Source organism: Nonomuraea sp. NPDC051191, from assembly GCF_044455665.1.
GTDB lineage: Bacteria > Actinomycetota > Actinomycetes > Streptosporangiales > Streptosporangiaceae > Nonomuraea.
Genome location: NZ_JBITEZ010000012.1, coordinates 111,268 through 219,228 on the forward strand (window position 1 = coordinate 111,268; position 107,961 = coordinate 219,228).

Consider the following 107,961-nt stretch of genomic DNA (forward strand, 5'->3'; position numbering starts at 1 on the left):
CGATCGACGACCTGGCCGATCTGGCCCGCAAGGAGGAGTTCGTCGAGGTGGGACGGATGCTGCGCGAGCCCCTGGAGGACGAACGCTTCCGTCGTGGCCATCTCCTGATGCGCGCCGCGACCCCCGCCGCCGCAGACTAGACGCACGGGCCCGCGGGCACCCCCGCCGACGACTGTTCGAGCTGAACCGGCCCACCCACGGTGGACGCCCGTCAGGGGGCCGACGTGGGGTGGGCGTAGAGGTTTCCGTTGGAGGCGCCGAGGTAGACGAAGCCGTCGGCCACGACAGGGACGGTCTCGACGACGCCGCCGGTGCGGAACCTCGATCGCACGGCGCCGGTGGCGGGGTCGAGCGTGTACACGGTTCCGTCGCCGCCGGAGACGTGGACGGCGCCGCCCGCCGCCACGGGGCCGGTCCCGCAGCCGCCGGGCAGCGGGAGCCGCCGGCGTGGCCGGCCCCTGTCGAGCGCGTACAGCGTGCAATCGCGGCCGACGGTGTGGACGAGGCCGTCCGACACGGCGACGTTCCAGTGGTACATGGGCCGGTCGCCCCTGGCCTCGAAGCTCCACAGGCGCTCGCCGGTGGCGGCGTCCAGCGCGTGCGTGGTGCCCCGGTCGTCGCCCAGGTAGACGGTCCCGCCGGTCACCACCGGAGGGGCGGAGACGGGGCCGGGGATCCGGGACCTCCATCGGACCTCGCCCGAGGCGACGTCCACGGCGTTCACGTCGCCGCTGCCGCTCACCACGTAGACGGTCGCGCCCGACCGTCGCAGCAGGACGCGGTCGTGTCCCCCGCCGAGCCGCCACCGCCGTTCCACGGTTCCGGTGGCGGGGGTCAGGGCGTACATCACGCCGTGGTCGTCGCCGGTGAGGACGACGTCACCGGCCGACACGGGCTTGGGGGCCAGCAGGTCGCCCGCGGGTTCGAAGCTCCACAACCGCCTGCCCGAGGCGGCGTCGAGCGCCACGAGTTCGGCCTTCGAGGACCAGGCGGGATGCCGGGTCCACAGGTAGAGGCGGCCCGCCGCGACCACGAGACCGACGGGATCGCCGATCCTGCGGCTCCAGCGGGGGCGGCCGGTCGCCGCGTCCAGCGCCACCAGGCTGCCCGTGCGGGAGGCCGCGTACACGGTGCCGTGCGCGACCACGTGGTCCTCCCCCACGGGCCCGCCCGTCTGACGGCGCCAGCGCACCGCGCCGGTGGCGGCGTCCAGCGCGGACACCGTGCCGTCGGCGCTGGACGCGTAGACGACGCCGCCCGTCACCACCGGTTCGGTACGGATGGCCGCGTCCGTCGGAAAGCTCCACCCGCGTTCGCCCACCGGGACGGGGGCACGGACGCCCGGCCGGTACCGGGCCAGCAGACGGTCGCGCAGCACCGGCGACAACAACCGCACCGCCTGCCGGGACGACGAGGTCAGCCGGACGACGGCCGGCCCCACGTTGACGAGCGTCGCGCCGTAGAAGCCGTCCGTCGCGTCCACCGTGTAGGACAGGAAGCCCGGGGCCTCGGTGGTGGGGTCGACAGGGTTGGCCGCTCTGACGGTGGCGGACTCGGCGGCGTACAGCCTGCGCGCGCTCTCCTCCGACGGCGCCACCCACTCCACCGACAGCGAGACGACGGCGCCGTCGTCGGCCCGCGGTATCCAGTCGCAGCGCGCCGTGCCGTCCGTCGCCGGGGCCGGGCGGTAGCCGTCCGCGTACGCCGCCAGGTCGCGTCCGGTCAGCAGGCCGCAGGCGTCCGGCCAGGCGGTCTGCGGGCGTACCGTCCCGTGGACCGGCCGGTACGCCGTCAGCCGCCCGTCTCCCGGGACGTCGCTGAACACGAAGGCCAGGCCCTGGCTCGTCCCGGCGAAGGAGACCAGGCCGGCGGGCAGGTCGATCGGCAGGCCGCCGGGCTCTCCGGTGACGGGGTCCACGGAGACCAGGTAGGCGGGCAGCGGCCAGGATCGCGGGGCGGGCCGCATGGTGGCGGGGCCGGCGTACAGGGGCGCGGCCCGGCGGCCGGGCGGGCTGACCCTGACGGCCTGGGAGCGGCTGGACAGCAGGCGGCCGTCGGGGCCGAGGAAGAAGTCGTCGTCGGCCGCCCTGGCCCGCACGTACCCTTCGGCGTTGGCCGTGAGCTCGATCGACGGGCCGCCGCCCTTCGTCGTGGCGGACGACGACGGCAGCGGGCGCGTCCGTCCCTGCCGCAGGGTGCGCGGATCCATCGAGGACAGCCGCAGTTCGCCGTCCCGGCAGTGGCTGAGCAGCCACACCGAGCGGGCCGTCGCGGCGCCGGTCAGCCGGCAGCCCGGCGGGTAGGCGGAACGGGCCGTGGCCGTGCCGGTCCGCGCGTCGAGGGCCAGGATCTGGAGGGGTTCGTCCGGCTGCTCGAACACCACGATGCCGTGTTCGGTCGCCAGGATCCGCGGGCCGCGGTAGTGGCCGGCCTCGTCCAGCCGGGGCTGACGCAGGGCGACGATGATCGGGCGCCGCCACAGGGGCGCGCCCGTGGCCAGGTCGTGGCCGTACAGGGTCTGCTCGGGGGCGTCCGGTTCGCCTCTGGCGACGACGAGCGTGCCGCCCGCGAGCCAGACGCCGGTGACGGACGAGGGCCGAGCCGGACCGACGGGGACGGTGAGCCGGAGCACCCCCGTTCGCGGGTCGTGGATCCGTACGTCGCCCTGCCGCGTCGCCACGGCGACCGCCCGATCTGACACGGCGTGACTGCGGGCCTCCTGGGCCATGACGCCGTGCCCGGCCTCGACGGGCACCGACCACACCGCCCGCCACTCGACGGGGACGCGACCGGCCCCGGTCACGTCGGCCCCGGCCGAGCAGGTGGCCAGGATGACCACCAGCAGCGTCGCCGCCGACCGGTATCCGCCCGCGGTCAGCACTGCCCGGCCTTGGCGAGCTTCCGCTCGATCGCGCACGCCTCGCCCCTGGAGATCGGCCGCCAGCCGCCGAGCGGGGAGGTGGTGTAGTAGGCGCGGTAGGTGTCGGAGGTGCCGGTCACCCGGAACGGCGTACGGTCCGGCCCCTGGATCGTGAGCTGCTCGGTCCGGTCCCCCGCGAGCACGGTGACCAGCAGGTCGAAGGCGTAGTAGGCGGCAGTGCCGGTGACCGTCATGGAGAGCGTGACTCGTTCGTCCTGCTTGAGGTCGATCTGCTTCTTCCTGAAGTAGGAGGTGTCCGGGTCTTCGGGGGTGGTGAAGCGGGGGGCGGGCTGGTCGAGGTCGGCGGCGAGCTCGACAGCAGGGGACTCTCCGGCGGGGGTGTACACGAACAGCGCGCCGTCCGAGATCGGCCTGCGGTCGAGGACGCGCGGCCGGACGTCGACGATGCGCAGGCTGCTGCGGTTGCCGACGAGGACGACGGTGACCTCCGCGCTCTCCAGCGGGGCCCAGTCGTGGCTCGCCATGACGGTGTCGCGCCGCGAGCCGGACGCGCCGCCCAGCAGGACGGCCCGGTCGGCGGGGTCGGTCACCGGCTCCCGCAGGGTGGTGTCCTGGGCGGCGTACTCGACGGCCACGTAGCCGACCTTGACGGGGGGCTCGCCGCTGATGCTGCCGACGGTGTCGGAGCCGCGCGCGTTGAACCAGGCGGTGAACACGACCCCGATCGCCGCGACGATCACGGCGCTGAGGATGCCCGCCAGCCACGTCCGCACGGCCTTCCACTTTCCGGCCTCCTCCGTAGGGACGGGGGTGGCACGCTTTTTCTGGCGCGCTCTGGCCATGGGCGTCCCCTTCATCGGCGGAGTGCGGCAGCTGATGTATAGCTGATGGGACGGCTGCTCAACCGCCTTGTCGGCGAATTCCGCATCGAATTTCCAAGCGCGTGGTATGCGATTAATAGCCGTATATTTCGCGAAAAGTCGATCTTTTTCAGGCTGTGATCGCGTGAGAACAGGTCCTAGGCTGGCCGGGGTGACGGGAGCGGCGGCGGGCGCGCGGACGCAGGAGCAGATGCGGCAGCGGAACCTGAGCGAGGTGCTGCGACGCGTCCACAAGGACGGCGCGGTGTCGCGGGCCGCGCTCGGCCGCGGGATGGGCCTCAACCGCAGCACCATCATGGACCTGACCGCAGAGCTCACCGCCGCCGGGCTCGTCCGCGAAGGGGTTCCCGCCGGGCGTGGCCGCGCGGGGCGGCCGTCCATCGTCGTCATGCCCGAGCGGGGGACGGTGTACGGGCTCGCCTTCGACGTGGCCGTGGACCGGCTGCTCGCCGCCCGTGTCGGGCTCGGCGGCCAGGTCCTCGACCGCCGCGAGGCCGTCCGCGCCCGTGCCGGGGCCGACCTGGAGGACGTCGTCCGAGTCCTCGCCGCCTTCGGCCGCGAACTGGTCGCCGGGGCCGATCCCGGCGCGTCGTGCGTGGGGGTCGGCGCTTCGTACTGCGGGTTGATCAGGCGTGCCGACGGCACCGTCCGGTACGGGCCGCACCTCGGCTGGGTGGACCAGGCGTTCGGCCCGGAACTCGCCGCCGGGCTCGGCCTCGGGCTTCCCGTCGAGGTGGGCAACGAGGCGCACCTGGGCGCGGTCGCCGAGCACGTACGCGGCGCGGGACGCGACGTCGACAACCTCATCTACCTGCACGGGGACGTCGGTGTCGGTGGCGGGATCATCGTCGGCGGCGAACTCCTGGACGGCGACTCGGGCTACGGCTGCGAACTCGGGCACATGCTGGTCAACCCGTTCGACGGGCGGCCCTGTCTGTGCGGGTCGCGCGGCTGCCTGGAGGCCGAGGTGGGGGAAGAGGCGCTGCTGGACTACGCGCGACGCTCCGACGGCCTCATCGGACGCGACGGCATCCGGGCCGTCGTCACCCTGGCCGGGACCGGTGACGCCCGGGCGCGGGACGCCCTGGACCGCGTCGGCGACTGGCTCGGCGTCGGCGTCGTCAACCTCATCAACCTGTTCAACCCGGCGCTCGTGGTCTTCGGCGGCATGCTCCGCGACGTCTACCCGGGCGCCGCGCCACGCGTCCGCGCCCGGATCGACGCGCATGTCCTGCCGGTGTCACGTGAACGCGTCCGCCTGGCCGTGACGGCCCTGGGTGACGACACCACGCTCGCCGGCGCCGCCGAACTCGCCTTCGCCGGCCTCCTGGACGACCCCCTCAACACCCTGGCCACCCGACGTGGGCCGGCGATTTGAGTTCACCCATAGGCGAACCTCTAGCGTCGTCGCCATGACGGAGAACATCACCGACGCCCGCCTCCGGATCGCCGTGGTGATCGGCAGCGTGCGCACGCCCAGAATGGCCGACCCGCTCGCCGCGTGGCTGGAGCGCGAGCTCACCACGATCGACTGGCTCGACGTCGACCTGATCGACCTGGCCGCGGTCTCGCTGCCGATGCACGAGCTGCAGCCCGGCGGAGCGGCCGCGTCCCCGATCGGCGGCACCCTCGCGAACGCCGACGGATTCGTCTTCCTCGTCCCGGAGTACAACCACAGCTTCCCCGCGCCGGTGAAGAACGCGATCGACTGGCACTTCACCGAGTGGGCCTACAAGCCGGTCGCGTTCGTCGGGTACGGCGCCTCCGGCGGCATCAGGGCCGTGGAGCAGCTGCGCGCAGTCTTCCCCGAACTGCGGGCCACCACGGTCCGCGAGTCGGTGCTGCTCCCGATGCCATGGGAGAACCTGGACGCCGACGGCCGTTTCGTCCCTCCGCCGGGCTCGGCGCAGGCGCTGCACCTGATGATGGGCGAGCTGCGTACGTGGGCGCGGGCGCTGCGTCCCATCCGGGTCCCCGACCTGGCCGGCCGACGGTGAACGAGCCGACCGGCGCCGACCACGCCGGCTTGGAGGCGGGCGCGGCCTCGCTCACGGTCGGGCAGGTGGCCAAGGCCGCCGGGGTGACGCCCAACGCCGTCCGCTTCTACGAGCGCTACGGCGTGATCAGCGGCCACCGCACCAGCGGCAACGCCCGCCGGTTCACCGTCGACGCGGTCTGCCGGATCAGGCTCGCCCTCGCCGCCCAGCGCGTCGGCATCACCCTCAAGGAGAGCGCCGACATCCTCGCCGGCATCCCGCCGCTCTCCCGCGATCTCGACCAGTGGGTCGCCGCGGGCGAGGAACTCGTCCGGATCGGCCGCGCCCGCATCGACGCGCTGCAGACGACCGTGAACGACCTGGCCACCCTGGGTTTCCTCCAGAACACCCCTTGATCCACCGGCCCCGGCGGCCGAGTTCACCGCCTCGCACGCTGCCGGCAGGTGACTCGTCCCCGGCCGACAGAAGGACATATCATGCGCAACCTCCATGGCAAGACCGCGCTCGTCACCGGCGCGAGCAGGGGAATCGGCCGCGCCATCGCCCGGCGTCTGGCCGGTGACGGCGCGCGCGTCGCCGTCCACTACGGCGGCAACGAGCAGGCCGCCGCGGAAACCGTCGCCGCGATCGAGGCGGCCGGCGGGCAGGCGTTCGCCCTGCGGGCCGAACTGGGCACGCCCGGCGACGCCGAACGGCTGTGGGGCGCCTTCGACGCCCGCGCCGACCGGCTGGACATCCTGGTCAACAACGCCGGCGTGCTCAACGACGAGCCGGGCATCGAGCACGTCACCAGGCAGCAGTTCGAGCGGATCTTCGCGATCAACGCCACCGCCCCCTTCTTCGTCACCCAGCACGCCCTGCCCCGGCTGCGCGACGGCGGCCGGATCATCAACATCTCCACGATGCTGACCCGCGGCTCGGCGATGCCGCAGTCCATCAGCTACGCCATGTCCAAGGGCGCGCTCGACGTGCTCACCTCGACGCTGGCCAAGCAGCTCGGCCCACGCGCGATCACCGTCAACACCGTGGCTCCCGGCGTCATCGACACCGACATGCATCAGGGCAGGCTCGTCGGGGAGGCGCTGGCCTGGCTGTCGTCGCTGTCCCCCATGGGCCGCGTGGGCACCCCCGCGGACGTGGCCGACGCGGTCGCGTTCCTGGCCGGCGACGACAGCCGCTGGGTGACCGGCCACTGGCTGGACGCCTCGGGCGGCACCCTGCTCTGACGGCACCCTAGCCGAGCAGCCGGAGAACCCTCTCGGCCTGGGTCTCCAGGGCGCCCGCCGGGTTGTGCGGCGTCGCCGGGCCCCCTGGACCGAGCTGGAGGAACCAGCCCAGCGCGATCAGGCGGCGGAAGTCCCTGACCCGCTCGGCCTCCCGCGGGGCGAGGCCGACCCGGGACAGCAGCCGCCGCGCGTCCAAGGCGCCGTCGAGGTGGGAGATGTGCTCGCACAGCTCGCCGAGCTCGAAGGCACGGTCGTTGCGGCCGGAGTCCTCCCAGTCGACGATCCGGACGCGACGCTCGTGCTCGTCCCACAGGTAGTTCGCGAGGTTGCCGTCAGCCGGCCCCAGAACGGGCGCCGGAGACCCGGCCAGGAGCCTATCGGGGGCCGCGGAGGCCAGCCAGGCGACACCCGCACGGTACGCCTCCCGCACCACGGGCTCTTCGCCCAGGTCACGCCGCCTGCCGGCCCAGGCGCGAGCCTTGGTGACGGCCGCGGCGGGCCCCCAGGGGGCGGGCTCGACCGCGTCCACCACCCGGCGCGGGACCCGGTGCAGCCGGTCGAGGGCGGTCGCCATCGCCTGGATCTGCTCGTCGGTGATGTCCTCGCCGCGCAGGACGCGGCCGGGCAGCCGGGTCATCACGATCATCGGCGGATCGGCGTCGAGCGCGGCCTCCACAGGGGTGGGCGCGAGGCCGGGGGCGTGCTCGGCGAGCAGGGTGAGGGCTGTCCACTCCCGGTGCGGTTCTCCTCGTCCCCACGAGGCGTACCGCTTGGTCACGACGTCGTCGTGGAACTCCAGGTCGTGGGTGCATCGGCCCGTCATACGCCCGCGTCGCCCCTTACGGTGCCACCTCGCGCGGCGGCCGGGCGCAGCCGCGACAATGGGAACATTATGGACAATTTCCTCTCCTCATCCATGAGCGGTCGCGCGCGGGCGCGCGAGCTGGGCGTCGTCGTCGGCGACATGCCGACCGGGCCGTTGAACGCGATCACCGATGTCGAAGGCGTCCTGGTGGGTCACACCACCCTCGACGACGGCGCCGAGCTGCACACCGGGGTCACCGCCATCGTTCCCCGGCAGCTGACCGCCGAACGGCGCGGGCTGCCCGCGGCCGTGTACGCCGGCAACGGATACGGCAAGCTGGTCGGCTCGACCCAGATCGACGAACTGGGCGTGCTGGAGTCGCCGGTCGTCCTGACCGCCACGCTGTCGGCGTTCCGGGCGGCGGACGCGCTGGTCACCTATCTGATGGACGGCAACCCGGAGGGGATCTCCTTCAACCCGGTCGTGGGCGAGACCAACGACGGCTTCCTGTCCGACATCCGGCGCCGCCCGATCACCGAACGGCACGTGCTCGACGCGCTGGAAGGGGCGTCCGGCGGGCTGCCGGCGGAGGGCTGCGTGGGGGCGGGCACCGGGACGACGGCGCTGGGCTTCAAGGCGGGCATCGGCACCTCGTCCCGGCGGCCGGTGGTGGACGGCGTTCCGGTCACGGTCGGAGCGCTCGTCCAGTCCAACTTCGGTGGCGTGCTGACCGTGCGGGGCGTCCCGATGCCGGTCGAGGAAGTCGTCCCGGGGGCGGCGAACGAGGAGCCGGTCGGCAACTCCTGCATGATCGTGGTGGCCACCGACGCGCCGCTCGACGCCCGTCAGCTCGCCCGCCTGGCCCGGCGGGCGATCTTCGCGATGGGCCGCGTGGGGGCGTCCTACTCCCACGGGAGCGGCGACTACGCCATCGCCTTCACCACCGCGTCACCGCAGGTCCCGGCCCTGCCCGACGCCAGGCTGAACCCGGTGTTCGCCGCGGTCATGGACTCGGTCGAGGAGGCGCTGCTCAACTCCCTGTTCGCCGCGACGACCACGACCGGCGTGCGCGGCCGCACCAGCCATGCCGTCCCGTACGACCGGCTGCTGGAGCCGGCGCCCGGAGAGCCGGTCGGGTAGCCGTTCGGCGGTCAGGACGGCTGGAGCTCGTCGAAGAGGGCGAGGGCTTCGGCGGGGTCCGGGCTCACCAGGCGTTCCAGACCGGCCGCGGTGATCTTCGCGTATTTGGCGGCCCGTGCCCACATCTGCTGCTCGAAGGCGCGGACGGCCTCGTCCGGGTCGCCGGGGTTTGCGGCGACGGCCTCGGCGAGCTCGGCGCCTTCCAGCATCGCGAGGTTCGCGCCCAGGCCCAGCGGGGGCATCAGGTGGGCGGCGTCGCCCAGCAGCGTCACCCCGGGTACGTGGTCCCAGGTGTGGGCCACGGGCATGACGTAGAGGGGGCGGCGGGTGAACGTGGTGCCGTGGCGGAGGAGATCGAGGACGGGAGCGGCCCACCCGTCGAACAGGGCCAGCAGGCTCGACCGCACGGCCTCGGCATCGGCATCGGCCGGGTCCGCCGCGTCCAGTGGTGCGCGGAACTGGGCGTAGACCTTGACGTGGCCGCCGCTGTTGCGCTGGGCGACGACGGCGCGGTTCACGCCGTACACGGCCAAGGAACCGTCGCCGATCAGGCGGGCGAGGTCGGGGTGGCGGGCGTCGACGTCGTCCAGGGAGGTCTCGACGGAGGTGACACCGGTGTAGCGCGGCGTCGCGGACGAGAGCGCCGCGCGGACCCGGGACCAGGCGCCGTCCGCGCCCACCACGAGGTCGAACGCCTCCTGCCGCCCGTCCGCGGAGCGGACCAGCACGCCGTCCCGGGTGCCGGGCACCACCTCGGTGACACCCCGCCCCCATTGGACGTCCAGAGGGCCGAGCAGCAGGTCACGGAGTTGCCCGCGGTCGATCTCGGGATTGGCCCGCTCATCCGGACGGGGTCGCCAGTCACGCAGGACGGTCCCGTCCGTGTCCAGGATGCGCATGGCCTGTCCCTCCGGACGGGACAGCGTCCGGAATCCCGCCAGCAGCCCCGCCTTGTCCAGCGCGCGCTGGCCCATCCCTTCGTGCAGGTCCAGCGTGCCGCCCGGAGACCGGGCGCCGGGGGACGAATCGCGTTCGAGGACGGTGACGGGATGGCCATGGCGGTGCAGGACGCGGGCGAAGGTGAGGCCGGCGGGGCCGCCTCCCACTACAGCGATACGATGTCTCATGTCGATACACTGTATTTCCTCGATACACCGTATCGCAACACTACGATGTATCCATGACTGTGTGGGACCGTCCGGAGCCGCCGACCCGCCCCGCGCCGCTCGACCGGGAGCGCATCGTCGCCGCCGCCGTCGCGCTGGCCGACGAGGGCGGGCTGGAGGCGGTGTCGTTGCGCAAGGTCGCCGCCCGGCTCGACGTCGGCCCGATGCGCCTGTACGGCTACCTGTCCACCAAGGAGGAGCTGTTCGACCTCATGGTGGACGAGGTCTATGCCGAGATCCTCCCCGAGGAGCCGCCCGGTGACTGGCGGGAGGCGCTGCGCGGCCACGCCGACCGCATCAGACGGGCCGCCCTCCGGCACGAATGGCTGGCCGACCTGCTCGGCGGACGTCCGAGCCTGGGCCCCAACGCCCTCGCCGCGACAGAGGGCATGCTGTCCGCCCTCGACGGCGTCGCCGACCTCGACACCGTCATGCGGGCCGTGGAGACGGTCAGCGCGTACACCACCGGCGCGATCAGGCGCGAGGTCGCGGGCCTGCGGGCCGAGCGCGCCACGGGCCTGTCCAAGCTCGACTGGCAGCGCGCCCGCGGCCCGCACGTGAGCAGGATGCTGGCCACGGGCCGCTTCCCCTCGCTGGCCAGGCTCGTGCACGACGGCACGGAGGTGGACGCCGATGAGTCCTTCGCGACCGGCCTGGACTGGGTCCTCGACGCCGTGGCCGCCAAGTTCGGCCTCTAGGATGGTCGCCGCCGGACGCGCACGGCAGGACGACGATCGCCTGCGGGCGCTGTTCGACGCGGCCCGGGACGTCTTCGGCGCCCCGGAGGCGGCCGAGGCGGCCGCGAGGCTCCGGCAGTGCGCCGCCGTCTGCGAGGACTACGCCGACCGCGTCTTCACCGCCCTCCACGAACCGCCACCCGCGACGGACCACGACGCGGCGGCGCCCGAGACGTCCCGGGCGACCCCGCGTGAGGCACTGGGGGGCGGGCGATGACGCCTTCGGTGTCGGCCGTGTCGGGGCGGCGGATGTGGCCGTTGTACGCCGCCGGGTTCACCACCGCGTTCGGCGCGCACGGCATCGCCGCCAACCTCGGCGGGTTCTCCGGCGACGCGGTCACCTCGCTGCTCGTCCTCGGCGCGCTGCTGGCCCTGTACGACGGCGCCGAGGTGCTGCTCAAGCCGCTGTTCGGCAGCCTCGCCGACCGGATCGGCGCCCGTCCGGTGCTGCTGGGCGGCCTGGTGGCCTTCGCGATCGCCTCCGCCCTGTACGTCGTCGCCGACAGCCCCGGCTGGTTGTGGGCCGCCCGCCTGGGCCAGGGCGCGGCGGCCTCGGCGTTCTCACCGTCGGCCTCGGCGCTGGTGGCCAGGCTCAACCCCGCCGCCAAGCTCGGCCGGGCCTTCGGCGGCTACGGCTTCTGGAAGTCGATCGGCTACACCCTGGGCCCGCTGCTGGGCGGCGTGCTGGTGTGGGCCGGCGGCCTGCGGCTGCTGTTCGCGGTCCTGACGGTGCTGGGCGTGGCGGTCGCCGTGTGGGCCGCGCTGGCCGTGCCCGCCGTGCCGCCGCTGCCCAAGGCCCGCCAGACGGTGCTGGACCTGGCGCGGCGCCTGGCCGACCCGGCGTTCCTCGTCCCGACCGCGGCCCTGGCCGGGGCCACCGCCGCGCTGTCGGTCGGCGTGGGGTTCCTGCCCGTGTCCGGCAGGGTCGCCGGTCTCGGCACGGTCGCGACCGGCGCCGCGGTGTCCGTCCTGGCGGCGTGCGCGGCGGTCGTGCAGCCCAGGGCCGGGCGGGCCCTCGACGCGGGGCGGCTGGGGACCCGTACCGGCATGCTGGCCGGGCTGCTGGTCACCGCGGCCGGGCTGGCCTGCGCGATGCTGCCCGGTCTGACCGGGATCCTGTCGGCGGCCGTACTGATCGGGGCGGGGACCGGGCTCATCACCCCGCTCGGGTTCGCCGCCCTCGCCGCCCGCACCCCCGCCGAACGCATGGGCCAGACGATGGGCGCCGCCGAACTCGGCCGGGAACTGGGCGACGCGGGCGGCCCGCTGCTCGTGGCCGGCGTCGCCACCCTCGCCTCGCTCACCTACGGCTACGCCGCCCTCGCGATCCTGCTCGCCGTCGGCCCGCTCATCGCCCTCACCCTCCGCCGCTCCCCCACCACCTGACCGCCCCCAAGCCCGGCCGGCCACAAGGGCCATGTGACAGCGGCGTGACAGGCGTCGTTCCGGGGGTGTTAGGCGCCGGTCCCTATAACCGTTGGCATGTCGATCACCGACCTCCTCCGGCGGGAATGGGCCGCGTTCCGCCGCCCCGGCCGCCTGACCGCCCTGACCGTCGCCGCCCTGGCCGTCATCGGGCTGGGCCTGATGTCCGCGTTCGCCGGACGTTCCTCCTGCGACGGCCCCTGCCCCGCCGCCCCCGTCGCCGCCGACGGCTCCACCGTCAGCGACACGTTCTGGTTCCTGCACCGCGGCCTGGGGCGCGAGGGCAGCATCACGGTCCGGATGACGTCCATGACCGGGACGATCACCTATCCCCCGCCGAACCACGACCAGCTCGTGGCCGGGCTGGTGCCCTGGGCGAAGGCCGGGATCATCGTCAAGGACGGCCTGCGTCAGGGCTCCCGATACGCGGCCCTCGCCATGACCGGCGCCCACGGCGTGCGCTTCCAGTACGACTACAAGCACGACCTGGCGGGAAGCCCCGACCGGCTCCCGCGCTGGCTGCGCCTGACCCGCTCGGGCGACACCGTCACCGGCGCCGAGTCCGCCGACGGCCGGCAATGGCACACCGTGGGCACGGCGACGCTGGCCGGACTGCCGGAAACCGTGCAGGTCGGCCTCTTCGCCACCTCGCCCGGAGACCTCACGCTCCGCGAGAGCGGCCTCGGCGGCGCGATCGAGGAGTCCCGGTTCACCCAGGCCGTCGGCGTCTTCGACCAGGTCGCCGTCGAGGGCGGTCACGACGGCGCCTGGGCCAGTGATCCCGTGGGCGAGATGAACCACACCGACTGGGAGAAGTACCACAATCCCTCCGGAGCCGTGCAGAAGGGCGGGATCATCACGGTCAGCGGCACCGGCGACATCGGCCCGCTCAACGAGGAGGCGCCGCGCGTCGCCGAGAACCTGCTGGCCGGGCTGGTGATCGCGCTCGTCGTCGTGCTCGTGGTGGCCGCCCGCCACGGCTCCCGTACGGCCGGTGGGGCGGGTGCGCGGCGGACGGTCGCCGCCCGCGCGGCCGTCGTCGGGGCGGCGGCCTTCGTGACCGGACTGGTCGCCGCCGGCGTCGTCCTGCCGGTGGGCGTCGCGATCCTGAGCGGGAACGGCACGCCGGCACAGCCACTGCCCGGACTCACCGGCGCGCGGGTGATCGTCGGCGTCGCGCTGGTGCTCGCGCTCTGCGCCGTCCTCGCGTTCGGGCTCGGCGTGCGGCTGCGGCGGGGCTGGGCGGCGATCGTCGTCGCGCTCGCGCTGGTCGCGCTGCCGTACGGCGTGACGGCGGTTCCGCTGCTGCCCGACGCCGTCTCCGGCTGGCTGCTCCGGCTGACCCCGGCGGCGGGCTTCGCCGTGCTCCAGACGCGGGCGGAGTATCCGCAGGTGACCGCCCACTACGCGCCCTCGGCGGGGTACTTCCCGCTGCCCGGATGGGCCGGGCTCGCCGTCCTGGCCGCGTACGCGGCGTTCGCGGCGTGGCAGGCGCTGCGAGGCACGGCGACCGGTGAGGCAGCGCCGGGACGGACCACCCGGCCCGGCTCTGGCATCATCGCCGGGTGATCCCCATGACGACCGACCGGCTTCTCCTGCGTCTGCCGGACGACGACGACCTCGCCCCCTTCGCCGCCATGAACGCCGACCCCGAGGTCATGCGGTACATCGGCGACGGTTCCGTCCAGCCCCCGGACTCAGCCGCGGCGGGGATCGCGCGCGCCCACCGCGAATGGCACGAACGCGGCTACGGCCTGCTCGCGGTCGTCGTGCGCGAGACCGGACGGACGGCCGGCTGGGTCACGCTGACCGTGCCCGCGTTCCTCCCCGAGGTCCTGCCCGCCGTGGAGATCGGCTGGCGGCTCGGCCGGCAGCACTGGGGGAACGGCTACGCCACCGAGGCGGCCGGGCGGCTGCTGGGGTTCGGGTTCGCCGAATGCGGCCTCGACCGGATCGTCAGCATCCGTCACGTGGACAACCAGCGGTCCCGCCGGGTGATGGACAAGCTGGGCCTGCGGTTCGCGTTCGAGACGGTCGTCCCCGCGCACGGCCGGCCGGTCGCCGTGCACGAGATCACCCACGCCGGCCGTACAGATGGAGGACCAGGGGCGCGCACACCGCGGTGACGACGGCGGTCGCGACGAGCGACCAGGTGACCGCCCCCGCGGCGCCCGCGGTGTGGTTCATCAGCCCCCTGGCCGCGGCCGCGACGTGGCTGAGCGGGTTGACCTCGACGAAGGCCCGCAGCCGGCCGGGCATGGTGGCGGGCTGGACGAAGATGTTGCTGGCGAACGAGAGCGGCATCAGCACGACGTTCGCGATGCTGATGACCACCGCCTGGTCGGGCACGAGCAGGGCGACCGCCGCCCACAGCAGTGACAGGGGCAGCCCGAACGCCACGACCAGCGCCACCGCCACCCCCGTCACGCCGCCTTCGGGCCGGTAGCCCATGACCAGCCCGAGCACCACCACCACGCCGGACGCGATCCTCGAAGCGGCCCGCGCCGCCCTCGACACCGCCCCGCCCGCCGACGCGCTGGCCGGGTTCCTCGACGCGGGCTGGCAGTTCCTGCGCCGCCATCCCCTGCTGCTCGACCTCACCGTGTCCCGCGTCCACCGTCCCGCGAACGACGACCCCCACGACGTCGTGCCGCCGCGCCTCGAACGGCTCATCCGGCGGGGCCAGCACACCGGCGACTTCGACGGGTCGCCCCCCGCCGCCTGGCTGGCCGCCGCCGTCATCGGGCTCCAGCACGCCGCCGCCGCGGAGATCGCCGACGGCCGCCTCACCGCCCCGGAGGCGGCGGCCCTGTGCCTGGCCAGCGCCCTGCGCCTGCGCGGCGGCGGCGACCGGCCGTGATCCGCTAGGGCCCAGGCGGCCAGGCGACGTCGTCCACGGCGAGGAACGGCGAGAGCGCGACCGAGGCCGGCGTCACCCCCGCGAAGGTCATCACGTCCCTGTGCAGGTGCGACTGGTCGGCGTAGCCGCTCTCGGCCGCCACGTCGGCGGCGCGTTCACCGGCGGCGAGCCGGTGGGCCGCCCGGTCGAAGCGGATCAGCCGGGCCACCCGCTTCGGGGTGAGGCCGACCTGGGCGCGGAACCGGGACCAGAGGCGCTTGCGGCTCCAGCCGGCCTCGACGGCGAGCCGTTCGACGGGCACCCGGCCCCCGCTCGCCGCCATCCGCCGCCAGGAGAAGGCGACCTCCGGATCGGCGGCGCGGCCCGCGTCGGCGCGCCTGGCCAGCGCGTCCTCCGCGATCGCGAACCGGTCCTCCCACGACCCGGCGGCCCGCAACCGCTCCTGGAGGCGTACGGACTCCCGCCCCCAGAGGTCGTCCAGCGAGACCACCGTGCCGCCCAGCTCCGCGGACGCGCCCAGGACGGCGTGCGCGACCATCGGCGACAACCGGATCTGGAGGCATTCCATCCGGCTGGTCAGGCCGCATCCCCGTACCTGATGAGGCGCGAGACCGGCGACGACGCGTCCGAGCTGCCGCGAGCCGCGGTCGTCCTCGATGACGAACGGCTCGTCGCCGAGGTCGAGGAGCAGAGTGACCGCGGGGTGCGGGACGAGGGCGAGGTCGCGGAACTCGTTGTCCCGGTCGCTGAACCCCGCCATCATGACCCCGGGCAGGCGGCCGGGCCGCGACGGGACGGTGATCTCCCATCGAGGCACATGGGCGCGAACCCGCTCGGCTGACCGCACACCGACATGCTACGAGCCTCCGACACCGGACGGCGTGCTCGCGAGCGGGATTGACCTCAAGCGTGCCTGAGGTTGCATAGTCGGCCGCATGGAGAGCTTTGAGATCGGTGTGATCCTGCCCGGCGTCGGCGAGCAGCGCAGAAGGGGCCTCGACCTGCGGGAGGCCGCCCGGCATGCGGAGGACGCCGGGTTGGACGGCGTCTGGCACGGCGATCACCTGGCCATCGGCGGGCCGACCCTGGACGCGTCGATCGCGCTGGCCACCGCCGCCGCCGTCACGTCGAGGATCAGGATCGGCGCAAGCGTGTTCGTCCCGGGGATCCGGCCGCTGGCCTGGGCGGCCAAGCAGGTCGCGAGCCTGCAGCACGTGTCCGGCGGCAGGCTGGTGCTGGGCGTCGGCTCGGGCGGCGGGCCGGGGCAGTGGGCTGCCGCCGGGGTGGCGTTCGGGCGGCGCGGGCGCCGTACGGACACCGCGCTGGAACTGCTCCCCGACCTGCTGGCCGGGAAGGAGACCCGGCTGCCGGACGAGCCGGGACAACCGCCGGTCACGCTGACCCCGGCCGTGGCCATGCCGCCCGTGTGGGTCGGCAACGCGTCGGAGGCGGCGATCCGGCGGGCTGCGCGGCTGGGCGACGGCTGGTTCCCCTCGCTGATCTCCCCGCGGGAGGTCGCCGAGGGAAGGGCACGGCTGGCCGGGCTGGCCGGGCAGGCAGGCCGTCCCGTTCCGGTCGTCGTCATCGGTTGCGCCGCCGCGCTGGGAGCCGGGCCCGACGTCCCGTCCCGGGCGCAGGTGGCATCCGGGATCAGCGCCGGCTACGGCCGTCCGCTTGAGGACGTCCTGCCGATCCCCCTCACCGGCCACCCCGAGGAGGCCGCCGGACGACTGAACGACTACCGCGAGGCCGGGGCGAGCCACGCGGTCGTCGGGATCTCGGGCGGCGACTGGCGGAGACAGGTGGACCTCCTGGCGCAGGTGCGAACCCTCCTGCACGGGTGACGTCCGGACGAACCGCGCCGTGGCGTCATGGGCCGGCCCGCGCGCAGGGCCTCGACCAGCTCGGCGGGCACGCGGGCGCGCAGGGCGAGGGTCGAGAGCGCGGCCACGCAGTACTCGCAACCGCTGACCACGCCGGCCGTGATCAGCACCACCTGCCTGGCCGCCTCGGGCGTGTCGCTCTCGTCGTAGGTGCGGAAACCGCTCATCATCCCTCCTCGGCAGTGGAGAAACCGTCAAGTACGGCGCGTACGCCCGCCAGCAGGGTGCCCGCCTGGGCGCCGGCCCGTGAGCGCAGGTTGACCGCGTACGCCTGCAGGGGCAGCGCCTCGGCGGCCGCCTCCCGGTCCAGGCCGGGCCGGAGCTGGCCCTTGGTGCGCGCGGCCTCCAGTGCGGTGCGCATCGCCGCCCACAGCGCGTCGTGGTGGCGGTCGAGAATCTCCCGGATCTCCGGCAGCACGCCGCCCGCCGTGGCGTGGGTGTTGGTGACCAGACAGCCCCAGCGGGCGTGGCTCGCCGCCGCACCGGGCGGCCACCAGCCGCTCGAAGAACGCGTGGACGGCCGGCACGCCGCGGGCGTCGGCGGCCAGGGCGTCGAACACCGGCCGCGACTGCCGTTCCAGGTAGCGGCCCAGCGCGGCGGCCTGCAACTGGGCCTTGCGGCCGAAGGTCGCGTACAGGCTGGAGCGGCTGAGTCCGGTCGCCTGGACGACCTCGGCGATGCCGGTGACCTCGGCCCCGCGCTGCCAGAACAGGGCCATCACAAGGCTCCGGCACAACCTCACCCGATGGCGTACTCGGTGAAGTGGCCGCAGGCGGTGAAGCCGAGGCGGCGGTAGACGGGCTCGCCGTCGGCGGAGGCCTGCAGCACCGCGGTCTCGTAGCCCGCGTCGCGGGCGGTGTGCAGGGCGGCCAGGGTGATGGCGCCGCCGTAGCCTCGGCGACGTGCGGTGGCGAGAGTGGCGATGTTGTAGATCCCGGCGACGCCCGCGTACAGGAAGACCTCGGCCGAGCAGACGGGACGCCCGTCGACGTATCCGACCAGGTACCGGGCGGGACAGTCGGCGGTCAGCGACCATGGCGCGGCGTCGGCGAAGAACCGGCGCACGGTGGCGGCGGGCGGGTCCCAGTTCGCAGCCAGAACCGTGGCGTGGTCGGCGAGCTGGGTGGGGGTGGTCGCCAGGCGGATGTCCAGGCCGTCGGCGTGCGCTTCAGGGAGCGGCGCGCGCAGGTCCTTCCACATGCCCGTCTCGGTCTCCGAGGCTTCGAGCCCGGCTGCCCTGAGGCGCTCGGCGAGGCCGGCCGGTGTGGAGGCCGGGCCCACCCACCAGGAGAACGGGCGGCCGGTGGCGGCCAGGGCGCGGACGGTTTCCGCGATGCGGGCCTGGACGGTGTCCGGGGTGAAGCGGGCCGCCGCGACGATGTTGAAGGTGTCGTCGCCCAGGCCGCTGTCGGCGATCAGCAGGTCGCCGGTCTCGGTGACGGACGCGCCTTCCAGGTTCCGGTGCAGGTGGCAGGCGTGCTCGGCGAGATTCTGCTCCATCGCGAGCATGAGCCCGGATTCATCGATCGACGGATTCGTGTCCACGACGATCATTTCAGCATGCCCGGCCCGCGGCGTGGAACTCGACGGCCTGCCGACAGTAGGTCGTGCGTTACGGCCGGTATTGGGGTGTTTCGTTGCTATGGTCGCGCGCATGCGATCGAGCTACCTCTCCTGGGACGATGCCGTTGACCTGTTCGAGCGGCGCGGCCTGCCGAAGGAGGCGTACCAGAACCTGTACGAGGAGGAGTACATCCTCGTGCCCGGCCCCGCCGCGGTGACCGGCGAACTCCCCCTCGACGAGCACGGGCGCACGCCGTGGCGGGAGGACACCCCCGAGGCGGCGACCGGCTACATCATCGACGGCGACCTGGTCGTCGACGGGAACGTCACCGACGTGGACGACGGCTCCGCCGCGCTGATCGTCCTGGGGAACCTGCGGACGAGGAACATCTACCTGGCCGGCGACGCCAAGCTGATCGTGCAGGGCCACGTGACGTCCGAGACGTTCGTCGGCGACTGGACCGACAAGCTGGTGATGATCCATGGGGACCTGCGCACCACCGTCTCGATCTTCTGGAACGAGTTCTGCCCTGACCTGGTCGCCGGCACCCTTCACGGCAGGATCCTCGCGCCGACCTACCTCGACCTGTCCGACGTCCCTGTCGGCGCTCTGGCCGACCCGTCACCGCCGGCCCCGCTCGGCGAGCTTCTCGTGCCCGAACTGCTGATCACCGGCGCCCCCGGCCCCGACGACCTCACCGAGATCGGCGTCCGCGGCGACGCCCTCCGCGACCGCCTGCTGTCCGGCCTCCCTCTCACGATCGCACCATCCACCCCGGACGTCGATCGCGCATGACGGGCGTTTCCGCCACACCGGCCTTGACCCCCAAACCACCCACGACCACAGGTCCCGGTCAGACATATTGACGACGTGCCTTCGACATGGGCCGCGGTTCACGCCTTGGAAGCGAAATCCGCGATCTACCGAAGGACGGTCATGTCATTCCAGCTCAGGAAATGCCGGAACTTACTGTCGGCGGCGGTCACCCTGACCGCGGTGACGGCGCTGACCGGCGCCGCCACCGCGCACGCCGCCACCGCCCAGGCCCCCACCCCTGCCGCTGCCGCCGACCAGAGCGTCAGCACCGTACGGACCGGTGACGGGTTCGACGTGCTGATCGGCGGCCAGGCACGCGTCCACCTCGCACAACCGGAGAAGTCGGACGGCGTCGTGACCGCCGCCGGCCCCGGGCACGTCGCCATCATCCCCGACCACGACGGCTCCTGCGTCGAGGTGCTGGGCCTGTCGGACGACGCGGGCGCGGCGTTCGTGGCCGCCTACCCCGACACGCGCGACGACCGGCGGTACGCGGCCGGTCTGCTGCGGGTCGCGCTCGCCGACGGCTCGGTGACGCCGCTCATCGCGAGCGACCCGGCGCACGGCCAGGTCTACGCCGACTTCCGCCTGGTGAACGGCGAGCGCCCGCTCGTCAGCTTCATCCGCCGTTCGGGGCCGTACCTGTGCTCGGGACGCTCCGAACTCGGGCTCGCCGACCTCGACGCCCGGACCGTGGCCACGTACGGCGACATCAACCAGGTCTACGACACGCGGGACGAGTTCGACGGCCGCGGCTCGTGCGGCCCGACGACCGCCGTCATGACGATGGCCGGCTACCAGCTCAAGGAGTGGGGGCTGTGGGTGAACTACGGCGGCCGCCACTACTCGCCCTACGGCCGCTACGTGACCGACGAGTACCCCTACAACAACACGATCTTCAACCGGACCGCGCCCGACTTCTCCGGCAACGGCTCGTGGATGGGGGCGCGCGCGGTCTACGACCCGAGGTGGGGCGCGGGCTGGGAAGACATGCGCGACCAGGTGTACGACACCGCCTACCTGCGTCCCGTCCAGCTCTGGGGCAACTGACCCGGCCTGCCCGCCCAAGGTCGGGTTGCTGATATCTCAGCGCCCTCCTACTGTGATCCCAGTTGTTCGCGGACGGGATTCCACATCCCTCCGTCGCGAACGCCGGACACCTTGGACGGAGTATGTCGTGACCACTGCACTCATCATCGGCGACATCCAGCGGGGCATCACGGGCGGTTTCCCGTTCGCCCGGCAGGTCGTGCCACCGCTCACCGAACTGCTCCCCCGCGCCCGAGCCGCCGGTGCTCTCGTGGTGTTCGTGCACTTCGCCTTCCGCGCCAACGGGACCGACGTGCCACCCCACAGCGCGCTGATGAAGTCGTTCTTCGAGGCCGGGGACGCCTTCCACGAAGGGTCGGCCGGGACCGAGCTCGACCTGCCGGTCACCGAGCAGGACGTCGTCGTGCTGAAGCGCCGCGCCAGCGCGTTCGCGGGCACCGACCTCGACCTGGTGCTCCGCGCGCGCGGCGTCACCACGGTGGCCGTGGCCGGGGTCGCGACCAGTGCGATGGTGGCCGCGACGTGCTACGACGCCGCCGACCGCGGCTACCAGGTGTCCGTGCTGCGGGACGGCTGCGGCGACGCCGACCCGGCCATGCACGACTTCTTCATAGACGCCGTCTTCCCGAGCCGGGGCTTCGACGTGGTGTCGTGCGACGGATGGCGCCCGTCGGCCGAAGCCTGAGTGCGGACCTGACGCCGGTCGGGCTCGGGGGCGCGATTGCAAACACTTCTTCGCGAACGACTCTTTGCGAAGAAGTGTTTGCGGTCTAGGCTTCGAGGCATGACCGAACCTCCCGAGAGCGTGGTCGTCCTCGATGCCAAGGGCCTGCGGGCGCTGGCCCACCCCGTACGGGTGCAACTCGTGGACCTGCTGCGCAAACACGGCCCGTCCACCGCCACCCGCCTGGCCGAACGCCTGGGGGTGAACTCGGGCACGGCCAGCTACCACCTGCGCAGGCTCGGGGCCGCCGGGTTCGTGCAGGAGGACACCGAGCGCGGCAACGCCCGCGAGCGCTGGTGGCGTTCGGTCCACCAGGTCACCCGGCTCACCGACGACGAACTGTCGGAGCGGGAGCCCGAGGCGGTGCTGGCCTACATGCAGTCCATCGCCGCCCTGTACAACCTGCGCACCCAACGGACGCTGAACGAGCTGCAGACCATGCCGGCGGAGTGGCGGCGCGTGCTGGACCTCAGCTCCGTCGCGCTGCGCCTCACCCCGGAGGAGGCACAGCGGCTGCGCGGGGAACTGGCGGAGGTCGTCTCCCGCTACCGCCCCGACCTGCCCGGCCAGGACGCGCCCGAGGACGCCGCGCGGGTCTCGCTGATCACCCAGCTTCTGCCCGAGCTGCCCGAGGACGCGTGATGGGGCAGCGCGGGTCGTTACGCCCGATGGCCGGCCTGCTCGCGGCCATGACGGTCTCGCTGACCGGCACGCGGGTGTCGGCCATCGCCCTGCCCTGGTTCGTCCTGACCACGACGGGCAGCGCGGCGCAGACGGGGGTCGTGGCGTTCGCGGAGATGGCCCCGTACGTGCTGGTCAAGGCGCTGGCCGGGCCGCTGGTGGATCGGGTCGGGCCGCGCCGGATCTCGTGGGCCGGGGACGTGGTGAGCGCCACGGCGGCCGGGACGGTCGTCCTGCTGCACGCGCTGGACCTGCTGCCGCTGGGCGCGCTGCTCGCCCTCGTCGCGGCGGTCGGCGCGGCCCGCGGCCCCGGGGACCTGGCCAAGGAGGTCATGGTCCCCGAGGCGGCCGAGCGCGGACGGGTGCCGCTGGAGCGGGCCACCGGGCTGATGGGCGTGACCGAGCGGCTGGCCCAGACGGTGGGCCCCGCGGCCGGGGGCGCGATGGTGGCACTGCTCGGCCCGCTGACCGGCCTGGTCGTGAGCGTCGTCTGCTTCGCGCTCGGTTCGGTGATCGTGGCATGGGCGCTGCCGCGCGGCATGGGCCACAGCGCGCCGGCCCAGGAGGCGCGGGAAGGATACTGGCGGCGGTTCGGCCAGGGGGTCACGTTCCTGCGCGGCGAACCGCTGCTGCTCTCCGTGGTCGTCATGGTCGGCATCACGAATCTGCTCGACGCGGCCTTCAGCCAGGTGCTGGTGTTCGTCTGGGCGAGCGAGTCCGGCCAGGGGGCCGCCGTGGTCGGACTGAACAGCAGCGTGGCGGGGTTCGCGGCCGTCGGCGGCAGCCTGGTCGCGGCCGCCGTGGCGCACCGGATGCCGCGCAGGCCGGTGTTCTTCGTGGCGTTCCTGCTCGCCGGGCCGACGCGGTTCCTCATCCTGGCGGTGGACGCGCCGCTGTGGGTCATGCTGGCGGTGTTCGCGGTGGGCGGGTTCGCCGCCGGATTCCTGAACCCGATCCTCGGGGCGATCTCCTACGAGCGGGTGCCCCGGCACCTGCTGGGCCGGGTCAACGCGTTGCGGGACTCCCTGGCCTGGGCCGGTATCCCGCTCGGCGGGCTGGTGGGCGGGGCGGCGGTGGTGGCCGCGGGGCTGACGCCGGTGCTGCTCGCCGGCGGCGCGGCCTACGCGCTCACCACGAGCCTGACGGGGCTGCGGCCCGAATGGCGGAAGCTGGACGGGCCGCACCGCCAGGGCCCGCCCGCCGTGCCGGCGTCACCCGAAGGCGCCGACCGGGCGGGCGCGGCCGGCGCCGAACGTTCCCCCTGACCTGGAGCCCGTTGTCGCGGCTCAGATCCCCGCCGAGATCTTCAGGAGCACCACGCCACCGATGATCGCGGCGAACGACGCGAGCTTGGCCGGAGTGATCTTCTCCTTGTAGATGAGGGCACCGAGGACGACCGTGCCGATCGAGCCGATGCCGGTCCAGATGGTGTAGCCGACGCCGACGTCGAGGGTCTTCAGCGCCAGGCTCAGGGTGAAGATGCCGCCGGCGGCCGCCAGCAGGGTGAAGACGGAGGGCCACAGCCGGGTGAAGCCATGGGTGGCGTTGGTGCCGAGCGCGAATCCGATCTCGAAGACGATCGCGATGGAGAGGTAGATCCAGGCCATGGTGACGTTCCTTAGGAAGTGGTGGGTGGTCAGACGGTGGCGGGCTTCGACGCGGACAGGCGGTCGGCGAGCTTGAGCCCGAGGACGCCGCCGATGATCAGGACGAAGGCCAGCGCCTTCCAGACGGTGAGCTCCTCCCCGAAGATCACCGAACCGAGCAGCACGGTGCCGACCGAGCCGATGCCGGTCCAGACGGTGTAGCCGACGCCGACGTCCAGGGTCTTCAGCGCCAGGCTCAGGAAGAAGATCCCGCCGGACGCCGCGGCGGCGGTCAGCAGGGACGGCCACAGCTGCGTGAAGCCTTCGGTGGCGTTGGTGGCCAGGGCGAAGACGACCTCGAAGACGGCGGCGACGAGCAGATAGATCCAAGCCATCTCGGACCTCTCCTTATATGTATGTATGTGCAAACTTCTGAGCGACAGAGAGAAGCTTGCATGTGCATGTATGCTTTTGTCAATCCCGTCCGAGCGGCCGGGTCCTCAAAGAAGGAGGAGGCTTCCATGGCTCCGACGGCTTCCACCCCACCCCCGGCTCCGGCGCCCTCGGCGCTCTCCGAGGCTTGGAACGACGTCCTGCTGCTGCACGCCCGCGTGGAGAACGCCCTTGCCGTCGTCCTCCAGCGGCGGCACGGCATCGGCCTGTCGGAGTACCGGGCGCTCGGGCATCTCGCCACCTCGGCGGCCGGCGAGCTGCGCATGCAGGAACTGGCCGACAAGATCGGGCTCAACCAGAGCTCGGTGACCCGGCTGGTGACCCGGCTGAACACGGCGGAGTTCACGTACCGGGATGTGTGCCCGGACGACAAGCGCGGGGTCTACACCGTCATCACCGAGTCGGGCCGGACGCGCTACGCCGAGGCGAACGCCACGTACGAGGCGACGCTCAGGAACGTCCTGGAGGAGGCCGGACAGGCGGACCCGCGGCTCGTCCCGGCGCTGTCGGCCCTGGGCCTGCTGGACGGATGACCTGCCCCATGGCCCCGGCCGAACCGATATCGAGGAGTTGAACATGCGCACTGTTCGGATCACCCGCTTCGGCGGCCCGGACGTTCTGACGATCGCCGAGGCGCCCGCGCCCAGGGCACAGGAGGGCGAGGTGCTGGTACGCGTCGTCGCCTCCGCCCTCAACCCGGTTGACGACAAGACCCGTGAAGGGGCCATCGGCGAGGGCGCCCCTCCGCTGCCGATGACCTTGGGCTGGGAGCTTGCGGGCATCGTCGTGGACAGCCGGGAGGAGTCGTTGCCCGTGGGTGAGCGGGTCTTCGGCATGTCCCACCAGCTTGACACCGCCCGGGGGACCTGGGCCGACCTCGTCGCCGTGCCGGTCGGCTCGCTGGCCGCCGCGCCGTCGGCGGTCAGCCTGGTGGAGGCGGCGACGCTGCCGTTGCCGGGGCTCACCGCCCTGCAGACGCTCGACTGGCTGGACCTGCGGGCGGGCGAACGGCTGCTGGTGGCGGGCGCGGCCGGCGCGGTGGGCGGGCTGGCCGTGCAGCTGGCGCGGGCGCGCGGCGTACGGGTGGACGCCCTGGTCTCCAGACCGGCCCAGGTCGAGGCGGCCCAGGAGCTGGGGGCGGAGTGGGCCACGACCGACCCCGCGGATCTTCCGTCCGCCGCCTACGACGCCGTCTTCGACACCTTCGGCGCCTTCGTCACCGGGGCCGTGGCCGACGGGGGCCGCTACGCCTCCGTCGCCACCCAGGCCGGGCCGGTGCCGGACCTGTCCGGCCGGTCGGTCCGCACCACCGTCAACCAGGTGCGCGAGGACGGCCCGGGGCTCGCCGAACTGGCCAAGGCGGTCGACGCGGGCCAGGTCAAGGCCCGGGTCGAGGCCCAGTACGGCCTCCAGGACGTGCGGGCGGCGCACGAGCACTTCCGGCGCGGCCGGCTGACCGGCAAGATCGCCCTCGTGCTCTGAGGCCACGGCGCTCAGATCATGCGTCGCAGCGCGGTCTCCACGGCGTCGATCAGCGGATCGCCCTCGGTCCGCGGATGCCGGGCGAGGCCGAGCTCGACGTCCGGCAGGGCGGGCAGGGCGCCGGGGTCGTGGCAGGCCATGACCGGTTCGAGGTTGCCGGGCATGAGCGCCGCGACGCCGAGCCCGGCCCGCAGCGCGGCCAGCACGCCGGCCAGGCTGTTGCTCTCGAACACCGCCCGCCAGCGCCGCCCGGTGCCGTCCAGCGTCTCGACCACCGACCTGCGCCACGCGCACGTGCCGGTGAACAGCACCACCGGCAGCGGGTCGGCGGTCGGATCGACGCCCTGTCCGATCGCCCAGACCAGCGGGCGGCGCACGGTCCACCGCGGCGGGCCGGGCAGGTCCGGCACCTCGTCGAGCACGAGCTGGACGCGGCCCGCGTCGTAGGCCTCCCGGATCGCGGGGCCGGAGAGGCTGAGCACCTCCAGCGTCGCGCCGGGGTGCAGCCGGGCCAGGTCGGCGAGGGCCTGCGGGAGGTGCGCCGCGGCCAGGTCCTCCAGCAGCCCGACGCCGCAGCGGCCGGTGAGCGCCCGCCCGGTCGCGGTGAGCGCCTGCGCGGAGAGCGCGAGGATGCGCTCCGCGTACGGCAGCAGCTCCTCACCCGCCCGCGTCAGCGAGACGCCGGACGGCGACCGGTGGAGCAGCGGGCGGCCGACGGCGCTCTCCAGCTTGCGCAACTGCTGGCTGAGCGCGGGCTGCGTGTGCCCGAGCGCGGTCGCGGCGCGGCTGATGCTGCCGGCCCGCACGGCGGTGACGAACGACCGCAGCAACCCGATCTCCAGATCTCTTGCCATAAGCATTCATTATGGCTCCTCCAACGAAACAACGACTTCCTATGGCCTGGAGGATGACCTAGCGTCGCCCGGGTGACCGGATACAGACAGGTTCTCGCCGTTCCCGGAATGGCCGCGCTGCTGGGCGTCTCGCTGCTCGCCCGTGCCGCGATCACCGCCGACGTGACGGCGCTGACCATGTACGTCGTGCTGGGCCTGGACCTGGGCTACGTGGCGGCGGGCGGCGTCGTGGCGGCCCTGACCGCCGGGGTGGCGCTGGGCGGGCCGCTGCTCGGCCGCCTGATGGACCGGCGGGGACTGCGCACGGTGCTGCTGGCGACCGTCGCCGCGCAGGTCGTGTTCTGGGCGAGCGTGCCGGTCCTGCCGTACGGGGCGCTGCTGGGCGCGGCCGTCGTGGCGGGGCTGCTGATGGTGCCGGTCCAGGCGGTGACCCGGCAGGCGATCGCCGCGATGACGACGCCGGGGCAGCGGCGGCCCGCGTTCGCGCTGGAGTCGGTGCAGGGCGAGCTGTCGTACCTCGTGGGGCCGGCGGTGGTCGTCCTGTGCGCGGCGCAGTTGTCCCCCGAGGTGGTGGCGTGGGGGCTCGGCGCGGTGATCGCGACCGGCGGGATCGGGGTCGCGCTGCTCAATCCGCCGCTGCGGGCCGAGGGCGAGCCGGAGGCCGGTGCGCCCGGGCGTACGCGGCGCCGGGAGTGGCTGGGCGGCCGGATGATCGCCGTCCTGACGATGGGGTTCGGCGCCACGGCGCTGCTCAGCGGCATCGACCTTGCCATCGTCGCCACGCTCAAGGAGGCGGGTCAGGTGTCCTGGGCCGCCGTGGTCGTGGCCGTGTTCGGCGTCACCTCCGTCGCGGGCGGGCTGATCCACGGCGTGCTGCCCCGGTCGCTGCCCACGTGGGCGCTGCTCGGTCTGCTCGGGCTGGTGACGATCCCCGCCGGGCTGGCCCACGACTGGCGCTGGCTGTGCCTGGCCGTCGTCGGCGCCGGGCTGCTCACCGCGCCGACCCTGGCCACGGTGGCCGACGCGGTGAGCAGGCTGGCGCCGGCCGGTGTACGGGGGGAGGCGACGGGGCTGCAGGCGTCGGCGGCCAGCGCGGGCTTCGCGCTCGGAGCGCCGCTCGCCGGGCTGGCGGTGGACGCGTCCATGCCAGGTGGCGGCTTCGCGGCCGCCGGGCTGGCCGGCCTCGCCGCCGCCCTGGCCGGGGGCCTGCTGTCCCGCTCCCGGCGCCCGCGCGGCGGGCCCGGCGAACCGGGCTTCACCGACAGCAGCACCCCGGTTACAGTACGAGGGCCGACACAGGTCTCCTGAGGGCGTGATGCGATGTGATGCCCGACGGACGGGCGGAGGTGTCCCGCGCGGTCGACCGGCGCGTGGCCCTGGCCCGGGAGTGGGACGCGCTGGTCCGGCAGGTCCGCGAGCTCGACGGGTTCGGCGACTTCCTGCGGCCGCCGCAGCCGAGCAGTCTGCTGCCGGCCGCCGCGCACGGCCCGGTCGTCATGGTCAACCTCAGCCAGTGGCGCTGTGACGCGCTGATCGTGACCGCCGACGGCGTACGGGCCGTCCCGCTGCCCGGGGTGACGCTGACAGCGGTCGCCGAGCGGACCGGCGGCTACCTCCGCGTCCTGCGCGCCGTCGACCAGGCCGTCCACGACCTGTGCGCCGCCAGGGAGCGCTACGACGACGGCGACCACACCCCGGAGGCGATCAGGCGCTACACCGGCGCCAAGCTCGCGCTCAACCGGGCCGCCGAAACCCGCGAGGCCACGCTCACCGAGCTGCTGGCCTGGCTCTGGGACGAGATCGCCGCGCCGGTGCTCGCCGACCTGCGCCTCACTGCCCCCGTGGCGGAAGGCACGCCCTGGCCGCGTCTGTGGTGGTGCCCGACGGGGCTGCTGACCCTCCTCCCCATGCACGCCGCCGGTCATCACGACGGCACGGGCCGCGCGGTGATCGACCGGGCGATCTCCTCCTACACGCCCTCCCTGCGCGCCTTACGCGCGGCCCGCCGGCCCCTCGACCCGAACCCCGGCGACGAGCGCATGCTGGTCGTCGCCCTTGAGCGGACGACCGGCACGCCCCCGCTCACCGACGTGGCACGCGAGCGCGACCTGCTCACCTCCCTCTTCTCCTCCAGGGCGACGCTGCTGGAGGGCGAGGCCGCCACCACCGGCACGGTGCGCGCCGAGCTGCCCCGCCACAGGTGGGCGCACTTCTGCTGCCACGGCGGCCAGGACCTCGCCGCGCCCTCGCAGGGCGGCCTGCTGCTGCACGACCGCGTCCTCACCATCGCCGACATCAGCGCCGACCTCAGCGCCGAGCCGTACCGGGGCGAGTTCGCGTTCCTGTCGGCCTGCATGACGGCCACCGGCGGGGTGGACCTCCCCGACGAGGCGATCACGCTGGCCGCCGCCCTGCACCACACCGGCTACCGGCAGGTCATCGGCACCCTCTGGTCGGTGTACGACGACCTGGCGGCCGACGTCGCCGAAGCCGTGTACGCCGACCTGACCGCGTCCGGCCGGTTCGAGCCGGGCCGCGCCGCCCACGCCCTGCACCGGGCGGTCCACGGTCTCCGCGACGCGCGGGGGCTCCCGCCGAGCGCGTGGACGCCTTTCGTGCACCTCGGTCCCTGAAGGAGGATCCATGACGGCCAGCGTCCCTTCGCCGGAGGACGGCGAGCCGCTGCCCTACAAGGAGGTCACCGACGAGGCGTACGCCCGGCTCGCCGCCGGCAGCTTCACGGTGGAGGAGCCGCGTCCGGGCACGCTGATCCTGCGCGGGCCCTGCCCTCGCTGCCGGGCGCCCATGGAGATCCCGCTCGTCAGCGGCATCGTCCGGTCGCCGCGCGCCGCCGGCGAACGGCTGCGCCGCAGGCCGCGACCGCAGCAGGAGACGGTGGAGCCGATGATGTGCACCTGCGAGGACGACCACCCCAACCGGCCGGAGGGCCGCTACGGGTGCGGCGCCTACTGGACGCTCACCGTCTCGGCGGGCCCGCGGTGAGCCACGTCCTCTCCCCCGGTCCGGGCCCCGCCGGTCCGGCCCACCTGCTGGCCGCCCAGGACCGGGAGCACCTGCTCCGTACCGAGCTGCCCAGGGTCCGCGAGGCCGCGGTCGCCTGGCGCAACGGTCTCGGCGGGCTGCTGGCCGCGCTCGTCGGCTTCAGCCTGATCAAGGGCCGGACGGACGTCGGACAGCTCGACCGGGGATGGGCCGTCGTGGTCGGCGTGCTGCTGCTGATCGCGCTGGTCGTCGGCGCCGTGGCCGCGCTGCTGCTCATCCGCGCGGCGCACGGACGGCCCGCGGTCGCCCCGACCAGGACGCTGCCGCCGCGCCGCGCCGCCGACCACCTCGAAGCGCTCGACTCGGCCGCCGCCCTGCGCCGCGGCATCGCGCTGACGCTCCTGTGCGCCGCGCTCCTCGTCGCCGCGATCGGCGCCACCTGGTACGGCCCCGAGGCCGGCAGGCCGTCCCTGTCGGTGACCACCCCGGCGGGCACGACCTGCGGGGCCGTCGTACGCGTCGCAGCGGGACGCGCCGTCCTGCGGACCAGGGGCGGGGAGGTCACCGCCGACCTCGCCGCGGCCACGGCGATCGAGGCGGTCGAGGCGTGTGCGTGACCGTGACAGGAAGGACGCCGACCGGCTCGTCCGGGCCGTGTGGCGGCGGATCTCCCGGTGCGTCGACCGCGGGAACCGCGACGCCTTCGCCGGCCCGTCCGCCCTGGCCGAGACGGCCGCGCTCATGCGGGTCACGGCGCCCGGCGACCTCGGTGACGCGGCCCGGCAGCACCGGCTGGTCGAGACGCTGGGCTGGGCGTGCTGGTGTCTGTATCGTGTCGCGCCGGTCGAGCGGCTGCCGTACCTGCAGCTCGCGCTGGTGTACTTCGAGACCGCGGTCCGGCTCGGGGGCACCCGGCTTCCCGAGCCCCTGAGGTCGGGGTTCGCCGCGGGGGCCGGGCACGCGGCGAACCTGTGGGGAGACCGCGCCCACGCGACGCTGACCGGGACGGCCGAGCCCGACGGACCGGCGCTGGACGAGGCGGTCGAGCTGCTGCGGCTGGCCATCGCCTACGCCCCGGACCACGACAACCCCACGTACGCCGGCGACCTGGCGAACCTGGGCGCCGCGCTGAGCCTGCGCCACCACAGGCGCGGGCACCCCGGTGACCTGCGGGAGGCGATCGCCGTCCTGGAACGGGTCGCGGCGCGTGACGACGCCGACCTGCCGTCGGTCCTGACCAACCTGTTCCACACCCAGCTCCGGTCGGTCCGGCTGAACGGCGGGACGACCCGGTACGCGCTCGCCGACACCGCCCAGCGGCTGGTGGACAGCACCGCTCCCGACGCCCCCGAACGCCCGGAGAGACTGATCTACCTGGCCACCTCGCTGGGCAGGGCCGCCGAGCGCACCGGCCGGGTCGAGGACCTCGAACGGGCCATCGCGGCCGGCAGGGAGGCGATCGGCCTCTCCGAGCACCGGCCGGAGCTCCGGCCCGCGGCCTACGGCGCCACGGCGGGCCTGCTCCAGGACCGGTTCGAGTCGACCGGCGACCGGGCACACCTCGACGAGGCCGTGGAGCTCCTGCGCGCGGCCGGCCACATGCCGCCCGCCCCCGGCCTGGACGTCCAGGGGCTCCTGCGCGCGCTGGCCACACTGCTCGCCGACCGGTACCGCGACGGCCGGGCGTCCGCCGATCTCGACGAGGCCACCCGGCTGGCGTACCGGCTGATGGCCGAGGCCCCACCCGGCGGCGAAGACGCCCGCGAGGCACGCACCCTCATGGCGCGCGTCCTGGCCTTCCGCTTCGAGCACACCGGGGAGCTGGACAGCCTGCTGGAGGCCGTCCGCCTGATGCGCGAGGCCACCGGCGTGGCCCACAGCACCTCGGCCGACCACGGGCAACTGGCCGTCGTCCTGCGCAAGCTGCACGAACGCACCGGCAGCCCCGAGGCGCTGCGCGAGGCCATCGCGGCCCACCGCACGGCGATGGCCATGGCGCCCCAGGACGAGCACCGGGCGTCGTCCTCGTCCAACCTGGCCTTCGCGCTGCGCAACGAGTTCGAGCTCAGCGGCGACCGGCAGAGCCTCGACGAGGCGATCAAGGTCGCGGGCGACGCGGTCGAGGCCACCCCTGGGGACACCGTCGAGCGCGTCGACCATCTCGTCAACCTGGCCACCGCGCTGCAGACCCGGTACCAGCACTTCGGCGACTCGGCCGACCTGGAACGCGCGGTGGACCTCTACCGGCGATCACTGACCGGCCCCCTGCCCGGCACCGACCAGCAGGTCACCTGCCTGCTGAACCTGGCGCAGGCGCTGCTCGACCGGCACGCGGCGCGCCGTTCGGACGAGGACCTGGCCGCCGCCGTCGCCCTCACCGAACGGGCCGCCGGCCTGCTGCCCGACGGCCATCCCCGGGTCCCGGCGGCCCTGGCCGGACAGGCCCTGGCCCTGGCCGCCCGCGCCTCGGGCCCTGACCTGCGCCGGGCGATCGGCCTGCTGGAACGGGCGGTGGACGGCCTGCCCGACGACGACCCGATGCGCTCGTTCCTCCTGTCCAACCTGGGCAGATTCCTGCGCGACAGGTTTTCCGAAGCGGGCGACCCGGCCGACCTGCGCCGGGCGGTGGAGGTCTCGGAGGCCGGGCTGGCCCACACCCCGCCCGAATCGCCCTTCCACGCGCAACTCCTGCTGAACCTGGGCAGCGCCCACGCCGACCTGTTCGGCCAGTCGGGGGCGTCCGCGTCCGCCGACCGGGCCCTGGACTGCTGGCGGCGCGCCGCCCTGTCCGCCACGGCGGCCACGTCGGTACGGATGACCTGCGCGATCGCCTGGGCCCGGATGTCGGCCCGGCTGTCACCGGGGTCGCCCGGCACGATCGAGGCGTTCGGCACCGCGATCGAGCTGCTGCCCGTGCTGACCTGGCCGGGCCTGCCTCGTGACGACCAGGAGCGGATGTTGCGGCCGACGATGCTCCTGGCCGGGGACGCGGCGGGCGCCGCGCTCGACGCCGGTGACGCCGGCCTCGCGGTCGCCTTCCTCGACCAGGGGTGCAGCGTCCTGTGGTCGCACCTGCTCGCCACCCGCTCGGACCTGTCGGAACTGCGCGAGAGGGACCCGGCGCTGGCCGCCCGCCTGGACGCGGTCCGCCACCGGCTCTCCGGCTCCGAACCCGCCACGGGAGGAGGACTGCCGTGACGCGTGAGGAGGACGTACGGGCCGATGTGCCGCGTGAGGAGGAGGTACAGGCCGTCTTACGGCGTTGTCTGGACGTGGCCGGGGACTCCGGGGAGCTGGTCTCGCGGCTCGCCGGAGAGCCGCTGGCGGAGACGGCCGCGTTCGCCCGGCGGCTGCACGACCTGCTCCAGGGCGCCGGGCCCGACGCCGGGGCGGCGGCGACGGTCGTACGGTTGATCGACCGGCGCCGGTCGGCGATGGCCGCTCTGGGGATCGAGCACTCGTTCGGCGAGCATGTGCCCGACAGGGTCCTGGACGGCTGGGACGCGCTGGTCGACGCCGACGGTCTCGCGGCGGCCGCTGCGGCGGTGGTCGAGTTCTCGATGACGGCGCAGGAGGAGTTCGACTCCTTCGCGCAGGTGCTCGTCGCCGACGCGCTGGCCCGCCAGGACGAGGTCAACGCAGTGCGCTACCACGCGCGGTGGGAGCTGCTGCGCGAGTGCCGGGCGATCGGCGTACCCGCGACCCTCGCCCGGCGAAGCATCCCCGGCCTCACCGACGCACTGCACGCGATGACCGCCTACGTGGCAGCCACCCCGCCCCCACCTCCCACCGTGCCCCCGCCTCCGGTCGTGGCCCCGGCGCCGATGGAGGAGGTGCTTCCCCCGGTGGTGCGCGCCCTGCGCCAGGGCGCCGCCGCCCTGGCGCACGCGCTGCCCGAACGGGACGCGGCCCCTCTCGACGGCGCCTCTCTGGATGCGGCTGTCGAGCTTGCGCGGTGGGCTCGGGAGGCGACGCCGGATCTGGCGCCGTACGCGCCGCTGCTCCGCGGCTTCCACGCGACACTGCTTCTTGTACGGCACCGAAGGACCGGCGACAGGAACGACCTGGAGCTCGCCGCCGACGGCCTGCTCGCCGCGGTGGACGAGTCGGCCTGGATCGACCCGTACGCGCCCGTCCTGGTGGCGGCGGCGAACGTGTGCCTCGCCCGCCTCTGGAGGTCGGACGCCACGCACGACCAGCGACGCCTGGACGCCTTGATCGGCTGCCAGCGCGCCGCCGGGACGTTCGCCACGGGCGAGGCCGAGGCGGAGCTGTCGTGGTGGGCCGGCCGGATGAGGGAACTGGCCCGGTCCGGGACCGGATCGGTGACCGCCGCCGACGTCGCACGCCTGGAGAGGGCGCGCACCGCGCTCCGCACCCGCGCCGGACCCGGCGGCGAGCTGCCGATCCCCCTCCTGCCGGGCCTCCCACCGCTTCCCGGATGACCGACGCCCCCTTTCTGCGGAGGCCCGCGAGTGGCCCGGCAGGTCGGCGACGAGCACGGGCGGCCCGGAACGCGGGCGATGACCGCAGGTGGGCCGGCAGACGGGTGCCCGTCTGCCGGCCCGATGGACCCGCCGCTGAACCTAGGGACTGATCAGGAGGAAGGAGAAGTCCCGTTTCGTCCTGCGGTTCGGCGGGATGTCGATCTTGACCCGGCGGGCGATCTCGTCCCGGCTGACGCCCAGCCCGAGGCCGATGAGCCGATCGGGACGCACCGGCACGGGATCGTCGAAGGTGACCATGACCCGAAGGGGCCACGGACTCTCGGGGACGGCGGGCGCGCGGAGTTCCCAGCACCCGTGCCAGTCGAGCGCGTACCGGTTGCGGCGGGCGGTCAACGGGTCGAGAAGGACCTGCGCGGCGAGGGACGGCGAGTTGGCCGAGTAACCGGCCAGCAGGCGGGGGGCCAGCGACCGGACCGGAACCCGGTCGTGGACGGTGAGCTTGCCGGTCCGGTCACAGGAAAGGCAATTGACCAGGAGCCAGACGTCGAGGAGCTTGCCGTTGGCGTTGACCCGGAACCTGCCGTCACCGACGGTGGCGCGGTCGGACGGGCAGGCCACGCACCGCAGGACGAGCAGGGGCAGGCGGGTGCGCCGCACCACCCAGGGCAGCACGATATGAGGATGTGAAGACATGATCTCTCTGAAGACCTGACGAAGAGCACGGAAAACAGAGCCGACGGCGTCCGTCGGCGACCGATGCGCAGGAAGGTGTCAGGTCTAGAGAGCAGGCGGCGTCATGCGCGCGAAGTCCTCACGAAGGGATGGGGGCCGGTGGGGGCAGGGGCTCAGCTCAGGCGGGTGCGCAGCAGGCAGAACTCGTTGTCCTCGGGATCGGCCAGGACGTGCCACGGTTCTTCGCCGGTCTGGCCGACGTCGGCCGGGCGTGCTCCGAGCTTCAGCAGGCGTTCGAGTTCGGCGGCCTGGTCGCGGTCGGTGGCGTTGACGTCGAAGTGCAGTCGCAGCCTGCCTGTCTTGGGCTCGGTGGTGGGGCTGAAGACGAGTGTCGGCTGCAGCCCGCCGAACCCTTCCCGCGGCCCGATCTCCACCGCGCCGTCGTCCTCGGTGTCGAGCACGACGAAGTCCAGCACCTCGCACCAGAAGGCCGCGAGCCGGTGCGGATCACGGCAGGGGACGATCAGTTCGGAGATGCGGCTAGCCATGATCGGCACACTACCGGCGGCGGGTCGCACCCGGCCAACGCTTTACGGCCCGGGGTGACTCCCACGTGCGGCCACCTTCACGATCACTTTTGCTGTGACTTGATCACCGGAGTTCTCTCTTTGGGTACGTGAGCTGATACACCCAGTAAGGGGGAGCGATGACCGTGAGGATAGCCTGGGTCTGCGCGCTGTTGGTCGTGATCGCCGTGGTGGTCCCGACGGCGCTGAAGGCGAAGCCGCGCAAGCAGCCGTCCGCCGCCCGCCCTGACGTGTCCGGCGTCCCGTTCGGGGTGTTCCTCGCCTCAGACTGGCGCGGGCCGCACCTGATGAGCGCGTTCGAGGCGTGGCTGGGAGCGGAGGTCCGGGTGGGGCGGACGTACGTGCCGGGCGAGGCGTGGAACGCGCTGGGCGGGCCCGACTTCGTCCTGCAACCCTGGATGCGGTGGCGGGCCGCCGAGCCGTCGCGCATGCTCGTGCTCAACGTGCCGATGGTCATGCCGAACGAGGGCGACCTCCCGGACGACACGGTGTCGGTGCTGCTGAACGCCGGCGCGGACGGCGCGTTCGACCCGTACTTCGACCGGCTGGCCCGGACGCTGGTCGCCGGGCACGCACCGGACACGGTGATCGTCCCGGGCTGGGAGATGAACGGCCTGACCTACTCCAGCCGCTGCTCGGCCGATCCGCAGGCGTGGATGGCGTACTGGAGGCGGATCGTCACCGTGATGCGGGCGGTGCCGGGGCAGCGCTTCCGCTTCGACTTCAGCCCCAACCGGGGCCCGGACGCCATCGGCTGGACCGAGTGCTACCCCGGCGACGACGTGGTGGACATCATCGGCATGGACAGCTACGACCAGGGCCCGGGCCAGCAGTTCTCCGACTACGTCGACCAGCCGTACGGGCTGGAGGCGCAGGCCGAGTTCGCGTCCTCGCACGGCAAGAAGATCTCCTTCCCCGAGTGGGGGCTGTTCCGGTACGGCGACCGGCCGGAGTTCGTGCGCGCCATGCTCGACTGGATCGCCCGGCACGACGTGGCCTACCACTCGATCGTGGACTACTGCCCGCACGGCGTCTGGCGTTGCCCGGCCAACCCGAAGTCGTCGCGGGTCTTCCGTCAGCTCATGCGCGACCCGGGCTTCCAGCCGGGGCCGTCCGCGCCGCCGACGTTCCCACCGACCTTTGAGCTGCCGACGCCCCCTCAGCCCAGCCCGGCCGTCTCCTCCGTGGCCGTCTCCTCGGCTGCGGACGTCCCCGCCCCGGCGGCCACGCCGGCTTCGGGCTGACCCGGCCGCGCCAGCCGCAGCGTGTGCGCGGCCAGCCGGTCGAGGGTGACGCCGAGGTCGAACTCGGCCGCCCGCGACGGCGCCGCCCGCTCCTCCTCGTGCCGCATGGCCGGGTCGGTCAGCCGGGCCACGATCGCCACGGCCAGCGCCGCCGGGTCCCGCGGCTCGACGAGCGCGCCGATCTCCGGGGTGACCACCTCCGTGAGACCGGGGACGGCGGCGGCCACCACCGACCGCCCGGTGGCCATGGCCTCCAGCACGGTCAGCGGCAACCCCTCCCACCGGGACGGCAGCGCCACCAGGTCGGCGGCGGCGTACCAGGGCCGCGGATCGCCGCTCGCCCCCGGCATGAGAACGCCGGGCGGCGCGTCGCGGCGCAGCCGGCCGTAGTCGTCCCCGTCGCCGACGAGGGCGAGGCAGGCGTCCGGGACGCAGGCGGCGATCTGCGGCCAGGACTCGACCAGCAGGTCCTGGCCCTTCTGCCGGGTGATCCGGCCGACGCAGACGACCAGCGGCGCTCGCCGGGAAAGGCCCAGGTCACGGCGGGCGGCGAGGCGCTCGTCGGGCGTGGCGGGCGGGAAGCGGGCCAGGTCCACGCCGTTGCGGACGACGGTCAGCGGGCCGCCCACGCCCGCGTCCCGGGCCTGCCGGTACTCGCCCTGGCCGACGCAGAGCCCGAGCTGCGTCCACCGGGTGGCGACGCGTTCCCAGAGGGTGGAGGCGGTGGCGAGCGTCCCCCGGCAGGCCAGCCAGGACCAGCCGTGCGGCTGGAACAGCGTCGGCACGCGGCCACGCAGCACCGCCCGGCCGACCAGCCCGGCCTTGGAGGAGTGCAGATGCACCACGTCGGGACGGAACCGGCGCACGATGCGCCTCAGGGCGACGGCGGCGGCCAGGTCGGCCGGATGCGGCGCCCGTGCGGCGGGCCACGGCAGGTGCGGCAGCCCGATCGCGGCCAGCCGCTCGCCGAGCCGCCCTCGCGGGGGTGCGGCGACGGCGACCGTCCATCCGCGCCGGCTCTGGTCGGCGCAGGCGCTCTCGACGTAGGCGGCGACGCCGCCCTCGGTGGGCTGGGTGACGTGGAGCACGCGCGGCGCCCGTGGGCCGTGCGGGACGAAGGACGTCATCGCGCCCTGCGCAGAACCCGGTCGAGCGCTTCCCACCGTCGGCCGAGCGCGCGGCCGCGCACCCGGTCGAGCGTCGCCCACCGCCCGCGGAGCGTCCGGCCGCCCACCCGGGCGCGGGCCGCGAGGGCGTAGGCCGTCGCGACGGGCGTCCTGGCCAGCAGGAGCCGGTGGCTGACCGCGCACTGTCCGCCCCATTTGGTCTTGTGGGACTCGGCTCCGCGCAGCAGCGACATCGTCGGGCGGCCCAGCTCGTGCGCGAGCCCGAGGTCGGTGCGGAGCAGCAGGGTCACGACGTCCACCTGGGCGCGCAGGTCGGGGTGGGTGCCGTAGAGGTAGCCGCCGACGAAGTCCTTGCCGACGATCACCAGGTCCACCGCGACGACCTGGCCGTCGAGGTGGTACTCGATCAGCCGCGCCTGCTGCTCGGCCACCAGCCGCCGGGCGGCGCGGGCCAGGTGGGCGCGGAAGCGCGGCTTGGTGTGCTCGACGTTGATGCCCCGGCCCTGCCACTGCAGGGCGTGCAGGTCGAGCAGGCGGGCGACGGCGTGCTCGGCCTCGGCGGCCGGGACGTCCCTGACCTGGATGGGGGCCTCGTCCACGCGTCTGAGCTCGCGGCGCAGCTTGTTCCCGTTCTTGCCGGGCAGCCCGGCGAGCAGCCGGCCGAGAGGGACGCCGGGCAGTTCGACGCACGTCGAGGCGGGCAGCCGCCAGGAACGGCCCGGCCAGGCCGCCGCGAGCCGTTCGGCGTCCGCGCCCGGCCGCACCTCGGGCAGGTCGAGCACGTCCCATCCGGGCAGCTCGGCGAGGGCCCGGCCGAGTGCCGCCGGGAGGTCGGGGTCCCCGTCCTCGATCAGGACGTCGGTGAAGTCGGACTGGTCGCCGCCGAGCGGCCGCAGGACGCGCAGCCCCGCCCGGCGCACGGTCATGACGGGGGCGGCGGCCACCAGCCGTCCCCGGCGGCGCAGCAGGACGGCGCTCAGGTTCGCGTTCCGGCCGTAGGTCTCCCACCACGACGACAGCCAGACGTGCGACTGGAACGGCGTCGCGGCCGGGGAGCGGTCGTGCAGGTCGGCCCACTCCCCCGCCAGGGCGCGCAGGCGGCTGGAGCCGGTCACGACCTCGGTGGCCAGGTCAGGGGTCTGCCGGGTCGTGGTCGTCATGCGGACACCGTGTCGGCCGGCCGACGTGCGGGCGCGGCCTCCTGATCGTCCCGGCGCCCCCGGGCGGGGACCGCCATCCAGATCAGGGCGGCCAGCAGGAGCCCGGCGGCCGTGGCCACGGCGGTGGCGATCAGGGGCTGGGGCGAGCTGGGCGAGGCGGGCGGCACGGCCGGGGCGAAGCTGGACAGGCGGACGCCGGTGTCGGCGCTGTGCCGGTTGGCGTAGGCGGTGAGCGCGCTCGCCACGCTGTTGGCCCGCCTGGCGGCCTCCTCCGGGGTGCCGGCGATGGCGGCCAGCCGGATCAGCGGCGCGTCGGGCGAGGCCGACGCCTGCAGAGTGGTCCGCAGCAGCTCGCCGTCGGCCAGGTAGGCGTCGCCGTTCCCGGCGAGCAGGCCGGGGTGGACGGCCACCCTGGCGTAGGCCTGGGCGAAGTCGGCGTCCTGCGTGGGGACGCCCTGCCGCGCCGAGCTGACCACCGCGTAGGCGTCGGCGGTGTAGACGGGCTCCTGGACCAGCGAGTACGTCAGCCCCGCCCCCATGCCGATCAGCGGGAGCGCGAGCAGGGACCAGGTGCGGAGCGCGCCGGCGGCGCGCTGGACCGGGTGAGTCATGACAGCCTTTCCTGGTGGCGCCTGGCGAGCAGGCGGTCGTAGAGGTCGTGCAGGCGCCGGGCTTGCCGGCGCACGTCGTAGCGGTCCAGGGCGGGGGGTGGCGGCAGGCGCGTGCGGGGCGCGGCGAGGAACGCGGCCAGCTCGTCGGCCAGCCGGTGTGACGGCACCCGGCGGGCACCGGGCACGGCTCCGGGCGGCAGGTCGTCGATCGCCGGGCACGAGCCGTACAGCACGGGCAGGCCCGCGGCGAGCGCCTCGACGACGGCCAGCCCGAACGTCTCCTCCTGCGAGGGGGCGGCCAGCACGTCCATGGCCGACAGCAGGGCCGGCACGTGCGCGGTCTCCCCGGCGAACACGACGCGCCGCTCGACGCCGAGCCGCGCGGCCAGCCCGCGCAGCCGGGGCTGTTCAGGGCCGGTGCCGACGAGCAGGAGCACCGCGCCGTCCAGCCGCGGCAGCGCCTCGACGAGCAGGTGGAAGTTCTTGCCCGCGACCAGGCGGCCGACCCCGCCGACGACGAACGCCTCCGGCGGGATCCCCAGGCTCAGCCTGGCCGGTCCGGCGGCCCGCGGATCGTGGCGGAAGGCGGACAGGTCGACACCGTTGGGGATGGTGACCACGCGTGCGGGCGGCAGGCCCCAGCCGTGCAGCCGGTCGGCCACGGCCGGGGAGACCGCGACGACGGTGTGGGTCAGGCGGGACGTCGTGCGGTAGAGCGTGCGGATCGGCGCGGTGACGGGCCGTCCCTCGATGTGCCGGGCCCCGGCCGAGTGCTCGGTGGTGACGACGACCGGCACGCGGGCCAGCCGGGCGGCGAGCGGCGCGTAGACGCAGGCCCGGTACAGGTGCGCGTGCACGACCTGGTAGCGGCCGGCGCGCATGAGGGCGGTGAGCCGGGGCAGCGCGCGCAGGTCCCGGTTGCCGCCCATGCCCACGGCGCGTACGGGCGTCCCGCCGGCGCGGATGGCGTCGGCCAGGGCGCCGGGCCGGGTCAGGACGGCGACCTCGCTGGCGCAGTCCATGTGGGGCAGCAGGGTCCGCAGTTGCTGCTCGGCCCCGCCCGCGGCCAGCCCGGTGATGACGTGCAGGACCTTCATCGGGCCAGCCCCCAGCGCAGCCGGTGGCAGGCGTTCTTGGCGAGCAGCCGGGCGGCGGTGTCGCGGTCGCCGACGTAGCGGCGCGGCAGGGCGTGCGCCCCGGCGAGCCTGCCCGGACGGACGGCGCAGGCGTGCTCGTACCCGGCCCGTCGGACGGCGGCGACCTCGCGGGCGGTCAGCTCGCCGTAGGGATAGGCGAAACCGGTGACGGGGGCGCCGAGCACGTCCTGGAGCATGAGCTTGCTCGTGGTCAGCTCGTCGGCGAGCTCGCCTGGGGCGGCGGCCGGCAGGTGGGGGTGGCTGTGGGTGTGGGAGCCGACCTCCATGCCGGCGGCGGCCACCCGGCGCAGCGTGTCGGCGTCCATCAGGGGGCGGGGGGTGACGTCGCGGTCCCAGGCGTTGTGGCCGCCGATCCGGCCGGCGACGACGTAGACGGTCGCGGTGAAGCCGTAACCGGCCAGCACCGGGACGACGTCGGTGGCGAAGTCGGCGTAGCCGTCGTCGAAGGTGAGCCCGACGAGCCCGCGCCGGTCGCCCGGATGGTTCAGCAGCTCGTGCACCGAAACGCCGCGCAGCCCGCGCCGGGCGAGCCAGCGGATGTGCGCGGCGAAGCGCTCGGGGGTGACGACGATGTCGAAGGGGTCCTCGTCGCGTTCGGCGACGGAGTGGTACATCCAGATGAGCGGCAGCGCGCCGATGCGCGTGCTCATACGCGCTCTCCTTCCCTGACGGTCGTGACGGCCCTCCGGAACGGCGACAGGCCGAGGCGATGGAGACCGGCCAGCATGAGCGCGGCGGTCACGGTGATTCCGACGGCGTTGGCCAGGGCGATGCCGCCCTGCGCCATGCCCGGGACGAGCGCCACGGACAGCGTCGCGGTCAGGGTGAGGCCGGCGGCCATCGCCAGGGCCGGGTACCACAGCTCGCGCCCGCCCCCGGCGCAGAAGTAGGCCCTGCAGACCACGCTCACGACGGTGTGGCCCAGCAGGCCGATCGTGTACAGCCGCAGGACGTGCTCGGTGGCGGCGGCGTCCTGGTCGTCGAAGGCGCCGCGGTGCAGCAGCAGGCCCACGACCATCGGTGCGAAGGCGACCAGCAGCGCGGCGGCGCCGACCGTGACGGCCGCCGCCGTCGCCAGGTCGCGGGCCAGCAGCCGCCAGGCCCGTACGGTGTCCCCCGCGGCGATGCTGCGGGCCAGGTGGGGGTAGGTGACGGTGGCCAGCATCAGCGAGACCACCATCGGCACCTGGGCGATCTTCTGGGCGTAGTTGAGATGGGAGATCGCGCCGGCGGGCAGGTCGGCGGCGAGCACGCGTTCGACCAGCACCTGCCCCTGCCGCAGCAGCGTGAAGGCGACGATGGGCAGCAGCGCGGCGACCGGCAGCACCAGGCGGCGGGGCATCCGGCGGGGCAGGCCGACGCGCCGCAGGTACGCCGGCGCCTGCATGCCGACCATGAGGACGGCGCCCACCGCGACCCCCCACGCGGCGGCCCGCACGCCGAGCGTGTCGTGCCAGACGACCAGGCAGCCGACGAGGGCCACGTTGTAGGCCAGGCCGGTGGCCGCGGGCGGGCCGAAGACGTGATGGGCCCGAAGGGCCGCGCTGGCGTATCCCGCCAGCGCGAACGGCAGGACGCAGCCGCAGCAGATCCGCCAGCACTGCACGGCCAGCCCGGCCTGCGGAAGGCCGGGGGCCAGCGCCGCCACCAGCCAGGGCGCGAACGCCGCGGCGCACACGGCGACGGCGGCGAGCGCGGCGGCCAGGGCGGGCAGCGTCCGCTCCACCAGCGCCGCCCGCTGTCCGTCCCCGGTCGCCGTGCTGAACAGCGGGATCAGCCACAGGGCCATCGCCCCTTCGATGAGCAGCGGCGCGGCGGTCTCGGGGACGGTCCAGGCGACCAGGAAGGCGTCGGTGTCGGCGTTGGCGCCGAACAGCGCGGCCATCAGCAGGTCGCGTACGTATCCGAGGGCCGAGCCCGCGCCGACGAGCATCGTGGTGAGGGCCGCGGCGCGCAGGTCGGCCGCGCCCCGGCTCAGCACGCGGGCCGCCGCGACGGGAGCGCGGCGTCGGCGCGTCCCATCGCCAGGCCCAGCATGACCGACATGACCAGGCTGGTCGCGCCGCCGATGTCGGCGTAGGCGAAGTCCACCGCCAGCCACGTCATGAAGCCGGCGGCGGCCAGCCCCGCCGGGCCGGACCGTCCGGGACGGGCGAGCGTGCGCACGAGCACCCCGCCCACGAGCAGCGCGAACGCCGACAGGCCGACGAGCCCCTGCTCGCTGAGCACCAGCAGGTACATGTTGTGCGGGGACAGCAGCGGCTGGCGGCGGTAGCCGCCGGTCGCGTCCTCGATGTCGCTGCCCGAGGACAGGGCCAGCGGCGCGTAGGTGTCACGCCAGGCGGCGAACCCCTTGGGACCGACGCCGGTGACCGGGTGGTCCTGCCACATGCGGGCCGCCGCCTGCCACAGCTGGTACCGGTCCGACACCGATCTGTCGGGCTGGACCACCGAGGAGGAGATGGAGGCGACGCGCTCGGCGACGATCCCGCCGGCGGGCGCGCCCAGGAGCGTCAGGAGCACGGCCCCGGCCGTGGCGGCGACGGCGGCACCCACGGCCGGCCGTGCGCCGCGCAGCACGAGCATCACCGCCACGGCGCAGCCGACCGCGACCCAGGTGCCGCGGCTGAGGGACATGACGAGCGGCGGGCAGAGCGCCGCCGCGGCGATCAGCGCGGCGACGCGCCGGCGAGGGCCGCCGGCGAGCGCGACCGCCAGGGCGATGATCAGTCCGAAGCTGACCATGCTGGCCAGCGCCATGACCTCGCCCGCGCCGAACGTGCCGACCGCGCGGATCGGCAGGCCCGCGTAGGAGGCGCCGCTGCCCGTGAGCGCCTGCCGGCAGCCGATCACGGCCTGGACGAGCGACACGGCGGCGACGGCGCCGCCCACCAGCAGCAGGTCCGACCGCCGCCGTACCGCCACCGTCACGGCGACGGGGACCAGGACGAACACCTGGAGGAACCGGGCCAGGCCGGGCAGCGCGAGCAGGACGTCGGACGCCGTGAGGGCGGCCGCCGTCGCCGCGAGCGCCGCGGGTGCGACGAGCAGGGCCCACCTGCCGGGACGCGCACCGCCCCGCGCCAGGCTCACCACCACGGACACCAGCAGCGCCAGCGACATCAGGTCGGCGACCTGCGGCTGGACGACGTCCGCGGTGTGCGGCGCGGCGGGCACGCACACCGCGATCACCGTCAGCGCGGCCCAGAAGCTCGGACGGGCCGGCAGTCGGCCCAGGGACGGCAGGAACGTCCTGATCACGATCGTCCCGGCCACAGCAGGCAACCGACCGTCCGGATCATGATCTTGATGTCCCGGCGCAGGGACCAGGTGTCGATGTAGTGGTTGTCCAGCCGCGCCCGGTCCTCGATCGAGGTGTCGCCGCGCAGGCCGTGGGTCTGGGCCAGGCCGGTGAGGCCGACGGGCAGGCGGTGGCGGCGTCCGTAGTGGTGGTCGCCGCGCGAGAACAGCTCCACGAAGTGCGGCCGTTCGGGCCGGGGGCCGACCAGGCTCATGTCGCCGCGCAGCACGTTCCACAGCTGCGGCAGCTCGTCCACGGAACAGGAGCGCAGCAGCCGGGCGGACCGGGTCAGACTGGGGTCGTCGGCGATGCTCCAGCGGGTGTCGGACTCGCCGGCGCGCAGCGGGGCGAAGGTGCGGAGCTTGACGATCTCGATGGGCGTCCCGGCGATCCCCACCCGGACCTGCCGGAACAGCACCCCCGGTCCTCCCTGCCTGCGCAGCAGCAGCATGCAGGCGAGCAGCACCGGGGCGCTGACGACCAGTCCGGCCGCGGCCAGCCCGACGTCCAGGGCGCGCTTGAGCGGCCAGGACGCGCGCCGCTGCGGCAACGGCCGCATGCGCAGCACCGGGAACCCCCGGACGTGCTCCCCCACGGGGACGAAGTCGACCAGCACGCCGCCGGGCTGCGGCGCCAGGTACACCGGGTAGCCCGCCTGCCGGGCCTGCTGCGCGAGCCGGTGGGTCTGCTCCTCGCCGCCCGGGGGCGGGGCCAGGACCACCACGCGGGCCAGGTGTCTGCGTGCCATGGTGAGCAGGGTCTCCGGGTCGTCCACGATCGGCTCGTACGGGGCCTGGCCCAGCACGTCGCCGGCGCCGCCGACGGGCAGCAGGCCGTACTCGGTGTGGCGCAGCAGGGTCAGCGCGAGGTTCCTGGCGTGCGCGCCGGAGCCCACCACCAGCGTGGGCACCAGTGCGCCGCGGCGGCGGGCCTGGCGCAGCACCGCGTAGACCAGTCCGCGCCCGGTCAGCGTCAGCCCGAGGTAGGCGACGACGACCCGCGACGACTCGGCCGTCCAGGTGATCAGCGTCGTCTCGTGGTCCAGGGCCACGACGGTCAGCGCGCCGGCGATCGCGGTGGCGCATCCCCCTCGCCACATCCATCCGTCCATGACGGACGGCGACAGCCGGATCCGGTACGTGCCGCCCGCCAGGTTCAGCAGGACGAGCAGCCCCGCCGCCAGGCAGGCGAGCAGCACGCCGTACCCGGCGTCGAGAACGGGCGCGGCCAGCGCGACGGCGTCGACGCTCGCGTCGGCCAGGGAGCAGATGGTCCAGCATGTCACCGGACGCCGCCGGCCGGGGGCGCGGCGGGAGGCGCCTCGCTGCGACAGCAGCATGCCCTTTGACGGGGAGTGCGGGAAGGGTTCTTCTTCCCGAAGGGGTGTGACCATATCTGCTCCATTGCAAAAAGACAACGGCGATCCATAAAGAGTGTGATATCCACGAACAGGGGATGGATATGACTGTCCTACTTATCGCGAAAATTCGCTCATCTTTGGCCTCCATTCCGATAATCGCCCTGATTCGCGGGCAGCGACCAACTTACTTGGCGGGTTCACAGGTACGGCCGTGTGGACGGGATGGCGTCCCACAAAGATTGCGAATTTTCGGGTGTCGCGAAGCTAGGCCATTTGTCCCGGTTCGCCGTTCAGGTAGCGATGAAGATCTTTGCCGGGGCATGGCGACGGTATGACGCAACCGGACGGACGGGTTCAGGAGGCGGGTTTCGGGAGGTCCGCGAGGGTCCGCGCGCCGGCCGCCCGGCGGTGGCGGGCGGACCCGCTGGACAGTCCGAATGGGTATTACCGCCACACTTGGGGAGCCGGGCGGCTAGGCTCCCCAATCGCCACTGGCCCCCGTCCGCCGATTTCAGTACGTTCTCACTGGTCCCTACGGAAGCCCCCATGCCGTCATTACGTTCGCGTGAAGAGAACTCGCGCGACGGCGAGGACGACAGCTCGCCGCCGCGCCAGGACGCTCCGCGCGCCATCGCGGCCGAGACGGCGCTGAGCACTCTGGTGGGTGTGATCGTCACCCGGATATGGACGGATTTCACCGCTTTTGTGGAACAAATCCCCGGCGGCTACTACGTCGGGGTGTCTCTGCTCACCGGGGCGGTCTTCCTGACGATCTGGGCCGCTTCGAGACTGAGCCCGGCACGGGTCCGGGCCGCGGCCGCCGAGCGGGGCGCCCGCGCGTGGCGGTGGATCTGGCGGAAGACGCCTCGGGGCCTGCGCCGGGCCGCGCGGGTGTTGCGCCTCAACCGCGCGGTCCGGCTGCTGCTGGCGGTCTACCTGGCCGCCGTCGCGGGGGCGTGCGTGGTCGCCGTGGGCGCGGGCGGCGTGTGGGCGTACCGGCGGCTGGGTCTCGGACCGTGCGATCCCCCGCAGGAGCTGACCGTCATGACCGCGCCGGAGAACGTGAGCGCGCTGCGGATCGCCGCCGAGGCGTTCGTCGGGAGCCGGTCGGAGCACGGTTGCGCGTTGCACCGCGTCTCGGTCTACCCGGAGGCGTCCGTCGAGGAGCTGGCCTACGGCTTCGACAACGACTGGCAGCGGGACGGCTACAACCAGAACGGCGACCCGTACACGCGGCTGCTCACCCCGCGTCCGGACCTGTGGGTGGCGACCACGGCGGCGGAGCTCGGCCTGGTGTTCGGCGGGGACGACCGGATCAGGGCCGCGCCCGTGCGGATCGAGCCCCTGGGCGACGCGGGCGCCGACCGGCTGACGCTGGCGGTGTCGAGCTCCCGCTACGGCGTGCTCAACCAGATCCTGCCCGCGCGCGGGCCCGGCCGCGGTCTCGACGCGGCGCTGGCGGCCGCCCGGGGCCGGCAGCGGATGCGCCTGACCTACCCCGAGCCGAGCCTGTCGGTCGCCGGGCTGGTCGCCGCCGCGCGGGTCGTGGACACCGACAGCGGCAAGGAGATCGCCCGCAGCGCCGGCCTCGGGGGAACCGTCGGGGAGACCTTGTGCCGGTTCCGCACGGGGTCGAAGGACGAGCGCGACGACCTCGCCTTCCTCGTGCCGGCCCGTGCCGTCGTGGACCTCAACGCCGGCCTGCCGGGCTCCACCCCCTGCCCCGGCAGGCAGCTCAGCGGCGGCGACGCCCTCATGGACGTGAAACCCGAGGCCGGCACGCTGATCACGCATCCCGTCCACGGGGTGAGCTGGCCCGGGGACGCGCCCGCGCGCATGGAAGCCGTGCGCGACCTGGCCGCCTGGCTGTCCCGGACGCGCCCGCTCGACACCCGCCCCGACCCGGCCGGCAAGGCGACCCAGGACGACCTGGGCATGGTCCGCGAGCGGATCGCCGCCAAGCTGCCGTCGGTGAGCACCCAGGTGGCGCTGGACGGGTCGGGCTCGATGGCGGAGTCGCCCTCCTCCCTGCTGGCCAGGGTCCGGGACGCGCTCTCAGCCGTACGCGGCTCGCTGGGCAACGACGACCGGCTGTCCGTGAGCCTGTTCCACCGGCCAGAGCAGGGCGGGCGGGTGGTCAGGTTCGACCCCGAGGTTTACCACCGGCAGGACTGGGAGCGCCTGCAGTCGCGGCTCGCCGAAGCGCCGCGCGGAGCCAGGGACGCGCCGATCTCGCAGGCGTTGAGGGACCTGGGCCACGAACTGGACCCGCCCGGCAGGCCGGTCGTCGTGATCACCGACGGCGGTCCCTTCAGGTCCGACGAGAAGGACGACGACAAGGTGGCGCAGGCCCTCGAACGGGCGGCGCGCGACGCGGCCACCGTTCTGGACGTGCACGTCCTGGTGGTCGGCGACGCCGCCTGCCCGCCCGGACTCGGACCGGGGCCCGTCCCGGCCGGCGGGGTGACCTGCACCGCCGTGGCCCACAACAACCTGGAGGACGCCTTGCGCAACCTGATCTCGGCGATCAGGGGGCGGCCCTGATGTCCGGCCGGCCGGTCGCCGAACGGGTGGCGGCGGGCGTCGCGTTCGTGGTGACGGTGTGCCTGCTGGCGTACCTGCTGGTCGCCGACCGCACCGCCCGGTCGGACCGCGTGTGCCCGTCCCATCTCCAGGAAGGGCTGCGGGTGGCGGCGGGTGACGACATCAGTGCCAGCACCTACCGGCGCGAGCTGTTCGACGAGTGGAACGCCCACCACCAGCCCCGCGTGACGCTGGTGGAGATGGGCGAGACCACCGACGACGAACGCAAGGAGATGGTCACCGCGGCCCAGGCGGGGCGATGCGCGTACGACGTCCTGGTCATGGACGTGGCCTGGGTGCCGGAGTTCGCCCGCAACGGCTTCCTGCGGGAGACCCCGCTGACCCCGCAGGAACGCGCGGCCTTCGTGCCGCAGGCCCTGCGCACCGGCGAGGTGGACGGCACGCAGTACGCCGTCCCCTTCGGCACCAACGTCCCGCTGCTGTACTACAAGTCGGGCCTGCCCTACCCCCGCACCCTGGACGAGTTCCTGGACCTGGCCTCCCGGCACCGCTACGCCGCCCAGCTCGACGACTACGAGGGCGGCACGGTCAACCTGCTGGAGGCGATGCTCTCCGGCGGCGGCGAGATCATGCGGGACGACCGCGTGGTGCTGGACGAGCCGGGCAACGCGGACAAGGCGCGGACGGCGCTGGCACGGTGGAGCACGATGACCCGCGCCGTCCTGGAAGACCGGCCGCGGTACGCGAGTCTGCAGGAGCGTACGAGCATGCGCGAGTTCCGCCGGCCGGACGTCGGCTACCTGCGCGACTGGGCGTTCTCCTTCCACGAGCTGGCCGCCGACCCGGCCCTGCGCCCCGCCTCCGGAACCCTGCGCTTCAAGGTCGGCAAGTTTCCCACCCACGGCACCCTGGGCGGTTTCAACCTGGCCATCGCCAGGGACTCCCCGCACGCGAAGGAGGCCATGGAGCTCATCCGGTTCCTGACCGGGCGGAAGCGCCAGAGCAGGCTGTTCGCCTGCGGCGGCTACCCTTCGGTGATCGAGGCCGTGTACGCCGAGTTCCGCGACCGGCCGACGGCCTGCCGGAAGACGACCACGGACCCGCCCGGCGACACCGTCGGCCCCCGGGAGCTCAGCGCGCTGGCCGGGGCCGTCCACGCCGGTCTCCAGGACACCGTCACCCGGCCCGCCTCCCCGTACTATCCGGCGTTCAGCGAGGTGTTCCGGGGCTGTGTCCGCCAGGCGGTGCTGAAGGGCCCCGACTCACCGCCGATCGACTACCCGGCCTTCGCCGCCGCCCTCCGCGCCGCGCTGGACGGCCGCCCCGCCGACCGGAACGCCTGCTCAGGCTCCACCTGAGGGCGCCTGAGGCCGTCCGAACAGCCGTCCGAGCTGGTGTTCGACGAGCGCCGCGGCGTCCTCGGCGGTGTAGTGGCCGATGACGATCGGGTTCACCAGGCCCTGGGCGAAGGCGAACAACATGGCCGCCTCCATGACGGCGTCGACGTCGGCGGCCACCTGACCGGCCGCCTGGGCCGCCCTGAGCTGACCGGCGTAGAAGTCGAGGACGATCGGCAGGCCCGCGCGCAGCAGCGCCGCCAGCGGCTCGGCCACCACCGAACGCGCGAGGAAGGCCAGCGGGGTGACGTGGCCCCGTACACGGGGCTGGGCGTACGGCTGCGGGAGGCCGGGCACGAGGTGGCCGTCGCCTGCCACCAGCCGTACGCCGACCTGGTGACCACCGCGGGTCTGGAGCATCGGGACATCCCGGGCGACCTGTTCCCCCTGCAGCCGGTGGAGCCCACGGGGGACTTCCCGCCGGTCATGAGCGTCGTGCGCCGCTCGCTCGGCCGGTGGGACAACCGGACGGCGGCCCGCCTGGCGTTCGCGCCGCCCTCGCCCGCGCACGCCGGGTCGGCCAAGGAGTTACGGGCCGCGCTCGGGCTGCCGCCGATCGGCTCGCGGGAGGCGTACCGGCGGCGGGAGGCCGCGTGCTGGCCGGTCCTGCACGGGTTCAGCCCGTCGGTGCTGCCCCGACCGGCCGACTGGCGGGCGGGGCTGGAGGTGACGGGCTACTGGGGGTTGCGGTAGTACTCGGGAAAAATCAGGCGGATATCCCGGAGTAGGGTCCTGAGCCGGGATCTTCGGGCTCTGGCGGGAGGCTGCTGAGTGGTTGCTCCGGTGTTCACGGACGAAGAGTTAGAGGGCCTGCGGAGGTTTCCCGAGATCGGCCGGGAGGAGTTGTTCCGGTTCTTCACGTTGACCCCGGCGGACGTGGCGTTCGTCGATCCCGGCCGTGGCCGAGGGCCGGCGGACCGGTTGGGACTTGCCGTCGCGTTGTGCACGTTGCCCTGGTTGGGGTTCGTGCCCGACGACGTGGCGTCGGCGCCGCCTGCGGCGGTGGCTCGGCTGGCCGCCCAACTCGGCGTCGACCTGGACGTGATCCGCTCCTACGGGCGTCGGGCGAAGACACGGACTGACCATCTGCGGCTGGCGGCGAAGTATCTGGGATGGCGGCTGGCGGGCTCGCTGGAGCTGAAGGAACTGGATGAGTTTCTGCTGGCGCGGGCGATGGAACACGACTCGCCGACCCTGCTGTTCCGATTAGCGTGCGAGTATCTGATCTCGGCGAAGGTGATCCGGCCGGGGCCATTGATCGTGGTGAAGCGGGTCGCGCATGCCCGGGAGGTGGCGCGGCGGGAGACGTTCGACCGGCTCGCGCACGAGTTGACCGACGAGCGCCGTGCCGGGCTGGATGGGTTGTTGGTGACCGATCCGGCGATCGGGATGACCCGGCTGCGGTGGCTGGGCAAGGGGCCGGTGGAGGCCTCGCCCTCCGCGGTGAAGGCCGAGGTCGCGAAGCTGGAGTTCCTGCGCGGGATGGACGCGCACATCTTGGATCTGTCAGTGCTCCCGGCCGAGCGGCGCCGGTTCTTGGCCATGGTAGGCCGCCGCCTGACGGCGCAGGCGTTGCAGCGGCGTGAGCCGGAGCGCCGGTATCCGATTCTGCTGACGTTGGTGGCGCAGTCGGCGACGGAAGTGCTGGACGAGGCCGTGCAGTTGTTCGATCAGGCGGTCTCGGCGCGGGAGAGCAAGGCGGCGCACCGGATGCGAGACGCACTGGCCGAGCGTGCCAAGTCCGGGGAGGACCGGCAGGCGCTGCTGGATGCGATCTTGGCCATCGTTGCCGACCCGGCGGTGCCGGATGAGGAGGTGGGCGGCCTGATCCGCGGTGAGCGGATCGGGTGGGAGCGGCTGCGCTCGGCGCAGGCGGGCGCGTTACCTGCGCTGCCGCGCGATCACGGGCACCTGGCCGTGCTGGACGGCTCGTACGGATACTTGCGGCAGTTCACCCCGCAGGTGCTGGAGGCGGTGCCCTTCGCCGGTGGCACCGCCGCCGCTGACCTGCTGAGGGCGGTGGAGATCTTGCGGGAGCTGAACGCCACGGGCGCCCGCAAAGTCCCCGCGGTCGCGCCGGTCTCCTTCGTTCCGGCGCGCTGGCGCGGCTACCTGGATGCTGCGGCCAAGAGCGGCAATGCCAGCGCCTACCGGCACTACTGGGAGCTGTGCACACTGCTGGCGCTACGGGATGCCCTGCGGGCGGGGGATGTGTGGGTGCCCGGATCGCGCCGGTATGCCAACCCGGCCGCCTACCTGCTCACCCCGGCCAAGTGGGCGAATCACCGCGCGGAGTTTTGCCGGCTGGTCGGCAAACCCGCCGACGCGGCCTCGGGCCTGGCCCAGGTGAGCGACGAACTGCAAACGGCGCTGGGCCAGCTGGAGCAAACCCTGGCTGAGGGTGATGGTCCGGTCCGCCTGGACGCGGCGGGCGACCTGGTGATCTCCCCGCTGACCGCGGAGGACATCCCGGCCGAAGCGGTGGCGTTGAAGGCGGAGCTGACCGAGATGCTGCCGTTCGCGCCGATCGTGTCGCTGTTGATCGAGATGGACAAGCGCACCCGGTTTCTGGACTGCTTCACCCATGCCGGCGGCAAACAGACCCGCACGCCGGAGCTGAAGCGCAACCTGATCGCGGTACTGATCGCGCATTCCACCAACCTCGGGCTGACCCGCATGGCCGATGCCTGCGGGATCTCCTACGACATCCTGGCCTGGACCGCCGAATGGTATGTGCGGGAGGAGACGCTGCGCGCGGCGAACCTGGCGCTGATCGGCTACCACCAGAAGCTGCCGCTGACCTCGGTCTTCGGCTCCGGCACCCTGTCCTCCTCCGATGGCCAGCGCTTCCCCACTCGCGGCAAGTCCATCACCGCCAGAGCGTTGAGCAGGTATTTCGCCCATGAGGGGCTGTCGACGTACACGCACGTGACCGACCAGCACACCACCTACGGCACGAAGATAATCGTGGCGACCAAGCGTGAGGCGCACTACGTGCTGGATGAGATCCTCGGCAACGCCTCCGACATCCCGATCACCGAGCACGCCACCGACACGCACGGAGTGACGCTGGTCAACTTTGGCCTGTTCGACCTGCTGGGACTGCGATTGTCCCCGCGCATCCGGGACCTGGGCAAGGTCACCCTCTACCGGGCCGGGCCCAAGGCGCAGGCGATCTCGGCGTTTCCGCTCGCGGGGCCGCTGCTGACCCGGCGAGCCAACCTCGATCTGATCGCGGCCCACTGGGACGAGCTACTGCGGCTGGCCGGATCGCTGAAGTTCGGGCACGCCACCGCCTCACTGCTGGTGGGCAAGCTTTCCGCATCGAGCCGGCAGAACGCCCTGGCTGCTGCGCTGAAGGAGTATGGGGCGCTGCGGCGCTCGATCTACGCCGCCCGGTACCTGTCCGACGCCGGCTATCGTCGCAAGATCTCGCGCCAGCTGAACAAGGGCGAGTCGCTGCACGCGCTGAAGCGGGACCTGCTGTATGCCCACGAAGGCGCGATCCGCGCCCGCCACCTGGAGCAGCAGAGCGAACAAGCCTGGTGCCTCACCCTGATCACCAACGCCGTCATCATCTGGACGACCGAGTACTACGGCCTGGCGGTGGAATCGATGCGCCGCTCCGGGCGCCGCATCGATGAGGAGGTACTCGCCCACATCTCCCCGGCCCACAGCGAGAACATCAATTTCTTCGGCTCCATCGATGTCGATGTCGAAGGCGAACTCGCCCAGCTCGGCCCCACCGGGTACCGGCCCCTGCGCGTGCGCGACACCCTGTTCTAGACGGGCAGTCGCATTCGTGAGCGGCGCAGCAGTGGTCGGCGTGCGTTCTGCCCTGACGGGCTGATCACATGCGCCGCCGCTGGAACATGGTCCGAGCGCCGTCGGACCGACCGGGGTTCAGCGCGATCCCGGATGGGTGCCGGCGGCTTCGTCGTCGGCGTGTGCCGGCTGCCCGGCGGCCAGGGAGGCGAGCAGGCGCAGGCGTTCGGCGGAGGGTGATCCCGGTTCGGCGGTGTAGATGATGAGCACGAGCCCGGGTTCGGCGGTGACGGCGAGCTCTTCATAGGCGAGCAGGAGTTCGCCCACCTCGGGGTGGTGGAAGCGCTTGGTGCCCGTTCCGTGAGTGCGCACGTCGTGGGCGGCCCACAGCGTGCGGAAGGTGTCGCTGCGGGTCGACAGCTCGCCGACCAGGTCCTGCAGGGCGCGGTCGTGGGGGTCGCGGCCGGCTTCGGCGCGCATGATCGCGACGCACATCTCGGCGAACAGGCCCCAGTCGGGGTAGAAGTCGCGTGAGGCGGGGTCGAGGAACTGGAAGCGGGCCAGGTTCGGGGTGCGGCCGCCGTCGCCGATGACGGGGGCGTAGAAGCGGCGGCCGAGCGCGTTGGCGGCCAGCAGGTCCTGACGGGGGTTGCGGACGAAGGCGATGCCGTCGGTGATGGCCTCCAGCGCCCAGTGCAGGCTGGGCCGGGAGGCGCTCTGCCTGCTCGCGCGGCGGCGCGTGCGCCCGGAGGCGGGGATGCCGTCGGCGGCGCGGGCCAGGTCGAACAGGTGGGCGCGTTCGGTGTCGTCCAGGTGTAGCGCCCGCGCGATCGCCTCCAGCACGGACGCGGACGCGCCGGCGATCTGGCCGCGTTCGAGCTTGGCGTAGTACTCGACGCTCACCCCGGCGAGGATGGCGACCTCGGTACGGCGCAGCCCGGGCACGCGCCGGTTGGCGCCGCCGGGGATGCCGGCCTGCTCGGGCGTGACCTTGGCCCGGCGCGAGGTGAGGAACTCGCGGACTTCGCGACGGTTATCCATAATCCCAGCGTAGAGGCGGTGCGGGAGGTCTGGGGTGCCCTGCCGGTACACCCCTTGACAGAGACTCCCGCTCTGCGGCGGGCGGCCTTTGACTGGAGTCATGCGCAATCCATCTTCACCCGCGGTCCAGCCGGATTCCCGGCTGCTTGCGGCGCTGTTGCTCCTGCTGACGGTGTTCGGCCCCATCTCGATGGACCTGTACCTGCCCGTCCTGCCCGCGTTGACGGACGAGCTGGGCGCGGTGACATCGATGGCGCAGCTGACCGTCACCGCGTGCCTGATCGGACTGGCGCTCGGGCAGCTGGTGGCCGGGCCTCTGTCGGACCGGTTCGGCCGCGCCCGGCCGCTCTACGTCGGTGTGTTCGCCTACGTCGCGACCTCGCTGCTGTGCGCGCTCAGCCCGAGCATCGAGACGCTCATCGCCGCCCGGCTGGTGCAGGGTCTCGCGGGCGGCGCCGGCATCGTGATCGCGCAGGCCGCCGGGCGTGACCTCTACTCCGGCGGGCAGCTCATCCGCTACTACGGCCGGATGACCGTGCTCGGCGGGCTGGCCGCCATCGTCGGGCCGCTGCTGGGCGGCCAGCTGGCCAGGGTGACCGACTGGCGTGGCCTGTTCGTGTTCCTCGCCGTGATCGGCGCGCTCATCCTGGCGCTCATCGCCTTCGGCTACCGCGAGACGCTGCCCCAGGCGGGCCGCACGGCAGGCGGGTTCGCCCAGACCGGCCGCGACTTCCGCACCCTGCTGTCGGACCGGGTGTTCACCGGCGCGGTGCTGCTGCAGGGCTTCGTCAACGCCGCCCTGTTCGCCTACCTGGCCGGCGCCACGTACGTCCTGCAAGGGATCTACGGCCTGTCGCCGCAGCAGTACGCGCTGGTCTTCGGCCTGAACTCGGCCGGGTTCATGGTCTTCGGCTACCTGGCCGGGCGCAGCAGCGAGCGGTGGAGCGTGCGCGGTACCCTGGCCGCGGGCCTGGCCATGTGCGCGCTCGGCGCGCTCGGGCTGCTGGCCGCCGGGCTGTGGGCGCTGCCGCTGGCCGTGGTGGTCGTCTCGCTGCTGGTCATGGTCAGCGGCGTGGCCGCCACCACCCCGCCCGCCACCACGCTGGCACTGGCCGGATACCCGCAGATGGCGGGCACCGCCTCCTCGCTGCTGGGCATGGCCCGTTTCGCCTTCGGCGGCGTCGCCGCCCCCTTCGTCGGACTGGCCGGGGCGGCCGCCATGCTGCCGCTCGGCATCGTGACCGTCGTCTCGGTCGCGCTCGCGGCGGCCTCCTGTGCCCTCATCACCCGGCACCGCCCGCGGACGGCGCAGCCGGTTCCGGTCGACGAACTCGAGCTCGCCGCCGTACCGACGCGGTAAGCGCGTCCTGCGGACCTCAGGGCTTTCGCTGCTCCCGGCGAAATGCCGGGAAAGAGATCGGCTCGCCTGTTCCTGCTGCGCCCACCAGGGAAGGTGCCCCCTTGGGTGGGGGAACCGTGCGGGGACGCCGCCGGCGCCGGTCCTGACCAGGCATCCGGCTGGCGACGCACCTTCCGAGGCGGGACCCGGACGCTCGACGGCGTCCGCTGATCCACCGCCATCACCTGACATCTTGAAGGAGACACCACTCATGCGTGGAGTAGTTCTGCACGGCCCCGGCGACATCCGCGTCGAGGACCGTCCCGACCCGTGGATCGTCCAGCGCACCGACGCGGTCATCCGCGTCACCGCTGCCTGCGTGTGCGGCTCGGACCTGTGGCCCTACCGGGGCGTGGACAAGTCCGACGAGCCAGTCCCGATGGGACACGAGTACGTCGGCGTGGTCGAGCAGACCGGCGAGGCGGTCGAGACCATCAAGGCCGGTGACTTCGTCGTCGGCTCGTTCTTCGCCTCCGACAACACCTGCGAGATCTGCCGGGCCGGCTACCAGTCCCGCTGCGTGCACGCCGAACTGATCGGCGCGATCGGCACCCAGGCCCAGTACGCGCGCATCCCGCTGGCCGACGGCACCCTGGTCGCCACCCCCGCCGTGCCGGACCCGGACCTCGTGCCGAGCCTGCTGACCGCCTCCGATGTGCTGGGCACCGGCTGGTTCGGCGCCGTCGCCGCCGAGGCCGGTCCGGGCAAGACGGTCGCCGTCGTGGGCGACGGCGCGGTCGGCCTGCTCGGCGTCCTGGCCGCCAGGCAGCTCGGAGCCGAACGGATCGTCATCTTCAGCCGCCACGCCGACCGGCAGAAGCTCGCCGCCGATTTCGGCGCCACCGACGTCATCACCGAACGCGGGGACCAGGGCGTCGCCCGGCTCAAGGAGCTGACCGGCGGGCTCGGTGCGCACTCGGTCATCGAGGCCGTCGGCACGCAGGAGTCGATGATGCAGGCCATCCGCGCCACCCGCCCTGGCGGGCACGTCGGCTACGTCGGCGTCGCCCACGGCGTCGAACTGCCGGGCGAGGAGCTGTTCTTCTCCGGCGTGCACCTGCACGGCGGCCCGGCCCCGGTACGCCGCTTTCTGCCCGAGCTCATCGACCTGATCTGGAACCGGACGATCGACCCCGGCAAGGTCTTCGACCTCGACCTCCCCCTGGAGCAGGCCGCCGAGGGCTACCAGGCGATGGACGAACGCCGCGCCATCAAGACCCTCCTGCGCCCCTGACGCACGGGCGCGCACCGCGACCGCCGACCAGGAGAGGAACGACCATGGAAGTGCTGAACCAGCCACCGACCACCAAAGGGCCGGCCGAGTGGTTCACTGGCGACGTCTGGTTCGACGTCATCCACCGCGGCGAGGACCCGTCCCGATCCCGCGCGAACATCGTCAGGTTCGCGCCCGGCGCCCGCACCGCCTGGCACTCCCACGGCCTCGGCCAGAGCCTGCTCGTCATCGAAGGCGTCGCACTGATCCAAGCCAGAGGCTCCGAGCTGATCGAGGCCCGCCCAGGCGACATCATCTGGACCCCACCCGGCGAGGAGCACTGGCACGGCGCCGCCCCCGGCCACTTCATGACCCACCTGGCCCTATGGGAAGGCGACGACACCACCTGGCGGGAACACGTCACCGACGCCGACTACACGGCGACCCCGGCCGCCACCCGCTGGTGACGGCCCACATCTGAGAAAGGGATCGACATGGACTACAAGCATCTGGGCCGCAGCGGCCTGCGCGTCAGCCGGCTCGCCCTGGGCACGATGAACTTCGGCGACGCCACGGACGAGCCCACCGCCTTCCAGATCATGGACGCCGCGCTGGAGGCGGGCATCAACTTCTTCGACACCGCCGACGTCTACGGCGGCCCCCAGACCCCGGACATGGACAAGGGGTTCGGCATCTCCGAGGAGATCATCGGCCGCTGGCTCGCCCAAGGCGGCGACCGGCGTGACCGGATCGTGCTGGCGACCAAGGTCTACCAGCCGATGGGCCTCGGCCGGAACGACAAATACCTGTCGGCCTACCACATCCGCCGCGCCTGCGAGGCGAGCCTGCGCCGGCTGCAGACCGACCACATCGACCTCTACCAGATGCACCACATCGACCGCGCCACGCCGTGGGAGGAGATCTGGCAGGCGATGGACCAGTTGATGCGTGAGGGCAAGGTCACCTACGTCGGCAGCAGCAACTTCGCCGGCTGGGACATCGCCACCGCCCAGAACGCCGCCACCTCCCGTCATCTGCTCGGCCTGGTCTCGGAGCAGAGCCTGTACAACCTCACCGCCCGCACCGTCGAACTCGAGGTCATCCCGGCGCTGCGCTACTACGGCGTCGGCCTCATCCCGTGGAGCCCGCTGGCCGGCGGGCTGCTCGGCGGCGTCCTGCGCAAGATGAGCGAAGGCCGCCGCGCCAGCGATCAGGTCCAGCAGCAGATCGAGCAGCACCGCCCCCAGCTCGAACGCTACGAGGCCCTCTGCTCCGACCTCGGCGAGCAGCCCGCCGACGTCGCCCTGGCCTGGCTGCTGCACAACCCCGTCCTGACCTCAGCCATCATCGGCCCGCGCACCGTCGAGCAGCTCAAGGACAGCCCACGCGCCCTGGACATCTCCCTGTCGCAGGAGACGCTACGCGAACTCGACGACATCTGGCCGGGGCCTGGCGGAGAAGCACCGCAGGCCTACGCCTGGTGAACAGGCACCGTGAACAGCTCAGGCACGTGCCTGGCGAGCCGCGCTGCCGTTGCTGATCCCGCCTTGACCGATGCCCCAGGGCCCGGCTTCTGGGCCCTGGGCCGATCCGCGCCATGCTCGTATCCCGGAAAGCGCCACCCGCGATGACCAGAACACTCCCCGCAGCCCTGCTGGCAGCTCTCCTCACGACGACAGCTTGCGGTACATCAGGCGGAGCCCCGGGCCCCGCAGCCCAGGTCCCTGGCATGACTTCACCAGTCCCACCCGCCGGCACCGAGCAGGCGGAACCAACGAAGCAGTCCGAGAGGACAACCAGCATGAAGATCCGCCTGATACTCGACGACGCCACGATCGAGGCAACGCTCAACGACAGCGCCGCCGCCCACGACTTCGCCGGCCTGCTGCCGCTCACCCTGACGCTCAGCGACTACGCGGGCAACGAGAAGGTGAGCGACCTGCCCAAGAAGCTGCCGACCACCGGATCCCCGGCCGGAACAGCAGCGAAGATCGGCGACATCAACTACTACGCCCCCTGGGGCAACCTGGCTATCTTCTACCAGGACTTCCGCCACTCCGACGGCCTGATCAACCTCGGCTGGATCGATTCCGGGATGGAGAAGCTCACCGCGAAGGACGGCGACTTCACCGTCACCATCGAACGCGCCTGAATCCGTGGACACGCGTCGCCGCCTTGCTGGAGCCGGTCCCAACGAAGGCCACGCCGCGCTGGCCCTCATCGGCAGCCAACCCGCACGGCGTCGCCTCAGATGGGTGACGGCTCGCCACCATCCAGGCCTTCCGTCTCCGAAGCCCCTGTTGGGGGCGGGAGAGCGGCGAAGACCGGCACAGCGCCAGACGATCAGAGGGCAGCGGGCCGATTGGGACCGTCGTGCCGACGACGAACCCCCGCCCTCCATCGTCGGTGTGGCACCCGCGACCGCCAACGCCGTATTCCACGCCCCCGGCCGCCGCGTCCGCGACCTGCCCATCCCATCGAGGCTCTCCTGTGACGTCAGAGCAACCCTCGGCGACCACCACCCACACCAGCCATCCACACTGGCACCCGCCGAGCAACGCCGGTCGGCAACAACAGGCGGGGCAAGAACCCAGGAGGGACGCTTCCATGACTCAGCCTGATGTCCACTGCTTCGAAGGCAAGACCGCGCTGGTGACCGGCGCGGCCAGTGGCATCGGCCGCGCCACCGCGCTGGCCTTCGCCCGCGAAGGAGCCCACGTCGTGGTCGCCGATGTCACGACCGACCTGAACGAACAGACCGCCCACCTGATCCGCGAACAGGGCGGACGAGCCCTCGCGGTCACCTGCGATGTCACCAGCGACCACGACGTGCGCACGGTCCTGGACACCCTGATCGGCGAATACGGCCATCTGGACATCGCCTTCAACAACGCCGGCGTCGAGCAGCCGGTCCACCCTCTCACCGAGATCACCGAGGACGAGTGGGACCGCGTCCTGGGGATCAGCCTCAAGGGCGTCTTCACCTGCATGCGACACCAGATCCCGCTCATGCTGGAGAACGGCGGAGGCGTGATCGTCAACACCTCCTCCGGCACCGGGGTCAAAGGCTTCAAAGGCCAGGCCGCCTACGCCGCCGCCAAGCACGGCATCATCGGCCTGACCACGTCCGCCGCCCTCGATTACGCCGCCGACGGCATCCGCATCAACGCCATCTGCCCTGGCATCATCGACACCGAGATGATGCACCGCTTCACCGGCGGCACCTCTGAAGGCCGCCAGGACGTGATCGATCAGGAGCCGATCGGGCGCATGGGCAAACCCGAAGAGATCGCCTCGGCGGTGCTGTGGCTGTGCTCGGGCCTGGCCGCGTTCACTATCGGCCACGCCCTGGTCATGGACGGCGGCCAGACCGCCTGATGCGGCTCCGCCAGCCTCCGCAAGCCGGGAAGGACATCCCCCATCACGGCACACGCCCACACGTCACAGCCCCGCAAGCCCCACTCTATGTACGAGATAACAGCCTATTATCACGTACATGAGCGTTGCACGATCACGGCCAAGCTGGCGATCTGCTCTGGCGGCCGATGCGCGACTCGGGCACGTTATCCGGTACATCGAGCCGGCGCAGGCGCGCGGCCGATGAGCGCAGCCGCCGCGAAGGTCACCGCGATCCGCGACGCCGGCGTCACGCTCGCCGACGCGGCCGACGAATTCCTGGCCACCCATCGCGTCGCCAACCCCAACACCTACCGCGCCTACGCCTCCGCGGTCGACCGCACCGTCGCCACGGTCGGTGGCCGCGACCGCCTCCTGGCCAACGTCGCCGACGCCGAGATCGGCGACGCGCTCACCTTCTTGTGGGGCGGGTGCGCGCCGGCGACGTGGAACCGCAACCGGGCCGCAGTCTCGTCTTGGCTCACCTGGTGCCAGGCGAAGAAGAACTGGGTCGCCCCGTCCGTCCCGGCCTACGCCGAACGTCGCCGGGAGAACGTCGACCACACCAAGGCCGTCTCCAAGACCACGATCGAGCGGCTACTGTCGCGGCGTGACCTCCCGCTCCGGGAGAAGACGCTGTACCGGATGCTGTATGAGACCGCGGCCCGGGCCACGGAGATCCTGGCGCTGAACGTCGAGGACCTCGACCTGGAAGGCCGGCGCGCTCCCGTTCGCTCCAAGGGGGGCGCCATCGAATGGGTGTACTGGGAGCGCGGCACCGCCCACCTGCTGCCCCGCCTGCTGCGGCTCCCGGACGGCAGCATCCGCACCCGCGGGCCGCTGTTCCTGTCGATGCGCCGCCCCGTCCCGGCCCGCCGCCCGGCCGCCGTCGACATCTGCCCGCACACCGGCCGCGCCCGCCTCGGCTACGACCGCGCCCGCGTCCTACTGGACAGCTACGCCAGCCTCGACCTGCACCAGCTGCGCCACAGCGCCGCCACCCACCTCGGCGAGGCCGAGATCCCGCTGCAGCTCATCATGGGCAAGACCCGGCACAAGAACGCCCGCACCGCCATGCGCTACGTCAAACCCGGAGCCGAAGCCATCGCGGCCGTCACCACTCATCTCGCTCCGCCCCGCCGTACCCACTGATCGCTCAGTGGCCAGTGAGGCAGTCGGCCGACATGGCATCTCAACGGCAGCGAAGCACGGTGAGTGTCAACGCGCGTGCGTGAACCGCATGGCAGCTTCGCCATCAATCCCAGACCGACGGCAACACGGTCATTGAGAACGCCAGGTCACGGCTATATCCGCCCGATCTTTCCCGAGTACTACGGCAACCCCTACTGGTGGCCGGTACGTTCGGCCGGCTGGCGGCCCGACCCGCGCCTGCGCGACTTCCTCGACTCCGGCCCGCCCCCGGTGTTCGTGGGCTTCGGCAGCCAGGCGGGCCCGCGCGCCGACCACTACACCGACCTGGCCCTTCACGCCCTGCGGCTGGCCGGCCTGCGCGGCGTGCTCCAGACGGGCGTGCCCGGAACGCTGAACGACGACGTGCTGGGCGTCGCGGACGTGCCGCACGAGTGGCTGTTCCCGCGCATGGCCGCCGTCGCCCACCACTGCGGCAGCGGGCCCACGGGGGCCGGGCTGCGGGCGGGCGTGCCCGCCGTCGGCCTGCCCGCCCTGGCCGACCAGCCGTTGTGGGCGTCCCGGCTGGCCGCGCTCGGGGTCGGCCCGGCCGCTGTCCCCTTCCGCCGCCTGTCCCCGGAACGGCTCGCGGCCGCCCTGCGCGCGGCCGTGAGCGAGCCCTCGTACGCGCGGCGGGCCGCGGAGCTGTCGGAACGCATCAGGGCGGAGGACGGGGGCGCGGCCGTGGTGGCGGCGGTGAACAGCCTGGCATGACCGCCCGCCGCATCCCGGCCTCCTGGCGGGCATAATGCGTTGATCGCCGCGAGGAGAGGCAGGATTCATGATGGATCAGCCGAGTTTCGCCCGGACCGGCCGGACGATGGTGGTCGCCACCCTCGTGTCGAGGATCACCGGCTTCCTCCGGACGCTGGCACTGGTCGCCGCTCTCGGGCTGGGCACGCGGCTGCTCGACGCCTACACCGCCGCCAACGTCCTGCCCAACAGCATCTACGAGCTGGTGATGGGCGGAGCGGCCGCGAGCGTGCTGGTCCCGCTGCTGGTCCGGGTGACGGCCGACGACGACGTCGACGCGGACCTGTTCACCCAGCGGCTGCTGTCCCTGGTGTTCTACGGACTGTCGGCGGTCGTCGTCGTGACGATCTGCGCGGCCCCGCTCATCGTCGACCTGACCGTCCCCGGGTTCAGCTCCGCCCAGCGAGAGCTGGCCGTCGACTTCGCCCGGATCTTCCTGCCCCAGATACTCTTCTACGGCCTCGGCGCGACACTCACCGCGATCCTGAACGTCCGAGGCCGGTTCGCCACCCCCATGTGGGCCCCGGTGGCCAACAACGTGGTGGTCATCGCCACCGCCGGGACGTTCCTGCTGGCCGGCGGAACCGGCCACCTGGAGAGGCTGCCCCAGGGGCAGATGTTGCTGCTGTCGATCGGCACCAGCGCCGGGGTCGTCGCCCAGATGATCGTCCTGGCGGTCGTCACCCGCCGGGCGGGCCTCCCGCTACGGCTGCGCGCCGACCCGCGGGGCATCGCGGTACGCAGGATCCTGGCGATGGCCGGCTGGACGCTCGCGTCGGTGACCGCGGCGCAGATCGTGCTGATCGTCGTCAACCGGCTGGCGTCGCAGGCCGGGCCGGGGGCGGTGGGTGTCTTCTCCAACGCGTACACCTTGTTCCAGCTGCCGTACGCGGTCATCGCGGTGACCGTGATCACCGGCCTGCTGCCCCGCATGAGCCGGGCGGCCGGCGAACGGAACCTGGCCCAGATCACCGCCGACCTGTCGCACAGCCTGCGGGTGACCGGCGTGATCCTGGTTCCCGTGGCCGCCGCGCTCGTGGCGCTGGGGCCGCAGCTGGCCATGCTGCTGTTCGCGCACGGGAACGCCTCTCCCGCGCCGCTCATCTCACCGGTGTCGTGCTGGCCGCGTACGGGCCGGCGCTGGTTCCGTTCGCGGGCTACCAGATACTGCTCCGCGTCTACTACGCCCTCGGTGACACGCGCACGCCCGCACTGGTCAGCGTGATCGTCTCCGCCGCCCTGCTCGTCACGAGCCTGGTCGCCGCGCGCCTCTTCCCGGGCACGGACATGGTCGTCGCCCTCGCCGGCTGCACGGCCGTCGCCTACGCCTTGGGGTTCGTGATCGTCGCCCAGCTGTTGCGGCGCCGGATCGGCCGCATCGACGGCCACCGGCTGCTCAGCTCGTACGGGCGCATGTCGGTGGCCGCGGTGGTCGCCGCCGGTCTCGGGCTGGCCGTGGGGGCGGGGCTCGGGGGTCCGCTCGCCGTCGTGTCCGCCACGACCGTCGTCGGCGCCGGCCTTTACGTGTTGATCGCCCGCCTTCTCCGCATCAGCGAGTTCGCCGTCCTGACAGCCGGCCTGCGCCTCCCCCGCCTCTGACCAGGGCGCGGCCGCGGTCGTCACGCCGTTCTCCGTGTGGGAGGTGCTGATCGGCCACCGGCTGCTCGTACGGCCGGGCCGGGCGACGGGCGGCGCTGCGGGCACCACCAGGCAGAATGTCGGCCATGAAGGTCCTGACGGCCACGCGGGACGCGGCGCTCTTCCTGATGTCCGGGGCGGGCGCCGCGCTGCTCGCGCTGCCGCTGTTCTGGCTGGTCGGCTGCGTCGCGCTGCTGAGCCTGGCCGGGGTCGGCCTGCCCCTGATCCCGCCGGTGACGCGGCTGGTCAGGCGGCTGGCCGGGTGGCAGCGCCGCCGTCTGGGGATCCGGGTTCCGCCGTACCTGCCGCTTGAGGGGACGCTGCCGGTACGCGTGCGCGCGGCCGTGGGCGACCCCGCCACGCCGCGGGAGGTGCTCTGGCTTCTCGCGCACGGTCTCACCGGCAGCGTGCTCGGCTTCCTGGCGCTGGGCCTGCCGCTGGCGGCGCTCAACGCGGCCACCCTGCCGCTGTGGTGGCTCCCGCCGGGCAGCCCGCCGTCGGTGCTCGGCTACGCCGTCGACTCCTGGCCGACGGCCCTGACGGGCCCGTTCGTCGCCGCGGCGTACGTGGGCGTGGCCCGCCTGGTCCTGCCGAACGCCGCCGTCCTGTCCGAACGACTCAGCCGCCGCCTGCTCGAACCCGTCGGCCGGGTACGGCTGGCGCAGCAGGTGGCGATGCTGACCGCGGCCAGGGCCTCGGCGCTCGAAGCCCACGCGCAGGAGCTCAGGCGCATCGAGCGCACCCTCCACGACGGCACGCAGAACCGCCTGGTCGCCGTCGTCATGCACCTCGGCATGCTCGAACGTGCCCTGGGCGCCGCCCCCGAGAGCACCCGGCAGCTGGCCGTACGGGCCCAGGACGCGGCCTCCGACGCGCTGGTCAACCTGCGTGACGCCATCCGGGCCATCCACCCGCCCGTCCTCACCGAGCACGGGCTCGACGGCGCGCTCGCCGCGCTGGCCGCGCGCAGCCCGGTCCCCTGCGTCGTCGAGGTCGCCGGCTTCCCCCGCCTGCCGGCGGCCGTCGAGGCGGCCGCGTACTTCACCGCCGCCGAAGCGCTCACCAACGTCGCCAGGCACAGCCGTGCCGGCAAGGCGGCGCTACGCGTACACCTGGACGGCGGCCTGCTGACCGTCGAGATCGAGGACGACGGGGTGGGCGGCGCCAGGAGCGGCGCCGGAAGCGGCCTGACCGGAATCGACCACCGGGCCGCCGCCTTCGGCGGCCGGAGCACCCTGACCAGCCCGCCCGGCGGGCCGACCGTGTTGACAGTGGAGTTGCCATGCGGGTTGTGATCGCCGAGGACGACGCGCTGCTGCGCGAGGGGCTGGCGCTGCTGCTGGCCGCCGAGGGCATCGAGGTGCTCGACGCCGTCGACAACGCCGCCGACCTGCTCGCCGCCGTCTCGGCCGAGACGCCCGACGCGCTCATCGTGGACGTACGGCTGCCGCCGGACTTCCGCGACGAGGGCCTGCGCGCGGCGATCGAGGCCAGGCGGACGCGGCCCGGGTTGCCCGTCCTGGTGCTGTCCTCCTACGTGGAGGACACCTACGCGTCCGCCCTGCTCAGCGAGGGCGGCGTGGGCGTCGGCTACCTGTTGAAGGAGCGCGTCGGCAAGGTGCAGTCCTTCCTGGACGCGTTGCACCGGGTGGCCGACGGCGGAACCGCGATCGACCCGGAGGTGATCGCCCAGCTCCTGGTGCGCCGCCGGGCCGGTGACCCGCTCCACGCGTTGACCGCCCGGGAGCGGGAGGTGCTCGCGCTCATGGCCGAGGGGTTGTCCAACACCGACATCGGCGTCCGGCTGGTGATCAGCGAGGGCGCGGTCAACAAGCACATCAGGAACATCTTCGCCAAGCTCGGCCTGCAGCCCTCCGACAGCGGCCACCGCAGGGTGCTGGCCGTGCTCGCCTACCTCAGGGCCTGACCCGCGGCCGGCCGTTGCCCGGCGCAGAGGGCGGTGTCGAGGAAGCGGTCGAGCCGCTTGTCGCCCTCCGCCGTGAGCGACTTCTCGGTCGCGGTGACGGTGGCCGAGCGACCGCCCTCGGTGACGCCGCCGCGGGTCGAGTATCCGCCGACGTCACCGCTGTGCCCCCAGGCGAGGCCGCCGCAGCTCAGCGAGATCTTCGTCAGGCCGAGCCCGTACCCCCACCCGCGCGGGGCCCCGGGCACCGGGACGGTCCGCTTCATCTGCTCCAGCATGGCCGGCTTGAGGAGCCGGCCGCCGAGCAGCGCGCCCAGGAACCGGTTGACGTCCCGTGGCGTGCTGACCAGCTGCCCGGCCGCCCATCCCCGCGACGGGTCCATCTCCGACACGTCCACCGGCTCGCCGCCCGGCTCACCGGTCCTGGACTTGTAGGCCCTGGGGTGGGCGCCCCGGATCCGCTGCTCGCCGGGGTTGGGCCAGTAGGTGTCGCCGAGCCCCAGCGGCGTGATGATCCGGTCGGTGATCTCCGCGCCGATCGGCCGGCCCGTGACCTTCTGCACCAGCAGGCCGAGCAGGACGTACCCGGTGTTGCTGTAGCTCCAGCCCTTGCCGGGCGGGAACAGCGGCTGCTGCGTCAGCGCCAGGTCGACCAGTTCCCTCGGCTCGAAGTAGCGGTGCCGGTTGTCGAAGAACGTCCCCGGGATGGCCTTGCTGTGGTCCGGCAGGCCCGAGGTGTGCTGGAGCAGCTGCCGGACCGTGATCAGGCGGCCGTCGTGCCCGTTGCCGCGCACCAGCCGCGGCAGGTACCTCTCGACCGGCGCGTCCAGCTCGACCTTGCCCTCGCCGGCCAATTGCAGGACGACCGCGGCGGTGAAGGTCTTGGTGGTGCTGGCGATGCGTACCTGGCCGTTGACCGGGACCTTCGCCCGGGTGGCCAGGTCGCCGACCCCGGCGGTGTAGTCCCGGCCGCGTCCGCCGGGTTCTCTCACCGCGGCCAGCGCGCCCGCGAACTCGCCGCCGCCGGCCAGCTCGTCCAACGCCGACCGTACGGCGTCGCCCGGACGGCTGCGCGGAGCGGCGTCGGCGGCGGCCGGGGTCGCGGCCCCCAGCGCGAGGGCCAGCACCACCGCGGCGCTGCGGAAGGTGACGGCAGGATGCTGAGACATCCGGAAACTCCCTTGATGACGTGGTTGCGATGTCCTTCAGCATGTCGGCGCGACCGGCACACGATCGATCCCACGCGTGGGTGTCTCCGCACTACAGCCAGCACCACCCCGCCCGTCCTCGACCGCGCGGGGCGGGTCCTCCTCCGGGCGGGGTGCTAGGCTGCCGTTCGTCCGGTGTCGGATCAGTGCTGGAAGGGAGGTGAGGTTCGATGACCGCGGTGAAGACCGCTGCCATGGGCAGCGCCCGCGCCGACCTCACGTCCCGGGCCTCGGGCTGACCCACTTCTTCCCCCGGCCTTGAGCCATCCGGCTCGCCGGGCGGGGTGATTCCGCGTCTCACCCGCGCGCCACCTTCGGGTTCCGAGGCTCCGCGACGATTCACCCTTCACCAGCACTTCGGCCATGTCCCGCATCCGCAGAAGGACGAGGAGACGATCCCGACCATGACCTTTTCCTGGACCACCCGTTCCGAGAGCTCCGGCGACGTCGCCGCCATCCGCGACGTCAATCTCGCCGCCTTCCCCACCCCGTACGAGTCCGACCTCGTCGAGGCGCTGCGGGCCGACCCGGAGGCGTGGCTGCCCGGCCTGTCCTGGCTGGCCGAGTCCCTTAGCGGTGAGCTCGCCGGATACGCGCTGCTCACCCGCTGCCACGTCGGCGACTCACCCGCCCTCGCCTTGGGCCCGTGCGCCGTCAAGCCCGAGCACCAGCGGCGGGGCGCCGGTTCCGCGGCCATCCGCGCCGCCCTGCACGCGGCCCGCGAGCAGGGCGAGAACCTGGTGGTCGTGCTCGGCCACGCCGAGTACTACCCGCGCTTCGGCTTCACCCGGGCCTCCGGGTACGGCATCCGCCCGTCCTTCGACGTCGAGGACAAGTACATGATGGCGCTCGCCCTCGACCCTGAACGGCCGGTCCCGAACGGCGTCATCCGCTACGCGACGGCGTTCGGGATCTGATCCCCCGCTCCCGGAACGCGGCGAACGGCCCTCAGCGCGACTGGGGGCCGTTCGACCGTGCGGCCTCACTAGCCCGCGAGGGCGCGTCAGGGGATCGTGATCTCGATCTGGGCGAGGTGGGCGGCGATGATCTCGTCGAACGCGGCGCGACGGTCGACCCCGAGGGGACGGATCTCGCGGGCGAAGTGGGACAGCGCCGGGAAGCGGTCGGGGTCGGCGCCGAGGACCGCGACCCGGAACTGCTCCATGCCCTGTTCGTACTCCTCGGGAAGGAGGGCGCCGACGCCGGCCTCGGAGGCGATCAGCGCGGTGACGAGGATCACGACCCGGTGGTAGCGGGCCGGGATCTCCTCATCGGGCAGGCCCGAGGCCCGCAGGGCCTGTAGCACCTCCTCCATGACCAGCCGGGAACCGGGGCCGCCGGACCCGTAGCGCCCCCAGATCGCGGCGACCTGGGGGTGCTGCCCGAACGCCTCCCGCAGGCGCAGCGCCGTGGCGGTGAGGCGCTCTTTCCAGCCGTCCGGGGGGCGGTAACCGTCCATCGCGGCTTCGAGGGTGCGGTCGGCGACCGCGCGCAGCAGCTCGGTCTTGTTGCGGAAGTGCCGGTAGAGGCTGGAGGAGTCGGTGCCGAGCGCCGCGGCGAGCTTGCGCACGCTGAACGACTCGGCATCGCTCGTACGCAGCAGTTCCGCCGCCGTGCCCAGGATCTCGTCCGTCGTCCAACGCCTTCGGCCTGTCATCGTGCCCCTCTCGTCCGCGTCCAGACTAGCACCAGCCTGTGCACTTGCTGTTGCACGCAGTGCGTGCATAATGGGGAGCCCGCCGGCGAGAGACCGGCTCGGAGAAGGAGAGACGGGGACATGAGCGAGACCACCACTGTGCGACGGCCGCCGGAGCCGGACTTCCCGGCGCTGACGACCGAAGAGCTGATCACCTACCGCACCGAGGAGAATCGCTGGCGGGCGTCCGGCGCGGCGCGGGCGATCCTCGGGGAGCCCGACCCCGGGGCCGCGATCGAGTGGCAGCACCTCGCGCTGCCGGGCCGCGACCTGCCGGTCCGGGTGTACCGGCCGGTGTCGCACGACGACGGCGAGGCCGCCGCCCTGCCGCTCGTGATCCACGTGCACGGAGGCGGATTCGTGGGCACGGCCGCGCAGTGCGACTGGACCAACAGCCACCTAGCCGCCCAGCTGCCCGCGGTCGTCGTCTCGGTCGAGCACCGCCTCGTCGCCCCGGACAGCCCGATCGCGAACGCCGCCGACGACGGCTGGGACGTACTCCGGCACGTCATCGAGCACGCCGAGCAGTGGGGCGTCGATCCGGCGCGCACGGCCGTCTTCGGTGAGAGCTTCGGCGCGCTGATCAGCGCTCTGACGGCCCTGCGGGCCCGGGAGGCCGGGCTGCGGCTCAAGGCGCAGGTGCTGGTCAACCCCGTGGTCGAGGTTACCGAGACGATGTGCGACCACCCGTCCGTGGCCGAGTACGCCCACAGCCCGAGCCGCGCCCTGCCGCTGCTGCGGTTCCTGCGGCGGCTCGCCGTCCCGCCGGGGACCGACGCCCGCGCGTTCTCGCCGTTGTACGCGGAGGACCTGAGCGGGCTCGCCCCCGCGCTGCTCGTGGTGCCGACCCAGGACGCGGTCGCCGACCACGGCCGCCGCTACGCCGAGCGGCTGTGGTCGGCGGGCGCGTCCGTGCAGGTCACCGAATACCAGGGGGCGCGGCACGCGTTCCTCACCCTGCCGGGGATCGAACCGCAGGCCGGAGACGCCCGGACGGAGATCTTCGAGTTCCTCCGCACGGCCCTGGCCGGGTGACGGCGGCCGGTTCTCAGGACGGGGGTTCGTAGCGGGCGGTGAGCGCGGCGGCGCGGTCGCGCAGGGAGGTGCGCAACCACTGCGGGGCCAGGGCCTCGGCGTCCATGCCGAGCTGCCACAGCGCCCAGACGGCGTGTCTTCGGTCCTGGAAGGTCACCTCCAGCCGCAGCCGGCCGTCCGCGTCGGTCTCCTCGGCGAGGACGGCCAGCGCGGTGCCCAGCAGTTCCTCCCGCCGCGCCGGGTTCATCCGTACCAGCACGGCGACCTGGTCGCCGCCGGTGCGGAACCGGGTGCTGCGGTCCTGCCAGGCCCGGTCCAGGTCGACCCGGTCCGACCGCTGCGCAGGTTCGGGCAGCTCCTCGGCGGCCGCGATCCGCGACAGGCGGTAGGTGCGGTCCGCGCCGGACCTCGTGGCCAGCAGGTAGCCCCGGTCGCGGATGGTGACCAGGCCGATCGGGTCGACCGTGCGCCACTCCGGGGCCTGGTCGGCGGCCGCGTAGTGGATCCGCAGCCGGCGTCCGGCGAACACCGCGCGCAGGACCTCGGCCGCGATGGCGTCGGGCACCTCCTCGGCGGACAGGCGGCGTGACAGCAGGTCGGTCTCCGGATCGATGAGCAGCCGCTCGGCAGCGCCGGCCGCGGTGTCCCGGTAGCTCTCGGGCAGCGCGTCGACCACCTTGAGCATCGCCGACGCGAGCGCCGAGCCGAGGCCGAACGCCTGCGCGCCGCGCCGCGATCCGGCGACCAGCAGGGCGAGGGCCTCGTCGGGGTTCAGCCCGGTGAGCTCGGTCCGGAAGCCGGGCAACAACGCGAAGCCGCCGTGCCGGCCGCGCTCGGCGTAGACCGGGACGCCCGCCGCCGACAGCGCCTCGATGTCGCGCAGCACGGTGCGGGTGGACACCTCCAGCTCGCGGGAGAGCGTGGCCGCGGACAGACGGCCGTGCTGCCGCAGCAGCAACACCAGCGAGACCAGCCGATCGGCACGCATTCGAAAACTCTACCGAAATACACGACACAGGATGTCGTGATTCGTTGGGAGGCTGATCACCATGACGTCAGAAATCGTGACATCGAATGGAGCTGATGTGGCAATGGAACGAACGGCGATCAACCCGGTGACGTGGTCGGTGGAGATGGGGTTCAACCAGGGAGAGCTCGTCACCGGGCACACCCGGACCCTGCACTGCTCCGGGCAGACCGCGACGGGCGATGACGGCAAGCCCCTGCATGACGGTGACATGGCGGCGCAGCTGGCACTGAGCCTCGACAACCTTGAAGCCGTTCTCGGCGAGGCCGGCATGTCCCTGGCGGACCTCGTCCGGCTCAACGTCTACACCACCGACGTGGATCTGCTCTTCCAGCACTACGGCGTGCTGGCCGCGCGGCTGGGCGGGGCCCAGGTGGCGCCGGCCACCACGATGCTCGGGGTGACCCGCCTGGCGATCCCGACCCTGATGGTCGAGCTTGAGGGGACCGCCGTCGCCTGACGTGATCGATCCGCCCCCGGCGGGCCGGGCAGGTGAGTCCCTCAGTCGAGGGACAGCCCCGCGGCCGGGGTCACCCGCGCGGCCTGCCGTGCCGGGACGCCGTCCACGGGGATGGCCCGTTCGACACCGGCGGTGTGCCGTACGCGGTCGAGGAGGTCGGCGGCGATCGTTCCCCCGGCGGAGGTCAGGGAGGCGTCGACGGGGTGCTGTCTGTCGCGTTCCGCCTCCAGCGCCGTGCTCGCCGTGGCCATCCCGGTGAGCACGGCGGACGTCACGGTGACGCCGACCAGCAGGGAGGCGGTGGTGGCGGCGGTCCGGCGCGGATGGCGCACGGCGTTCCTGGTCGCCGGCCGCCCGGCGGGGCCGAGCAGCGCGCCGGTGATCCGGATCAGGCGGGGAACGAGCACCGGACCGAGAAGGAGCACGCCGGTGAACACCGAGCCCCCGCCCGCCACCATGATCGGCATGCTGTCCTGGACCATCGCCGCGCCGAGCAGGGCCGGCCCGACGACCAGCAGGAGCCCGGCGAGCGTCAGCCGCACCCGGCCCGACGACCAGCAGGAGCCCGGCGAGCGTCAGCCGCACCCGGCCCGACGACCAGCAGGAGCCCGGCGAGCGTCAGCCGCAGCCGGCCCGCGGCCGTGTGCGCGTCGACGGGCGCGTCCGGGCGCAGCGCCGCCAGCGGGCTCACCCGGACCACCCGGCAACCAGGACGCCACCATGGTGACCATCAGGCCGACGGCGAACCCCGCCGGCAACCAGGGCAGGGACAGCGCGGCGGCGCCCATCGGGGCGGTGGGCGCGAGGCTGTTGATCAGGGCGATCAGCCCGTGGCCCAGGCCGAGGCCGACCACCTCCAGGTCGGCCGCCGTGGCGCCCTCGCCGATCCGGACCCGGTCGCCGACCGCGACCTGCCTGGCCCGGGCCAGCCACACGGCCACGACCGCCTCGCCCGTGGCCGCCGGGAAGCGGCCCGAGCCGAGCTGCTGCCAGCGCAACAGCGCCGAGGGGGCGACCGGCCCCACGGCGGTCTCCGGGTACGGACGGCCGCCCGCGCGCATCAGCAGCATGACCCGGCCGATCGCGGACGCGTTCTCGCCGTGCCGCTCGGCGGCGCGATCGCGGCCTGAGTGCCCAGCCCGGAGATCACCTGGTCGGCCCCGCGGTACGGCGCCCCGAAGCCGTTCATCAGCTCGCTCCGGGCCCCGGACGTGAGCACGCCGACCATGACGACGAAGGCGACGCCGGCGCTGATCGCGATCGCCGCCGCGGCGTACCTGCGGACATGGTTGCGCAGCGAGGCAAGGAACACGGTACGCATCAGGCGATCCGCCCGTCCTGCGGGGTGATCACGTGGTCGGCGTAGGCCGCCGCGTCCCGCTCGTGGGTGACCATCACCACGGTCTGGCCGAGCTCGCGCGCCGAGCGGCGCAGGTGGTCCAGCACCTCCGCCGACGTGGCGCTGTCCAGGTTTCCGGTGGGCTCGTCGGCGAACAGCAGGTCGGGCTGGGTGATCAGGGCCCGGGTGATTGCGATCCGCTGCTGCTGGCCGCCGGACAGCTCCGCGGGGCGGTGGCCAGCCGGTCGCCTGGTCGAGGCCGGCCAGGCAGTGCATCAGCGTGGACTTGCCCGACCCGCTCGGTCCCATGATCGCCGTGAACCCGCCGCGTGGCAGGTCGAGGTCGATGCCGCGCAGGGCCCGCACCCGGGTCTCGCCCCGGCCGAAACACCCCGGCGGCGTCAGCCGGGGTTCGGCTGGGTGCGGCGGGCGTAGGCGCGGGCGGCGCGCGCGCGGTCACCGCATCTGGTGGAGCACCAGTGGCGGCGGCCGTGACGCAGCAGGTAGCGGTTGCAGGGAGGAGAGCCGCAGCTGGTGAGGCGTTCGGCGTCGGGGCCGGTGAGCAGGTCGGCGGTGTTGGCGGCGATGGTCGCGAGAGCGCGGTCGAGGATCTCGTTGGTGGGGCACGGCGCCGCGCGGTAGGGGCCGTTCCTCTCGTCCCAGTACAGCAGGGCGGCCGTGGGGGCCTTGCTCAGCGCGTCGTTGACGGCGGACAAGGCCGCGGGCAGGGCGGGCAGTCCGTCGACCTGGGCGGCGAACAACACCCTGACGTGCTCGCGCAGCGAGCGCAGCTGAGCCGCGCACATCTCCCGCACCCCGGCGTCGGCCGGCGCGAGGCCGCGTTCGGTGAGCCAGCGATTGGTCGCCGCGGGGGTGCCGAGGAGATCGACGAACTGCCCTCCCGGCAGCGCGATGGCGCTGTTGACGAAGTCGAGGGCGAGGTGGTCCGCCGCCCCCGGCGCGGGCGGCAGCACGGACTCGGCGGTCGGGGTCTCGCTCATATGTCTCATGGTACGGGTTGCGCTCGTCCGTGAGACACCGTTACCTTCATCACGGATAAACCGCTTCTCATCCGTGAGGTGTCTGAATGGCCAGTTCCAGTGCGACCACCGAGCAGCTCCCCGTACGCGTCTTCGGCGGTCCGACCGCCCTCTTCGAGTACGGTGGCCTGCGATTCCTGACCGACCCGACCTTCGACGCCCCCGGCGACTATCACGTGCCGGGCGGACGGCTGACCAAGACGGCTCCCGCCGCCGCCGTCCCCGCCGACCTCGGCCGGATCGACGTGGTCCTGCTCTCCCATGACGAGCACCCCGACAACCTGGACGACTCCGGCCGCGCGCTGCTCGCCGACGTCCCGCTCACGCTCACCACGCCCGGCGGCGGCCGGCGTCTGGGGGACGGCGCCAAGGGGCTGGCCGACTGGGAGCCGGTCGAGCTGGACCGCCGCGACGGCGGCACGATCACCGTCACGGCCGTTCCCGCCATTCACGGCCCCGGCCCGCGCGAGGAGGTCGAACCGCTCACCGGCCAGGTCGTCGGATTCGTCCTGACCGGGGAGGATCTGCCCACGATCTATGTCAGCGGCGACAACGCCTCGCTCGACGTGGTCAAGCAGATCGCCGACCGCTTCGGCCCGGTGGACACCGCCGTCCTGTTCGCCGGAGGCCCCCGGATCCCCGTGCTGTTCGGCGGCGAGCTGATCGTCCTCGACAGCGCGCAGGCCGTCGAGGCTACCGGGATTCTCGGCGCCCGCCGGGTGGTTCCCGTCCACTACGACAGCTGGGCCCACTTCACCGAGGGCCGCGACGAACTGGTCGCCGCCTTCACTGCCGCCGGCCTGCTCGACCGCCTTGACCTGGGCGTCCGAGGTTGACCACATGACCGGCCGGGCCGGCCTCCCTCCGGCCCGGCCTGCACGACAATCCGCGCCCGCCCACCGAAGCCCTCGGCGACATCTCCCCTTCCGAAAGAACTCTCGTGACGACCAATGTGCCTGTCCGGATACACGACGTCCCGCGCCTTCAGGCACAGCGCCGCTCCCTGACCGTTCTGGTCATCGCCCAAGTCCTCAGCGGCGTCGGGCTGGCGGCCGGCGTGACCGTCGGCGCCCTGCTCGCGCAGGACCTGCTCAGCTCCACCGGCCTCGCCGGCCTGCCCAGTGCCGTGGGCACCGCCGGCTCCGCCCTGGCCGCCGTCGCCGTCGGGCGCGTCTCCCAGGCCCGCGGGCGCCGGCCCGGCCTCGCCCTCGGGTATCTGGCCGGCGCCGTCGGCAGCTTCGGCGTCGTCGCCGCCGCCGTCACCGGTAGCCCCGTCCTGCTGTTCCTCGCCCTGTTCCTGTACGGCGCCGGCACCGCCACCAACCTCCAGGCCCGCTACGCCGGAGCCGATCTGGCCGCCCCCGAACGCCGGGCGGGCGCGGTGTCCGTCGTGCTGGTGGCCACCACCCTGGGCGGCGTGGTCGGGCCCAACCTCGCCGCCCCGACCGGCGGCCTCGCCCGCGCCTTCGGCATCCCCTACCTGGCCGGGCCGTTCCTGCTCGCGGGCGCGGCCTACGCGCTGGCCGCCCTGGTCCTGGCCGTCTGGCTGCGTCCCGATCCACTGCTGCTGGCCCGCGCCCTGGAGGACGGTCCCGCCGCCACACCGGACGCCGTCGGCCGGATGCCTCCGGCCGTCGCGCGGCGCGGGCCCGGCGTGCTGGTCGGCGCACTGGTCATGATGATCACCCAGCTCGTCATGGTCGCGATCATGACGATGACCCCCGTCCACATGCACGACAGCGGGTCCGGGGCGGCCGCCGCAGGCCTCGTCATCGCCGTCCACATCGGCGCGATGTACCTGCCCTCGCCCCTGACCGGCTGGTTGGTCGACCGCTACGGCCGCCTCACGGTCGCCACCGCCTCCGGCCTGGTTCTCCTGGCCGCCGGACTGGTCGCGGCCGGCGCGCCCGACGACTCCGTCGCCGTGTACGCGGTGGCGCTCGCGCTGCTGGGGCTCGGCTGGAACCTCGGTCTCGTCGCCGGCACCGCGATCATCACCGACGCCGTCCCACCGGCCACCCGTGCCAGGACGCAGGGCCTCGTCGACGTCTCCATCTCCGTGTCCGGCGCCGTCGGCGGCCTGGTCTCGGGCCTGGTGGTCGCCGTGGCCGGCTACCCTCTCCTCGCCGTCGGCGGCGGCGTTCTGGCGCTGGTCGTCGTGCCGGTGGTCGTCGTCGCAGCCCGCAACCGGTGAGTGCCTTCCACCCGGACGGATCAGGTTCACCTGCTTGGGGCGCCCGCCCACCGCGTCAGGGCGTCGGCGAGGCCGGAGGCGTCGGCGATGGAACCGGCCCAGCAGACGTAGCCGTCGGGCCGCACCAGCACGCCGTCCGCGCCGAGCTCGGCCTTCACGTGCGCCCGGCCGACCCTGGCCGACCACGGCCCGGCGGCCTCGGCGAACGCGGCCTCGTCGGCGGTCGTCAGCAGCAGGCCCCGGCCGTCGCGCAGCAGCTCCGCCACGCGACCGGGCCCGGCCGCCGTCACCACGTCGAGGTCGGGGACCTGGCGTCCCAGCAGGTCGTGGCGGCGGCCGGGCAGGTCGTGGCGGACGTCCAGCCCCGAGATCATCCCGGCGACGATCCGGTTGGCCTCGGGCACCCGGACGAGCTGCTCGACGATGTCCCGCAGGGCCAGGTTCTCCTCATCGTGCACGATCAGCACGGCCTGGGCGCGGGTGTTGGCGAGGACGCGCGCGCCGACCGGGTGCCGTTCGGAGTGGTAGGTGTCGAGCAGTCCCTCGGGCGCCCACCCGGCGATCTCCCCGGCCAGCTTCCAGCCCAGGTTGAACGCGTCCTGCAGACCGAGGTTGAGCCCCTGACCGCCCATGGGCGAGTGGATGTGCGCGGCGTCCCCGGCCAGCAGGACCCGCCCGTGACGGTACCGCTCGACCTGCCGCGAGGCGTCGGTGAACCGGGAGGCCCATCGCACGCCCGTGAGCCGGACGCCGGGGCCGAACTCGTTGTGCAGGGCCCGCTGCACCTCGTCCTCGCTGATCGGGGTGTCGCGGGACAACCGCTGCTGCTCGGCCCCGTAGAACAGGAACCGGTGGACGCCGTCGCCGATGGGAGCGATGTAACCCTTGCCGGTCTTGTCGGGCGTCATGACGGGCAGCGTCCAGGTCTCCGGCACGGCGCCGTCCGGGTCGGAGATCGTGATGTCGGCGACCACCGAGAGCAGTCTGCCGTCCAGGCCGGGAAAGCCGATGCCCAGCAGCTCGCGGACGGTGCTGCGGCCGCCGTCGCAGCCCACCAGGAAGCGGGCCGTGAGCCGTGACTCGCCCGCGGGCCCGAGCAGGGTCGCCTCGACCCCGTCGGCGTCCTGGGACAGCCCGGTCACCTCCTGCCCGCGCAGGACCTGAACGCCCAGCTCGCCGAGCCGTTCCTCCAGCAGCGCCTCCACGCGCCCCTGGGGGATGCCGATCGAGTACGGGTGCCGGGTGTCCCAGGCGGTGTAGTCCAGGCGGAGCCCCGCGAAGTGCCCGCCGGGCACCCGCTGGATCGCCCGGTCCATGAGGGGCTCCAGGAGCCCGCGTAATTCGAGCGCCTCCGCGGAGCGCGGCTGGATGCCGAGCGCCTTGGACTGCCCGCTGCGCCGCGCCAGCCGTTCGACGACCACGGCCCGCACCCCGGCGAGGCCCAGTTCCGCGGCAAGCATGAGCCCGGTCGGCCCGGCTCCGACGACGACCACATCGACGTTCATCACGGATACTCCGTTCGACAGGGATCGGTGATGAGGTCACCGATCGCTGCGCAGACGGTAACGGCGGACGGGCCGGTTCCCGCAACGATAGTCACCCCGACAGGCTGCTCCACTTCCGGATTTTCTCCGGCACGGACGGATTTTCTCCGGCACGGATGTAGAGACCGGGACGGTCGCCACGACTCCACTGCGAAGCGCCCCACCAGGGGGCGGCCAACGGCGGGGAGCCGACATGGGAACGCTGGAGAAGAAGAGCGCACTGGTGACCGGCGGGTCGCGCGGAATCGGGCGAGCGATCGTGACGAGGCTGGCCCGCGAGGGCGCGACCGTGTTGTTCACCTTCAACCGCGACCAGGCCGCGGCCGAGGACGTGGTGGCCGAGGTGGCGGCCTTCGGCGGCCGGGCGATCGCGGTCCGGGCCGACCAGGGGCGCTTGGAGGACGTGAAGCACCTGTTCGGCGAGGTCGACCGATGCCTGGACGGTTTGCACGTGGTGGTCAACAACGCGGCGGTCAACCCGATGGGCATGATCTGCGACGCCACTGAGAGCGACTTCGACGACGTGATGGCCGTCAACACCAAGGGGCCGTTCTTCGTCATGCAGGCCGCTGCCGAGCGGCTCGGCGAGGGCGGCCGGATCGTCAACATCACCTCCGCCGGTGAGGCGCCGGGGCTGGCCCTGTACTTCGCCAGCAAGGCCGCGCTGGAGTCGATCACCGTGGTCGCCGCCCGCGAGCTCGGGCCGAGGGGCATCACGGTCAACAACGTGATCCCGGGCGCCACCGAGACGGACATGATGCGCGCGGCCGCCGGGGAGAACCTGCAGCAGGCCGTCGACCACGTCGTGACCATGACGCCACTGCGGCGGCTGGGCCGCCCCGAGGACATCGCCGACGTCGTCGCCTTCCTGGCCGGGCCCGACTCGCGCTGGATCACGGGCCAGAGCCTGCGCGTCTCCGGCGGCCTGATGATCTGACCGCACCGGACAGATCCTCAACGGATCCTCAACCGGCACCGGCCTAGCGTCCTTCTCGACAGGCACGACGACGGAGAAAGGGACGGTCTCATGGCTTCGGTCAGCACACGGCTCATCACCCTCATCGGCGTGGCCGGCGCGGCGTCCGCGCTGGTCGCGGCGCCCGGCTCGGCGACGGCGCGGACGACCCCCACCACGACGGCGGCGACCGCCGCCGTGGCGCAGAAGTGGAGCTACGCCCAGCCCCAGGCCACCCAGCCACGCACGGCGGCGGCCGGCGCCTCGGCCAAGCGCTGCCTCACCCTGCTGCGTCCCTGGGGAAGGTACGAGGGCGGCAAGTGGCGCATGTACGGCACCGTCCGGGCTCACTGCAAGGGCAGCAGGAACGGCGTGTGGTGGATGGCGCTGCAGAAGAAGACGAAGATCCTCGGCATCCCGCACTGGCAGCGGCTGGCGGGCCGGACCCTGCGCAGCGACCAGACGGGGGCCTTCCACGTCCGGGCGACGTGCAAGAGCATGAAGAAGAACACCTTCCGCGTGGTCACCAGCGGCACCACCGTGCTGAGCAGCCCCACCCTCACGGTCAAGTGCTGACCTCACCAGCTCACGGTGGATGATCGGCCCGCGCCGGCATGTGCGTCCTTTTACCTGGAACGCCGGGGGCGGCCGGGCCGATCATCTGGTGTGCTCCTCAGCAACCGGGCCGTCTTCGCCAGCTCCGACCTCGACGAGGTCCGCGGCGAGGTCGCCAAGGTGTTCTGCCCGCACCGGCTGGACCTGGCCGGGGACGCGAACCTGCTGTCGGCCAGGTTCAACTCCGTGCAGCTCGGCTCGGTCCGGGTCAGCTACCTGGACTACGGCGCCGACGTGCACATCGAGCCGGGCGACCTCGACACGTTCTTCCTGGTCATGATCCCGCTCGCCGGACGCAGCCTGATCCGCGCCGGCGACGAGGAGGTCGTCTCCAGCCCGTCCCTGGCCACGCTGCCCTCGCCGACCCGGCACCTCGACATGCGCTGGGCCGCCGGCTGCCCCCAGCTCCTGGTCAAGTTCGAGCGCTCCGCGATCGAACGCTCGCTGGAGCAGATGCTCGGCGAGCAGCTCGGCGGCCCGGTCGTCTTCGACCTCGGCATGGACCTGACGACGGGCTGGACCCGGTCCTGGCGTGACATGGCCGACCTGCTCGTCCGGGAGGCCGAACGCGACGACGGGCTGGCCGGCCACCCGCTGGCCGTCGCGCACCTGGAGAACGCCCTGATCACCCTGCTGCTGACCATGCAGCCCTCCAACTATCTGGAACGGCTGACGGCGCCGAGGCCGCCCGCGCTGCCGAAGGTGGTGCGCCGGGCGATGGAGTTCATCGAAGGGCACGCGCACCTTCCGCTGAGCACCACCGACATCGCGGGCGCGGTCGCGGTCAGCAGCCGCTCCCTCCAGGAGGGTTTCCGCGCGCACCTCGGCCTGTCCCCGATGGCCCACCTCCGGCAGGTACGGCTGGCGCGCGTGCACGACGAGCTCAGGACGGCCGACCCCGCCAGGGCCACGGTGACCACGGTGGCCGCCCGATGGGGCTTCCTGCACCAGGGGCGTTTCGCCGCCCAGTACCGCGAGAGGTACGGGCAGCCGCCGTCGGAGACGTTGCGAAGGGGTCCCGCGTCAGGCGGATGAGATCCGCGCTCAGCGGATGGCCCGGGCGGACCCACCGCCCGTACCGTTCTTGTCAGGCGCCGATCAGATCCCGTACCCGACACCCGAAGGACACCACCCATGCGCGACATCCTCGTCGTCGGCGCCGGTCAGGCCGGTCTCCACCTCGCCATCGGCCTGCTCCGGCACGGCTACGACGTCACCGTCGTCTCCAACCGCACCCCCGAGTCCATCCGCGACGGCCGGGTGATGTCGGGCCAGGCCATGTTCGGCACCGCGCAGGCCCACGAGCGCGAGCTCGGCCTGGACTGGTGGGCCGACGTCTGCCCGCCCATCGAAGGCATCGCCCTCACGGTCCCGAGCCCGGAGGGCGGCAAGGCCCTGGACTGGGCGGCGCGGCTGGACGTCCCGGCCCGCTCGGTCGACCAGCGGCTGAAGATGCCGGCCTGGCTGGGCGAGTTCGAGCGGCTCGGCGGCAAGCTCGTCCTGCACGACGCCACCCCCGAGGACCTGGAGAGCTACGCGGCCCGGTACGACCTGGTCCTGGTCGCCGCGGGCAAGGGCCAGATCGCCTCGCTCTTCGAGCGCGACCCCGCCCGCTCCCCGTACGCCACCCCGCAGCGCGCGCTCGCGGTCACCTACGTCAACGGCCTCGCCCCGCGGCCCGGCCACTCGGCGGTCTGCTTCAACCTGCTGCCCGGCGTGGGCGAGTACTTCGTCTTCCCCGCGCTCACGCACACCGGCCCCTGCGACATCATGGTGTTCGAGGGCGTGCCGGACGGTCCCATGGACTGCTGGAGTGACGTCCGCGGCCCCGCCGAGCACCTGGCCCGCAGCCGCCGGATTCTGGAGACCTTCTTCCCGTGGGAGGCCGAGCGCTGCGCCGGGATCGAGCTCACCGACGCCAACGCGGTGCTGACCGGCCGTTTCGCCCCCACGGTCCGCCGTCCCGTGGCCGTGCTGCCGTCCGGGGCGCCGGTGCTCGGCGTGGCCGACGTCGTGGTGCTCAACGACCCGATCACCGGGCAGGGCAGCAACAACGCCGCCAAGTGCGCCGCCACCTACCTGCGGGCCATCGTGGAGCGGGGCGACCGGCCGTTCGACGCGGACTGGATGCGGCAGACGTTCGACCTGTTCTGGACGCAGGCCCGGCACGTCACGAACTGGACCAACGCCCTGCTCGCGCCGGCCGAGCCCCACCACCTGGCCCTGCTGGCCGCCGCCCAGCAGCGTCCGGAGATCGCCTCCCGGTTCGTCAACGGCTTCGACGACCCGGCCGACTACGCCGACTGGTTCATGGACGCCGGCCGGGCCGAGACCTATCTCGGCGGGGTGACGGCATGAGATCGCTCCGTGACGCCTTCGGGCAGTTCGCGACCGGGGTGGCGGTGATCACGACGGCGACCGCCGACGGGGAGCGGGCCGGGGTCACCGTCAACTCCTTCACCTCGGTCTCGCTCGATCCGCCGCTGCTGCTGTGGTGCCTGTCGAACCGGGCGCCCAGCGCTCGGCTCTTCCTGCGGGCCGGGCGGTTCGCCGTCAACGTCCTGGCGGCCGGGCAGGGGCACCTGTCCAGGCGCTTCGCCGCCCCCGCTGCCGACAAGTTCGCCGGGGTGGAGCTAGTGCCGGGCACGCCGTTGCCGGTGCTGGCCGGGACGCTGGCCGGGTTCGTCTGCCGTACCGAGCGCGTCCACGACGGCGGCGACCACCATATCCTCGTCGGAGCGGTGGAAGGCCACCAGCGGACCGGAGGCGAGCCGCTGGTCTTCCACTCCGGCCGCTACCGGGAGTTCTGGCCCGAGATGACCACCGGCGAGGGCCGCCTGCCCAGCCGCGTGTGACGTTCCCCCAGGCCACGCCGGGTCACTCCCGCCCGGGTGGCACGGCCGCGATCGGGCGCCGGCAGACGTACGTGCGGCAGGTTGCGCCAGACGGTCCTGGTCGTCAGCACCTCGTCGAAGGCCGCCCCAGCTCCGGCACGGTCGGCGCGCCGCGCTTGGGCACCACCTCGACCAGTTGCGCGGCCAGCGGCTCCCCCGTGGGGGGGCGAACGCGCCGATCACCAAGGGCCTGCGCCTTCAGGAAGACGCCGAGGTCAGATCGCATGCAATGACGCCAGTGACGCGGTGGTCCGGCCGACTCCTGCCTGGTGGCGATCTCCCGCCTCCGACCATCAGCCGGGCCCGGCGGCCTGCCCGGCGTGCCGGGTCCTCCACGCGGAGGACCGGTCCGGCCTGCCGGCCGCCCGTTCGCAGACGGGGGCGCGGGTGCTACGCGCCTCGCCCTGACTCCCGCGTCGCGGACCCGGCCGCTGCCGGGAGGGCCCCGGCGACGCAGTCGAGGACACGCTGGAGCCCGTGCCGGAACTGGTCGTCGCGGCTCAGGTGCGGCCGGCCCGCCTGCATCACGATCTTCGTGAAGATCGGGTACTCCCCGCTGTTCACCAGTTGCTCGATGCGCGGGCCGCTGCGCGCCATCCACTCCGACTCGCTGAGCCCGCTGCGGCGGAACTCCCCGGCCGAGCTGATCTCCTCGCGGACGGCGCCCTCGATGTAGCCGTTCAGCAGGGCCATCAGGGTGAGGTTCTCGTCGATGGGGACGTAGGCGTCGAGCACGCCCATCAGCCGTTCGATCAGGAGCACCTGGTTGGGGCCGAAGCTGGGGAGCGACCGCTGCACGGTGGCGACCCACGGGTGTCTCAGCCACATGGCCCGCAGCTCGTCGGCGTAGCGGGTCAGGTCGGCGCGCCAGTCGCCTGAGGGCAGGCCCGTGACGTCGATCTCGCCCGTCAGCCGGTCGGCCATGAGCTCGACCAGGTTGTCGCGGTTCGGGACGTACCGGTAGAGGGACATGGCGCCGGTGCCGATCTCGGCGGCGATCCGCCGCATGGTGGCGGCCTCCAGCCCCTCGGTGTCGGCGATCCGGACGGCCGCCTCGGTGATCTGCGCGCGGCTGTAGGCGGGCTTCGGCCCGCGGGCGGGGCGCTCCGGCCGCATCCAGATGTTGACGTACTCGGCGTCGGTCACCGTTCCACCTCCGTGTTGCGTACATCGTACCCAGTGGTTTAGCGTGACTGCCAGAAACCGCGTACAACGTACCCAGTGGAGGGGTTCATGCCTGATCCGATCGTGGTCGCCGAAGGACTGCACAAGTCCTTCGGCGACACCCATGCCCTGCGCGGCCTGGACCTGAGCGTCCCGGCGGGAACGGTCTGCGGCCTGCTGGGGCCCAACGGCGCAGGGAAGACGACCGCCGTTCGCATCCTGGCGACCCTGTCCGATCCCGACGCCGGGCACGCCCGCGTCGCCGGGCACGACGTCGTCCGCGAGCCCGACCAGGTGCGCGCCAAAGTCGGGCTCGCGGGCCAGTACGCCGCGGTGGACGAGAAGCTCACCGGCCGCGGCAACCTGCGCCTGTTCGCGCGCCTGTCCCACCTGTCCCGGCGCGACGCGCACCGGCGGGCCGACGAGCTGCTCGAACGCTTCGGCCTGGTGGACGCGGCCGATCGCCAGGTCGCCGGCTACTCCGGCGGCATGCGGCGCCGCCTCGACCTGATCACCAGCCTCATCCTGCGCCCCGAGGTGCTCTTCCTGGACGAGCCGACCACCGGCCTGGACCCGCGCAGCCGCGGCGAGATCTGGGACAGCGTCCGCGAGCTGGTGGCCGACGGCACCACGGTGCTGCTCACCACGCAGTACCTCGACGAGGCCGACCGGCTGGCCGACGACATCGCCGTCGTCGACCACGGACGGGTGATCGCCACGGGCACCCCCGACGAGCTGAAGGCCACGATCGGCGACCGCCTCGACGTCGTCCTCGAAGACCCCGCCGCGCTGCCCGCGGCGATGACCGTGCTGAACGCCCTCACCGGCACCGATCCCACCACGACGGGGGCCGACCGGCTCAGCGTCGCCCTGCCCGGCGGCCGCCTCCGACTCGCCGACGTCGTGCGCGACCTCGACCACGCCGGGGTCGCCGCCGCCGACGTGAGCCTGCGTCGCCCCACCCTCGACGAGGTGTTCCTGCGCCTCACCGACCGCAAGGAGACCGTTCGATGACCGCCCTCACCTCACCGATGGGCCGCCTGCGCTGGACGTTCACCGACGGGCTGACCCTGGTCGGCCGCGAGCTGAGCCGGCTGCGCCAGGAGCCCGGGCAGATCGTCGCCGCGCTGGTCTTCCCGGTCATCATGGTGGTGCTGTTCGGTTATGTCCTGGGCAGCGCCATCCAGGTGCCGGGCGGCGGCGACTACCGCGAGTACCTCATGCCCGGCCTGTTCGCGATGGTGACCTTCACCGCCGCGCAGGGGGTCATGGGCCGGATGGCCGCCGACGGCTCCCGCGGCGTGATGGACCGCTTCCGCTCCATGCCGATGGCGCGGCTGGCGGTGCCGTTCGGGCACACCGGCGCCGACTCCCTGATCGGCGTGCCGTTACTGGCGGCCATGGTGGTCACGGGCCTGCTGGTGGGCTGGCAGCCGCACCGCGGCCCGCTCCCCACCGCCGAGGCGTTCGCACTGATCATGCTGCTGCGCTACGCGCTGGGCTGGGTCGGGGTCTACCTGGGTCTGGCGGTGAAGGACGAGCGGATCGCCGAGGCGATGGTGCCACTGTTCCTGCCGGTCACGATGTTGTCCAACGCGTTCGTCCCGACCGGCGGCATGCCCGCCTGGCTGCGGTTCGTCGCCGACTGGAACCCGATCAGCGCGCTCACCGCCGCCATCCGGCAGCTGTTCGGCAACCCGGGCGTCGTGTCCGCGGACATGACGTGGCCGCTCGCGCATCCGGTGGCCGCCGTCCTGCTCTGGTCGGGCGCGCTGCTGGTGGTGTTCGTCCCGCTGTCGCTGCGCGCCTACATGCGCAAGGGACGCTGATCGGCCCTGTCCTCATGGGGCCGGGGACACCAGGCCGGCGTCGTAGGCGGCGATGACGAGCTGGACGCGGTCGCGGGCCCCGAGCTTGGAGAGCAGGCTGGCGATGTGGGCCTTGGCGGTGCCGGGGCTGATGTGCAGGCTCGCGGCGATCTCGGCGTTGGACAGGCCGCGCCCGGCCAGCGTCAGCACCTCGCGTTCCCGGGCCGTGACCCCGGGGAGCTCGCGCGGGCGAGGCTCGGGACGCCCGGCGAACTCGGCGATGAGCCGGCGGGTGACGCCGGGCGCGATCAGCGCGTCCCCGGCGGCCACGACGTGGACCGCGGACAGGATGTCCTCCAAGGCCATGTCCTTGACCAGGAAGCCGCTGGCCCCGGCCCGCAGGGAGGCGTGGACGTTGGCGTCGTCGTCGAACGTGGTGAGCATGATCACGCGGGTGGCCGGGGACTCGGCGGTGATGATCTGGGTGGCCTCGATGCCGTCCGTGCCGGGCATGCGGATGTCCATGACGACCACGTCGGGACGCGACCGCCGGGTGAGCTGGACGGCCTGGGCCCCCGTCCCGGCCTCCCCCACGACCTCGATGCCGGGCGCGGTGTCGATGACCATGCGCAGGCCGGCGCGGATGAGCGGCTGGTCGTCGGCGAGCAGGACGCGGATGGTCAACATGCCTCCACAGGGGCGTTCCGTCCGGACTCCCGCGCCGAGGCGGGACCGGGCAGCGGCAGGGTGGCGGTGACGCGGAAGCCGCCCTCCGGGCGTGGCCCGGCGCTGAGGCGTCCGTCGAGCAGGGCGGCTCTTTCGCGCATGCCGGCGATCCCGTACCCGCCTCCGGGCCCGGCCGGGGCGGTGGCGCGGCCGTCGTCGGTGATGTCGATGCGCAGCTCGCCGGGCGTGTGGTCGAGGACGACCCGGCAGTGACGGGCGTCGGCGTGGCGGATGACGTTGGTCAACGACTCCTGGACGATGCGGAAGGCGCACCGGTCCACCGCCGGGGGCAGCGGGCGCGGGCGGCCCCGGCGGCGCACGTCCACGCGGAGTCCGGCGGCCGCGGTCGTCTCGGCCAGCCGGTCGAGGTCGGCCAGCCCCGACCCGGGGGGCGGCTCCGCGGCGGCGGGGTGCTCGCGCAGCAGACCGAGCATGTGCCGTAGCCCCTGCAGAGTCTGCCGGCTGGCGGTCTCGATCGCGCCGAGGGCGTCGCGGGCCTGCTCCGGGCGGGTGTCGAGCACCCGGGCCCCGGCCCCGGCCTGGATGGCGATCACGCCGATGCTGTGCGCGACCATGTCGTGCAGCTCACGCGCGATGCGCAACCGGTCGGCGGTCACCGCCTGGAGCTCGGCCTGCGCGCGCAGCGCGGCACCGTACTCGCGTCGTTGCCGCAGGACCGTCCCCGCCGTCCAGGCGATCACGACGCCCAGGCCGAGCAGGACCGACAGCGCGAGGAAGCCCGGCGCGAGCACGCGCAGCCCCTGACCCAGCAGGGCCGCGTGCCAGGCCGCCTCCTGGACGGTCAATGCGACGGCCGCCGCCACCAGCCCGGTACGGCGCGCGCGGGTGGCCGTGACGACGCAGACCAGCACGTCGGCCGCCGGCAGCAGCGGCCAGACCCGCTCGACGGGCTGCGCCGCCGCCACGGCCACGAGCAGTTCGGCCAGCAGCACCGCCAGCACCACACCTGGCCGCCGACGTGCCCAGACCAGCGGAAGCGCCATCGCGACGGCGACTCCCGCATGGACCGCGTCCGCCGGCAGCGGGTCCTCGCCGTCGGTCAGCGTCACGACGTACAGCAGCGGCAGGGACGCCACGACCGCGCACCAGGCGAGCGCCGTACGCACACCGTGCGGCAGCCGCTGCGTCAGGGGTGGCCTGGGCGTTTCTTCGCGCACCCGGACGATCGTAGTCATCCATGGACACCGCGGGCATCGGCCTACGGGCATAGGCCCGTGGGCCACCCCGCTCGCGCGTGAACCGGCCCGCGGCCAGATGTCCCGCCCGCCCTGCCTGCGACAACGTTGGCCGGGTGATCGAAGTCAACGAACTGACCAAGCGCTACGGCGAGGTGACGGCCGTCAACGGCCTGACCTTCACCGTGCGACCGGGCTGCGTCACCGGATTCCTCGGCCCCAACGGGGCCGGCAAGAGCACCACGATGCGGATGATCCTCGGCCTGAACCGCCCCACCAGCGGAAGCGCCACCGTCGAGGGGCGCCCCTTCGCCCGGCACCGCGCCGGGCTGCGGCATGCCGGCGCGCTGCTGGACGCCGGCGACGTGCACGGCGGGCGCACCGCCGCCGCCCACCTGGGCGCGCTGGCCGCCGGCAACGGCCTGCCGCGCCGCCGGGTGGGCGAGGTGCTGCGGGACGTGGGCCTGGAGAGCGCTGCGCGCCGCCGGGTGGGCGGGTTCTCGCTGGGGATGCGCCAGCGGCTCGGCATCGCCGCCGCGCTGCTGGGCGACCCGCCGGTGCTGCTGTTCGACGAACCGGTCAACGGCCTGGACCCCGAGGGAGTGCGCTGGGTGCGCGGCCTGTTCCGCCGCCTGGCCGGCGAGGGACGCACGGTGCTCGTCTCCAGCCACCTGATGAGCGAGATGGAACACACCGCCGACCGGCTCGTCGTCATCGGGCGCGGCGAGCTGATCGCCGACGAGAGCGTGGCCGAGTTCGCCGCCCGCGGCACCGGCGCGGGCGTCATCGTGCGCACGCCCGACCCCGCCGAACTGGCCGCCGTCCTCACCCAGGCCGGCGCCCACGTGCGACAGGACGACGGCGACGCCCTGACCGTCACGGGACTGACCGCCGCCCGCGTCGGCGAACTCGCCTACGAGCGGCGCATCCTGCTGCGGGAACTCGCCCCCCGCGCCGCCTCGCTGGAGCAGGCGTTCATGGAGCTGACCGCCCCTCATGCCGACTACCGGGCCATGGACGGGGCCGGTGCGCCTTGACGGAACCCGCCCGCTTCCGCGACCTGCTCGCCGCCGAATGGATCAAGCTCTGGTCACTCCGCTCCACCCGGTGGCTGGTCGCCCTCGGCGTGCTGGCCATTGTCGCGTTCGCCGTCCAGAGCAGCCTGAACGCCCACAACAGCTGGCCCGGCTTCACGGCGCGGGAGAAGGCCCTGTTCGATCCGCTGGGCGAGGCGTTCAGCGGGCTGGCCGCCACCCTGCTCATGATCGGCGCGGGCACCGTCGGCGCGCTGACGATCGTCGGCGAGTACGCCACCGGCCTCATCCGCACCACCCTGGCCGCCGTCCCGGCCCGCCACCGGGTCGTGGCCGCCAAGCTCGTCGTCGTGGGCGCCGTCACGCTGGTGACCGGCGCGCTGGTCTCGGCGGCCACGTTCGGCGTCAGCCAGGCCATCCTGTCCGATCTCGGCGTCGCCGTCCGGCCGGGCGACCCCGGCGTGCTGCGCGTCCTGGCCGCCAACGCCCTGCTCGCGCCGGTGTCGGCGCTGGTCGGCATGGGCATCGGCGCTCTGGTGCGGCACACCGCGGGCGCGGTGGTCTCGGTCTGCGGCGTGCTGGTCATCGTGCCGACCTTCTTCCGGCCGACCGTCCACCAGTGGCTCAACGACCTGTACGCCCTGGTCCCGTTCTACGTCTGGCGCACCTGCCTGGGGCTGCCCCAGCTCCGCGACGACCCCGCCCTTCCCACGGTGACCGGCTCCTGGGCCGTCTTCGCGGCCTGGCCGCTGGCCGCCGCCGTCCTGACCCTCGTCGTCGTGCATCGCCGCGACGTCTGACCGTACTGAGAGGAATGCGATGATCTCGCCTCTGCTGACCGTCCCGCTGACGGCCTGCCTGGCCCTGACCGCCACGACCTGCGCCACGGCGACCGCGTCCGCCGCGCGAACCGGCGCCGGGTCCCCGTCGCCGGCCACCCTCCGGCTGGAACTGCCCCGCCCCACCGGCCCCGATCCGGTCGGCCGCGACACCCTGTACCTGGCCGACCAGAGCCGCAAGGATCCCTGGGTGCCCTCCTCGGGGCCGCGCCGGCTCATGCTCTCCATCCACTACCCCGCCCGTTCCGTCACCGGGCCGCCCGCCCCCTACATGAGCACGGAGGAGGCCGCGTCCCTCCTGCGGCGCAAGGCCCCCGGCGCCGACGTGCCCGCCGAGGTCATCAGCGGCATCCGCACCCACGCCCGCGCCGGCGCCCCGCCCGAGAAGGGCCGCCACCCGCTGGTGGTGCTCTCGCCCGGACTCGGCCTGCCCCGTGCCAGCCTCACCTCCCTGGCCGAGGACCTGGCCAGCCGCGGGTACGTCGTCGCCTCGATCGACCACGCCTACGAATCCTCCGGCACCGTCTTCCCCGGAGTCGGGCTGCTCACCTGCGCACCCCTGTGCGACCAGCCCAGACCTCCCGAGGGCGGCAAGGCCACCATCAGCAGGAACCGCGCCAAGGACGTCTCCTTCGTCCTGGACCGGCTGACCGGCCGCCATCCCGCCTGGAAACGCGTCGGCCTGATCGACGCCAGGCGCATCGGCATGGCCGGCCACTCGATCGGCGGCGACGCCGCCTCCACCACTATGCTCACCGACCCGCGGGTCAAGGCCGGGATCAACCTGGACGGAACCGTCGACGCCACCCTCCCCGCCACCGGACTCGGCAAGCGTCCCTTCCTGCTCATGGGCAGCCAACGCGACCACACGCCCGGCAAGGACGACACCTGGGACAAGACCTGGAAGGTCCTGGACGGCTGGAAGCGCTGGCTCACCGTCGCCCGCGCCGAGCACAGCACCTTCACCGACCTGGCCCTCGCGCAGAGCAAGCTCGGCCTGTCGTCCCCCGACGCCATCGACGCGGAGCGCGGGACGGCGCTCACCCGCGTCTACGTCGCGGCCTTCTTCGACCAGCACCTCAAGGGCAGGAAGCAACCCCTGTTGGACGGCCCCTCCGCCGCCAACCCCGAGATCGCCTTCCACCGGCCCGAGTGACGGAGGACGCCCCTGACCCCGCGCACGGACGGGGGCGTCCAATCCCGGGGGCCCGTCGGGGGCATCCCTGATGCAGGCCGGGCGGCATCCCGGACAGGATGGACGACATGAAGATCACTGCGATCGCGGGCGGCCTGCTGGCCTCCGCGGTACTCCTGACCGGGTGCGGCCTGGACGCCATCGGCAAACCGAAGAACGAGGAGACCAGCACGTACCAGGTCAAGGAGAAGGTGCAGCGGCTTCACCTCAGAAGCGGCAGCGGGGACGTGACCGTCACCGAGTCGGACGCCACGAACGTCAGCGTGACCGAGAGGCTCTACTGGAGCAACGACAAGCCGCAGGCCGCGCACAAGGTGGAGGGCGACACGCTGTCCGTCTCCTACGACTGCCAGAAGTCGTGGGGCACCTGCGGGGTCGAGTACAAGGTGGAGGTCCCCAAGGGGACGCAGGTCAAGCTGAACTCCGGGTCGGGCGACCTGACGCTGAGGTCGCTCACCGGCCCTCTTGACGTTGAGGCCGGCTCCGGCGACATCAAGGGCGACGGCCTCGGCGGCAAGAAGCTCCTGGTCAAGGAGGGATCCGGCCAGGTCACCCTGAAGTACGCGGTCGCGCCGGAAGGCGTCGAGGTGTCGGCCGGCTCGGGCGACGTCGTGCTCACCGTCCCCGACGAGACCTATGACGTGCGGGCCAGAACGACCTCCGGTGACGCCGACGTCTCCGTCAAGAAGGACAGTTCCTCGCCGCGCAAGCTGTCGCTGACCACGGGGTCCGGAAACGTCACCGTCTCGGCCGGGTAACCGGCTTCCCCGCCCACAGCTGTTCCGGTCCGCAGGACGGGACGCGCCCGGCGCCGTCCCCGTCGGCCGGGTGCCGAGGGACGGGCGCCGGGCCGGGTGGGTCAGCCGGTGTAGTCGGTGGCCTTGGCGGTGCCGGCCGGCCACAGGTACTTGGCGTTGTCGGCCGGCGTGTAGCCGCGGTTGCCGTCGCCGGTGCGCGCCTGGACGCGGTTGTCGCGCCAGGTGGAACCGCGGGCCGTGCCGCCCCAGATGCCGCCGTACAGGAAGCCGTGCAGCTGGTCGAGCTCGGCCGAGAACACGTTCCCGGTCACGGTGATGTTCTTGGCGTTGTCGGCCGTGCCGATGCTGAGGGCGTAACCCCATCCGGAGATGTAGTTGTTCGTGACGGAGACGTCCTGATAGACACCCTTGCCCTGCAGCGCCAGGCCGTTGGTGTTGCCCAGGGACGCCAGGGTGTTGTGGTTGACGATCATGTGGCCGCCGTTGCCCTCGCTCTGCGGACCGATGCCGTCATGGTGGTAGACGTCCCGTGCGGTGTCGGCCATGTCGTGGATGTAGTTGTTCGTCCAAGTCGAGGGCCGGCCGGGGAACCCGGTCACCATGATCAGGCCGGCGTTGCCCCAGATGTCGTTGTGGTCCATGACGGCGACGGCTTCCTTCATCGTCGTCATGAGCTGCCACGACTTGTCGAACGGCGTGCCCGGCTTGGCGTGCGCGGACGACACCTTGCCGTCGTTGCCCGGAGGCGTGGCGTAGGAGCTGGGCTTGAACGTCGAGTACAGGAACTTGATGGTGGTGTCGGAGTAGATCTGCACCAGGTTGTCGTTGGGGTTCGTGCCCTCGAACAGGCAGCCCACGAACGTCAGGTTGTCACCGTAGATGTACACCTTCGAGGCGGTGAAGCGCTTGAAGGAGATGACGCTGTTGTCGGGGTACTCGACCCGCAACGGCTTGTCGGCGCTCATGCCGGCCGCGTAGTCGGCGAGCTTGCCGGGATAGGCGCCCAGCCCGAGGCCGGCGGCGTTCGCGGGGGTGTGGGAGTAGCCGGTGTTGGAGAAGTCCGGCCAGTAGCCCGAGCCGTCGTTGGGCCGCGCCGTGAGGGCGGAGCCGTTCGAAGGGGGCGGCGACGCGGTCGGCGTCTTGGTGGGGCTCGGTGTCGTGGTCTTGGTGGGGGTGGACGACGGCGTCGGCGTTTTCGTCGGAGTCGGCGTCTTCGTCGGCCTTGCGGTGGCGGTGGGACTGTGGGTGGGCCTGTGGGTGGGCCTACGCTTGCGTGTCGGCCTGGGCGACGCGGTCGGCGTGGCGACCCCGGTGTTCCCGCTGGTCATGGCCATCAGGTCGGCGTCCTGGATGGCGGCCTGGCCGTTCCGAGCGTCCGCTCCGGCCACCATGACCGAGGCGACGAGCGCCGCGGCGGCCGAGACGCCGCCCCATCTGATCAGGCGGTTGACCAGGAAACGACGCGATCGAAATAAATGCTGAGGTGACATATGAGGGGCCCCCGTGGTATTCGGCGATGAAATCTTCGGCCGGACGCCGAACACCATAAGCCATGATGATCACTTGACACAACAAACGGGAATTCGACCGGCGAGGGGCCGTTCTCACTCGGAACGGGCTTCCGGGGCGCTTAATCATTCGGCTGACAACTCGCAACGCGATGCGCTAAGGTCTCCGAAATTCCGACCTGAACGGCGAATCGCGAGCATTCATGGATCGGTAACGTCGCTTTCCGTGTCCGGAGCGGTTCGCTGTTAATTCACCGGCATGACGGTGACGTATTACCGGCCAGGCCGCGGGCACCGCGCTCGGCCGAGTGCCGAGCACGATGCCCGCGAAGGTCACTCCCCGGTGGTGAGGTCGGCGTAGAAGGCCCGCACGTCCTCCACCAGCAGCTCCGGCGACTCCAGCGCCAGATACGCCCCGCCCCCGGCCAGCTCGGTCCACCGCACGACGTTGGCATCGCGCTCGGCGAAGCGGCGGATCGTGACGTCCTCCCTGGCCAGCAGCACCCCGGTGGGAACCGTCACCCGGGGCTTGGGCGCGTAGGCGCCCGGGTCGTGGCCCATCTCGTAGTAGAGGTTGGCCACCGAGCCGGCGGTGGCGGTGAACCACATGACGCTCACGTCGGTCAGGATCCGGTCACGGGAGAAGGCGTCCTCGGGCAGCTCGGCGGCCGAGTCGGTCCACTCCTTGAACTTCTCCACGATCCACGCGAGCTGCGCGACCGGCGAGTCGGTCAGCCCGTAGGAGATGGTCTGCGGCCGGGTGGACATGATCTGGTTGAAGCCGAGGCCCTCCTGCATGAAGTTCTGCATGATGCCCAGGCGTCGCTGCTCGTCCGCGGTGAACTCGCTCTCCTCCGGGGAGGGGAAGGCGACGAAGGCGTTGACGTGCACGCCCACCAGCCGCTCCGGCACCTGGCGGGCCAGTTCCAGCCCCAGGTTGGCGCCACCGCCGCCGCCCTGCGTGCCGTACCGCTCGTAACCGAGCCGGGACATCAGCTCGGCGAAGGCGGCAGCCGTACGGGGGACGGTCCAGCCCGGCGAGGAGAGGTAGCCGGAGAAGCCGACCCCCGGGCACGAGGGGACGACCAGGTGGAAGTCTCGCGACAACGGTTCGAGGACGTCGAGGAACCCGATCACACCGCCCGGATTGTCGTGCAGGAGCAGCAGCGGCAGCGCGTCCTCCGAACTGGAACGCAGGTGGAGGAAGTGGATGTCCTCCCCGTCGATCTCGGTGACGAACTGCGGGTGCTTGTTGTACTCGGCCTCGGCCACCCGCCAGTCGAAGTCGTTGAGCCAGTAGTCGGCCAGCCCCTTGAGGTAGTCGAGCGGCACGCCCCTGCTCCAGCCCTGCCCCGCGATCTCCCCGGTCCACCGGGTGCGGCGCAGCCGTTCGTGCAGGTCATCAAGGTCGGCCTGGGCAATGTTCACACTGAAGGGCTTCATGTCCACAACGTTAGGCAACAGGCGACACGCCAGCATGAGTCATCTCATAGGTAATACTGCGACACATGCTTCGGGGGCGAACGCGCGAGACGCGCACCATTGACACGTTGCTCGCCGACGCCCGAACGGGTGTCAGCGGCGCCCTGGTCCTCCTCGGCGAGCCGGGCATCGGCAAGACGGCCCTGCTGGATCACGCCGCGGCGGCCGGCGACCTGCGGGTCCTGCGGACTACCGGCATCGAGGCGGAGGCCGAACTGCCGTTCGCCTCGCTCCACCTGATGTTCAGGTCGGCGCTCGACCATCTGGACCGCATCCCCGAACGGCAGGCCGCCGCGCTGCGCGGCGCCTTCGGGCTCGGCCCGGCCGGCACGGGAGACCGGTTCCTGATCGGGCTGGCCGTCCTGTCGCTGCTCGCCGAGCTGGCGGAGGACGGCCCCGTGCTGTGCCTGGTCGACGACGTGCAGTGGCTCGACCATGCCTCGGCGGACGCGCTGGTCATCGCGGCCAGGCGGCTGGCCGGCGAAGGGGTGGCGATGCTGCTGGCCGCCCGCGCCGGGTTCACGGCGCCCGGCCTGACGGTGCTGGAGCTGGCGGGCCTGGACGAGGCGGCCTCAGGTGAGGTGCTCGACTCCGCCGCCCGCCCGCTGACCGAGGAGTTCCGGCGGCGCATCCTCGCCGAGTCCGCGGGCAACCCGCTGGCGCTCCTGGAGCTGCCGAAGTCCGGCGAGAGCCAAGGGGAGCTCTCGCTCACCTCACGGCTGGAGGAAGCCTTCGCCCACCAGGTGGACGGGCTGTCGGCGGCGGCCCGCGTCCTGCTCCAGGTCGCCGCCGCCGACGCCACCGCCGAGTCGGCGATCGTGCTGGCGGCGGCGCGCGTGCTGGGCTCCGCTCCCGAGCACCTGGAAGAGATCGGCGCGGCCGGCCTGATCCGGACGGCCGACGGCTCGCGGCTGGAGTTCCGGCATCCGCTGGTCCGGGCGGCCATCTGGCAGCGGACACCACTGGCCCGGCGCCTGACCATCCACCACACCCTCAGCCAGGTCCTGGAAGGCACGGCCGACGCCGACCGCAGCGCCTGGCACCTGGCCGCCGCCACGCTCACCGCCGACGAGCAGGTCGCGGGACGGCTGGAGGAGACCGCCACCCGGGCCCACGCCCGCAGTGGTTACGCGGCGGCGGCCGCGGCCTACGAGCGCGCCGCCGCGCTGAGCCCGTCGGCCGGGGAACGTGCCCGCAGGCTCACCTTGGCGGCCGAGGCCACCGAGTTCAGCGGTCGCTTCGATCGGGCCAGGGCTCTGGCGCTCGGCGCCGGGAGCCCGGGCGCCGAGCTGACCTCCCGGCTGATCCGCGTGCGGGCCTGCTCCGACTACGGCGAGGGCCACCTGCAAGGGGCGCACGCGATGTTGTCGGCCGGCGTGGACCACCTGGCCGCCACCGACCCGGGCTCGGCCGCGTGGCTGCTGCTGGACGCCGCCTCCATGATCTGGCTCGACGGCGACCGCGACATGGCCCACCGTACGGCCGAGCAGCTCGACGCGCTGGAGGTGCCGCCCGGCGACGACGTCGTCCCGGTCCACCAGCTGTGCCGGTGGTTCGTCACGCTCACCCTCGGCCGCCCCACCACCGAGCTGCCGCCGCTGGCCGAGGTGGTGGAGCGCGCCCGCGCCCAGGCCGGACCCGACCGGCGCGGCCTGCTGCTGATCGGCGGACTCGGCCTGGCCGACCAGGACGCCCGCACCCACCAGCTCGCCCTGGCCGCCACCGCCGCCATCCGCGCAGAGGGCCGCGTCGGGCTGCTGCCCCAGGCGCTGACCTTCATGGGCCACGTCGAACACGCCCGCGGCCGCTACGCCGACGCGCGCGCCTTCGCCGAGGAGGCCGTGAACATCGCCGCGGACACCGGACAACCCGCCTGGTCACGCCTGGCCACCGCGTTGCTGGATCAGCTCGCCGCCGTTCAGGGAGAGCCGCTGGACCCCGCCACCGCCACCCCGGCCGCGCTCGCGCTTCTCGACCTCGGCCAGGGCCGTCCCGAGCAGGCGCTGCTCGGGCTGGAGTCGCTGGTGTACGGCAAGGCACGCAACAGAACCCCCGCCATGCACCTGGTGCCCGACCTGGTCGAAGCGGCCCTGCGCAGCGGCAGGAGCGCCCGCGCGGCCGAGCCGTTGGCCCGGCTGGAATCCTGGGCCGGGATGCTGCGCCAGCGGTGGGCCGACGCCCTGGTCTCCCGCTGCCGTGCCCTGCTGGCCACCACCATGGCCCCGGACCTCGGAGCCGACGCGCACTTCCGCGCCGCGCTCGACGCGCACGAGCGCCCCTTCGACCGCGCCCGCACCGAGCTGCTGTACGGCGAATGGCTGCGCCGGGCCCGCCAGACCGGCGATGCGCAGGAGCACCTGCGGGCCGCGCTGGAGACGTTCGAGTGGCTCGGCGCGCGCCCCTGGGCCGACCGGGCACGCACGGAGCTGGGCGCGACCGGCTGGAGCACCCAGCGCAACACCGGCGCCGACCGCTTCGCCCAGCTCACACCACAGGAACGGCAGATCGTCAACCTGGCCGCCCAGGGGCTGTCGAACAAGGACATCGCCGCGCACCTGTTCCTCAGTCCGCGAACCGTCGGCCAGCACCTCTACAAGGCCTTCCCGAAACTCGGCGTGACCGCCCGCGCCCAGCTCGCGGAGCTCGTTCTCCCCTGACGACACCGGCGGACAGGAGCGTCGCGGTGGCGAGGCCGCCCCAGAGGGCGGCCGGGCCGTGGGGTGCGAGAGCGGTGATGACCGCCGGGGAGACGGCGAGGCCGAAGCCGGTGGAGAGCTGGAAGCGGGCGAGGGTGCGTCCCAGGACCTGCGCCGGGGCGAGGGCGGTGACGAGCGCGGTGGCGCTGCCCGCGTAGATGATCTCGCCGAGGGTGCAGACCACGGACACCGCCGCGACGGCCGGGGCGCCCCAGCCGGGTCCCAGGAAGGCGGCCGCGAGGAAGCCGAGGTAGGACGCGGTGAGCACCACCCCGGCGAACGCCAGCACGGACCGGCGGGAGAAACGGGACATCAGGACGGTGACCGGAACCTGCAGCGTGACCACCAGGACCGTGTTGGCCACGAAGATGGCCGCCGACCACACCGGGGACGCGTGCATCTGCGTCACCAGGACCAGAGGAAGCGCGATCTCGGGGACGTTGAGGCAGAAGACGTAGATCACGTTGGCGGCCAGCAGCCCGCGCATCCGGGGTGCGGGCTCGCCGTCCCCGTCCCCGTCCGTGGCCGCGGCGGCGGCCGGATGAGCGTGCACGCGTACCGACCACGCCAGAGCCGCCGCCACGAGGTAGGCGAGCCCGGTGACGGCCGCCAGCGCCTGCAACGCGGCGGCGCCACCCGCCAGGCAGGCGGTGGCGAGGAGCGCACCGGCGCCCAGGCCGGCGTTGCGCAGTGCGCGGCCCCCCGCCAGGGCGGCGTCGCGCTCCCGGCCGTGGGAGAGCGTGGCCACGAGGGCGGCGTGGGCGGCCGGCCAGGCCTGGTTGCCGATGCCGAGGAAGAGCGCCGCCGTCGCGAACAACCAGACGTTCCCCGCCGGGGTGGCCGCCAGCAACACCACGCCCAGCACCCGCACCAGCATCGACGCCGCCACGACCGTGCTGCGCGCGCCCCGGTCCAGCCATCGGCCCACCGCGGGCATGCACCCGAGACCCGCGACGACACCGGCGGTCATGGCGGCGCCGGTGACCGGCCCGGACAGTCCGAGCACCGTCACCCCGTAGAGCAGCAGAAAGGGCCGCAGCAGGCCGGTGCCGAGCGCGTCCACGGCCAGGGCGACGGCGTAGCGGGGGCCTCCGGAGGCGCGGAGGAGGACGCGGAGCTGGACTCCGGTGGTGGGTGCCATGGCGCCAACGGTCGTGCCGGGTCGCCGGACGCGGCACGTCGGTTGACGGAGATCGTCAACCGACGCCGTCATCGGCCGTCCGGCCAGGGATGATGGAGGGATGACGCTGCGCATCGACATCACCGGGCTGCCGGCCGAGCGGCTGCGGTTCGCCGCCTCCCCGCTGGCCGAGCTGACCGCGATGTTGCACGTCCTGGCCGAACCCGGGCATCATCCGCGGCTGGCCGGCTGGGCCGGGGACGTCTGGTCCGGGATGCCGCCGGAGCTGGCCGAGCGGTTGCGAGAGGCGGAGTTCCTCTGGCGTTCCTCGCGAGCCGATTTCCTGGTCCCGGCCCGGCCCCGCCAGACCCTCGCCGAGGAGCTGGACGATGTCGACCGGATCGACGACGAGACCTATGTGACCGCCGCGCTCGTCACCACGTGCGGCAGCAATCGGGTGCACTTCGCCGCGCCGTCGCCGCTCGCCGACGCGACCGCGCGCGAGCGGGCCCTCGACCTGGCCCAGGCGCGCGGCGAACGTCAGGAGGCGTTCGCGGAACGGCTGCTCGCCGACCCGGCCGCGGTGCGGGCGCGGGTGCGCCACACCCTCGAACAGTGCGCCGAGGCGTTCTTCGACGCCGCCTGGACAGGCGTCGCCGTGCGGCTGGCCATCGACCTGCGGCTGAAGAACGACCTGCTGAAGCGCCAGGGCATCGGGGCGGCTCTCGCCTCGGTCTCCGGCGCGGTCACCCTGACGCCGGACGGCAACCGCATCGTCGTGGACAAACTGCAGGACAATGCGACCGCCGCCCACGGCGCCGGGGTCACCTTCATCCCCAGTGACTTCGGCCGCCCGCACCTGGTGGTGGTCCACGCGCCCGGATGGCAGCCGGTGGTGCAGTATCCCGTGGCCGAGCCGGATCCGTCCGAGCCGGTGTCGCTGGAGACGGTCACCCTGCGGCTGGAGGCACTCGCCCATCCGGTACGACTGCGGCTGCTGCGCACCCTGGCCCGCGGCCCGCACACCACCGGCGAGCTGGCCCACGCCTGGGAGCTGTCGCCCCCGGAGGTCTCCCGCCACCTCGCCGTCCTGCGCCGCGCGGGCCTGCTCACGACCCGGCGGCACGGGCGCTACGTCCACTACACGCTCAACCTGCCCGAGATGACGACGCTGGGCACGGACCTGCTGGCGGCCGTCCTGCGCTGACCTCCGGCTCCTGTGTCGTCCGGCAGGCGGCCGGTCACCTGTCAGCTGGTGAAACGTCCCTCACGGGTGTACTTGCAGGCTCCGCTGAGGCAGTTGGGGCTGGACCCCCAGCCGTCGTCGTAGCTGACCCTGCGGTGGAGCTTGATCTTGCCCTTGACCTCTTCCGCCTGGTGCCCGGGGGCGACCTTCTCGTCCGCCTGCTTCCACCAACTGGTGCCGTTCCAGTAGTACAGCCGGTGCCGGGCCCACAGGGAGCTCGGCGAGCCCACCGGCAGGCAGTTGAAGATGAAGCTCTCCGCGCGACGCTCCTTGAAGCCGCCGAAGTCGAGGGTGGTGTACGACTTCGGCGCCAGGCCGGCCTGGGCGTTGTCGTGCCAGAGGTGCGACCCCCAGTGTTCGGCGGTGCACGACGCGGAGAGCACGGCCGCGGCCGGAGCGGTCAGGCCGCGTACGGTGACCGGCTCGCTGGTGATCCGCCGCCCCCGCAGCTCGGCGGGGAGGTCGGCGCCGTGGTCCTCGACGAGGCGCTGGGGCACCGGCACGTCGGGCGGCGTGATCTCCAGGTAGGTCTGCAGGTAGCTGTTGCTCCGGTCCCAGGCGATGAGCGGCGCGCTGCCGATGATCCCGACCTGGGACATCCCCACCTCGTCGGACGGCTGGCTGTCGGAGAAGCTCACGGTGAGACCGGTCGTGTACTCGATGTGCGCCAGGGGGATCTCCCGGTCGCTGTCCTCGGGTTCGGCCGCGGCCGGGGAGGAGGCGAGCATCAGCGTGGCGGCGATGGCGGCGATTGTCCTCATGTCACTCCTTGCGGTTGACGTTGCCGCGCAGAACGTTAGACACCGCCCTTTCAGCAACCTTAAACCTGAGCTCAGCGCACACCGGAGACCCGCGAGGAGAGGGTCGCCTTCGCTTCCCGCCGCCCCGGCTTGTGAGCCGTGGGCCTGCTCCTCACCTCAGGAGCTGGTCGGCGTTGATCTTCACCTCGAACTCGAAACGGTACGGGCTTCCTCCATTGGTCGGCACGGGCCACAGGTAGGGCAGTGGCTGGGTCAGGTCGAAGGAGATGGGCGGGTTGGTCGGCCGGACGGTGTCGACCGGATAGATGGTCCACCGCGGCGTCTGGTCCGGCGTCCCCGTTCCCGAGGTGGGCTGTGCGCTGGGCTGTGAGCTTGGCTGGGGACCCGGGTGGAAGGGCGGCGGGTCGATGTTGACGAACCACATGGTCGAGCGTGGGCCCACATGGGGGGTGCTGGTGCCGCCTCCCCCGCCACCACCGGTGCCGCCGCTCGATCCGCCGCCCTGGGTGGCCGTGGCGGGCAGGTAGTGGCGGTCGCTGGGATCGGCGTCGCACGGCTCCGCCGCCCCGGCCGGTGGGGGCGCCCCGTCGGCCGCCTTGAGGCGCAGCCCCAGCTCACCCGCGATCATCAGGGCGTAGTGACCCGCCAGCGCCTTCTGCCCCTGCTGGTTGGGATGCCCTGTCTGCTGCGTCATGTTGAAGTCGTCCCCTCCCTCGGCGGGAGTCCAGCTGAGGCTGCGAACGTAAGGGGTCTTGGTCCCCAGCTCGTGGCCGGCGAAGGCGTTCGCGAGGTCCAGCATGTCGGTGGCGATCCCGTGGTCGGCCAGGACCTGCTGCGCCTTCTTGATGGAGGCGGTCAGCCGAGGTCCGAGAGTGCGAAGAGGCTCCAGGTCCCCCGAGCTCACCAGCCACCTCATCAGGCCTCCCGGTGTGAGACCTTCCGCCAAGGGCTGGGGATAGTTGACCATCATGATCCTGGCCTTGCCGCTGGTGGCGACGTTCATCGCCCGCACCAGTCGCACCAGACGCGCCGAGAGGGTCGTCGGCTGCGTCAGCGGGCGGACGAACGGCGGACGCGGCGGCTCCGAGTCCGCCCATTCCTGCTCGGAGGTGCGGGTGACGTCGAGCAGCGGCGCGACCTCCGCCACGATGCTGTTCCGGAGGCCGATGTTCTTCGCGAGTATGGCGGTCAGCATGGGCCCGAAGCGGGCGTCGTTGCCGCCGAAGCCGGAGATCACCAGGTCGGTGGCGGCGTCCAGCCCCTCGTTCTGCGGCGGGTTGACGCGGCCGTGGTCGTTCTGGCCCACGAAGAAGTGCTCGGTGGCCGCGCCGGAGGAGGCGTTGAAACGGACGTCGAAGAAGACCTCGGGATTGGCGCGGCGCAGCAGGTCGATGGCCTGCAGGACCGCGGCGTCGGCCGAACGGTGACGGAAGTCCTCGTCGTAGTCGGCCTCGGTGTGACCCTCCGCCGGGACGCGGCCGCCGTTGGGCCCGGGAAGGAAGCGCATGGGTTCGGGCAGGAAGCCGCGCTTGTTGTAGTAGAGTCCCGCCCCCTCCCCCGACATGTACGAGTCGCCATTGATGACGATCTTCACGACCCTCTGTCCGGGCAGCGGGACGCCCTGGCGGAACTGGGCGGGCTTGTCGTCCCCCCAGAACGGCGGCCCGCCCGGCCCGGTCCCGACCGGCGGGCAGGTGTCGGTCGGCGCGTATCGCTGCTTCAGGTACTCCAGGCCGCCGACGGCGGGGAGGTTCGCGAGCGATTCCGCGTCGTAGTCGTCGAGCAGCGGGACATCGGTGATGGGGGCGGCGTGCGCGGGTGTGAAGCCGGAGGTCGCGACCAGGGCCAGGGAGAGTGCTGCGCCTGCCAGCGCACGTGGCAGTGGCCCAGGTAAGAATCTTCGTGACATGCCGTCAACTATGAGCGGCACTCATCTGCGGGTCCTCCTGCTCAGGGAGGAAGCCGTTTCTCCGCCGACTGGCCGCCACCTCTCCTACGACAGGCCGCCGCACCACCACGTCCGTCATGGGTCCTTTGTCCATTCCCGTGGCAGGGGAAGGCAGACATCGGCCAGTTGCGGGGAGTGATCTGGTGACACGTCAACGCCCCCCGGCGAGCGCACTGCTCGGCCGCCGGGTTCCGCGCTTCCCCGAAGGCGGGTCGGTCCGATCAGTTGTGCCCGGCTTCGCCCAAAGCCTTAACGCCCGTCCCGCGAACCGGGCGTGTCTCCCCGTCGAACACGAGCTGCGGAACGCAGCATCGAGCAGTGCGGGCGTAGAACGTCGAGGAGGCACGACCTGCCGTACGCGGGCCGCTCCCCGCGATCGACGGTTGTCGGCTATCGCCCGGTGTGCCGGAGGATCGCGGCGGAGATCCGAGGAATCACCGGCGGCGGGAACCCGTGCCCCATTCCCTCGATGGGCAGGAACTCGCTGCCGGGAATCGCCGCGGCCAGGGCCTGGCCATGAGCGAAGGGCGCCATGGGGTCGTCCGAGCCGTGAATCACCAGAGTCGGAGCGGTGATCGAGCCGACAAGCCCGGAACGGTCGCGGGAGGCGAAGGCCGCGAGGATGTGGTTCTTCGAGGCGTGGCCCGCATCGGTGGCGTTCTCGATCTCCCGCTCGATGATCGCGCGCGTGGCCGCCTCGTCGAACGCCGTCAGCCGTCCGGCGAGAATGCGCGCCAGCTTGAGATGCGACTCGACGTGCTCCTCCCGGGTGCTGGGCGGACTGGCGATCTGTTCGGCGTCCCAGGCGGCCAGCCGTGGATCGCGTACCGTGCCCCGGAAGGTGTTGGTCGCGGGGTCGAGGGGCTCGGCGCTCGACATGATGACCGTCAGGGTGCGCAGCCGGTCAGCGTGTTCGAGCGCGATCTCCTGGGCGATCATGCCGCCCATCGACGCGCCGACCACGTCCGCCGTGGCGATGCCCAAGCCGTCGAGCAGGCCGACCGCGTCCTGGGCGAGGTCGACCATGGTGTAGGGGTTGGCCTCGTAATCCACGCAGCCGGACAGCCCGGTGTCCCGGTTGTCGTAGCGGATGACGTACCGGCCTCCCTCCTGGAGAAGCCGGCAGAGCTCGTCGGGCCAGGTGGCGCCCCGGGCACCGAGCCCCATCACGAGCAGCAGCGCGGGGTCGGCGGGATCACCGAACGTCTCGCACCACAAACGGATCCCGTTGGCCTCGACTATGCGTTCCATCATGTTCTGCCCCTCGTTCTGGCTCGCACCAGTGGCGACGACTGGCGCTACGACGTCCCGTAAGAGGACGAGCGCTCACGGACCGTGCGCCGAGTCCGCTCCCACAGCGCCCCCCTATGGCAAAAAGTATATGCAGATTAACTTTTTGCTTGATCCAGAGCCGTCACAACCCAGCCGGCACATGCAGGACGGCGAGCATCTGGGCCCGCAGGTGCACACTCAGCGCCCGGACGTCGTCGCTCAGCCGGGCGGCGAGCACCGCCGTCACCATCCCCATGACGGAGGTGACGGCGATCCGCGCCGCGAGGTCCGACAGCTCCGGCCGTACCTCGATCAGCAGCCCGACCCACTCCTCACGTATCTGCCGCATCTGGCGGTTGAGCCGCCGCCGATCCTGCTCCGGCAGCCACAGCAGCTCGGCCTGCATGATCAGAGTCAGACTCCGGTTCTCGACGGACGACCGGGAGAACCAGTCCACCAGGGCGATCAGCGCCTCCTGCGGGTCCCGGTCCCGGTCGGCCAGCGCGGCTTGCGTCCCCTCCTGAAGGCGTTCCAGCGACAACTCGATCAGGGCGAGGAGGATGGCCTGCTTGCCGGGGAAGTGCCGGTAGACCGCGGGGCCGGAGATGCCCACCGCGGCCCCGATGTCGTCGATCCCGGTGTCGGCGTAACCACGCTCCACGAAGAGCCGGGCGGCCTGCAGCAGGATGACCCGCTTGCGCACCCCGTGTTTGCGCCCCTGCGAGATGAGGGATTCCAGCTCGTCGGACTCGGCCACGTACGTACCTCTCTGAAAGAAACGGGAACCATGGTTAACATATTGGATAGAGGCTGGCCCAGGCACACCGCGGAGGGCACCCCATCAGCTCCGCCGTTGCCGCCACAACCCTCGTCAACCAGACAAGGCCGCGGCCCGGTCGAGGCGGTCGCGGCCCTCGCGCAGCACCGGGGCCAGCTCCGGCGGACCCAGCACCTCGAAGTCGAATCCGCTGCGCGGTCCTCGTCGGCGCTCTCCTTGCGTCACTCGGCATCGGCCGGGACCAACGGCGCGGCCCAGTGCTTCTTGGTCTGGCACCAGGTGAGCCGGAAGGTGATGACGGCGCGGTTGCGGTCGAGGACCGGGGTGTAGCTCGCCCGCCGCGCCATCGGTGGTGTGGTGGATCCACTGCTGGGGTGGCGGTGGCGACATGCTGGTCGTCTCCCCTGGTGATGCAGGTGCACACCCCTATCGTCGCCCTGTCGCGGGCGCGGCGTTCGGTCAGGCCTTTGGTGCCTGGATGCGTGATCACCGAGGGGGTGCGCCGCGCGAACTGGGAGATCACGCTAAGGGTGATCGACGGGGACAGCAGCGACTCGCCCCGGGCCACCACGCGCACCGCCTGTAACAGCTCGGCCGGGTCGGCGTCCTTGAGCACGAATCCGCTGGCGCCGTCCCGCAACGCCTCGAAGACGTATTCGTCCAGGCCCAAGGTGGTCAGCATGACGACCCGCACCGATGCCGGCGCTGGATCGCCGGTGATCTCCCGCAGCGGGGTCAACGTCCCGTTCGGCAAGGCCGGCGGCCTGCCCGTGACCGGCCGTTACGAGAACGTCGAGTACGACAACCTCGCCGTCTGCCGGCAGCAGAGCAGCACCTTCCACATCCGCAGAGCCGACAACACCGCCGCGACGGTGTTGTTCGGCGACGGCACCCAGGGCGACGTCAGCGCGTCGAGGAACGTCACCGCGTCCGGCCGGCCGCGAGCGCGGCGTGGTGGTCCTCACCGACGGCACGATCTCTCCCGTCGCCGGCCAGGCCGCGATCGTGCCGGCGACCGAGGTGAGCGAGACAGGTTTCAGCACCGAGACGAGCCTGAGGGCGGCACGCCCAGCCGTTCCACGACACGGGCCAGGCAGCGTGCGGAGCTGGACCAGCATGCCCAGCCGATCGACAGGGCCCCGGCCGCCGGGACTCGTGAACGCGGCGTCGGCCGCCGTCGGCGTGAACACCGGGTGGTCGGTGAGCACCTGCTTGACCTCGGCCGGTCACGGCTTGGAGGGAACGGCCATCCGGCAGCAACGCGGCCGGCGGCGCGCCCACCGCGTGCCGCGACGCCGAACAGACCGGTTACCGTCCCCGGTCGCAGCCGCACTCCGACCAGGGGGCCGCCCCCGGGCAGCGGTCCCCGCCGGACGCGTGTCTCCGGACCGGCCGGCCTGCTCCGTCAGGCATGACCAGCAGATCGACGGCGGGATGCGGCAACCCTCTCGGCACCACTTCCCCGCCACCAGGTGGGCCAGGTCGGCGGGCACGGGCAGAGTGGTCGCCAGTGCAGTCAACCCGACGACCGCCACGTCCGCCAGCGATCAAGCGGCCCCAGGACGGGCACCGCGACATCGAACTCACTGCCCGTCTTGGCCGCCGTCGCGGGCGCGGCGCCAGATTCGATCAGCCGATCGGTGGTGCCAGGTACTCCAGCGCATAACCCTCGCCGGACGGGCTCACGCGGGCGATGCCGGGTGAGTCGAGGTGGGCGCCCGCCACGAAGTGCTGCGGCCGGATCAGCTGTTCCAGAAGGCCCGCTCGTGCGGCACGGGCCTGGGACTGGTCGCCGTCGAACTCCCACGACACCTTCGGCCGGTCGAACTGGAGCGTGGGCACATGAACGGTGTCGCCCCAGACGAGAAGGCGGCCGGCGCCGCTCCTGACCTCGTAGACGGTGTGACCGGGTGTGTGGCCCGGTGTCGGGATCGCGGTGGCCCAGTCGTTGATCGCCACCTTCTCCGACACCGGCACGACCCGGTCGCGGATCGGCTCCAGCCGCCCCCTGAACACCGAGGTGTCGCCCGCGCCGATCCACACGCGTTCGAGCCCGGGGAACGCCTCCGCACCCTCCGGCGTGATCAGGCCGCTCACGTGGTCCTCGTGGTTGTGGGTGATGGCCACGTCGGTGACCTGCGCGCGGTCGATCCCCGCCTCGTCGAGCGCGTCGTAGATCAGCCCCATGGTGGGGTCGTGCCAGACGTCGGACGCGCCGGTGTCGACGAGCAGCGACCGCGTGCCGTCGGTGACGAAGAAGGCGTTGACCGCCAGGCGCAGGTTGTCCCCGGCCAGCGGGACGGCGGCCGGCAGCTCGTCGAGCGTGCGCCCGTCCTCGTCGCGGAGCCGTGTCGGGGGCATGTCGATGTACCCGTCCCGCAACGAGACCACCTGTAGATCGCCGAATTCGAACGTGGCATAGAGCCGGCCACTCGACATCAAACGCATGGAAACCTCCGTCGTGCTGGACGCACAGCGCGCCCGTCTTCAATAGAAGACTCTATCTCCTTTAGAAGAAACCCTACACTGTGCACAGCGACGTACCCATCGATCGAGGAGCACGGTGATCGAGCAACACGGCAACGCGGCCGGACCAGAGCACGGTGACGACCTGGCCGGCGCGTTCGGCGGCAACGTGCGGCGACGCCGCGAAGAGGCGGGCCTGACGCTGGAGCAGCTGTCCGCGCAGTCGTCGGTCAGCCGGGCGATGTTGTCCAAGGTCGAGCGCGGTGAGAAGAGCCCGACGATCGGCGTCGCGTCCAGGATCGCCCACGCGCTCGACGCGTCGCTCTCGGACCTGATCGGCGCGCCGGCCGCCGCGTCCGGGGTGGCCATCGTCATGCGCAAGGAGGATCGCCCGATCTTCCGTGACCCGGAGACCGGCTTCGAGCGGCACATGGTGTCAGCGGCCCCGGGCGCGGGAGGCGCCGAGATGATCATCCACCACCTGCCCGCGCAGGTCTCCACCGGGCTGCTGCCCGCGTATCCGCCGGGCACGGAGAAGCAGCTCGTGGTGCTGGACGGCACCCTCACCGTCGCGATCGGCGGGATCGTCGAGACCCTGAACGCGGGCGACTCCCTGTTCCTCCAGGCCGACGCCGACCACGGCTTCGCCAACCGCACGAACGCCCGCTGCGAGTACATCATGTTCATCTCGCGCAGAACCTGATCGGCCGCGGCTTCCCGGCCTGGACGTGCTCGATCCATCGTCTGATGTCAGGCTGGGTACGTTCAGGTCGGTCCCCTGCGCCTTGGAGGTCTGATGCGGGCGGGCGTCGTGGTCACGGCACACCCCGGCGTGGAGGACCTCGCCGTGCGGGCCGAGGAGCTGGGCCTGCACAGTTTCTGGGTCAACGACACCCCGATGGTCCACGGCGACCCCTTCATCGCCCTGGGGCTGTGCGCGAAGGCCACCAGCCGCATCAGGCTGGGCATCGGCGTGACCTCACCGGCGCTGCGCTCGGCCCCGGCCGCCGCGAGCGGGTTCGCCAGCCTCAACGCCCTGGCCCCGGGCCGGATCATCTGCGGGATCGGCACCGGCAACACCGCCCGCCGCACGCTGGGCATGCGGCCGACCACGGCGGCGACGATGGAGAACTTCACCGCCGCCCTTCAGGACCTGTGCGCCGGACGGAGCACCGAGTACCGCGAGGGCGACCGGGTGCGCGACGTCCGGTTCCTGCACGCCGGGGCGCACGTGAACACGGCCGACCCGATCGAGTTCGTCGTGGCCGCGCAGCTCGGGCCGAAGGCCGCCGCCGTCGCCGGCCGCCGCGGCACCGGCCTGATCTCCTTCGGCCTGCTCGACCCCACCGCCTGGCACGCGCTGCACGACGCCCGCCGCCGACACAGGCGCCTTCGCCGAGCGACTCGGCCCTCAGGAACGCGAGGCGGTGCGGCGACTGCTCGACCGGCGCGGCACCACCGCCACCGCACCCGATCGGCACACCAAGCTCTACCCCGACTATCTCGGACGCATCGCGCCGCAGGACCGGGACCTGATCCTGCCCTCGCTGATGAACACCCTGGCCCTGGTCGGCACCCGCGACGACCTCCGCGCCCGCATCGCCACCCTGGAACGGGCCGGCATCGACGAACTGCTCATCCAGCCGGTGATCGACCCACCCGCCGAGATGGCCCAGCTCGTGGGCCTCCTCACCTGAGCAGATCGTCCTCGTCCCGCACATGCGCCAAGGCGGCCCCGGAGGGGGGCCAAGGCCGGTTAACGGGCTGGGCGGGCGATCAGGGCCTCTATGCCGTCCAGCAGGAGGTTGAGTCCGAACCGGAAGTCGGCGTCCTCCGTCCAGCCGGTGGAGTCCCTGAGCAGGCCGGAACGCATCATGGCCGACAGTGCCGGGTACGTCGCGGGGTCCAGGACCTCGGTGAGTGTCTCGCCGTACTCGGCGGCCCCCTTGGCCCTGGCCGCGAGCTCCGTGCCGCCGGAGCCGAGCGAGTGCGTGAGGGTGGCGTCGGTGAGAGCGTAGCCGCTCAGCACCGTGGCGGCGTTGAACTTCTGGGCGTCGCCCAGCCCGGTGTCGGACAGCGCATCCAGGGCCCGGTCGAGCCAGAGCAGTCGCCGTGGGCCCATGGGCGGGGTGCTCTGGCGCAGGTCCAGCAGCCAGGGCCGGGACAGCAGGAGGTCGCGGGTGAGCCGGGTCCACGTGGCGAGGTAGTCGCGCCAGGACAGGTTCCCGCGTTCGGGCGGTGGGGGCACGGCGCTGTCCGCCATGACGGTCAGCAGTTCGTCCTTGTTGCCGACGTACCGGTAGAGCGCCATCGGAGCGACGCCCACCTGGGCGGCGACGTTGCTCATGGAGACGGCGGCCAGCCCCTCGGTGTCGGCGATCTCGATGGCGGCCGTCGTGATCGTGGCCAGGTCCAGGCGCGGCCTCGGGCCTCTGCGCGTGGTGGGTTCGCGGCCCCACATCCGCGCCACGACGGGTGGCAGCTCTGCCATCGAACATCCTCTCGTGCGGTCGGAATCTGTGTACGTCCTATAGTCTAGTAATTGCGTATGTCGTACAGAGTAGAGCGTATATACAACGGGAGGCGTCATGGAGATCCGTACGTTCGCGCCGAGCGACCGCGCCGAGCTGCGCGAGCTGTTCGAGCGCGTGGGCGAGGGCGAGGGCGCTCCCACGGCGTCGCTGTGGGGGCACGTGGACTCGGAGGCGGCCGTCTACCTGGACCCCTACATGGAGCTGGAGCCGGACTCGCTCTTCGTCGCCGTCGCCGGGGGCGCCCTGGTGGGCTACCTGACGGGATGCCTCGACAGTGCGAGGT

110 protein-coding genes and 4 pseudogenes (2 of these 114 cut by a window edge) are annotated in these 107,961 nt (G+C 72.9%); 66 read left to right on the forward strand and 48 right to left on the reverse strand.

The genetic code is table 11. The features are described 5' to 3' along the window. A protein-coding gene (locus ACIA8R_RS32415; protein WP_364091815.1) for a class I SAM-dependent methyltransferase crosses the window boundary here: on the forward strand, positions 1-140 show its end. It extends 514 nt beyond the left edge of the window; only the last 140 of its 654 coding nucleotides appear in the window; its start codon lies beyond the left edge, outside the window; the stop codon is at positions 138-140. A 71-nt stretch (positions 141-211) separates the two neighbouring features. Here the strand turns inward: ACIA8R_RS32415 and ACIA8R_RS32420 are convergent, their stop codons facing one another. Together ACIA8R_RS32420 and ACIA8R_RS32425 are read right to left on the reverse strand one after the other, a co-directional pair. Beyond that, on the reverse strand, positions 212-2,881 hold the full coding sequence (locus ACIA8R_RS32420) for a PQQ-binding-like beta-propeller repeat protein (protein ID WP_397041799.1): 2,670 nt from the start codon (positions 2,879-2,881) through the stop codon (positions 212-214). After that, the gene (locus tag ACIA8R_RS32425) at positions 2,875-3,723 is read right to left on the reverse strand and encodes a hypothetical protein (protein WP_364091811.1); all 849 of its coding nucleotides are present in this window, start codon (positions 3,721-3,723) and stop codon (positions 2,875-2,877) included. The genes ACIA8R_RS32420 and ACIA8R_RS32425 overlap by 7 nt, the downstream gene beginning before the upstream one ends. Before the next feature lie 229 nt (positions 3,724-3,952). Between ACIA8R_RS32425 and ACIA8R_RS32430 the strand changes: the two genes are divergently transcribed. The 4 genes from ACIA8R_RS32430 (at position 3,953) to ACIA8R_RS32445 (ending at position 6,985) form a co-directional block, all read left to right on the forward strand. Beyond that, entirely contained in the window at positions 3,953-5,140 is a 1,188-nt protein-coding gene (locus ACIA8R_RS32430) for an ROK family protein (protein WP_364091966.1), read from the forward strand. Between the two features lie 34 nt (positions 5,141-5,174). Next, complete coding sequence (locus ACIA8R_RS32435; protein ID WP_397041800.1) at positions 5,175-5,759, forward strand: NADPH-dependent FMN reductase; 585 nt, start codon at positions 5,175-5,177, stop codon at positions 5,757-5,759. Beyond that, complete coding sequence (locus ACIA8R_RS32440) at positions 5,756-6,154, forward strand: MerR family transcriptional regulator (protein WP_397041801.1); 399 nt, start codon at positions 5,756-5,758, stop codon at positions 6,152-6,154. The genes ACIA8R_RS32435 and ACIA8R_RS32440 overlap by 4 nt, the downstream gene beginning before the upstream one ends. A gap of 81 nt (positions 6,155-6,235) precedes the next feature. Continuing rightward, the gene (locus ACIA8R_RS32445) at positions 6,236-6,985 is read left to right on the forward strand and encodes an SDR family oxidoreductase (protein ID WP_357708909.1); all 750 of its coding nucleotides are present in this window, start codon (positions 6,236-6,238) and stop codon (positions 6,983-6,985) included. Positions 6,986-6,992: 7 nt separating this feature from the next. Here the strand turns inward: ACIA8R_RS32445 and ACIA8R_RS32450 are convergent, their stop codons facing one another. Then, positions 6,993-7,808, reverse strand: a complete 816-nt coding sequence (locus ACIA8R_RS32450) for an aminoglycoside phosphotransferase family protein (protein ID WP_364091805.1) — start codon at positions 7,806-7,808, stop codon at positions 6,993-6,995. 93 nt (positions 7,809-7,901) lie between these two features. Here ACIA8R_RS32450 and ACIA8R_RS32455 point away from each other — a divergent pair, with 93 nt between their 5' ends. Further along, positions 7,902-8,930, forward strand: coding sequence for a P1 family peptidase (locus ACIA8R_RS32455; RefSeq protein WP_397041802.1), 1,029 nt, complete (start codon positions 7,902-7,904; stop codon positions 8,928-8,930). An 11-nt stretch (positions 8,931-8,941) separates the two neighbouring features. Here ACIA8R_RS32455 and ACIA8R_RS32460 read toward each other — a convergent pair whose 3' ends face one another. Then, the gene (locus ACIA8R_RS32460; protein WP_364091801.1) at positions 8,942-10,057 is read right to left on the reverse strand and encodes an NAD(P)/FAD-dependent oxidoreductase; all 1,116 of its coding nucleotides are present in this window, start codon (positions 10,055-10,057) and stop codon (positions 8,942-8,944) included. A 53-nt stretch (positions 10,058-10,110) separates the two neighbouring features. Between ACIA8R_RS32460 and ACIA8R_RS32465 the strand changes: the two genes are divergently transcribed. The 5 genes from ACIA8R_RS32465 to ACIA8R_RS32485 all read left to right on the forward strand — a co-directional run bounded on the left by ACIA8R_RS32465 (position 10,111) and on the right by ACIA8R_RS32485 (position 14,384). Beyond that, a complete protein-coding gene (locus ACIA8R_RS32465; protein ID WP_364091799.1) occupies positions 10,111-10,794 on the forward strand; it encodes a TetR/AcrR family transcriptional regulator in 684 nt (227 codons plus the stop codon). A 1-nt stretch (position 10,795) separates the two neighbouring features. Then, positions 10,796-11,050 (forward strand): Chromate resistance protein ChrB, encoded by a 255-nt coding sequence (locus tag ACIA8R_RS32470; RefSeq protein WP_397041803.1) that lies wholly within the window; start codon positions 10,796-10,798, stop codon positions 11,048-11,050. Further along, positions 11,047-12,219: an MFS transporter gene (locus ACIA8R_RS32475; protein WP_397041804.1), complete on the forward strand. Its 1,173-nt coding sequence runs from the start codon at positions 11,047-11,049 to the stop codon at positions 12,217-12,219. Before ACIA8R_RS32470 ends, ACIA8R_RS32475 begins: the two co-directional genes overlap by 4 nt. A 96-nt stretch (positions 12,220-12,315) precedes the next feature. Continuing rightward, positions 12,316-13,827, forward strand: a complete 1,512-nt coding sequence (locus tag ACIA8R_RS32480; protein WP_397041805.1) for a hypothetical protein — start codon at positions 12,316-12,318, stop codon at positions 13,825-13,827. A gap of 5 nt (positions 13,828-13,832) precedes the next feature. After that, positions 13,833-14,384, forward strand: coding sequence for a GNAT family N-acetyltransferase (locus ACIA8R_RS32485; protein ID WP_397042024.1), 552 nt, complete (start codon positions 13,833-13,835; stop codon positions 14,382-14,384). Here the strand turns inward: ACIA8R_RS32485 and ACIA8R_RS32490 are convergent. Continuing rightward, positions 14,332-14,733, reverse strand: coding sequence for an ABC transporter permease (locus ACIA8R_RS32490; RefSeq protein WP_397041806.1), 402 nt, complete (start codon positions 14,731-14,733; stop codon positions 14,332-14,334). The genes ACIA8R_RS32485 and ACIA8R_RS32490 overlap by 53 nt on opposite strands. Here ACIA8R_RS32490 and ACIA8R_RS32495 point away from each other — a divergent pair. After that, positions 14,708-15,118 (forward strand): hypothetical protein, encoded by a 411-nt coding sequence (locus tag ACIA8R_RS32495; protein ID WP_397041807.1) that lies wholly within the window; start codon positions 14,708-14,710, stop codon positions 15,116-15,118. The two genes, ACIA8R_RS32490 and ACIA8R_RS32495, sit on opposite strands and share 26 nt — an antisense overlap. Positions 15,119-15,122: 4 nt before the next feature. Here ACIA8R_RS32495 and ACIA8R_RS32500 read toward each other — a convergent pair whose 3' ends face one another. Continuing rightward, positions 15,123-15,965, reverse strand: a complete 843-nt coding sequence (locus tag ACIA8R_RS32500) for a helix-turn-helix domain-containing protein (RefSeq protein WP_397041808.1) — start codon at positions 15,963-15,965, stop codon at positions 15,123-15,125. Between the two features lie 88 nt (positions 15,966-16,053). Between ACIA8R_RS32500 and ACIA8R_RS32505 the strand changes: the two genes are divergently transcribed. Both ACIA8R_RS32505 and ACIA8R_RS32510 read left to right on the forward strand, forming a co-directional pair. After that, positions 16,054-16,962, forward strand: coding sequence for an LLM class flavin-dependent oxidoreductase (locus tag ACIA8R_RS32505; protein WP_397041809.1), 909 nt, complete (start codon positions 16,054-16,056; stop codon positions 16,960-16,962). A 27-nt stretch (positions 16,963-16,989) separates the two neighbouring features. Then, complete coding sequence (locus ACIA8R_RS32510; protein WP_397041810.1) at positions 16,990-17,151, forward strand: hypothetical protein; 162 nt, start codon at positions 16,990-16,992, stop codon at positions 17,149-17,151. A 16-nt stretch (positions 17,152-17,167) separates the two neighbouring features. Here the strand turns inward: ACIA8R_RS32510 and ACIA8R_RS32515 are convergent. The 3 genes and pseudogenes from ACIA8R_RS32515 to ACIA8R_RS32525 all read right to left on the reverse strand — a co-directional run. After that, positions 17,168-17,458 (reverse strand): annotated as a pseudogene (locus ACIA8R_RS32515) (TetR family transcriptional regulator C-terminal domain-containing protein); the annotation flags it as partial. A gap of 151 nt (positions 17,459-17,609) precedes the next feature. After that, positions 17,610-17,720 (reverse strand): annotated as a pseudogene (locus ACIA8R_RS32520) (TetR family transcriptional regulator); the annotation flags it as partial. Between the two features lie 20 nt (positions 17,721-17,740). Continuing rightward, positions 17,741-18,547 carry a GNAT family N-acetyltransferase gene (locus ACIA8R_RS32525; protein ID WP_397041811.1) on the reverse strand — a complete coding sequence of 269 codons (807 nt, stop codon included), beginning with the start codon at positions 18,545-18,547 and terminating at the stop codon, positions 17,741-17,743. Between the two features lie 109 nt (positions 18,548-18,656). Between ACIA8R_RS32525 and ACIA8R_RS32530 the strand changes: the two genes are divergently transcribed. The 5 genes from ACIA8R_RS32530 to ACIA8R_RS32550 all read left to right on the forward strand — a co-directional run bounded on the left by ACIA8R_RS32530 (position 18,657) and on the right by ACIA8R_RS32550 (position 23,102). Further along, complete coding sequence (locus tag ACIA8R_RS32530) at positions 18,657-19,361, forward strand: hypothetical protein (RefSeq protein WP_397041812.1); 705 nt, start codon at positions 18,657-18,659, stop codon at positions 19,359-19,361. Positions 19,362-19,502: 141 nt separating this feature from the next. After that, positions 19,503-20,432, forward strand: coding sequence for a hypothetical protein (locus tag ACIA8R_RS32535; protein WP_397041813.1), 930 nt, complete (start codon positions 19,503-19,505; stop codon positions 20,430-20,432). A 127-nt stretch (positions 20,433-20,559) separates the two neighbouring features. Further along, the gene (locus ACIA8R_RS32540; RefSeq protein WP_397041814.1) at positions 20,560-21,117 is read left to right on the forward strand and encodes a cysteine hydrolase family protein; all 558 of its coding nucleotides are present in this window, start codon (positions 20,560-20,562) and stop codon (positions 21,115-21,117) included. Between the two features lie 99 nt (positions 21,118-21,216). Continuing rightward, on the forward strand, positions 21,217-21,798 hold the full coding sequence (locus ACIA8R_RS32545; protein WP_364091775.1) for a winged helix-turn-helix domain-containing protein: 582 nt from the start codon (positions 21,217-21,219) through the stop codon (positions 21,796-21,798). Beyond that, the gene (locus ACIA8R_RS32550; protein WP_397041815.1) at positions 21,798-23,102 is read left to right on the forward strand and encodes an MFS transporter; all 1,305 of its coding nucleotides are present in this window, start codon (positions 21,798-21,800) and stop codon (positions 23,100-23,102) included. Before ACIA8R_RS32545 ends, ACIA8R_RS32550 begins: the two co-directional genes overlap by 1 nt. 21 nt (positions 23,103-23,123) lie before the next feature. On the opposite strand, the gene ACIA8R_RS32555 is transcribed toward ACIA8R_RS32550, so the two are convergent. Both ACIA8R_RS32555 and ACIA8R_RS32560 read right to left on the reverse strand, forming a co-directional pair. Continuing rightward, on the reverse strand, positions 23,124-23,444 hold the full coding sequence (locus ACIA8R_RS32555; protein ID WP_357708955.1) for a multidrug efflux SMR transporter: 321 nt from the start codon (positions 23,442-23,444) through the stop codon (positions 23,124-23,126). A 29-nt stretch (positions 23,445-23,473) separates the two neighbouring features. Continuing rightward, positions 23,474-23,818 carry a multidrug efflux SMR transporter gene (locus tag ACIA8R_RS32560; RefSeq protein ID WP_357708957.1) on the reverse strand — a complete coding sequence of 115 codons (345 nt, stop codon included), beginning with the start codon at positions 23,816-23,818 and terminating at the stop codon, positions 23,474-23,476. 126 nt (positions 23,819-23,944) lie between these two features. Here ACIA8R_RS32560 and ACIA8R_RS32565 point away from each other — a divergent pair, with 126 nt between their 5' ends. Together ACIA8R_RS32565 and ACIA8R_RS32570 are read left to right on the forward strand one after the other, a co-directional pair. Next, entirely contained in the window at positions 23,945-24,409 is a 465-nt protein-coding gene (locus ACIA8R_RS32565; protein ID WP_357708959.1) for a MarR family transcriptional regulator, read from the forward strand. Positions 24,410-24,452: 43 nt separating this feature from the next. Then, complete coding sequence (locus tag ACIA8R_RS32570) at positions 24,453-25,358, forward strand: NADP-dependent oxidoreductase (protein ID WP_397041816.1); 906 nt, start codon at positions 24,453-24,455, stop codon at positions 25,356-25,358. An 11-nt stretch (positions 25,359-25,369) separates the two neighbouring features. On the opposite strand, the gene ACIA8R_RS32575 is transcribed toward ACIA8R_RS32570, so the two are convergent. Then, on the reverse strand, positions 25,370-26,212 hold the full coding sequence (locus tag ACIA8R_RS32575; RefSeq protein WP_397041817.1) for a LysR family transcriptional regulator: 843 nt from the start codon (positions 26,210-26,212) through the stop codon (positions 25,370-25,372). A 72-nt stretch (positions 26,213-26,284) separates the two neighbouring features. Between ACIA8R_RS32575 and ACIA8R_RS32580 the strand changes: the two genes are divergently transcribed. Genes ACIA8R_RS32580 through ACIA8R_RS32605 form a run of 6 tightly spaced genes read left to right on the forward strand, consistent with a single transcriptional unit; the run spans position 26,285 to position 33,660 of the window. Further along, positions 26,285-27,520, forward strand: coding sequence for an MFS transporter (locus tag ACIA8R_RS32580; RefSeq protein ID WP_364091767.1), 1,236 nt, complete (start codon positions 26,285-26,287; stop codon positions 27,518-27,520). A 17-nt stretch (positions 27,521-27,537) separates the two neighbouring features. After that, the gene (locus tag ACIA8R_RS32585; RefSeq protein WP_397041818.1) at positions 27,538-28,845 is read left to right on the forward strand and encodes a CHAT domain-containing protein; all 1,308 of its coding nucleotides are present in this window, start codon (positions 27,538-27,540) and stop codon (positions 28,843-28,845) included. A gap of 10 nt (positions 28,846-28,855) precedes the next feature. After that, positions 28,856-29,215, forward strand: a complete 360-nt coding sequence (locus ACIA8R_RS32590) for a hypothetical protein (RefSeq protein ID WP_397041819.1) — start codon at positions 28,856-28,858, stop codon at positions 29,213-29,215. After that, a complete protein-coding gene (locus ACIA8R_RS32595) occupies positions 29,212-29,832 on the forward strand; it encodes a hypothetical protein (protein ID WP_397041820.1) in 621 nt (206 codons plus the stop codon). The genes ACIA8R_RS32590 and ACIA8R_RS32595 overlap by 4 nt, the downstream gene beginning before the upstream one ends. After that, positions 29,825-32,413 (forward strand): tetratricopeptide repeat protein, encoded by a 2,589-nt coding sequence (locus ACIA8R_RS32600; RefSeq protein WP_397041821.1) that lies wholly within the window; start codon positions 29,825-29,827, stop codon positions 32,411-32,413. Before ACIA8R_RS32595 ends, ACIA8R_RS32600 begins: the two co-directional genes overlap by 8 nt. Next, a complete protein-coding gene (locus ACIA8R_RS32605; protein ID WP_397041822.1) occupies positions 32,410-33,660 on the forward strand; it encodes a hypothetical protein in 1,251 nt (416 codons plus the stop codon). The genes ACIA8R_RS32600 and ACIA8R_RS32605 overlap by 4 nt, the downstream gene beginning before the upstream one ends. A 141-nt stretch (positions 33,661-33,801) precedes the next feature. On the opposite strand, the gene ACIA8R_RS32610 is transcribed toward ACIA8R_RS32605, so the two are convergent. Then, positions 33,802-34,335, reverse strand: coding sequence for a DUF1062 domain-containing protein (locus ACIA8R_RS32610; RefSeq protein WP_397041823.1), 534 nt, complete (start codon positions 34,333-34,335; stop codon positions 33,802-33,804). A gap of 173 nt (positions 34,336-34,508) precedes the next feature. Further along, complete coding sequence (locus ACIA8R_RS32615) at positions 34,509-34,883, reverse strand: VOC family protein (RefSeq protein WP_357708982.1); 375 nt, start codon at positions 34,881-34,883, stop codon at positions 34,509-34,511. A gap of 158 nt (positions 34,884-35,041) precedes the next feature. On the opposite strand from ACIA8R_RS32615, the gene ACIA8R_RS32620 reads away from it, so the two are divergent. Then, positions 35,042-36,166, forward strand: a complete 1,125-nt coding sequence (locus ACIA8R_RS32620; RefSeq protein WP_364091752.1) for a glycosyl hydrolase — start codon at positions 35,042-35,044, stop codon at positions 36,164-36,166. On the opposite strand, the gene ACIA8R_RS32625 is transcribed toward ACIA8R_RS32620, so the two are convergent. Genes ACIA8R_RS32625 through ACIA8R_RS32660 form a run of 8 tightly spaced genes read right to left on the reverse strand, consistent with a single transcriptional unit; the run spans position 36,082 to position 44,915 of the window. Then, positions 36,082-37,293, reverse strand: coding sequence for a glycosyltransferase (locus tag ACIA8R_RS32625; RefSeq protein WP_397041824.1), 1,212 nt, complete (start codon positions 37,291-37,293; stop codon positions 36,082-36,084). The two genes, ACIA8R_RS32620 and ACIA8R_RS32625, sit on opposite strands and share 85 nt — an antisense overlap. Beyond that, positions 37,290-38,453 (reverse strand): GNAT family N-acetyltransferase, encoded by a 1,164-nt coding sequence (locus ACIA8R_RS32630; protein ID WP_364091748.1) that lies wholly within the window; start codon positions 38,451-38,453, stop codon positions 37,290-37,292. Before ACIA8R_RS32630 ends, ACIA8R_RS32625 begins: the two co-directional genes overlap by 4 nt. Continuing rightward, positions 38,450-39,064 carry a hypothetical protein gene (locus ACIA8R_RS32635; RefSeq protein ID WP_397041825.1) on the reverse strand — a complete coding sequence of 205 codons (615 nt, stop codon included), beginning with the start codon at positions 39,062-39,064 and terminating at the stop codon, positions 38,450-38,452. Before ACIA8R_RS32635 ends, ACIA8R_RS32630 begins: the two co-directional genes overlap by 4 nt. Continuing rightward, complete coding sequence (locus ACIA8R_RS32640; RefSeq protein ID WP_397041826.1) at positions 39,061-40,161, reverse strand: glycosyltransferase; 1,101 nt, start codon at positions 40,159-40,161, stop codon at positions 39,061-39,063. Before ACIA8R_RS32640 ends, ACIA8R_RS32635 begins: the two co-directional genes overlap by 4 nt. Next, entirely contained in the window at positions 40,158-40,871 is a 714-nt protein-coding gene (locus ACIA8R_RS32645) for a polysaccharide deacetylase family protein (RefSeq protein ID WP_364091744.1), read from the reverse strand. The genes ACIA8R_RS32640 and ACIA8R_RS32645 overlap by 4 nt, the downstream gene beginning before the upstream one ends. Continuing rightward, positions 40,868-42,202: a lipid II flippase MurJ gene (locus tag ACIA8R_RS32650; protein ID WP_397041827.1), complete on the reverse strand. Its 1,335-nt coding sequence runs from the start codon at positions 42,200-42,202 to the stop codon at positions 40,868-40,870. The genes ACIA8R_RS32645 and ACIA8R_RS32650 overlap by 4 nt, the downstream gene beginning before the upstream one ends. Next, a complete protein-coding gene (locus ACIA8R_RS32655) occupies positions 42,196-43,497 on the reverse strand; it encodes an O-antigen ligase family protein (RefSeq protein ID WP_397041828.1) in 1,302 nt (433 codons plus the stop codon). Before ACIA8R_RS32655 ends, ACIA8R_RS32650 begins: the two co-directional genes overlap by 7 nt. After that, a complete protein-coding gene (locus ACIA8R_RS32660; RefSeq protein WP_397041829.1) occupies positions 43,479-44,915 on the reverse strand; it encodes a sugar transferase in 1,437 nt (478 codons plus the stop codon). The genes ACIA8R_RS32655 and ACIA8R_RS32660 overlap by 19 nt, the downstream gene beginning before the upstream one ends. A gap of 513 nt (positions 44,916-45,428) precedes the next feature. On the opposite strand from ACIA8R_RS32660, the gene ACIA8R_RS32665 reads away from it, so the two are divergent. Together ACIA8R_RS32665 and ACIA8R_RS32670 are read left to right on the forward strand one after the other, a co-directional pair. Further along, on the forward strand, positions 45,429-47,426 hold the full coding sequence (locus ACIA8R_RS32665; RefSeq protein ID WP_397041830.1) for a vWA domain-containing protein: 1,998 nt from the start codon (positions 45,429-45,431) through the stop codon (positions 47,424-47,426). Continuing rightward, positions 47,426-48,784, forward strand: a complete 1,359-nt coding sequence (locus ACIA8R_RS32670; protein ID WP_397041831.1) for an extracellular solute-binding protein — start codon at positions 47,426-47,428, stop codon at positions 48,782-48,784. Before ACIA8R_RS32665 ends, ACIA8R_RS32670 begins: the two co-directional genes overlap by 1 nt. Here the strand turns inward: ACIA8R_RS32670 and ACIA8R_RS32675 are convergent. Beyond that, on the reverse strand, positions 48,770-49,183 hold the full coding sequence (locus ACIA8R_RS32675; RefSeq protein ID WP_397041832.1) for a TetR family transcriptional regulator C-terminal domain-containing protein: 414 nt from the start codon (positions 49,181-49,183) through the stop codon (positions 48,770-48,772). The two genes, ACIA8R_RS32670 and ACIA8R_RS32675, sit on opposite strands and share 15 nt — an antisense overlap. Between ACIA8R_RS32675 and ACIA8R_RS32680 the strand changes: the two genes are divergently transcribed. Both ACIA8R_RS32680 and ACIA8R_RS32685 read left to right on the forward strand, forming a co-directional pair. Beyond that, the gene (locus ACIA8R_RS32680) at positions 49,160-49,516 is read left to right on the forward strand and encodes a hypothetical protein (protein ID WP_397041833.1); all 357 of its coding nucleotides are present in this window, start codon (positions 49,160-49,162) and stop codon (positions 49,514-49,516) included. The genes ACIA8R_RS32675 and ACIA8R_RS32680 overlap by 24 nt on opposite strands. Before the next feature lie 90 nt (positions 49,517-49,606). After that, the gene (locus ACIA8R_RS32685; protein WP_397041834.1) at positions 49,607-52,609 is read left to right on the forward strand and encodes a Tn3 family transposase; all 3,003 of its coding nucleotides are present in this window, start codon (positions 49,607-49,609) and stop codon (positions 52,607-52,609) included. A gap of 117 nt (positions 52,610-52,726) precedes the next feature. Here ACIA8R_RS32685 and ACIA8R_RS32690 read toward each other — a convergent pair whose 3' ends face one another. Continuing rightward, on the reverse strand, positions 52,727-53,629 hold the full coding sequence (locus tag ACIA8R_RS32690) for a helix-turn-helix transcriptional regulator (protein WP_397041835.1): 903 nt from the start codon (positions 53,627-53,629) through the stop codon (positions 52,727-52,729). A gap of 100 nt (positions 53,630-53,729) precedes the next feature. Between ACIA8R_RS32690 and ACIA8R_RS32695 the strand changes: the two genes are divergently transcribed. The 12 genes from ACIA8R_RS32695 (at position 53,730) to ACIA8R_RS32750 (ending at position 65,143) form a co-directional block, all read left to right on the forward strand. Next, positions 53,730-54,989 (forward strand): multidrug effflux MFS transporter, encoded by a 1,260-nt coding sequence (locus ACIA8R_RS32695; protein ID WP_397041836.1) that lies wholly within the window; start codon positions 53,730-53,732, stop codon positions 54,987-54,989. 250 nt (positions 54,990-55,239) lie between these two features. Next, positions 55,240-56,262: a zinc-dependent alcohol dehydrogenase family protein gene (locus ACIA8R_RS32700; RefSeq protein WP_397041837.1), complete on the forward strand. Its 1,023-nt coding sequence runs from the start codon at positions 55,240-55,242 to the stop codon at positions 56,260-56,262. 44 nt (positions 56,263-56,306) lie between these two features. Further along, a complete protein-coding gene (locus ACIA8R_RS32705; protein ID WP_397041838.1) occupies positions 56,307-56,708 on the forward strand; it encodes a cupin domain-containing protein in 402 nt (133 codons plus the stop codon). A 27-nt stretch (positions 56,709-56,735) separates the two neighbouring features. Further along, positions 56,736-57,725: an aldo/keto reductase gene (locus ACIA8R_RS32710; RefSeq protein ID WP_397041839.1), complete on the forward strand. Its 990-nt coding sequence runs from the start codon at positions 56,736-56,738 to the stop codon at positions 57,723-57,725. A gap of 317 nt (positions 57,726-58,042) precedes the next feature. Beyond that, positions 58,043-58,393, forward strand: a complete 351-nt coding sequence (locus ACIA8R_RS32715; protein ID WP_397041840.1) for a cyclophilin-like fold protein — start codon at positions 58,043-58,045, stop codon at positions 58,391-58,393. 455 nt (positions 58,394-58,848) lie between these two features. Then, positions 58,849-59,619: an SDR family oxidoreductase gene (locus ACIA8R_RS32720; protein WP_397041841.1), complete on the forward strand. Its 771-nt coding sequence runs from the start codon at positions 58,849-58,851 to the stop codon at positions 59,617-59,619. Positions 59,620-59,841: 222 nt separating this feature from the next. After that, positions 59,842-60,789 carry a tyrosine-type recombinase/integrase gene (locus ACIA8R_RS32725; RefSeq protein WP_397041842.1) on the forward strand — a complete coding sequence of 316 codons (948 nt, stop codon included), beginning with the start codon at positions 59,842-59,844 and terminating at the stop codon, positions 60,787-60,789. A 132-nt stretch (positions 60,790-60,921) separates the two neighbouring features. Further along, a complete protein-coding gene (locus ACIA8R_RS32730) occupies positions 60,922-61,539 on the forward strand; it encodes a glycosyltransferase (protein WP_397041843.1) in 618 nt (205 codons plus the stop codon). A 67-nt stretch (positions 61,540-61,606) separates the two neighbouring features. Beyond that, positions 61,607-62,803 (forward strand): murein biosynthesis integral membrane protein MurJ, encoded by a 1,197-nt coding sequence (gene murJ / locus ACIA8R_RS32735; RefSeq protein ID WP_397041844.1) that lies wholly within the window; start codon positions 61,607-61,609, stop codon positions 62,801-62,803. Beyond that, positions 62,695-63,177, forward strand: coding sequence for a lipid II flippase MurJ (locus ACIA8R_RS32740; RefSeq protein WP_397041845.1), 483 nt, complete (start codon positions 62,695-62,697; stop codon positions 63,175-63,177). The genes murJ and ACIA8R_RS32740 overlap by 109 nt, the downstream gene beginning before the upstream one ends. A 125-nt stretch (positions 63,178-63,302) precedes the next feature. After that, on the forward strand, positions 63,303-64,511 hold the full coding sequence (locus tag ACIA8R_RS32745; RefSeq protein WP_397041846.1) for a sensor histidine kinase: 1,209 nt from the start codon (positions 63,303-63,305) through the stop codon (positions 64,509-64,511). Continuing rightward, positions 64,499-65,143 (forward strand): LuxR C-terminal-related transcriptional regulator, encoded by a 645-nt coding sequence (locus ACIA8R_RS32750; protein WP_397041847.1) that lies wholly within the window; start codon positions 64,499-64,501, stop codon positions 65,141-65,143. Before ACIA8R_RS32745 ends, ACIA8R_RS32750 begins: the two co-directional genes overlap by 13 nt. Here the strand turns inward: ACIA8R_RS32750 and ACIA8R_RS32755 are convergent. Then, positions 65,128-66,309, reverse strand: coding sequence for a serine hydrolase domain-containing protein (locus ACIA8R_RS32755; RefSeq protein ID WP_397041848.1), 1,182 nt, complete (start codon positions 66,307-66,309; stop codon positions 65,128-65,130). The genes ACIA8R_RS32750 and ACIA8R_RS32755 overlap by 16 nt on opposite strands. Before the next feature lie 443 nt (positions 66,310-66,752). Between ACIA8R_RS32755 and ACIA8R_RS32760 the strand changes: the two genes are divergently transcribed. Beyond that, on the forward strand, positions 66,753-67,265 hold the full coding sequence (locus tag ACIA8R_RS32760) for a GNAT family N-acetyltransferase (RefSeq protein ID WP_397041849.1): 513 nt from the start codon (positions 66,753-66,755) through the stop codon (positions 67,263-67,265). 86 nt (positions 67,266-67,351) lie between these two features. Here the strand turns inward: ACIA8R_RS32760 and ACIA8R_RS32765 are convergent, their stop codons facing one another. After that, positions 67,352-68,005: a TetR/AcrR family transcriptional regulator gene (locus ACIA8R_RS32765; protein WP_397041850.1), complete on the reverse strand. Its 654-nt coding sequence runs from the start codon at positions 68,003-68,005 to the stop codon at positions 67,352-67,354. Between the two features lie 120 nt (positions 68,006-68,125). On the opposite strand from ACIA8R_RS32765, the gene ACIA8R_RS32770 reads away from it, so the two are divergent. Then, positions 68,126-69,079, forward strand: coding sequence for an alpha/beta hydrolase (locus ACIA8R_RS32770; RefSeq protein ID WP_397041851.1), 954 nt, complete (start codon positions 68,126-68,128; stop codon positions 69,077-69,079). Between the two features lie 13 nt (positions 69,080-69,092). Here ACIA8R_RS32770 and ACIA8R_RS32775 read toward each other — a convergent pair whose 3' ends face one another. Next, positions 69,093-70,067: a helix-turn-helix transcriptional regulator gene (locus ACIA8R_RS32775; protein WP_397041852.1), complete on the reverse strand. Its 975-nt coding sequence runs from the start codon at positions 70,065-70,067 to the stop codon at positions 69,093-69,095. 103 nt (positions 70,068-70,170) lie between these two features. Here ACIA8R_RS32775 and ACIA8R_RS32780 point away from each other — a divergent pair, with 103 nt between their 5' ends. Beyond that, on the forward strand, positions 70,171-70,566 hold the full coding sequence (locus tag ACIA8R_RS32780) for a RidA family protein (protein WP_397042025.1): 396 nt from the start codon (positions 70,171-70,173) through the stop codon (positions 70,564-70,566). 41 nt (positions 70,567-70,607) lie between these two features. Here ACIA8R_RS32780 and ACIA8R_RS32785 read toward each other — a convergent pair whose 3' ends face one another. The 5 genes and pseudogenes from ACIA8R_RS32785 to ACIA8R_RS32805 all read right to left on the reverse strand — a co-directional run bounded on the left by ACIA8R_RS32785 (position 70,608) and on the right by ACIA8R_RS32805 (position 72,906). Further along, on the reverse strand, positions 70,608-71,108 hold the full coding sequence (locus ACIA8R_RS32785) for a hypothetical protein (protein WP_397041853.1): 501 nt from the start codon (positions 71,106-71,108) through the stop codon (positions 70,608-70,610). A 33-nt stretch (positions 71,109-71,141) separates the two neighbouring features. Beyond that, on the reverse strand, positions 71,142-71,636 hold the full coding sequence (locus ACIA8R_RS32790) for a hypothetical protein (RefSeq protein WP_397041854.1): 495 nt from the start codon (positions 71,634-71,636) through the stop codon (positions 71,142-71,144). Then, positions 71,627-71,887 carry a hypothetical protein gene (locus ACIA8R_RS32795; protein WP_397041855.1) on the reverse strand — a complete coding sequence of 87 codons (261 nt, stop codon included), beginning with the start codon at positions 71,885-71,887 and terminating at the stop codon, positions 71,627-71,629. Before ACIA8R_RS32795 ends, ACIA8R_RS32790 begins: the two co-directional genes overlap by 10 nt. After that, positions 71,887-72,310, reverse strand: a pseudogene (locus ACIA8R_RS32800) (ABC transporter ATP-binding protein). The gene ACIA8R_RS32795 and the pseudogene ACIA8R_RS32800 overlap by 1 nt, the downstream one beginning before the upstream one ends. After that, positions 72,307-72,906 carry a CGNR zinc finger domain-containing protein gene (locus tag ACIA8R_RS32805; RefSeq protein WP_364091710.1) on the reverse strand — a complete coding sequence of 200 codons (600 nt, stop codon included), beginning with the start codon at positions 72,904-72,906 and terminating at the stop codon, positions 72,307-72,309. Before ACIA8R_RS32805 ends, ACIA8R_RS32800 begins: the two are co-directional and overlap by 4 nt. Positions 72,907-72,992: 86 nt before the next feature. Here ACIA8R_RS32805 and ACIA8R_RS32810 point away from each other — a divergent pair, with 86 nt between their 5' ends. Together ACIA8R_RS32810 and ACIA8R_RS32815 are read left to right on the forward strand one after the other, a co-directional pair. Further along, entirely contained in the window at positions 72,993-73,781 is a 789-nt protein-coding gene (locus ACIA8R_RS32810; RefSeq protein ID WP_357709209.1) for an MBL fold metallo-hydrolase, read from the forward strand. Between the two features lie 104 nt (positions 73,782-73,885). Continuing rightward, entirely contained in the window at positions 73,886-75,139 is a 1,254-nt protein-coding gene (locus tag ACIA8R_RS32815; protein ID WP_397041856.1) for an MFS transporter, read from the forward strand. Between the two features lie 26 nt (positions 75,140-75,165). On the opposite strand, the gene ACIA8R_RS32820 is transcribed toward ACIA8R_RS32815, so the two are convergent. Continuing rightward, positions 75,166-76,644, reverse strand: coding sequence for an FAD-dependent monooxygenase (locus tag ACIA8R_RS32820; RefSeq protein ID WP_397042026.1), 1,479 nt, complete (start codon positions 76,642-76,644; stop codon positions 75,166-75,168). A 232-nt stretch (positions 76,645-76,876) separates the two neighbouring features. Here ACIA8R_RS32820 and ACIA8R_RS32825 point away from each other — a divergent pair, with 232 nt between their 5' ends. The 5 genes from ACIA8R_RS32825 to ACIA8R_RS32845 all read left to right on the forward strand — a co-directional run bounded on the left by ACIA8R_RS32825 (position 76,877) and on the right by ACIA8R_RS32845 (position 81,108). Further along, positions 76,877-77,620, forward strand: a complete 744-nt coding sequence (locus ACIA8R_RS32825) for an SDR family oxidoreductase (protein WP_357709203.1) — start codon at positions 76,877-76,879, stop codon at positions 77,618-77,620. Positions 77,621-77,710: 90 nt separating this feature from the next. Continuing rightward, the gene (locus ACIA8R_RS32830; protein WP_397041857.1) at positions 77,711-78,214 is read left to right on the forward strand and encodes a hypothetical protein; all 504 of its coding nucleotides are present in this window, start codon (positions 77,711-77,713) and stop codon (positions 78,212-78,214) included. 90 nt (positions 78,215-78,304) lie between these two features. Further along, entirely contained in the window at positions 78,305-79,288 is a 984-nt protein-coding gene (locus ACIA8R_RS32835; RefSeq protein ID WP_397041858.1) for an AraC family transcriptional regulator, read from the forward strand. Positions 79,289-79,387: 99 nt separating this feature from the next. After that, positions 79,388-80,611 carry a styrene monooxygenase/indole monooxygenase family protein gene (locus tag ACIA8R_RS32840; RefSeq protein WP_357709194.1) on the forward strand — a complete coding sequence of 408 codons (1,224 nt, stop codon included), beginning with the start codon at positions 79,388-79,390 and terminating at the stop codon, positions 80,609-80,611. Next, positions 80,608-81,108, forward strand: a complete 501-nt coding sequence (locus ACIA8R_RS32845) for a flavin reductase family protein (protein WP_364091700.1) — start codon at positions 80,608-80,610, stop codon at positions 81,106-81,108. The genes ACIA8R_RS32840 and ACIA8R_RS32845 overlap by 4 nt, the downstream gene beginning before the upstream one ends. Before the next feature lie 103 nt (positions 81,109-81,211). Here ACIA8R_RS32845 and ACIA8R_RS32850 read toward each other — a convergent pair whose 3' ends face one another. Continuing rightward, positions 81,212-81,373 (reverse strand): hypothetical protein, encoded by a 162-nt coding sequence (locus tag ACIA8R_RS32850; RefSeq protein WP_364091697.1) that lies wholly within the window; start codon positions 81,371-81,373, stop codon positions 81,212-81,214. Between the two features lie 164 nt (positions 81,374-81,537). Beyond that, positions 81,538-82,293 carry a TetR/AcrR family transcriptional regulator gene (locus tag ACIA8R_RS32855; RefSeq protein WP_364091695.1) on the reverse strand — a complete coding sequence of 252 codons (756 nt, stop codon included), beginning with the start codon at positions 82,291-82,293 and terminating at the stop codon, positions 81,538-81,540. An 87-nt stretch (positions 82,294-82,380) separates the two neighbouring features. On the opposite strand from ACIA8R_RS32855, the gene ACIA8R_RS32860 reads away from it, so the two are divergent. Together ACIA8R_RS32860 and ACIA8R_RS32865 are read left to right on the forward strand one after the other, a co-directional pair. Further along, the gene (locus tag ACIA8R_RS32860; RefSeq protein ID WP_397041859.1) at positions 82,381-83,325 is read left to right on the forward strand and encodes an ATP-binding cassette domain-containing protein; all 945 of its coding nucleotides are present in this window, start codon (positions 82,381-82,383) and stop codon (positions 83,323-83,325) included. Further along, complete coding sequence (locus ACIA8R_RS32865) at positions 83,322-84,140, forward strand: ABC transporter permease (RefSeq protein WP_357709186.1); 819 nt, start codon at positions 83,322-83,324, stop codon at positions 84,138-84,140. Before ACIA8R_RS32860 ends, ACIA8R_RS32865 begins: the two co-directional genes overlap by 4 nt. 12 nt (positions 84,141-84,152) lie before the next feature. Here the strand turns inward: ACIA8R_RS32865 and ACIA8R_RS32870 are convergent, their stop codons facing one another. Further along, the gene (locus ACIA8R_RS32870) at positions 84,153-84,806 is read right to left on the reverse strand and encodes a response regulator transcription factor (RefSeq protein ID WP_364091690.1); all 654 of its coding nucleotides are present in this window, start codon (positions 84,804-84,806) and stop codon (positions 84,153-84,155) included. Continuing rightward, positions 84,800-86,023, reverse strand: a complete 1,224-nt coding sequence (locus ACIA8R_RS32875; RefSeq protein ID WP_364091688.1) for a histidine kinase — start codon at positions 86,021-86,023, stop codon at positions 84,800-84,802. The genes ACIA8R_RS32870 and ACIA8R_RS32875 overlap by 7 nt, the downstream gene beginning before the upstream one ends. 134 nt (positions 86,024-86,157) lie before the next feature. On the opposite strand from ACIA8R_RS32875, the gene ACIA8R_RS32880 reads away from it, so the two are divergent. The 4 genes from ACIA8R_RS32880 (at position 86,158) to ACIA8R_RS32895 (ending at position 89,867) form a co-directional block, all read left to right on the forward strand. Next, on the forward strand, positions 86,158-87,078 hold the full coding sequence (locus ACIA8R_RS32880) for an ABC transporter ATP-binding protein (protein WP_397041860.1): 921 nt from the start codon (positions 86,158-86,160) through the stop codon (positions 87,076-87,078). Then, positions 87,075-87,875, forward strand: a complete 801-nt coding sequence (locus ACIA8R_RS32885) for a hypothetical protein (protein ID WP_397041861.1) — start codon at positions 87,075-87,077, stop codon at positions 87,873-87,875. Before ACIA8R_RS32880 ends, ACIA8R_RS32885 begins: the two co-directional genes overlap by 4 nt. 19 nt (positions 87,876-87,894) lie before the next feature. Continuing rightward, positions 87,895-89,070: an alpha/beta hydrolase family protein gene (locus ACIA8R_RS32890; RefSeq protein ID WP_397041862.1), complete on the forward strand. Its 1,176-nt coding sequence runs from the start codon at positions 87,895-87,897 to the stop codon at positions 89,068-89,070. A gap of 107 nt (positions 89,071-89,177) precedes the next feature. Then, positions 89,178-89,867 carry a DUF4097 family beta strand repeat-containing protein gene (locus ACIA8R_RS32895; protein ID WP_397041863.1) on the forward strand — a complete coding sequence of 230 codons (690 nt, stop codon included), beginning with the start codon at positions 89,178-89,180 and terminating at the stop codon, positions 89,865-89,867. A 101-nt stretch (positions 89,868-89,968) separates the two neighbouring features. Here ACIA8R_RS32895 and ACIA8R_RS32900 read toward each other — a convergent pair whose 3' ends face one another. Then, positions 89,969-91,357: a hypothetical protein gene (locus ACIA8R_RS32900; RefSeq protein WP_397041864.1), complete on the reverse strand. Its 1,389-nt coding sequence runs from the start codon at positions 91,355-91,357 to the stop codon at positions 89,969-89,971. A gap of 351 nt (positions 91,358-91,708) precedes the next feature. Continuing rightward, positions 91,709-92,818, reverse strand: a complete 1,110-nt coding sequence (locus tag ACIA8R_RS32905; RefSeq protein ID WP_357709162.1) for an epoxide hydrolase family protein — start codon at positions 92,816-92,818, stop codon at positions 91,709-91,711. Between the two features lie 65 nt (positions 92,819-92,883). On the opposite strand from ACIA8R_RS32905, the gene ACIA8R_RS32910 reads away from it, so the two are divergent. Further along, entirely contained in the window at positions 92,884-95,514 is a 2,631-nt protein-coding gene (locus tag ACIA8R_RS32910; protein WP_397041865.1) for an ATP-binding protein, read from the forward strand. On the opposite strand, the gene ACIA8R_RS32915 is transcribed toward ACIA8R_RS32910, so the two are convergent. Beyond that, positions 95,420-96,694 (reverse strand): MFS transporter, encoded by a 1,275-nt coding sequence (locus ACIA8R_RS32915; protein ID WP_397041866.1) that lies wholly within the window; start codon positions 96,692-96,694, stop codon positions 95,420-95,422. The two genes, ACIA8R_RS32910 and ACIA8R_RS32915, sit on opposite strands and share 95 nt — an antisense overlap. Before the next feature lie 100 nt (positions 96,695-96,794). On the opposite strand from ACIA8R_RS32915, the gene ACIA8R_RS32920 reads away from it, so the two are divergent. Next, positions 96,795-97,880 (forward strand): DUF5937 family protein, encoded by a 1,086-nt coding sequence (locus tag ACIA8R_RS32920; RefSeq protein ID WP_397041867.1) that lies wholly within the window; start codon positions 96,795-96,797, stop codon positions 97,878-97,880. A gap of 41 nt (positions 97,881-97,921) precedes the next feature. On the opposite strand, the gene ACIA8R_RS32925 is transcribed toward ACIA8R_RS32920, so the two are convergent. The 7 genes from ACIA8R_RS32925 to ACIA8R_RS32955 form a co-directional block, all read right to left on the reverse strand. Next, entirely contained in the window at positions 97,922-98,680 is a 759-nt protein-coding gene (locus ACIA8R_RS32925; protein ID WP_364091670.1) for a hypothetical protein, read from the reverse strand. Between the two features lie 151 nt (positions 98,681-98,831). Then, the gene (locus tag ACIA8R_RS32930) at positions 98,832-100,589 is read right to left on the reverse strand and encodes a hypothetical protein (protein WP_397041868.1); all 1,758 of its coding nucleotides are present in this window, start codon (positions 100,587-100,589) and stop codon (positions 98,832-98,834) included. A gap of 429 nt (positions 100,590-101,018) precedes the next feature. Next, on the reverse strand, positions 101,019-101,882 hold the full coding sequence (locus ACIA8R_RS32935) for an alpha/beta fold hydrolase (RefSeq protein WP_397041869.1): 864 nt from the start codon (positions 101,880-101,882) through the stop codon (positions 101,019-101,021). A 160-nt stretch (positions 101,883-102,042) separates the two neighbouring features. Further along, on the reverse strand, positions 102,043-102,657 hold the full coding sequence (locus tag ACIA8R_RS32940) for a TetR/AcrR family transcriptional regulator (protein WP_357708409.1): 615 nt from the start codon (positions 102,655-102,657) through the stop codon (positions 102,043-102,045). A 242-nt stretch (positions 102,658-102,899) separates the two neighbouring features. Further along, a complete protein-coding gene (locus ACIA8R_RS32945; protein ID WP_364091665.1) occupies positions 102,900-103,025 on the reverse strand; it encodes a hypothetical protein in 126 nt (41 codons plus the stop codon). 434 nt (positions 103,026-103,459) lie between these two features. After that, positions 103,460-103,603, reverse strand: a complete 144-nt coding sequence (locus ACIA8R_RS32950) for a hypothetical protein (RefSeq protein WP_397041870.1) — start codon at positions 103,601-103,603, stop codon at positions 103,460-103,462. Positions 103,604-104,307: 704 nt separating this feature from the next. Continuing rightward, positions 104,308-105,126: an MBL fold metallo-hydrolase gene (locus ACIA8R_RS32955; RefSeq protein WP_397041871.1), complete on the reverse strand. Its 819-nt coding sequence runs from the start codon at positions 105,124-105,126 to the stop codon at positions 104,308-104,310. A 115-nt stretch (positions 105,127-105,241) separates the two neighbouring features. Between ACIA8R_RS32955 and ACIA8R_RS32960 the strand changes: the two genes are divergently transcribed. The 3 genes and pseudogenes from ACIA8R_RS32960 (at position 105,242) to ACIA8R_RS32970 (ending at position 106,841) form a co-directional block, all read left to right on the forward strand. After that, complete coding sequence (locus tag ACIA8R_RS32960) at positions 105,242-105,847, forward strand: helix-turn-helix domain-containing protein (RefSeq protein ID WP_397041872.1); 606 nt, start codon at positions 105,242-105,244, stop codon at positions 105,845-105,847. A gap of 93 nt (positions 105,848-105,940) precedes the next feature. Then, a pseudogene (locus tag ACIA8R_RS32965) lies at positions 105,941-106,483 on the forward strand (LLM class flavin-dependent oxidoreductase); the annotation flags it as partial. An 88-nt stretch (positions 106,484-106,571) separates the two neighbouring features. Beyond that, positions 106,572-106,841 (forward strand): hypothetical protein, encoded by a 270-nt coding sequence (locus tag ACIA8R_RS32970; RefSeq protein WP_397041873.1) that lies wholly within the window; start codon positions 106,572-106,574, stop codon positions 106,839-106,841. A 59-nt stretch (positions 106,842-106,900) separates the two neighbouring features. On the opposite strand, the gene ACIA8R_RS32975 is transcribed toward ACIA8R_RS32970, so the two are convergent. After that, complete coding sequence (locus ACIA8R_RS32975) at positions 106,901-107,635, reverse strand: TetR/AcrR family transcriptional regulator (protein ID WP_397041874.1); 735 nt, start codon at positions 107,633-107,635, stop codon at positions 106,901-106,903. Between the two features lie 97 nt (positions 107,636-107,732). Between ACIA8R_RS32975 and ACIA8R_RS32980 the strand changes: the two genes are divergently transcribed. Continuing rightward, on the forward strand, positions 107,733-107,961 hold the 5' portion of the coding sequence (locus ACIA8R_RS32980; protein ID WP_397041875.1) for a GNAT family N-acetyltransferase. It continues 464 nt past the right edge of the window; only the first 229 of its 693 coding nucleotides appear in the window; it begins with the start codon at positions 107,733-107,735; its stop codon lies beyond the right edge, outside the window.

Bases quoted from the DNA above. Each gene is read 5' to 3' on its own strand.
- ACIA8R_RS32590 (WP_397041819.1), top strand. From the start codon at position 28,856: ATGACGGCCAGCGTCCCTTCGCCGGAGGACGGCGAGCCGCTGCCCTAC.
- ACIA8R_RS32665 (WP_397041830.1), top strand. From the start codon at position 45,429: ATGCCGTCATTACGTTCGCGTGAAGAGAACTCGCGCGACGGCGAGGAC.
- ACIA8R_RS32715 (WP_397041840.1), top strand. From the start codon at position 58,043: ATGAAGATCCGCCTGATACTCGACGACGCCACGATCGAGGCAACGCTC.
- ACIA8R_RS32915 (WP_397041866.1), bottom strand. From the start codon at position 96,694: ATGGCACCCACCACCGGAGTCCAGCTCCGCGTCCTCCTCCGCGCCTCC.
- ACIA8R_RS32850 (WP_364091697.1), bottom strand. From the start codon at position 81,373: ATGCGATCTGACCTCGGCGTCTTCCTGAAGGCGCAGGCCCTTGGTGAT.
- ACIA8R_RS32575 (WP_397041817.1), bottom strand. From the start codon at position 26,212: ATGGCAAGAGATCTGGAGATCGGGTTGCTGCGGTCGTTCGTCACCGCC.
- ACIA8R_RS32780 (WP_397042025.1), top strand. From the start codon at position 70,171: ATGGAACGAACGGCGATCAACCCGGTGACGTGGTCGGTGGAGATGGGG.
- ACIA8R_RS32570 (WP_397041816.1), top strand. From the start codon at position 24,453: ATGCGCACTGTTCGGATCACCCGCTTCGGCGGCCCGGACGTTCTGACG.
- ACIA8R_RS32555 (WP_357708955.1), bottom strand. From the start codon at position 23,444: ATGGCCTGGATCTACCTCTCCATCGCGATCGTCTTCGAGATCGGATTC.
- ACIA8R_RS32775 (WP_397041852.1), bottom strand. From the start codon at position 70,067: ATGCGTGCCGATCGGCTGGTCTCGCTGGTGTTGCTGCTGCGGCAGCAC.
- ACIA8R_RS32840 (WP_357709194.1), top strand. From the start codon at position 79,388: ATGCGCGACATCCTCGTCGTCGGCGCCGGTCAGGCCGGTCTCCACCTC.
- ACIA8R_RS32445 (WP_357708909.1), top strand. From the start codon at position 6,236: ATGCGCAACCTCCATGGCAAGACCGCGCTCGTCACCGGCGCGAGCAGG.
- ACIA8R_RS32945 (WP_364091665.1), bottom strand. From the start codon at position 103,025: ATGGCGCGGCGGGCGAGCTACACCCCGGTCCTCGACCGCAACCGCGCC.
- ACIA8R_RS32925 (WP_364091670.1), bottom strand. From the start codon at position 98,680: ATGAGGACAATCGCCGCCATCGCCGCCACGCTGATGCTCGCCTCCTCC.
- ACIA8R_RS32865 (WP_357709186.1), top strand. From the start codon at position 83,322: ATGACCGCCCTCACCTCACCGATGGGCCGCCTGCGCTGGACGTTCACC.
- ACIA8R_RS32450 (WP_364091805.1), bottom strand. From the start codon at position 7,808: ATGACGGGCCGATGCACCCACGACCTGGAGTTCCACGACGACGTCGTG.
- ACIA8R_RS32790 (WP_397041854.1), bottom strand. From the start codon at position 71,636: ATGCTGCTGATGCGCGCGGGCGGCCGTCCGTACCCGGAGACCGCCGTG.
- ACIA8R_RS32935 (WP_397041869.1), bottom strand. From the start codon at position 101,882: ATGATGGAACGCATAGTCGAGGCCAACGGGATCCGTTTGTGGTGCGAG.
- ACIA8R_RS32900 (WP_397041864.1), bottom strand. From the start codon at position 91,357: ATGTCACCTCAGCATTTATTTCGATCGCGTCGTTTCCTGGTCAACCGC.
- ACIA8R_RS32560 (WP_357708957.1), bottom strand. From the start codon at position 23,818: ATGGCTTGGATCTATCTGCTCGTCGCCGCCGTCTTCGAGGTCGTCTTC.
- ACIA8R_RS32535 (WP_397041813.1), top strand. From the start codon at position 19,503: ATGTCATTCCAGCTCAGGAAATGCCGGAACTTACTGTCGGCGGCGGTC.
- ACIA8R_RS32690 (WP_397041835.1), bottom strand. From the start codon at position 53,629: ATGGATAACCGTCGCGAAGTCCGCGAGTTCCTCACCTCGCGCCGGGCC.
- ACIA8R_RS32480 (WP_397041805.1), top strand. From the start codon at position 12,316: ATGTCGATCACCGACCTCCTCCGGCGGGAATGGGCCGCGTTCCGCCGC.
- ACIA8R_RS32870 (WP_364091690.1), bottom strand. From the start codon at position 84,806: ATGTTGACCATCCGCGTCCTGCTCGCCGACGACCAGCCGCTCATCCGC.
- ACIA8R_RS32460 (WP_364091801.1), bottom strand. From the start codon at position 10,057: ATGAGACATCGTATCGCTGTAGTGGGAGGCGGCCCCGCCGGCCTCACC.
- ACIA8R_RS32530 (WP_397041812.1), top strand. From the start codon at position 18,657: ATGCGATCGAGCTACCTCTCCTGGGACGATGCCGTTGACCTGTTCGAG.
- ACIA8R_RS32625 (WP_397041824.1), bottom strand. From the start codon at position 37,293: ATGACGTCCTTCGTCCCGCACGGCCCACGGGCGCCGCGCGTGCTCCAC.
- ACIA8R_RS32585 (WP_397041818.1), top strand. From the start codon at position 27,538: ATGCCCGACGGACGGGCGGAGGTGTCCCGCGCGGTCGACCGGCGCGTG.
- ACIA8R_RS32930 (WP_397041868.1), bottom strand. From the start codon at position 100,589: ATGTCACGAAGATTCTTACCTGGGCCACTGCCACGTGCGCTGGCAGGC.
- ACIA8R_RS32755 (WP_397041848.1), bottom strand. From the start codon at position 66,309: ATGTCTCAGCATCCTGCCGTCACCTTCCGCAGCGCCGCGGTGGTGCTG.
- murJ (WP_397041844.1), top strand. From the start codon at position 61,607: ATGATGGATCAGCCGAGTTTCGCCCGGACCGGCCGGACGATGGTGGTC.
- ACIA8R_RS32435 (WP_397041800.1), top strand. From the start codon at position 5,175: ATGACGGAGAACATCACCGACGCCCGCCTCCGGATCGCCGTGGTGATC.
- ACIA8R_RS32860 (WP_397041859.1), top strand. From the start codon at position 82,381: ATGCCTGATCCGATCGTGGTCGCCGAAGGACTGCACAAGTCCTTCGGC.
- ACIA8R_RS32700 (WP_397041837.1), top strand. From the start codon at position 55,240: ATGCGTGGAGTAGTTCTGCACGGCCCCGGCGACATCCGCGTCGAGGAC.
- ACIA8R_RS32620 (WP_364091752.1), top strand. From the start codon at position 35,042: ATGACCGTGAGGATAGCCTGGGTCTGCGCGCTGTTGGTCGTGATCGCC.
- ACIA8R_RS32765 (WP_397041850.1), bottom strand. From the start codon at position 68,005: ATGACAGGCCGAAGGCGTTGGACGACGGACGAGATCCTGGGCACGGCG.
- ACIA8R_RS32955 (WP_397041871.1), bottom strand. From the start codon at position 105,126: ATGCGTTTGATGTCGAGTGGCCGGCTCTATGCCACGTTCGAATTCGGC.
- ACIA8R_RS32670 (WP_397041831.1), top strand. From the start codon at position 47,426: ATGTCCGGCCGGCCGGTCGCCGAACGGGTGGCGGCGGGCGTCGCGTTC.
- ACIA8R_RS32470 (WP_397041803.1), top strand. From the start codon at position 10,796: ATGGTCGCCGCCGGACGCGCACGGCAGGACGACGATCGCCTGCGGGCG.
- ACIA8R_RS32615 (WP_357708982.1), bottom strand. From the start codon at position 34,883: ATGGCTAGCCGCATCTCCGAACTGATCGTCCCCTGCCGTGATCCGCAC.
- ACIA8R_RS32830 (WP_397041857.1), top strand. From the start codon at position 77,711: ATGGCTTCGGTCAGCACACGGCTCATCACCCTCATCGGCGTGGCCGGC.
- ACIA8R_RS32905 (WP_357709162.1), bottom strand. From the start codon at position 92,818: ATGAAGCCCTTCAGTGTGAACATTGCCCAGGCCGACCTTGATGACCTG.
- ACIA8R_RS32845 (WP_364091700.1), top strand. From the start codon at position 80,608: ATGAGATCGCTCCGTGACGCCTTCGGGCAGTTCGCGACCGGGGTGGCG.
- ACIA8R_RS32695 (WP_397041836.1), top strand. From the start codon at position 53,730: ATGCGCAATCCATCTTCACCCGCGGTCCAGCCGGATTCCCGGCTGCTT.
- ACIA8R_RS32710 (WP_397041839.1), top strand. From the start codon at position 56,736: ATGGACTACAAGCATCTGGGCCGCAGCGGCCTGCGCGTCAGCCGGCTC.
- ACIA8R_RS32760 (WP_397041849.1), top strand. From the start codon at position 66,753: ATGACCTTTTCCTGGACCACCCGTTCCGAGAGCTCCGGCGACGTCGCC.
- ACIA8R_RS32890 (WP_397041862.1), top strand. From the start codon at position 87,895: ATGATCTCGCCTCTGCTGACCGTCCCGCTGACGGCCTGCCTGGCCCTG.
- ACIA8R_RS32920 (WP_397041867.1), top strand. From the start codon at position 96,795: ATGACGCTGCGCATCGACATCACCGGGCTGCCGGCCGAGCGGCTGCGG.
- ACIA8R_RS32820 (WP_397042026.1), bottom strand. From the start codon at position 76,644: ATGAACGTCGATGTGGTCGTCGTCGGAGCCGGGCCGACCGGGCTCATG.
- ACIA8R_RS32750 (WP_397041847.1), top strand. From the start codon at position 64,499: ATGCGGGTTGTGATCGCCGAGGACGACGCGCTGCTGCGCGAGGGGCTG.
- ACIA8R_RS32770 (WP_397041851.1), top strand. From the start codon at position 68,126: ATGAGCGAGACCACCACTGTGCGACGGCCGCCGGAGCCGGACTTCCCG.
- ACIA8R_RS32645 (WP_364091744.1), bottom strand. From the start codon at position 40,871: ATGAGCACGCGCATCGGCGCGCTGCCGCTCATCTGGATGTACCACTCC.
- ACIA8R_RS32825 (WP_357709203.1), top strand. From the start codon at position 76,877: ATGGGAACGCTGGAGAAGAAGAGCGCACTGGTGACCGGCGGGTCGCGC.
- ACIA8R_RS32630 (WP_364091748.1), bottom strand. From the start codon at position 38,453: ATGACGACCACGACCCGGCAGACCCCTGACCTGGCCACCGAGGTCGTG.
- ACIA8R_RS32805 (WP_364091710.1), bottom strand. From the start codon at position 72,906: ATGAGCGAGACCCCGACCGCCGAGTCCGTGCTGCCGCCCGCGCCGGGG.
- ACIA8R_RS32675 (WP_397041832.1), bottom strand. From the start codon at position 49,183: ATGCTCCAGACCCGCGGTGGTCACCAGGTCGGCGTACGGCTGGTGGCA.
- ACIA8R_RS32640 (WP_397041826.1), bottom strand. From the start codon at position 40,161: ATGAAGGTCCTGCACGTCATCACCGGGCTGGCCGCGGGCGGGGCCGAG.
- ACIA8R_RS32720 (WP_397041841.1), top strand. From the start codon at position 58,849: ATGACTCAGCCTGATGTCCACTGCTTCGAAGGCAAGACCGCGCTGGTG.
- ACIA8R_RS32550 (WP_397041815.1), top strand. From the start codon at position 21,798: ATGGGGCAGCGCGGGTCGTTACGCCCGATGGCCGGCCTGCTCGCGGCC.
- ACIA8R_RS32725 (WP_397041842.1), top strand. From the start codon at position 59,842: ATGAGCGCAGCCGCCGCGAAGGTCACCGCGATCCGCGACGCCGGCGTC.
- ACIA8R_RS32475 (WP_397041804.1), top strand. From the start codon at position 11,047: ATGACGCCTTCGGTGTCGGCCGTGTCGGGGCGGCGGATGTGGCCGTTG.
- ACIA8R_RS32510 (WP_397041810.1), top strand. From the start codon at position 16,990: ATGGGCCGGCCCGCGCGCAGGGCCTCGACCAGCTCGGCGGGCACGCGG.
- ACIA8R_RS32545 (WP_364091775.1), top strand. From the start codon at position 21,217: ATGACCGAACCTCCCGAGAGCGTGGTCGTCCTCGATGCCAAGGGCCTG.
- ACIA8R_RS32455 (WP_397041802.1), top strand. From the start codon at position 7,902: ATGAGCGGTCGCGCGCGGGCGCGCGAGCTGGGCGTCGTCGTCGGCGAC.
- ACIA8R_RS32635 (WP_397041825.1), bottom strand. From the start codon at position 39,064: ATGACTCACCCGGTCCAGCGCGCCGCCGGCGCGCTCCGCACCTGGTCC.
- ACIA8R_RS32810 (WP_357709209.1), top strand. From the start codon at position 72,993: ATGGCCAGTTCCAGTGCGACCACCGAGCAGCTCCCCGTACGCGTCTTC.
- ACIA8R_RS32565 (WP_357708959.1), top strand. From the start codon at position 23,945: ATGGCTCCGACGGCTTCCACCCCACCCCCGGCTCCGGCGCCCTCGGCG.
- ACIA8R_RS32425 (WP_364091811.1), bottom strand. From the start codon at position 3,723: ATGGCCAGAGCGCGCCAGAAAAAGCGTGCCACCCCCGTCCCTACGGAG.
- ACIA8R_RS32705 (WP_397041838.1), top strand. From the start codon at position 56,307: ATGGAAGTGCTGAACCAGCCACCGACCACCAAAGGGCCGGCCGAGTGG.
- ACIA8R_RS32430 (WP_364091966.1), top strand. From the start codon at position 3,953: ATGCGGCAGCGGAACCTGAGCGAGGTGCTGCGACGCGTCCACAAGGAC.
- ACIA8R_RS32795 (WP_397041855.1), bottom strand. From the start codon at position 71,887: ATGCGTACCGTGTTCCTTGCCTCGCTGCGCAACCATGTCCGCAGGTAC.
- ACIA8R_RS32895 (WP_397041863.1), top strand. From the start codon at position 89,178: ATGAAGATCACTGCGATCGCGGGCGGCCTGCTGGCCTCCGCGGTACTC.
- ACIA8R_RS32660 (WP_397041829.1), bottom strand. From the start codon at position 44,915: ATGGTCACACCCCTTCGGGAAGAAGAACCCTTCCCGCACTCCCCGTCA.
- ACIA8R_RS32485 (WP_397042024.1), top strand. From the start codon at position 13,833: ATGACGACCGACCGGCTTCTCCTGCGTCTGCCGGACGACGACGACCTC.
- ACIA8R_RS32745 (WP_397041846.1), top strand. From the start codon at position 63,303: ATGAAGGTCCTGACGGCCACGCGGGACGCGGCGCTCTTCCTGATGTCC.
- ACIA8R_RS32495 (WP_397041807.1), top strand. From the start codon at position 14,708: ATGACCAGCCCGAGCACCACCACCACGCCGGACGCGATCCTCGAAGCG.
- ACIA8R_RS32975 (WP_397041874.1), bottom strand. From the start codon at position 107,635: ATGGCAGAGCTGCCACCCGTCGTGGCGCGGATGTGGGGCCGCGAACCC.
- ACIA8R_RS32465 (WP_364091799.1), top strand. From the start codon at position 10,111: ATGACTGTGTGGGACCGTCCGGAGCCGCCGACCCGCCCCGCGCCGCTC.
- ACIA8R_RS32505 (WP_397041809.1), top strand. From the start codon at position 16,054: ATGGAGAGCTTTGAGATCGGTGTGATCCTGCCCGGCGTCGGCGAGCAG.
- ACIA8R_RS32910 (WP_397041865.1), top strand. From the start codon at position 92,884: ATGCTTCGGGGGCGAACGCGCGAGACGCGCACCATTGACACGTTGCTC.